General features: G+C 72.1%; 102 protein-coding genes, 1 tRNA gene and 1 riboswitch (1 of these 104 only partly in view). Of the genes, 44 read left to right on the top strand and 59 right to left on the bottom strand.

Annotated elements, in window-relative coordinates; translation table 11 throughout:
* Window positions 1–361: 361 nt before the first annotated feature.
* Complete coding sequence (locus tag AC07FT_RS14655; protein WP_479176537.1) at window positions 362–1,774, top strand: DUF1996 domain-containing protein; 1,413 nt, start codon at window positions 362–364, stop codon at window positions 1,772–1,774.
* A 113-nt stretch (window positions 1,775–1,887) separates the two neighbouring features.
* On the opposite strand, the gene AC07FT_RS14650 is transcribed toward AC07FT_RS14655, so the two are convergent.
* Window positions 1,888–3,336, bottom strand: coding sequence for an FG-GAP-like repeat-containing protein (locus AC07FT_RS14650; RefSeq protein ID WP_479176536.1), 1,449 nt, complete (start codon window positions 3,334–3,336; stop codon window positions 1,888–1,890).
* Between the two features lie 61 nt (window positions 3,337–3,397).
* Between AC07FT_RS14650 and AC07FT_RS14645 the strand changes: the two genes are divergently transcribed.
* Both AC07FT_RS14645 and AC07FT_RS14640 read left to right on the top strand, forming a co-directional pair.
* The gene (locus AC07FT_RS14645) at window positions 3,398–3,847 is read left to right on the top strand and encodes a hypothetical protein (protein ID WP_479176535.1); all 450 of its coding nucleotides are present in this window, start codon (window positions 3,398–3,400) and stop codon (window positions 3,845–3,847) included.
* Window positions 3,848–3,940: 93 nt separating this feature from the next.
* A complete protein-coding gene (locus AC07FT_RS14640; RefSeq protein ID WP_479176534.1) occupies window positions 3,941–4,588 on the top strand; it encodes a hypothetical protein in 648 nt (215 codons plus the stop codon).
* Window positions 4,589–4,630: 42 nt separating this feature from the next.
* Here AC07FT_RS14640 and AC07FT_RS14635 read toward each other — a convergent pair whose 3' ends face one another.
* Window positions 4,631–5,089, bottom strand: a complete 459-nt coding sequence (locus tag AC07FT_RS14635; RefSeq protein WP_479176533.1) for a VOC family protein — start codon at window positions 5,087–5,089, stop codon at window positions 4,631–4,633.
* 92 nt (window positions 5,090–5,181) lie between these two features.
* Entirely contained in the window at window positions 5,182–6,717 is a 1,536-nt protein-coding gene (locus AC07FT_RS14630; RefSeq protein WP_479176532.1) for a PepSY-associated TM helix domain-containing protein, read from the bottom strand.
* A 214-nt stretch (window positions 6,718–6,931) separates the two neighbouring features.
* Between AC07FT_RS14630 and AC07FT_RS14625 the strand changes: the two genes are divergently transcribed.
* From AC07FT_RS14625 to AC07FT_RS14610, 4 genes are all read left to right on the top strand, one after another.
* Complete coding sequence (locus AC07FT_RS14625; protein ID WP_479176531.1) at window positions 6,932–7,633, top strand: hypothetical protein; 702 nt, start codon at window positions 6,932–6,934, stop codon at window positions 7,631–7,633.
* Window positions 7,634–7,852: 219 nt separating this feature from the next.
* Window positions 7,853–8,440, top strand: coding sequence for a sigma-70 family RNA polymerase sigma factor (locus tag AC07FT_RS14620; protein WP_479176530.1), 588 nt, complete (start codon window positions 7,853–7,855; stop codon window positions 8,438–8,440).
* 55 nt (window positions 8,441–8,495) lie between these two features.
* Window positions 8,496–9,176, top strand: coding sequence for a response regulator (locus AC07FT_RS14615; protein WP_471192306.1), 681 nt, complete (start codon window positions 8,496–8,498; stop codon window positions 9,174–9,176).
* 98 nt (window positions 9,177–9,274) lie between these two features.
* Window positions 9,275–10,867: a sensor histidine kinase gene (locus tag AC07FT_RS14610; RefSeq protein WP_479176529.1), complete on the top strand. Its 1,593-nt coding sequence runs from the start codon at window positions 9,275–9,277 to the stop codon at window positions 10,865–10,867.
* A gap of 24 nt (window positions 10,868–10,891) precedes the next feature.
* Here the strand turns inward: AC07FT_RS14610 and AC07FT_RS14605 are convergent, their stop codons facing one another.
* The 6 genes from AC07FT_RS14605 to AC07FT_RS14580 form a co-directional block, all read right to left on the bottom strand.
* Window positions 10,892–11,455 (bottom strand): GNAT family N-acetyltransferase, encoded by a 564-nt coding sequence (locus tag AC07FT_RS14605; protein WP_479176627.1) that lies wholly within the window; start codon window positions 11,453–11,455, stop codon window positions 10,892–10,894.
* Window positions 11,456–11,489: 34 nt separating this feature from the next.
* The gene (locus AC07FT_RS14600; RefSeq protein WP_479176528.1) at window positions 11,490–13,055 is read right to left on the bottom strand and encodes an asparagine synthase-related protein; all 1,566 of its coding nucleotides are present in this window, start codon (window positions 13,053–13,055) and stop codon (window positions 11,490–11,492) included.
* Window positions 13,056–13,127: 72 nt separating this feature from the next.
* On the bottom strand, window positions 13,128–13,289 hold the full coding sequence (locus AC07FT_RS14595) for a hypothetical protein (protein WP_479176527.1): 162 nt from the start codon (window positions 13,287–13,289) through the stop codon (window positions 13,128–13,130).
* A gap of 662 nt (window positions 13,290–13,951) precedes the next feature.
* Complete coding sequence (locus AC07FT_RS14590) at window positions 13,952–14,437, bottom strand: hypothetical protein (RefSeq protein ID WP_479176526.1); 486 nt, start codon at window positions 14,435–14,437, stop codon at window positions 13,952–13,954.
* A gap of 94 nt (window positions 14,438–14,531) precedes the next feature.
* The gene (locus AC07FT_RS14585) at window positions 14,532–15,734 is read right to left on the bottom strand and encodes a helix-turn-helix domain-containing protein (RefSeq protein ID WP_479176525.1); all 1,203 of its coding nucleotides are present in this window, start codon (window positions 15,732–15,734) and stop codon (window positions 14,532–14,534) included.
* Between the two features lie 118 nt (window positions 15,735–15,852).
* On the bottom strand, window positions 15,853–16,740 hold the full coding sequence (locus tag AC07FT_RS14580; RefSeq protein WP_479176524.1) for a LysR family transcriptional regulator: 888 nt from the start codon (window positions 16,738–16,740) through the stop codon (window positions 15,853–15,855).
* A 75-nt stretch (window positions 16,741–16,815) separates the two neighbouring features.
* On the opposite strand from AC07FT_RS14580, the gene AC07FT_RS14575 reads away from it, so the two are divergent.
* A complete protein-coding gene (locus AC07FT_RS14575; protein WP_479176523.1) occupies window positions 16,816–17,706 on the top strand; it encodes a PhzF family phenazine biosynthesis isomerase in 891 nt (296 codons plus the stop codon).
* 232 nt (window positions 17,707–17,938) lie between these two features.
* Here the strand turns inward: AC07FT_RS14575 and AC07FT_RS14570 are convergent, their stop codons facing one another.
* Window positions 17,939–18,502 (bottom strand): hypothetical protein, encoded by a 564-nt coding sequence (locus AC07FT_RS14570; RefSeq protein ID WP_479176522.1) that lies wholly within the window; start codon window positions 18,500–18,502, stop codon window positions 17,939–17,941.
* Window positions 18,503–18,542: 40 nt separating this feature from the next.
* Window positions 18,543–18,674: a hypothetical protein gene (locus tag AC07FT_RS14565; protein WP_479176521.1), complete on the bottom strand. Its 132-nt coding sequence runs from the start codon at window positions 18,672–18,674 to the stop codon at window positions 18,543–18,545.
* A 278-nt stretch (window positions 18,675–18,952) separates the two neighbouring features.
* Between AC07FT_RS14565 and asnB the strand changes: the two genes are divergently transcribed.
* The 3 genes from asnB (at window position 18,953) to AC07FT_RS14550 (ending at window position 23,345) form a co-directional block, all read left to right on the top strand.
* On the top strand, window positions 18,953–20,803 hold the full coding sequence (gene asnB / locus AC07FT_RS14560) for an asparagine synthase (glutamine-hydrolyzing) (protein WP_479176520.1): 1,851 nt from the start codon (window positions 18,953–18,955) through the stop codon (window positions 20,801–20,803).
* Window positions 20,804–21,205: 402 nt separating this feature from the next.
* Window positions 21,206–22,834 carry a cellulose binding domain-containing protein gene (locus AC07FT_RS14555; RefSeq protein WP_479176519.1) on the top strand — a complete coding sequence of 543 codons (1,629 nt, stop codon included), beginning with the start codon at window positions 21,206–21,208 and terminating at the stop codon, window positions 22,832–22,834.
* 109 nt (window positions 22,835–22,943) lie between these two features.
* Complete coding sequence (locus tag AC07FT_RS14550; protein WP_432014681.1) at window positions 22,944–23,345, top strand: hypothetical protein; 402 nt, start codon at window positions 22,944–22,946, stop codon at window positions 23,343–23,345.
* A gap of 74 nt (window positions 23,346–23,419) precedes the next feature.
* Here the strand turns inward: AC07FT_RS14550 and AC07FT_RS14545 are convergent, their stop codons facing one another.
* The 5 genes from AC07FT_RS14545 to AC07FT_RS14525 form a co-directional block, all read right to left on the bottom strand.
* Complete coding sequence (locus tag AC07FT_RS14545; protein WP_479176518.1) at window positions 23,420–23,659, bottom strand: hypothetical protein; 240 nt, start codon at window positions 23,657–23,659, stop codon at window positions 23,420–23,422.
* Window positions 23,656–24,132 (bottom strand): hypothetical protein, encoded by a 477-nt coding sequence (locus AC07FT_RS14540; protein ID WP_479176517.1) that lies wholly within the window; start codon window positions 24,130–24,132, stop codon window positions 23,656–23,658. Before AC07FT_RS14540 ends, AC07FT_RS14545 begins: the two co-directional genes overlap by 4 nt.
* Before the next feature lie 44 nt (window positions 24,133–24,176).
* Window positions 24,177–25,712, bottom strand: coding sequence for a sensor histidine kinase (locus AC07FT_RS14535; protein ID WP_479176516.1), 1,536 nt, complete (start codon window positions 25,710–25,712; stop codon window positions 24,177–24,179).
* Window positions 25,709–26,440: a response regulator transcription factor gene (locus AC07FT_RS14530; RefSeq protein ID WP_479176515.1), complete on the bottom strand. Its 732-nt coding sequence runs from the start codon at window positions 26,438–26,440 to the stop codon at window positions 25,709–25,711. The genes AC07FT_RS14535 and AC07FT_RS14530 overlap by 4 nt, the downstream gene beginning before the upstream one ends.
* Before the next feature lie 82 nt (window positions 26,441–26,522).
* Window positions 26,523–27,629: a cation diffusion facilitator family transporter gene (locus AC07FT_RS14525; protein WP_479176514.1), complete on the bottom strand. Its 1,107-nt coding sequence runs from the start codon at window positions 27,627–27,629 to the stop codon at window positions 26,523–26,525.
* An 87-nt stretch (window positions 27,630–27,716) separates the two neighbouring features.
* Here AC07FT_RS14525 and AC07FT_RS14520 point away from each other — a divergent pair, with 87 nt between their 5' ends.
* From AC07FT_RS14520 to AC07FT_RS14505, 4 genes are all read left to right on the top strand, one after another.
* A complete protein-coding gene (locus AC07FT_RS14520) occupies window positions 27,717–28,076 on the top strand; it encodes an ArsR/SmtB family transcription factor (protein ID WP_254752316.1) in 360 nt (119 codons plus the stop codon).
* Between the two features lie 104 nt (window positions 28,077–28,180).
* Complete coding sequence (locus AC07FT_RS14515) at window positions 28,181–28,630, top strand: hypothetical protein (RefSeq protein WP_479176513.1); 450 nt, start codon at window positions 28,181–28,183, stop codon at window positions 28,628–28,630.
* Between the two features lie 68 nt (window positions 28,631–28,698).
* Window positions 28,699–29,367: a DUF3105 domain-containing protein gene (locus tag AC07FT_RS14510; protein ID WP_479176512.1), complete on the top strand. Its 669-nt coding sequence runs from the start codon at window positions 28,699–28,701 to the stop codon at window positions 29,365–29,367.
* On the top strand, window positions 29,364–30,086 hold the full coding sequence (locus AC07FT_RS14505) for a DUF305 domain-containing protein (RefSeq protein ID WP_479176511.1): 723 nt from the start codon (window positions 29,364–29,366) through the stop codon (window positions 30,084–30,086). Before AC07FT_RS14510 ends, AC07FT_RS14505 begins: the two co-directional genes overlap by 4 nt.
* A gap of 87 nt (window positions 30,087–30,173) precedes the next feature.
* Here AC07FT_RS14505 and AC07FT_RS14500 read toward each other — a convergent pair whose 3' ends face one another.
* The 6 genes from AC07FT_RS14500 to AC07FT_RS14475 all read right to left on the bottom strand — a co-directional run bounded on the left by AC07FT_RS14500 (window position 30,174) and on the right by AC07FT_RS14475 (window position 37,547).
* On the bottom strand, window positions 30,174–31,430 hold the full coding sequence (locus AC07FT_RS14500) for a cytochrome P450 (RefSeq protein WP_479176626.1): 1,257 nt from the start codon (window positions 31,428–31,430) through the stop codon (window positions 30,174–30,176).
* Window positions 31,431–31,486: 56 nt separating this feature from the next.
* Complete coding sequence (locus tag AC07FT_RS14495; protein WP_471192257.1) at window positions 31,487–32,101, bottom strand: GTP-binding protein; 615 nt, start codon at window positions 32,099–32,101, stop codon at window positions 31,487–31,489.
* A complete protein-coding gene (locus AC07FT_RS14490; RefSeq protein ID WP_479176510.1) occupies window positions 32,082–32,441 on the bottom strand; it encodes a DUF742 domain-containing protein in 360 nt (119 codons plus the stop codon). Before AC07FT_RS14490 ends, AC07FT_RS14495 begins: the two co-directional genes overlap by 20 nt.
* On the bottom strand, window positions 32,438–32,863 hold the full coding sequence (locus AC07FT_RS14485; RefSeq protein ID WP_479176509.1) for a roadblock/LC7 domain-containing protein: 426 nt from the start codon (window positions 32,861–32,863) through the stop codon (window positions 32,438–32,440). The genes AC07FT_RS14490 and AC07FT_RS14485 overlap by 4 nt, the downstream gene beginning before the upstream one ends.
* A gap of 14 nt (window positions 32,864–32,877) precedes the next feature.
* Window positions 32,878–34,452, bottom strand: a complete 1,575-nt coding sequence (locus AC07FT_RS14480; protein WP_479176508.1) for a sensor histidine kinase — start codon at window positions 34,450–34,452, stop codon at window positions 32,878–32,880.
* A 341-nt stretch (window positions 34,453–34,793) separates the two neighbouring features.
* Window positions 34,794–37,547, bottom strand: a complete 2,754-nt coding sequence (locus AC07FT_RS14475; RefSeq protein ID WP_479176507.1) for a SpoIIE family protein phosphatase — start codon at window positions 37,545–37,547, stop codon at window positions 34,794–34,796.
* Between the two features lie 230 nt (window positions 37,548–37,777).
* Here AC07FT_RS14475 and AC07FT_RS14470 point away from each other — a divergent pair, with 230 nt between their 5' ends.
* Complete coding sequence (locus AC07FT_RS14470; protein ID WP_431772077.1) at window positions 37,778–38,206, top strand: DUF7144 family membrane protein; 429 nt, start codon at window positions 37,778–37,780, stop codon at window positions 38,204–38,206.
* A 28-nt stretch (window positions 38,207–38,234) separates the two neighbouring features.
* Here the strand turns inward: AC07FT_RS14470 and AC07FT_RS14465 are convergent, their stop codons facing one another.
* Complete coding sequence (locus AC07FT_RS14465) at window positions 38,235–39,521, bottom strand: PP2C family protein-serine/threonine phosphatase (RefSeq protein ID WP_479176506.1); 1,287 nt, start codon at window positions 39,519–39,521, stop codon at window positions 38,235–38,237.
* 85 nt (window positions 39,522–39,606) lie between these two features.
* Between AC07FT_RS14465 and AC07FT_RS14460 the strand changes: the two genes are divergently transcribed.
* The gene (locus AC07FT_RS14460) at window positions 39,607–41,169 is read left to right on the top strand and encodes an ATP-dependent DNA ligase (RefSeq protein ID WP_479176505.1); all 1,563 of its coding nucleotides are present in this window, start codon (window positions 39,607–39,609) and stop codon (window positions 41,167–41,169) included.
* A gap of 12 nt (window positions 41,170–41,181) precedes the next feature.
* Here AC07FT_RS14460 and AC07FT_RS14455 read toward each other — a convergent pair whose 3' ends face one another.
* Entirely contained in the window at window positions 41,182–41,835 is a 654-nt protein-coding gene (locus tag AC07FT_RS14455) for a 3,4-dihydroxy-2-butanone-4-phosphate synthase (protein ID WP_479176504.1), read from the bottom strand.
* A gap of 120 nt (window positions 41,836–41,955) precedes the next feature.
* A riboswitch (FMN riboswitch) is annotated at window positions 41,956–42,086 on the bottom strand.
* A 155-nt stretch (window positions 42,087–42,241) separates the two neighbouring features.
* Between AC07FT_RS14455 and AC07FT_RS14450 the strand changes: the two genes are divergently transcribed.
* Window positions 42,242–43,312: an endonuclease/exonuclease/phosphatase family protein gene (locus AC07FT_RS14450; protein ID WP_479176503.1), complete on the top strand. Its 1,071-nt coding sequence runs from the start codon at window positions 42,242–42,244 to the stop codon at window positions 43,310–43,312.
* Here AC07FT_RS14450 and AC07FT_RS14445 read toward each other — a convergent pair.
* Window positions 43,291–44,340 carry a LysR family transcriptional regulator gene (locus AC07FT_RS14445; RefSeq protein ID WP_479176502.1) on the bottom strand — a complete coding sequence of 350 codons (1,050 nt, stop codon included), beginning with the start codon at window positions 44,338–44,340 and terminating at the stop codon, window positions 43,291–43,293. The two genes, AC07FT_RS14450 and AC07FT_RS14445, sit on opposite strands and share 22 nt — an antisense overlap.
* 352 nt (window positions 44,341–44,692) lie before the next feature.
* Complete coding sequence (locus AC07FT_RS14440; protein ID WP_479176501.1) at window positions 44,693–46,774, bottom strand: PhoX family protein; 2,082 nt, start codon at window positions 46,772–46,774, stop codon at window positions 44,693–44,695.
* Window positions 46,775–47,032: 258 nt separating this feature from the next.
* On the opposite strand from AC07FT_RS14440, the gene AC07FT_RS14435 reads away from it, so the two are divergent.
* The 3 genes from AC07FT_RS14435 (at window position 47,033) to AC07FT_RS14425 (ending at window position 51,165) form a co-directional block, all read left to right on the top strand.
* Complete coding sequence (locus AC07FT_RS14435) at window positions 47,033–48,769, top strand: VWA domain-containing protein (RefSeq protein ID WP_479176500.1); 1,737 nt, start codon at window positions 47,033–47,035, stop codon at window positions 48,767–48,769.
* Between the two features lie 149 nt (window positions 48,770–48,918).
* Window positions 48,919–50,643, top strand: a complete 1,725-nt coding sequence (gene metG / locus AC07FT_RS14430) for a methionine--tRNA ligase (RefSeq protein ID WP_479176499.1) — start codon at window positions 48,919–48,921, stop codon at window positions 50,641–50,643.
* A gap of 117 nt (window positions 50,644–50,760) precedes the next feature.
* A complete protein-coding gene (locus AC07FT_RS14425) occupies window positions 50,761–51,165 on the top strand; it encodes a DNA-binding response regulator (protein ID WP_479176498.1) in 405 nt (134 codons plus the stop codon).
* 25 nt (window positions 51,166–51,190) lie between these two features.
* Here the strand turns inward: AC07FT_RS14425 and AC07FT_RS14420 are convergent, their stop codons facing one another.
* Together AC07FT_RS14420 and aspS are read right to left on the bottom strand one after the other, a co-directional pair.
* A complete protein-coding gene (locus tag AC07FT_RS14420) occupies window positions 51,191–52,078 on the bottom strand; it encodes a L,D-transpeptidase family protein (protein ID WP_479176497.1) in 888 nt (295 codons plus the stop codon).
* Between the two features lie 63 nt (window positions 52,079–52,141).
* Window positions 52,142–53,962 (bottom strand): aspartate--tRNA ligase, encoded by a 1,821-nt coding sequence (gene aspS, locus AC07FT_RS14415; RefSeq protein WP_479176625.1) that lies wholly within the window; start codon window positions 53,960–53,962, stop codon window positions 52,142–52,144.
* A 116-nt stretch (window positions 53,963–54,078) separates the two neighbouring features.
* Between aspS and AC07FT_RS14410 the strand changes: the two genes are divergently transcribed.
* Window positions 54,079–56,217: an ATP-binding SpoIIE family protein phosphatase gene (locus tag AC07FT_RS14410; protein ID WP_479176496.1), complete on the top strand. Its 2,139-nt coding sequence runs from the start codon at window positions 54,079–54,081 to the stop codon at window positions 56,215–56,217.
* Between the two features lie 12 nt (window positions 56,218–56,229).
* Here AC07FT_RS14410 and AC07FT_RS14405 read toward each other — a convergent pair whose 3' ends face one another.
* Both AC07FT_RS14405 and AC07FT_RS14400 read right to left on the bottom strand, forming a co-directional pair.
* A complete protein-coding gene (locus AC07FT_RS14405) occupies window positions 56,230–57,192 on the bottom strand; it encodes a pirin family protein (protein ID WP_479176495.1) in 963 nt (320 codons plus the stop codon).
* Window positions 57,193–57,266: 74 nt separating this feature from the next.
* Window positions 57,267–57,764, bottom strand: coding sequence for an SseB family protein (locus AC07FT_RS14400; protein ID WP_254751839.1), 498 nt, complete (start codon window positions 57,762–57,764; stop codon window positions 57,267–57,269).
* 140 nt (window positions 57,765–57,904) lie between these two features.
* Between AC07FT_RS14400 and AC07FT_RS14395 the strand changes: the two genes are divergently transcribed.
* The gene (locus tag AC07FT_RS14395) at window positions 57,905–59,731 is read left to right on the top strand and encodes an acyl-CoA dehydrogenase (RefSeq protein ID WP_479176494.1); all 1,827 of its coding nucleotides are present in this window, start codon (window positions 57,905–57,907) and stop codon (window positions 59,729–59,731) included.
* 123 nt (window positions 59,732–59,854) lie between these two features.
* Here AC07FT_RS14395 and AC07FT_RS14390 read toward each other — a convergent pair whose 3' ends face one another.
* Together AC07FT_RS14390 and AC07FT_RS14385 are read right to left on the bottom strand one after the other, a co-directional pair.
* Window positions 59,855–60,220, bottom strand: a complete 366-nt coding sequence (locus tag AC07FT_RS14390) for a hypothetical protein (protein ID WP_479176493.1) — start codon at window positions 60,218–60,220, stop codon at window positions 59,855–59,857.
* Between the two features lie 18 nt (window positions 60,221–60,238).
* Window positions 60,239–60,985 carry a TNT domain-containing protein gene (locus AC07FT_RS14385; protein ID WP_479176492.1) on the bottom strand — a complete coding sequence of 249 codons (747 nt, stop codon included), beginning with the start codon at window positions 60,983–60,985 and terminating at the stop codon, window positions 60,239–60,241.
* Between the two features lie 181 nt (window positions 60,986–61,166).
* Between AC07FT_RS14385 and AC07FT_RS14380 the strand changes: the two genes are divergently transcribed.
* The 5 genes from AC07FT_RS14380 to AC07FT_RS14360 all read left to right on the top strand — a co-directional run bounded on the left by AC07FT_RS14380 (window position 61,167) and on the right by AC07FT_RS14360 (window position 67,579).
* Window positions 61,167–62,459, top strand: a complete 1,293-nt coding sequence (locus AC07FT_RS14380; protein WP_471192201.1) for a M18 family aminopeptidase — start codon at window positions 61,167–61,169, stop codon at window positions 62,457–62,459.
* The gene (locus AC07FT_RS14375) at window positions 62,460–64,391 is read left to right on the top strand and encodes an AfsR/SARP family transcriptional regulator (RefSeq protein WP_479176491.1); all 1,932 of its coding nucleotides are present in this window, start codon (window positions 62,460–62,462) and stop codon (window positions 64,389–64,391) included.
* Window positions 64,392–64,589: 198 nt separating this feature from the next.
* Window positions 64,590–65,300 carry a DUF4232 domain-containing protein gene (locus AC07FT_RS14370; protein WP_479176490.1) on the top strand — a complete coding sequence of 237 codons (711 nt, stop codon included), beginning with the start codon at window positions 64,590–64,592 and terminating at the stop codon, window positions 65,298–65,300.
* Between the two features lie 332 nt (window positions 65,301–65,632).
* Entirely contained in the window at window positions 65,633–66,628 is a 996-nt protein-coding gene (locus AC07FT_RS14365) for an NlpC/P60 family protein (protein WP_479176489.1), read from the top strand.
* Between the two features lie 198 nt (window positions 66,629–66,826).
* Window positions 66,827–67,579, top strand: coding sequence for a helix-turn-helix domain-containing protein (locus tag AC07FT_RS14360; RefSeq protein ID WP_479176488.1), 753 nt, complete (start codon window positions 66,827–66,829; stop codon window positions 67,577–67,579).
* A 22-nt stretch (window positions 67,580–67,601) separates the two neighbouring features.
* Here AC07FT_RS14360 and AC07FT_RS14355 read toward each other — a convergent pair whose 3' ends face one another.
* Window positions 67,602–69,422, bottom strand: a complete 1,821-nt coding sequence (locus AC07FT_RS14355) for an NHL domain-containing thioredoxin family protein (protein WP_479176487.1) — start codon at window positions 69,420–69,422, stop codon at window positions 67,602–67,604.
* A 14-nt stretch (window positions 69,423–69,436) separates the two neighbouring features.
* Entirely contained in the window at window positions 69,437–70,261 is an 825-nt protein-coding gene (locus AC07FT_RS14350) for a carbon-nitrogen family hydrolase (protein WP_479176486.1), read from the bottom strand.
* 140 nt (window positions 70,262–70,401) lie between these two features.
* Here AC07FT_RS14350 and AC07FT_RS14345 point away from each other — a divergent pair, with 140 nt between their 5' ends.
* Window positions 70,402–71,226 (top strand): maleylpyruvate isomerase family mycothiol-dependent enzyme, encoded by an 825-nt coding sequence (locus tag AC07FT_RS14345; RefSeq protein WP_479176485.1) that lies wholly within the window; start codon window positions 70,402–70,404, stop codon window positions 71,224–71,226.
* A 16-nt stretch (window positions 71,227–71,242) separates the two neighbouring features.
* On the opposite strand, the gene AC07FT_RS14340 is transcribed toward AC07FT_RS14345, so the two are convergent.
* The 5 genes from AC07FT_RS14340 to pdhA (AC07FT_RS14320) all read right to left on the bottom strand — a co-directional run bounded on the left by AC07FT_RS14340 (window position 71,243) and on the right by pdhA (AC07FT_RS14320) (window position 76,894).
* Entirely contained in the window at window positions 71,243–72,538 is a 1,296-nt protein-coding gene (locus tag AC07FT_RS14340) for an MFS transporter (RefSeq protein ID WP_479176484.1), read from the bottom strand.
* Window positions 72,535–73,194, bottom strand: a complete 660-nt coding sequence (locus AC07FT_RS14335; protein WP_479176483.1) for a GntR family transcriptional regulator — start codon at window positions 73,192–73,194, stop codon at window positions 72,535–72,537. The genes AC07FT_RS14340 and AC07FT_RS14335 overlap by 4 nt, the downstream gene beginning before the upstream one ends.
* A 128-nt stretch (window positions 73,195–73,322) precedes the next feature.
* Window positions 73,323–74,726, bottom strand: a complete 1,404-nt coding sequence (locus tag AC07FT_RS14330) for a dihydrolipoamide acetyltransferase family protein (RefSeq protein ID WP_479176482.1) — start codon at window positions 74,724–74,726, stop codon at window positions 73,323–73,325.
* 22 nt (window positions 74,727–74,748) lie between these two features.
* A complete protein-coding gene (locus tag AC07FT_RS14325; protein WP_254751811.1) occupies window positions 74,749–75,729 on the bottom strand; it encodes an alpha-ketoacid dehydrogenase subunit beta in 981 nt (326 codons plus the stop codon).
* 1 nt (window position 75,730) lies between these two features.
* The gene (pdhA, locus tag AC07FT_RS14320) at window positions 75,731–76,894 is read right to left on the bottom strand and encodes a pyruvate dehydrogenase (acetyl-transferring) E1 component subunit alpha (RefSeq protein WP_479176481.1); all 1,164 of its coding nucleotides are present in this window, start codon (window positions 76,892–76,894) and stop codon (window positions 75,731–75,733) included.
* A 324-nt stretch (window positions 76,895–77,218) separates the two neighbouring features.
* Here pdhA (AC07FT_RS14320) and AC07FT_RS14315 point away from each other — a divergent pair, with 324 nt between their 5' ends.
* Together AC07FT_RS14315 and AC07FT_RS14310 are read left to right on the top strand one after the other, a co-directional pair.
* Complete coding sequence (locus AC07FT_RS14315; protein WP_431772051.1) at window positions 77,219–77,881, top strand: response regulator; 663 nt, start codon at window positions 77,219–77,221, stop codon at window positions 77,879–77,881.
* A 107-nt stretch (window positions 77,882–77,988) separates the two neighbouring features.
* On the top strand, window positions 77,989–79,020 hold the full coding sequence (locus AC07FT_RS14310; RefSeq protein WP_479176480.1) for a phosphotransferase: 1,032 nt from the start codon (window positions 77,989–77,991) through the stop codon (window positions 79,018–79,020).
* 94 nt (window positions 79,021–79,114) lie between these two features.
* On the opposite strand, the gene AC07FT_RS14305 is transcribed toward AC07FT_RS14310, so the two are convergent.
* Window positions 79,115–80,692 (bottom strand): protein kinase domain-containing protein, encoded by a 1,578-nt coding sequence (locus tag AC07FT_RS14305; RefSeq protein WP_479176479.1) that lies wholly within the window; start codon window positions 80,690–80,692, stop codon window positions 79,115–79,117.
* Window positions 80,693–81,001: 309 nt separating this feature from the next.
* Between AC07FT_RS14305 and AC07FT_RS14300 the strand changes: the two genes are divergently transcribed.
* Entirely contained in the window at window positions 81,002–82,636 is a 1,635-nt protein-coding gene (locus tag AC07FT_RS14300; protein ID WP_479176478.1) for a Stk1 family PASTA domain-containing Ser/Thr kinase, read from the top strand.
* Between the two features lie 90 nt (window positions 82,637–82,726).
* On the opposite strand, the gene AC07FT_RS14295 is transcribed toward AC07FT_RS14300, so the two are convergent.
* From AC07FT_RS14295 to pdhA (AC07FT_RS14255), 9 genes are all read right to left on the bottom strand, one after another.
* Complete coding sequence (locus AC07FT_RS14295; RefSeq protein WP_479176477.1) at window positions 82,727–83,290, bottom strand: bacterial proteasome activator family protein; 564 nt, start codon at window positions 83,288–83,290, stop codon at window positions 82,727–82,729.
* 77 nt (window positions 83,291–83,367) lie between these two features.
* Window positions 83,368–83,802 (bottom strand): hypothetical protein, encoded by a 435-nt coding sequence (locus AC07FT_RS14290; protein WP_479176476.1) that lies wholly within the window; start codon window positions 83,800–83,802, stop codon window positions 83,368–83,370.
* 102 nt (window positions 83,803–83,904) lie between these two features.
* Window positions 83,905–84,882: an NAD(P)H-quinone oxidoreductase gene (locus AC07FT_RS14285; protein ID WP_479176475.1), complete on the bottom strand. Its 978-nt coding sequence runs from the start codon at window positions 84,880–84,882 to the stop codon at window positions 83,905–83,907.
* A 23-nt stretch (window positions 84,883–84,905) separates the two neighbouring features.
* Window positions 84,906–85,964, bottom strand: a complete 1,059-nt coding sequence (locus tag AC07FT_RS14280) for a potassium channel family protein (protein WP_431772046.1) — start codon at window positions 85,962–85,964, stop codon at window positions 84,906–84,908.
* On the bottom strand, window positions 85,961–87,403 hold the full coding sequence (locus AC07FT_RS14275) for a molybdopterin molybdotransferase MoeA (protein ID WP_479176624.1): 1,443 nt from the start codon (window positions 87,401–87,403) through the stop codon (window positions 85,961–85,963). Before AC07FT_RS14275 ends, AC07FT_RS14280 begins: the two co-directional genes overlap by 4 nt.
* A 281-nt stretch (window positions 87,404–87,684) precedes the next feature.
* Window positions 87,685–88,596, bottom strand: coding sequence for an NTP transferase domain-containing protein (locus AC07FT_RS14270; protein ID WP_479176474.1), 912 nt, complete (start codon window positions 88,594–88,596; stop codon window positions 87,685–87,687).
* Window positions 88,597–89,022: 426 nt separating this feature from the next.
* Window positions 89,023–90,465, bottom strand: coding sequence for a dihydrolipoamide acetyltransferase family protein (locus tag AC07FT_RS14265; RefSeq protein WP_479176473.1), 1,443 nt, complete (start codon window positions 90,463–90,465; stop codon window positions 89,023–89,025).
* Window positions 90,465–91,559: an alpha-ketoacid dehydrogenase subunit beta gene (locus AC07FT_RS14260; RefSeq protein ID WP_254751768.1), complete on the bottom strand. Its 1,095-nt coding sequence runs from the start codon at window positions 91,557–91,559 to the stop codon at window positions 90,465–90,467. Before AC07FT_RS14260 ends, AC07FT_RS14265 begins: the two co-directional genes overlap by 1 nt.
* Window positions 91,556–92,707 carry a pyruvate dehydrogenase (acetyl-transferring) E1 component subunit alpha gene (pdhA, locus tag AC07FT_RS14255; RefSeq protein ID WP_432587441.1) on the bottom strand — a complete coding sequence of 384 codons (1,152 nt, stop codon included), beginning with the start codon at window positions 92,705–92,707 and terminating at the stop codon, window positions 91,556–91,558. The genes AC07FT_RS14260 and pdhA (AC07FT_RS14255) overlap by 4 nt, the downstream gene beginning before the upstream one ends.
* Before the next feature lie 233 nt (window positions 92,708–92,940).
* Between pdhA (AC07FT_RS14255) and AC07FT_RS14250 the strand changes: the two genes are divergently transcribed.
* Window positions 92,941–93,429 (top strand): Lrp/AsnC family transcriptional regulator, encoded by a 489-nt coding sequence (locus AC07FT_RS14250; protein ID WP_254751764.1) that lies wholly within the window; start codon window positions 92,941–92,943, stop codon window positions 93,427–93,429.
* An 11-nt stretch (window positions 93,430–93,440) separates the two neighbouring features.
* Here AC07FT_RS14250 and AC07FT_RS14245 read toward each other — a convergent pair whose 3' ends face one another.
* Both AC07FT_RS14245 and AC07FT_RS14240 read right to left on the bottom strand, forming a co-directional pair.
* Window positions 93,441–94,043, bottom strand: a complete 603-nt coding sequence (locus tag AC07FT_RS14245) for a TetR/AcrR family transcriptional regulator (RefSeq protein ID WP_479176472.1) — start codon at window positions 94,041–94,043, stop codon at window positions 93,441–93,443.
* Between the two features lie 2 nt (window positions 94,044–94,045).
* The gene (locus tag AC07FT_RS14240) at window positions 94,046–95,566 is read right to left on the bottom strand and encodes a 3-hydroxyacyl-CoA dehydrogenase (protein ID WP_479176471.1); all 1,521 of its coding nucleotides are present in this window, start codon (window positions 95,564–95,566) and stop codon (window positions 94,046–94,048) included.
* Window positions 95,567–95,700: 134 nt separating this feature from the next.
* Between AC07FT_RS14240 and paaN the strand changes: the two genes are divergently transcribed.
* Window positions 95,701–97,422 (top strand): phenylacetic acid degradation protein PaaN, encoded by a 1,722-nt coding sequence (gene paaN / locus AC07FT_RS14235; RefSeq protein ID WP_479176470.1) that lies wholly within the window; start codon window positions 95,701–95,703, stop codon window positions 97,420–97,422.
* A 27-nt stretch (window positions 97,423–97,449) separates the two neighbouring features.
* Here paaN and AC07FT_RS14230 read toward each other — a convergent pair whose 3' ends face one another.
* Genes AC07FT_RS14230 through AC07FT_RS14220 form a run of 3 tightly spaced genes read right to left on the bottom strand, consistent with a single transcriptional unit; the run spans window position 97,450 to window position 100,114 of the window.
* Window positions 97,450–98,121, bottom strand: coding sequence for a TrmH family RNA methyltransferase (locus tag AC07FT_RS14230; RefSeq protein WP_431772039.1), 672 nt, complete (start codon window positions 98,119–98,121; stop codon window positions 97,450–97,452).
* Window positions 98,118–99,446 (bottom strand): HTTM domain-containing protein, encoded by a 1,329-nt coding sequence (locus tag AC07FT_RS14225; RefSeq protein ID WP_479176469.1) that lies wholly within the window; start codon window positions 99,444–99,446, stop codon window positions 98,118–98,120. The genes AC07FT_RS14230 and AC07FT_RS14225 overlap by 4 nt, the downstream gene beginning before the upstream one ends.
* Window positions 99,443–100,114 (bottom strand): DUF5819 family protein, encoded by a 672-nt coding sequence (locus AC07FT_RS14220; protein WP_479176468.1) that lies wholly within the window; start codon window positions 100,112–100,114, stop codon window positions 99,443–99,445. The genes AC07FT_RS14225 and AC07FT_RS14220 overlap by 4 nt, the downstream gene beginning before the upstream one ends.
* A gap of 222 nt (window positions 100,115–100,336) precedes the next feature.
* Here AC07FT_RS14220 and paaA point away from each other — a divergent pair, with 222 nt between their 5' ends.
* From paaA to AC07FT_RS14190, 6 genes are all read left to right on the top strand, one after another.
* The gene (gene paaA, locus AC07FT_RS14215) at window positions 100,337–101,287 is read left to right on the top strand and encodes a 1,2-phenylacetyl-CoA epoxidase subunit PaaA (RefSeq protein ID WP_431772036.1); all 951 of its coding nucleotides are present in this window, start codon (window positions 100,337–100,339) and stop codon (window positions 101,285–101,287) included.
* Window positions 101,284–101,580, top strand: a complete 297-nt coding sequence (gene paaB, locus AC07FT_RS14210; RefSeq protein ID WP_432011972.1) for a 1,2-phenylacetyl-CoA epoxidase subunit PaaB — start codon at window positions 101,284–101,286, stop codon at window positions 101,578–101,580. Before paaA ends, paaB begins: the two co-directional genes overlap by 4 nt.
* A complete protein-coding gene (paaC, locus tag AC07FT_RS14205; RefSeq protein ID WP_479176467.1) occupies window positions 101,577–102,278 on the top strand; it encodes a 1,2-phenylacetyl-CoA epoxidase subunit PaaC in 702 nt (233 codons plus the stop codon). Before paaB ends, paaC begins: the two co-directional genes overlap by 4 nt.
* A complete protein-coding gene (paaD, locus tag AC07FT_RS14200) occupies window positions 102,272–102,793 on the top strand; it encodes a 1,2-phenylacetyl-CoA epoxidase subunit PaaD (RefSeq protein WP_479176466.1) in 522 nt (173 codons plus the stop codon). Before paaC ends, paaD begins: the two co-directional genes overlap by 7 nt.
* Window positions 102,793–103,899 carry a 2Fe-2S iron-sulfur cluster-binding protein gene (locus tag AC07FT_RS14195; RefSeq protein ID WP_479176465.1) on the top strand — a complete coding sequence of 369 codons (1,107 nt, stop codon included), beginning with the start codon at window positions 102,793–102,795 and terminating at the stop codon, window positions 103,897–103,899. Before paaD ends, AC07FT_RS14195 begins: the two co-directional genes overlap by 1 nt.
* Window positions 103,900–103,985: 86 nt before the next feature.
* On the top strand, window positions 103,986–105,134 hold the full coding sequence (locus AC07FT_RS14190) for an acyl-CoA dehydrogenase family protein (protein WP_479176464.1): 1,149 nt from the start codon (window positions 103,986–103,988) through the stop codon (window positions 105,132–105,134).
* A gap of 325 nt (window positions 105,135–105,459) precedes the next feature.
* On the opposite strand, the gene AC07FT_RS14185 is transcribed toward AC07FT_RS14190, so the two are convergent.
* From AC07FT_RS14185 to AC07FT_RS14170, 4 genes are all read right to left on the bottom strand, one after another.
* Entirely contained in the window at window positions 105,460–105,813 is a 354-nt protein-coding gene (locus AC07FT_RS14185) for a rhodanese-like domain-containing protein (protein ID WP_471192111.1), read from the bottom strand.
* A 52-nt stretch (window positions 105,814–105,865) separates the two neighbouring features.
* A complete protein-coding gene (locus AC07FT_RS14180; RefSeq protein ID WP_479176463.1) occupies window positions 105,866–106,744 on the bottom strand; it encodes a hypothetical protein in 879 nt (292 codons plus the stop codon).
* Between the two features lie 39 nt (window positions 106,745–106,783).
* Window positions 106,784–108,310 carry a DUF2252 domain-containing protein gene (locus AC07FT_RS14175; protein ID WP_479176462.1) on the bottom strand — a complete coding sequence of 509 codons (1,527 nt, stop codon included), beginning with the start codon at window positions 108,308–108,310 and terminating at the stop codon, window positions 106,784–106,786.
* A 331-nt stretch (window positions 108,311–108,641) separates the two neighbouring features.
* Window positions 108,642–109,022: a winged helix-turn-helix transcriptional regulator gene (locus AC07FT_RS14170; RefSeq protein ID WP_479176461.1), complete on the bottom strand. Its 381-nt coding sequence runs from the start codon at window positions 109,020–109,022 to the stop codon at window positions 108,642–108,644.
* 112 nt (window positions 109,023–109,134) lie between these two features.
* Between AC07FT_RS14170 and AC07FT_RS14165 the strand changes: the two genes are divergently transcribed.
* Window positions 109,135–109,788 carry an FMN-dependent NADH-azoreductase gene (locus AC07FT_RS14165; RefSeq protein WP_479176460.1) on the top strand — a complete coding sequence of 218 codons (654 nt, stop codon included), beginning with the start codon at window positions 109,135–109,137 and terminating at the stop codon, window positions 109,786–109,788.
* Window positions 109,789–110,013: 225 nt separating this feature from the next.
* Here AC07FT_RS14165 and AC07FT_RS14160 read toward each other — a convergent pair.
* Window positions 110,014–110,100: transfer RNA gene (locus AC07FT_RS14160), tRNA-Leu, on the bottom strand.
* Between the two features lie 322 nt (window positions 110,101–110,422).
* Between AC07FT_RS14160 and AC07FT_RS14155 the strand changes: the two genes are divergently transcribed.
* The 3 genes from AC07FT_RS14155 to AC07FT_RS14145 all read left to right on the top strand — a co-directional run.
* A complete protein-coding gene (locus AC07FT_RS14155; protein ID WP_471192096.1) occupies window positions 110,423–111,274 on the top strand; it encodes an FhaA domain-containing protein in 852 nt (283 codons plus the stop codon).
* A 10-nt stretch (window positions 111,275–111,284) separates the two neighbouring features.
* Window positions 111,285–111,806, top strand: a complete 522-nt coding sequence (locus tag AC07FT_RS14150; protein WP_471192094.1) for an FHA domain-containing protein FhaB/FipA — start codon at window positions 111,285–111,287, stop codon at window positions 111,804–111,806.
* Window positions 111,807–111,881: 75 nt separating this feature from the next.
* Window positions 111,882–112,706: the 5' portion of a Stp1/IreP family PP2C-type Ser/Thr phosphatase gene (locus AC07FT_RS14145; RefSeq protein ID WP_479176459.1), read on the top strand. Its footprint extends 774 nt past the window's final position; 825 of the gene's 1,599 nt are visible here — the first part of the coding sequence; it begins with the start codon at window positions 111,882–111,884; its stop codon lies beyond the right edge, outside the window.

Genomic DNA, 112,706 nt, shown 5'->3' with positions numbered 1-112,706 from the left:
GCGGACGAGCGACCACATGGATCCAGCCTGCCGCGTCGGAGCGCGAGGTTCCACTTCTCCCGGACACCGGCCTGTTCTCCCCCCGCCCCACGTGATCATCCGGGCCCGCGGCAGAAGGTCCATCCGAGGGCCGATCCTGCCGCCGGGAGCCGGAGTCCGCGCGGCGCCAAGTGATGATCTTCCGCCCCCGGTGGACGACCGGCGGGGCGATGTGCGAGGTCCGGGGCGGACTGGGGAGGTCATGGAGAAATTTCTGCGGGCATTGAGAACTATCGCCGTGCTTGCCGTATCTCCTATGACCACATCCATGAAGGGTGGACATGTGAATAGAAAGAAACACAGACGGTCTCGACTGCTCGTCATGACCGTCGCTGGTGTGGCCGCGATGGGTGTCGGGGCTGGCGCCCTTCTGATGACGGACAACGACGCCTCGGCCGGGCAGTCCGCCGAACAGCGGGCCGCCGTACAGGAGACGCTCACCATCAAGTGCCCGGACATCTCGATCCGGCTCACGCGGGTGCCGCGCCAGGCGCAGCCCACGGTGGACGACGAACTGGCGCGGATGGACAGCCAGGTGGCCACGGCGTACCAGCGGCTGGCCACACGGGGCTCCGGGGCGAGCGACGAATGGGTGAAGTCGCGCGTGCTGGAACCGCTGTCGACACAGCGCCGTTCCGCGATCATCCGCATCACCGCCACGATCGACCGCGTGGCGTCCCGGCCGCAGGGGCTGACCTCGCTGGCGTCGTGCACCGTGAAGCGGGACAGCACCGCACCCGCCAGCGCCGACACCAACGCCGGGAACACCGACCCCAACGCCGGGAACGGCGGCGCCACACCCACCCCGGGTGGTGCCACTCCGGCCGCGGGCGGCCAGCAGCCGCCGCAGCAGAGCGGCCCGCAGAAGGCCGACTTCGTGGACATCCGCCAGGTGCGGCCCAACGTCAGCAAGCCCGCGCAGAAGACCGGCGCCTCCAAGGGCACCTTCACCTCGCGCTGCGGCCGCAACGAGAACAAGCACTTCAACCCGGACAACGTGATCGTGGCGCCCGGTGTGAGCAATGGCGCGCACCATATGCACGACTACGTGGGCAACCTCGCGACCGACGCGTTCTCCTCCGACCAGGACCTCGCCGGCGCCGGGACCACCTGCACCAACGGTGACCGCTCGACGCACTACTGGCCGGTCCTGCGGCTGCGTGACGGCAGCAACGAGAAGGACGTGAACGCGGACGGCGGCGGCAAGGACGGCAACGTCGGCCGCATCCTCCAGCCCGCCTCGGTCAAGCTCACCTTCCGCGGCAGCCCGGTCACCAAGGTCGCCGCGATGCCGAAGTTCCTGCGCATCATCACCGGTGACGCCAAGTCGTTCACCAACGGCACGGCCAACGCCAATGCCTCGTGGAGCTGCACCGGATTCGAGAACCGGCAGCTGAAGGACAAGTACCCGCTCTGCCCGAGCGGCAGCAACGTGGTGCGGACCTTCAACTTCCAGAGCTGCTGGGACGGGAAGAACACCGACAGCGCCAACCACCGCGCCCATGTGGCGTTCGCCCAGGCGGACGGCTCGTGCCCGCAGGGGTTCCGGGCGGTCCCGCAGTTGGTCCAGCGGATCACCTACAAGGTCCAGCCCGGTTCGACGTTCGCCGTCGACAGCTTCCCCGAGCAGCTGCACAAACCGGTCACGGACCACGGTGACTTCATCAACGTGATGTCCTCGCGGCTGATGGCGAAGGCGGTGCGCTGCATCAACAACGGCAGCAAGTGCGGCTGAGCCGCGGATGCCGTAGGCGTGCCGTATCAGTGCCGCAGGAGTGAGGAGCGGTGACGGCCCGGGGTGGAACCGGGCCGTCACCACCGCGCGGCACCTCCGGCCGCGCGCTGTCGTCAGCCCGCCGGAGGGGTGGAGAGGGCCGCGCCGAAGCCCGCCTTCTCCGCCGCGTAGTCGAAGGAGTCGGGGCCGAAGAGGATCGAGCCCCGGCCGGTGAGCCCGTCGGCGCTGCCGTAGGTCATGCTCACCGCACCCGTACCCCGCCACTTGCCGCGCGCGCCGGTGGCCAGGTCGGCCTTGCCGTCGCCGTTGTAGTCGGCGGGGGCGAGCGTGGAGCCGAAGAAATCGCCGGTCTCGGCGACACCGACCACGCCCTTGGTGTCCAGCGAGAGGGTCTGGGCGCCCTCGGCGGTCAGCCAGTTCCTGCTGCCGCGCAGCACGGTGAGGGCACCGGCGTTCTGGAAGCCGTCACCGTCCACCGCCCCGGGATCGGCGACGAACAGGTCCTCGTAGCCGTCGCCGTCGACATCGGCCAGCTCCGCCGCGGTGCCGCCCTGCTGCTCACCGGACCAGGCCACGGCTCCGGCCGCGTCCAGTCCGTTCGCGCTGCCCGGGAAGGTGCGCAGCTTGTAGTCGTCGGGCCCGTCCTCGAAGCCGGTGTCGATGACCACGTCGTCCTTGCCGTCGCCGTTCACATCACCGGCCACGACGCGGTAACCGGCGAACGGCAGACCGACGTTCCGGCCCAGCGGGGTGGTTGAGAGACCGGAGCGGGAGCCCGGCAGCACACCGAGGGTGCCCTCGTCGGCCGGGTCGTCGAAGTACGCCACGGTGGCCAGGTCGGCGTAGCCGTCGCCGTTGACGTCACCACCGGCGATGCCCTGGGTGCCCGCGCCGCCGCCGGGCGGGGTGATCAGCCGGACCGCCGGCGTGGGTGTGGAGCGCAGGTTCTTCGCGCCCTTCACCACGGCCACCTTGGTGCCGTCGACGGTGGCCAGGTCCTGGAGGCCGTCGTGGTCGAAGTCCCCCATGGCCAGCCGTCCGCCGAAGCCGCGGCCCGCGGTGACGGTCGGCGCGTGGTAGGCGATGGCCTTGTCGGACAGCCCGGTCGGGGAACCGAAGACGATCGTCACCGAGCCGGCGCCCTTCACGTCCCCGATGGCCTCGCCGCTGGCCCCGACGACCAGATCGGCATGACCGTCGCCGTCCATGTCGCCCATCGCCAGCGCCGAGCCGAACCTGTCCCCGGCCTCGGGCGTCCCCGGCACACCGGCATGGGACTGGGTGAGCCCCTGGTGGCGCGCGACGGAGATCCCGGAGGCGGAGCCGAAGGTCAGTGCCACGTATCCGGCTTTCGCATGGCCCTTGACGGCCCCGCCGGGGGCACCGGAGGCGAGGTCGTCGAAACCGTCGCCGTCCATGTCGGCGGGGGTGGTCTTCCCGGCGGCCGGTGCGGCGGGGGCCCTGGCGGGGGTGCCGGGCGCGGCGTACGAGGGGGTGGTGGCGAGAGCGACTCCCGTCACCACGGCCACGACGCCACCGATCGGCAGGATGTGTCTCGGCATAGGTGTCCTTCCCGTGCTGTGTCGCACGGTGGGACACCCCAGGAACGCGAAGGGTTGTGGCATGAACAGGGACGACGGGCTGGTGGGCCACTGGCACAGCACTCCCTTCGACATCGGCGTGATGGAGACCAGCGAACTGGCCTTCCTGCCGGACGGCCGGGGCTGGGGCGTCTGGGCCGGGATGAGCGGTGAGTTGAGCGTCACCCGGTTCCGGTGGCACTGCCCGGCCCCGGGGCGTCTGGTGCTGCGGGAGGAGTGGCAGACCAGTGGCACCTGGGCGGAGGGCGGGGAGGACTGGAGCTTCGCCTCGGTGGACTCCGGCGGCCCCGTGGACGCCACGACGGCCACGGGGTACACCCTGGGGCCCGAGGTGCCGCCCGGGGGCCGGGAGGGGGCGCTGTGGGCCGTACGGTTCGACGAGGTCGTGGAGTTCAGCCATCTCTTCGCGCGCGAAGAGCGTCCGGTGCGTGCGGACCAGGACCCGTCCCGCCACCACTTCCCGCAGCCGTGAACCCGCTCTGACCTGGGCCGGGAGACGGCGGAACGCGGAACGGCGGAGGAACGGCCTGTCGCCCGCACAGGTTCATCGGGAATACTGCCCGCCGTGGAGCAGAGCACAGGACCGATCATCCCGCCCATGCACACCGCCGCCGGGACGGACCCGGGGTACATCCCCGGGCTCACGTCGCCGCGCCCTGTCGACGGGGAGGAGGAGACCCCGAAGGACACGGCGGAGCGGCCAACCGCGGAGACCGCCCCGGAGGACACCGGGCCGGACACCGGGGACGAGAACACCGGCACCGCCGCCGGGGCCGATGCCGAGGCTGACGACGACGAGGCCACGGCGGAGGACGAGACGGACGGTGACGCCGACGACAGCGGCGAGTCCGACGAGGAGGACGAGACGGACGGTGACGGGCCGGTCTTCGAGGTGTCCGACCACCGCGCCGGTATCGTCGCGCGCCGCGCCGGGATCACCCTGCGCATGGACGGCGAGGAGGCCCAGTTCGGCTGGGACGAGATCGGGGCGGTCGAGGTCGATACCCCCCGGTTCAAGAAGCGGTTCTCCGTCACCGTCTACGCGACCAACCGCCGCTGGTACGAGGCCGAGGTCCAGCCGTCCTCCCGCGGGCTGCTGAAGACGTGGACCGACGAGCTCGACGCGGTCCTCGACGCCTACTTCGACGACGCCGGGCCGAAGGACACCGGGCCGGAGAAGGAGAAGCAGGCGGCGGCGGACGACGACGCGTGACGGGCGGGGCCACACCGGCCCCGCCCGCTCCGCCCGCCCGGCTCAGTGCAGGCAGAACTCATTGCCCTCCGGGTCGGCCATGACGACGTGGCTGCTGCCGGGCTCCTCCACGGCCCGCAGGACGGTGGCGCCGAGCCCCTGCAGCCGTGCCATCTCCGTCTCCCGGCTGGCGGTGTCCGGGTGCACATCGATGTGCAGCCGGTTCTTGCCCCGCTTCCCCTCCGCGGCCTCCGGGACGGCCTGGAACAGCAGCCGTCTGCCCAGGCCCGTACCGGTCTCGGTCTGCACCGGGTCGTCGGGGTGGCGGACGGCGGCCGCGTGCCGCCACACCTTGCGGCCGTCGGCCACCGCGTAGTGCTCCTCACCGATCACACCCTGGGCGAGCAGCCGCTCGATGAGGGCGCTGTGGTCCTCCTTGATGTAATCGAGCGTCTGCGCCCAGAAGTCGGCGAGCCGCTGCGGGTCGGCGCAGTCGATGACGAGTTTCCAGTGCACGGCCATGGGTTCTTCGGTCCTCCGCGTCCAGGGGGCTGGGGAACGCGGTCAGTCCATCACCCCGGCGGGCCCGGCGCACGCGTTCACCCGCGCACCGTTCACCCGCCCGCTGACGCGCTCCCCGCGCGGCGCCGGTCGGCGATCCGGCCCAGGGCGGCGTCGAGCACCAGGAACGCGGCCAGCGGGATCCCCAGCAGCGGCAGGTAGTAGCCGAGCACCGCGACCGCGGCGGCCAGCGGGAGCAGGACGTACGGTGACACCTCGCGCCACGCCCCGCGCGGGATCGGACGGCCGAAGGCGGAGCCGCGGCCGCGCTGCCACCACATCCGGTAGCCCCACACGATCAGCAGGACCAGCGCCAGCGCGAGCACGGCCAGGGCGATCTGGTTGGCCAGGCCGAAGAGGTTCCCGGTGTGCAGGTCGATGCCCCAGCGGGTGAGTTTGGCGAGCACCGGGTAGTCGGCGAACCGCTGGACGTCGGTCACCTCGCCGGTCGCCGGGTCGACGGCCGCCGCGTCCTGCTTCTCCGGCCAGCTGCGCCGGATCTGGCTGACCACGTACGCCTGGTCCGGTCCGGAGGGCGGCACGATCTCCACCGGGTTGCCGAGCCCCTCGGCGCGGGCGGCCTTCAGCACGGTGTCCAGACCCACGTCACCGGTGTGCCGCGCACCGCCGGAACCTCCGTGGTCCATCCCCGGCATGGAGCCCGATCCGGCGCCGTGGCCCGCGTGTTCACCACCACCGGCGGAGCGGTCGCCGTCCAGCGCGGCCGAGACGGCGGGGGTGGTCTGGCCGAGCGCCGAACGGAGGTCGGCGACGCCGGCACCGGCGTAGGTGGACCAGGTGAGCCCGGTCGCGGACAGGAAGAACAGCCCGAGCGCCACCCACACCCCGACGGAGCCGTGGCGGGACAAGGTGCGCCGGCGTCCGGTGGCCGAGCGGTCGGGGAGGACGGCGGAACGCAATCCGCGGCGCCTGGCACCACCGCGGAGGCGGCGCGCCAGCCACAGCACCAGACCCGCGCCACTGATCACCCACAGCCAGCTGGCGGCGAGTTCGCTGTAGAGCCGTCCGGTCTCGCCGAGGTGCAGATCGCGGTGGAGCTCGTCGATCCAGGTGCGCAGCGGGAGCGCGCCGGAGGAGCCGTAACTCTCCAGCGCGCCGCGCACCTCCCCGGTGTACGGGTTCACGAACACGGCCAGGGTGTGGCCGGGATCGACGCCCTTGACGCCGGACAGCAGTACCCGGGTGGTGGCACCGTCCTCGGGCGACGGCCGTACGGCGCTGATCTCGCCCTCGGGGTGGGCCTCGCGCGCGGCGGCCACCTGGCGGGAGAGGGGCAGCTCGGTGTCCCCGGTGGGGACGCGCAGTTCATGGTCGTAGACGATCTTCTCGGCCTGGAAGGACCCCGCGTAGAGGAGTCCGCTGACGGCGGCGACCAGCAGGAACGGCGCGATCAGCACCCCGGTGTAGAAGTGCAGCCGCAGGACGAGGGGGCGCAGGGCCGCCCAGGAGGAGCGGCGGGTGGTTCCGCGGGCCTCCGGTCTCGCGGCGTCCGCGTCGGTACCGGGGGTGTCCGGCGGTGTGGTGTCCGGGGCGTCATCCGCGGCGGCGGAGAGGGGTTCAGCGGACATGGACGGCTCCCGGATCGAGGGGGATGTCGGTCGTGCCGCACGGGGGCGGTCCGCACGACGGCACAGGAGTGCCGGTTGAGTGGTCGGCCAAGCGGACGCGTGAGTTCCGGAGTCCCAGGTGTGAGCTGGCCCACATCAACGCCCGTTTGTCACGTGGGGACGAAGATTCGCCGGGCTCCCGTGCCCCGCGACGGGCGCTGGCACGATGACGGCCATGGCCACCGGGTCGATCTTCCGCCTCGCGCGAGCCGCCGTGTTCGCGGCGGTGTGCGTCGTGGTCACGGCCCTCGGACACGCGCTCATCTCCGGCGGCACCCTGCCGCCGTGGTCGGTGGGCTGCGCGTTCGCGGGGACCACGGCGATCGCGTGGTGGCCCGCCGGACGGGAGCGCGGAGGGCTGGCCGTGACCGGTGCGACGGTGGTCGCCCAGTGCGGGCTGCATGCGCTGTTCATGCTCGCGGAGTCGGTGGGTACGGCCCCCGCGCACACGGGCATGCACCACCCCATGCCGATGCCGATGCCCATGTCCCCGGATCACGGCGGGCACGGTGTGTCCGGCACCGGCTCGTCACCGGACTCGATGGGCACGATGGGCGGAATGGACGCGGCGGGGCCGCTGGGGCTGGACTGGCCCTGGCACGGCGGCGCCGCCATGGCCCTCGCGCACCTGCTCGCCACCCTCCTCAGCGGAGTGTGGCTGTGGCGCGGTGAGACCGCCGCCTTCCGGCTCGTCCGGGCGCTCGCGGCGGCCGTGTTCGTCCCGCTGCGCATCGCCCTGCGGATGCTGGGCGCGGTGGCGGCCGAACCGCCCGCACCGGCCTCCCCGTCCACCGCCGCGCGCCGGCTGCGCAGCGCGGAGCTGTGGCATGTGATCCGTCGCAGAGGGCCGCCGGGGCGCCCTCTGCCCTGTCACTGACCGCCCTTCCCCCGCACGTCCTTCTCGCGGCGCGCACCGGTGAGGGCGGAGTACCGGCGCCCGTTCCCGGCGCCGGACCGATGCCCCGGCTCCGCGGGCCCGTCCCGTACCGCTCCCGGCCGTCGTCCGCGCACGCCCGCGTCCCCGCGCGTGCGCTGTGCGCCGTTGCGCCGACGCGTACCCGCGGACCGTCCACCGCCTCCGGAAGGACGTTTGACGATGCCCGCCGCCCCGCACGACGACGCCCCGCACGACGCCGTCGAGGACGACGCCCAGCGGATCACCGCCTGGGCCCTGGCCGCCCGCGACGGTGACCCCGACGCCGTGGAGCGGTTCATCCGCGCCACCCGCCGCGACGTCCGCCGCTTCGTCCTGCGCCTGAGCTCCGATCCGCACGCCGTCGACGACCTCGTCCAGGAGACCTATCTGCGGGCGCTGACCGGACTGCCCTCGTTCGCCGGGCGCTCCTCCGCCCGTACCTGGCTGTTGTCGATCGCCCGCCGCGTGGTCATCGACCGCTACCGCCGGGCCGCCGCCCGCCCCCGGCTGCTCGACACCGACGACTGGCAGGAGGTGGCCGAACGGGCCCAGCCGGTCGGGCTGCCCGGGTTCGACGAGGGGGTGGCCCTGCTCGACCTGCTGGAGGAACTCGACCCGGCGCGGCGTGAGATGTTCCTGCTGACCCAGTTGCTGGGACTGCCCTACGCGGACGCCGCCGAGGCGACCGGCTGTCCCATCGGGACCGTGCGCTCCCGGGTGGCCCGTGCCCGGGAGGAGATGACCGCGCTGCTGGCGTCGGCGGCCTGAGGCCGCGGGAGCCGGGGCCGGGCCCGCGGGACCGGGCCCCGGTAGCGTGGCCCCCATGACCGGGGGAAGAGCCGAACCGCTGATCCGTGTGCTGCTCGCGGACGACGAACCGATGATCCGCGCCGGGGTGGCGGCCATCCTCGGCGCGGCCGGGGACATCGACGTCGTCGCCGAGGCCGCCGACGGCCACCAGGCCGTCGAACTCGCCCTGAAGCACCGCCCGGACCTGTGTCTGCTCGACGTCCGGATGCCCCGGCTCGACGGGCTCCGGGCGGCGGCCGAACTCGGCCGGACGCTGCCCGGCACGGCCGTCATGATGCTCACGACCTTCTCGGAGGACGAGTATGTCGCGAGCGCCCTCGGCTCCGGCGCGGCCGGTTTCGTGCTGAAGTCCGGCGATCCGCGCGAGCTGATCTCCGGGGTGCGGGCGGTGGCCGGGGGCGGCGCGTACCTCTCCCCTTCGGTGGCCCGGCGGGTCATCGAGCAACTGGACAGCGGGCAGTTGGGCCGACGGGCCGAGGCCCGTGCGCGGACCGGGGAGCTGACCGGACGCGAGCGCGAGGTGCTCGGTCTGGTGGGCGCGGGGCTGTCCAACGCGGAGATCGCCCGGCGGCTGCATCTGGTCGAGGGCACGGTGAAGGCGTACGTCAGCCAGGTGCTCGCCCGGCTCGGCGTCAGGAACCGGGTGCAGGCCGCGATCCTGGCCCATGAGGCGGGTCTCGTCCCCGAGGAGTGACCGGGGCGCGGGCTCCCTCCTGCCGGCGACCGCCCACTCGGGAGACTCCTTACTTTCGGCGGGGGCGCCCCGCGGGACCGATCGACGATGCTGGCCCCATGCTGCGCAGTGGGTTCCGACGGTTCGTACCGGCGCGGGGGCGGGGGTGGACCTCCCGGCTCCAGGGCGCCGCGCTGTGGCTGGCGCTGTGGCTGCCGCCCGCCTCCGAGGCGGCCCTCTCCTCGTACGGCCGGGCCAAGGTGGTGGCGTTCGCGGCGGCGCCGCTGCTCGCGGCGGCGGTGGCGGTGGGCCGCCGGTGGCCGCTGGCCGCCCTCGGGGTCCCGGTGGCGCTCGGTCTGGCCCTGAGCGCCAAGCTGTTCACCCCGCTGTACTGGCCCGCGCTGGCCGTGTTCGGCTTCCTCGCCGGATGCCGGACGGCCGCGGCCCGTCCGGTGCTGTGGTTTCTGGGCTCGGTGGCGGTGGCGGGACTGCCGCTGTGCGTGGTGGTCGAACGGGACCTGTGGGCGTGGCCGGGGCTGCTGCTGACCCTGCTGGGTGCCGCCGGACTGCCGTGGCTGCTGGGCCGCTACCGCCGCCAGCACGCCGAACTGGCGCGGCTGGGCTGGCGGTTGGCCGACCGGATGGAACGCGAACAGCGGGTGGTGGCCGAACGCACCCGCTATCGCGAACGGGCCCGTATCGCGGGCGATATGCATGACTCCCTCGGCCACGAACTGACGCTGATCGCGGTGCGGGCCGCCGCTCTGGAGGTCGACGCCACGCTCACCCCGGACCAGCAGCGGGCCGCCGGGGAACTGCGCGCGGCCGCGGGCACGGCGACCGCGCGGCTGCGCGAGATCATCGGGGTGCTGCGCGCGGACGACGCGGTGGCGGACGACCCCGCCGCCGCCCCGCCCGGGGAGAGCGCCGAGGCCCTGGTGGAGCGGGCCCGCGCCTCCGGGCTCGACATCACCCTGGAACGCCGGGGGGAGACGGCCGGACTGCCGCCGATGGCCGCCCTCGCCGTACACCGGGTGCTCCAGGAGGGGCTGACGAACGCCGCCAAACACGCGCCGGGCGCGGCCGTCCGGGTCCGTCTGGTCCGCACCGGGAAGCCCCCCGCGGTCACCCTCACCGTCCTCAACTCCCCGCCCGGCGGCGCCCCGCTGCCGGGTGTGGTCTCCGGTGGCTCGGGGCTTGTCGGACTCGACGAGCGGGTGCGGCTGGCGGGCGGTGTGCTCCGCGCGGGACCGGCCCCGGGCGGGGGTTTCGAGCTGACCGCCGAACTCCCCGCCACTGCCGCTCCCCCGCCACGGGCCGCGGGGGACGTCTCCCGGCTCACCGCCTCCGGGCGGGAGTTGACGCGCGCCCGCCGCCGGGTGCGGCGCCAGCTCACCCAGGCCGTGGTGGCGCCGGTGGCGGCGCTGGCCGGGATCCTGCTGCTGATGCTCCCCGTCAGCCTGGCGAGTTCGTACTTCTCGGTGCTGGACCGGGGCGCCTACGACCGGCTGACGGTGGGCACCCCGCGCGAGGAGGTGACGCCGCGGCTGCCGCTGTTCACCCGGGACGGACCGCCCGACGGCGCCCCGGCCCCGCCCCGCGGCCAGGACTGCGTCCACTACAGCACCGGTCTGATGTCCGCGGACGCCTACCGGCTGTGCTTCGTCCGGGACCGGCTGGTGTCCAAGTCGGTGGTGGAGCACGAGCCGTGAGCGGGGCGGTCGCCCGACCGGGGCTCACCAGCGGACCGCATGTCCCCCTTCGGGGGAAGGCTTGCAGGGCCGCTCCAGCGCCCGGAACCGCTCTTCCATGCCAGTCACGCGCTCGGCTCGGCGGCCCATGAGATAGACCTTGGTGTGCGTGCGCTGCACTTCGTGCACCAGCTGGAAGCCTTGGGCCTCGTTGTACCTCACCAGTTCGCGGAAGTGGCAGCCGCGGCGGACCCATGTGCGCCCTTGCTGCGCCGCCCGGTCCACCGCCCACAGGCCCATGACGGTTCCCGGCCTCTTGTCGCGGTAAGCGGGGTCGGTGACTGTCGAGTACAGGTAGTGAGCGGGCTCGTTCAGTTCGTCATCCGTCCAGCCCCACGGGGGAGACTGTTCCTGAACGGTGGTGCATCCGATGATTCGCCCTTCGTCCTCTGCGAGGACCCACACATCACCACCGGGATTCTCCGCCTGCCTCGCGAGTCCGGCCGCGTTCTCCCTCCAGCTCGGAAACCCGCGCTCCTCCAACCAGTTGCAGCGGGCGAGGATCACGTTTTCAAGGGCGGGGACGTCATCGACTGTGGCCGGGCGCATGGAGAACACACTTCCTCCTGAGGGTTGGAAGGGGCTAAAGGAAAGCCCGAGCAGCGAGGTGGAGGTCCAGGACTTCGAGCAGCTGCCCGTCTCCGTCCTCGCGGTACGGCCTTTCGGCCAACCGACGGACAGCCGCCCGAAGGCCATCGGGGTCCACCAACCGCTCGTCGAAGAGTGGCGAGCCATCGTGGAGCATCTTGGCGAAGAGTGGGCGCGCGATCGTGGTGAGGGTGTGCTGTACGACCTCCGCGAATGACTCTCGCACTCGGGACTCGGTGACGTCCGGGCTCAGCCCGAGAAGGGCGAGCCGTCGCCGTTGAAGCTGCTTCAGCTCACGCCAATGCATGGGCAGCCATTGGCCGAGCCGGACCATGCCCGGATGGGCGAACGGGTGCACGGGCCAGATACCCGCTCGCATGAGTACGGGTGCTGTGGTCTCCAGGGAGAGCAGGGTCATCGAGTTGATGGCAGCAGGCGGAGCGACACCGTCATCGGCGAACTCCAGCGCGGCCTGGGCCCGGTCCCCGATCCAGGGCAGGGCATCGCTGATCTCGCCCATGGACTTGTGCGGATACTCGGCCTGCGACAGGGCTACCATCTCGTCTCCGCCGAGCCCGGTGACGACCGCGCGAGCACCGTGGTGGGCCAGATCCTCAGTCAGCACGGTGAACGGCCGGTGCAGAGGCTCCTCGTACGGGCTGATCTTCTCGCCCTTGACCCGGGCGCACTCCGGCGACAACGGCGGATACTCCATGGCATCGAGCAGGTGATCCGGCTCCGCGAACGGGAGCGCCTTGATGATCTCCGAGCGCCGGCGGATCTGGTGGGCGCGCCCTGGGCCTGCGATCAGGAGAGCGGCGGTGGGGAAGCGGTTCGGGTACCGCTCCGCGAGACGGGTTCCCACAGTGCCGGAGTCGAACCCGCCCGTAAGGTGCAGCACCGTCTTCACGCCGTCGATCGGCCGTACGTCAAGGGCATCGTCCATCGCTTCCACGAAAGCCCCAAGGACGTCGGCACCAAGGGCGAGTTCGCGCGGCCCGCTGTGCAGCACCGGCTCGGGGTAGTGCACGTAGAGGTGACCGCCGTAGATTGCGGTCGCGCGCTCGGTCACGCGGTGGATGCCCCGGAACACCGTCTCGGTGCTGTACCGGGGCCGGTAGATCAACAACCGCGCGACTTCCCGCGGACTGAGCCCGGCGGCGTGTTCGGCCAGATCGGCCATGTCCCAGGACCCGTGCAGGCTCGTACTGTCGTGTGCGACGTAGAGTGGCGCGACCCCACAGGGGCCTGCGGTGACCCGGCACGGGTCACTGAGGGCGGTTTCGACGATTACATGGTCTGCGGGCCACAGCTGCGCCAGAGTGCGAGCCTCTTCGAACTCGGCAGGAGTGACGGTGCGGGGTGCCGGGTCGTGCGTTTCCCGGCCGACGACACGCTCACGCACGATGAGAAGTGTGCGGATACCGTCTGTGACAGCGACGTGTTCCACCAACGGGTGGTCATACGGGGCGATCTCGCTCGCCCTGTCGGCAGTGACGTAGCTGCGTCCGTTCCATGTCCATACCGTGCTCGCGTACGGGGTGAGACGTAACTTGATCAAGCGGACTCTCCTTCGTGTGAGCCCGAGGGGCGCGCGGTGTCGAGGTCCCCTCGGGCGTTGAGGCCGAGCGGCTCAGGTGGCGGTGGTGTCGTACGTCTTGGCGCCGTCCGACGAACCCGAGACCTTCTTGTACTCGTGCGTCTCAGCCGGTGACTGCACCCGCCGCTGCGCTTTGGTTGTGAACAGCTTCTCGAAGCGGCGGACACGCTTCGGCGGGGGTGTGAACTCCTGCATTCCGTTCCTCCTTGAACTCTTCGATGCCGAGGACTTCCCGGCACCGCTGTTCCTTTGCAGCCCGCCCGGCAGCCGGCTGACCTCGATCGGTAGCCGCATGCCCGGCAGGGGCGGGGCTTCAGCGGCGGGGCAGCCGGTGACGGCCCCTGGACGGTTCCTCGGGCACGGCCGGCGAGGGCAGGTACGCGGGAACCGTGAGCGTGGCGGACTGTGCGATGTGGTCACCGATTCGGTCCCGTTCGTGCGACTGGACGCGCACCATGTGGTCGAGCTCCGCGATGCACGGGCCGCACGCGTACACGTCGCCCGTTGCGCCAGGCGTGGCCACAGAGCCGACCCACAGCACGCGCACGCCCTCCCGTCGGCAGTACAGCCAACAGGCCCCCGCCACCCATTGGTTCCCGTCGTCCGTCTGCGTGACGAGCGGCCATCCGTCGTGCCACGGGCGCGCGATGGCCGGAGCGAAGGTCACGCGGTGCCCTCGCTCGCCCGTGCCAGTCCGGCCGGGGGCCGCATCACCGCGTAGTCATCCACGTCCCGGCGGCAGAGCCGGTGCCCGGTCTCCTGCGTGTGCCTGCGTTGCCACTCCCGGATGGGACCCGGGCCGGAGTACGTGCCGGACTGCGCTCCGTACTCGGTTGCGTGGCCGGATACGCGCCGAGTCACCGCACCGCCCTCTGCTCACCGCGCGCCGACTCCTTGACGTGCAGAAAGCCCCCCGCCTTCTCGATCTCGCGCGCCACCTCGTCGTACTCCTGTGGAACTGACGAGATCATCGAGCGCCAGGCCGTGAGCAACGCCCCGGCGTCGCCCCTCTTGATGAGCTCGACGGCCTGCCCCAGCCCGTCGCGCCCTTGCGGCGGCAGTAACCCGGCACGTTCCTCGATCACGTCCGTGATCTCCCACCCGAACGCCTCGGTGTACTCCGTGCACTCCTTGCGAGGTGCCGCGATGTCCGTGTTGGGGGCACCGCACAGGTAGATCACACAGTGGAAACGCTCGATCTTCGCGGCCTCCGCCGGTACACCGACCACGTCCGGCGTGATCCCGGCCGCCGCGTCCGCCAGCGCCTGGCGCCGCCTCAGATCACCTTCGGTGCGACGAACCCCGGTCCGTCCTCGCCTCTGCCCACTCTCGAAACTGACCATGCGTCAAGCGTGCCGGAGCGATCACGCACAGTGAAGAGATGAGGGGTAGGACCGGGCCAGGCCGCGCGGACCGCACTCGTATGCTCCGTAGGACTCACACGATCAGTGGCACGCCGATGAGTTCGCTGATATTCCGCACGCGTGCTGTGGACACCTTCGCGAGACGCTTTCCGATGACACCGGGCAACGCCTGATGCTTGACCCATTCCGGGGCGTCGAGCCCCACCTCGATCAGCGTGTCTCCCGCCTGGTCATGGAGGCCGACCGCGCATTGCGCGAGGGCGACATCGAGCTTGTAGCGGTTGCGGGCGATCTTGGGCATGGAGCGGGGCAGTTCGGCGCGGGAGGCCAGATTCAGCGCCTTTCCGTAGTTCCCAAGCGCCACGGCGATCCCCACAGCCTCGGTGTTCGCTGCCGTGGGGCCGAAATGTGTGCCGTACAACACCTCGTCGCGACCGAGCCTCGCCGCTGCCGCATGTGCCTGCGACAGGTAGTCATCGGCTGATACCGCGTCTGCCCTGCGCGAGGCGGCCACGGCTGCGGAGATCATGAGCCGTCCGTACGCGAGCAGGTGAGGGCCGGAGGCCTTGCTGAACGATGGCTCGATCCGTAAGGCGGCGCGCTCCGCGACCGCGACCGCCCGGGAGACCTTCGCGCTGCGCAGGTGAATCCATGACAACGTCGACTCCAGGAGCGCGCCCAGCACGACATCACCAGAGTCATCTGCCAGACGACGCGCGGAGGTGAGCGCGCTCAGGGCGAGATCACGCTGTCCGAGCAGGATGGCGGTCGAGGACGCGAACTGGTACGTACTCGCGAGGACCGACCCCAGTCGTTCGCGCTCGTGTCCTCTCGCTTGCCCGTACCGGATGCTTCCTTCGAGCAGTACCTTGGCGATGAGTTCGCTCAACTCGTTGTAATCGCCATGCCAGTACGTGACACCCACGCGGTCATGGGCCGCCGACAGCTCGGCAAGCGTACTCGGCTCCCCGATGCCATCCCAGTCTCCGAGGGCGCTGTCGTGCACCGCGTCGGAAAGCCGCCGCAGAGCGGCCCTGGTGTCCCGGCTCGTTCCCCGGCGCGGCGCCTGCTGGCCCAGTATCACGGATACGTCAGTGTTCAGAGCGTGGGCGAGTTTGAGCAGCGAGCCTACGGACAGCTCTCCGCGGTCCTGCTCGGCTTTCTGTACCAAGGCGAGGGACAGCCCCGCAGCATCGGCAAGCCCTTGCTGTGTCAGATCCGAGCCCCGCAGATGCTTGATGCGCTTACCGTTTGTCAGATCGGCCCAGTTGCTCACGATCACCCCAGTGCGTTCGCTCAGGCTGCTGTACTCCGATGGTAGGGCCGGACCTGCGGAACCCGGAGCGAACGGAACAACGCGCGGTGCGCTGCGCGCGGACCGGTCCCGGGACCGCTCACACCGACATCAGCCGGCTGAGCTCGTCGGCCACCGCGCGGGCCGCCGGGCTGGTCCAGCGGCGGCGGTGCCGGGTGAGCTGGACGGGCACCGGCGGTACGACCGGTGTGTGGACCTCGGTCAACTCCCCTTCCGCGAGCTGCCGTTCGACCGTCGCGCGGGGGAGGAGGGTCAGCCCCAGACCGGCCGCCACGCACGAGCGCGCCGCCTCGACGCTGCCGAAGCGGGTGAGCCGGGGCGCCGGGCCGGGCAGCGCGAGCAGGGTGCGGACCAGCTCGTCGCTGTAGGAACACCCCTGCTCATGGACGAAGAAGCGCTCCCCCGTCAGCTCCTCCCAGCCCACCTCCCGCCCGGCCAGTGGATGGTCCGGGCCGGACAGGCACACCAGCGGTTCGCGGGTGATCGCGCGGGCGGTGAGCTCGGGGTCGGCCACCTCCGGCTCCAGCAACAGGACGAGGTCCAGCCGTCCCGAGCGCAGCCCCGCCACGGCCGCCGCGGTGCCCACCGCGTGGAGTTCGAGGTCGATCCCGGGGTGGCTGCGGCGCAGCGAGGCGATGAGGCCGGGCAGCCGGGACGCGCACAGGGACTCGCCCGCGCCCAGGGCGACCTGCCCCTCCACCGTGTCCGCGCTCCCGGCCGCCGCGGCCGCCCGCAGCCGGGCCTCGGCGTCCAGGACGTCCTCGGCCTCCTTCAGCAGCCGGCGTCCGGTGCTGGTCGGGAGGGTCCCGGAGGGCAGCCGGTCGAAGAGCCGGGTGCCCAGTTCCCGCTCCAGCGTGCGGATCTGGACCGTCACGGTTGACTGTGCGAGATGGAGTTCGGCGGCGGTGGCGGTGAAGCTCCCGGTCCTCATCAGGGCCGCGAACGTCCGCAGGAGTCGAGTGTCCACACTTCCAGGGTATCGGGATATTCGATGGGCTTCAGCGAAGGTAATCGTTGGACACGATGACGATGCCGGACGACCATGGTTCCCATGACGACCGCACCGCTGAACGACACCGATGTACTGCGCTACTCGGCCTTCACCACCGACGCCTCGGGCGGCAACCCCGCCGGGGTGGTCCTCGACGCCGGGGCCCTCGCGCTCGACGACGCGGCGATGACCGCCATCGCCGCCCGGCTCGGCTACTCCGAGACCGCGTTCCTGACCGAGCGGGATAAGACCGCGCGCCGCTACCGGATGCGGTTCTTCAGCCCGCGCGCGGAGGTGGCGTTCTGCGGCCACGCCACCGTGGCCACGTCCGTCGCCCTCGCCGAGCGCGACGGCCCCGGTGAGCTGGTCTTCGACACGGCGTCGGGCGAGATCCGGGTGCACACCGCGACGGACGGCGACGGACCGCCCCGCGCGACCCTCACCAGCGTGCCCACCCGGTCCCGGCCCGCCACGGACACCGAACTGGACGCGACGCTGAAGGCCCTCGGCTGGTCCCGGGACGACCTCGACCCCGCCCTGCCCCCGCACGTCTCCTTCGGTGGCAACGACCACCTCGTCCTGGCCGCCGCCACCCGGGAGCGGCTGGCCGCGCTGGACTACGACTTCGCCGCGCTGGAGGAGCTGATGACCCGGCACGGCTGGACCACCGTGCACCTGGTGTGGCGCGAGGACCCGGACCGCTTCGACTTCCACGCCCGTGACCCGTTCCCGGTGGGCGGAGTGGTCGAGGACCCGGCCACCGGCGCCGCGGCCGCCGCCTTCGGCGGCTATCTGCGGACGCTGGGCCTGATCCATGAGGCGACGCGGGTGCGGATCCGCCAGGGCGAGGACATGGGCCGCCCCAGCGACCTCCTCGTCGAGGTCACCCCCGACGACCCGCAGGTCCGCGTCAGCGGCCAGGCGGTCCCGATCCCGTCCTGACCCCACCGCCGGCGCGGCCGGAACACCCGGCGCGCGCCGCCGCCCGCTCGCGGGCAGGGCGCTCGCCGGGAAGGCGGCCGCGTCGACCACCGGACCCCCGGTTCCGCGGCCCCGCCCGTACCGCGCCGCGTTCCACCACGCCGTCGGCGCGACGGTCCGCCACCCGGCGCCACGCGGTACCGGCAGAGCCCCCGCCGGCCGGTGCGCGCCACCGGTCCGGTGACCCCGCTCGTCACAGCCCGTCGTACGCCCCGCCCTCCTCGTTGAGGAGGGCGTACGACGGGCTGAGGGCCGTCGCCTCGCGGGTCATCGCCAGCAGCCGGGCGGCGGACGGCAGAGGGGCGAGCCCCAGCCGTGCGGCGAGTTCGGCGCGGTCACCGGCGAGGTCCTCCAGACCGCAGTCCTCGCTGTACTCGGCGTCGAGCGAGGCGAGCAGGGCCTCGGTCTCCCGGTCGTCGAACTCCCGCCCCGCACGCTCGATCTCGCGCAGCGCATCGCCCCGGCACGGCGCCCCGATGAGCAGGCACAGCGCCGCGGGGAGGCTCGTGCCGACGATCCCGGCCGAACCCTCGGAGTCGGCGTAGAGCACCGGCCGTTCATCGCCGCCCTCCCCGCACAGGAAGAACGAGCCCCCGCCCGCGTCCTTCCCGATCCCCTCCAGCGGGGCGCCGGACGCCAGCCGCACCGGTTCGACGTGCTCGTAGAAGCCGGGGTTGAAGTCGAACGGGTGCGTGGCCAGTTCGGCGGCGCGGCGGTCGGCGCGCAGCAGGTCCATCAGGGAGCGGTGTCGGTCCATGCGTGCGGACCCTACCGAGGGGTGAACGCCCCACACGGGCTCAGGCCGGATGGGCGTGGGTCCGGGCGGCCTTGAGGGTGGCCCGGACGGTGCGGCCGGGCTGGAGGCCGGGTTCGGCGACGGCCACCGTGGTCAGATCGGTGAGCAGGGGCGGTTCACCGGTGAGCTCCACCCGGATCCGGTCGCCTCCAGGCCCAACCGGACCAGCCGGCCGGTGGCCTCGGCACGGGCCTCGGCCTTGGACGGACCGTGGCAGCGGGGCCGAAGGCCATATTCCTCCGTGGCCGGATCGTTTTCATTGCCCTAGGCGACTGGTGGTAGATGCAATTACTTCGGCGTACGGTGAGGCACCAGGGCCTTCCGCCGTCGGACCGGCGGAAATGTCACCCGCGAGGAAGAGCCATGCCCCGGTGTGACGGGGCGAGCCGACCGGAGGGAGCGATTCCGCGGATGTGCGGTATCACCGGATGGATCTCGTACGACAGGGACCTGACCGCCGAGCGTGAGGTGCTCGAGGCGATGAACCGGACGATGAGTTGCCGGGGGCCGGATGCGGAAGGGGTGTGGGTGGACCGCCACGCGGCGCTGGGGCACCGGCGGTTGGCGGTGATCGATCTTGAGGGCGGCCGGCAGCCGATGGCGGTCGAGCGCGACGGGCGCACGGTGCTGGTGACCACCTACAGCGGGGAGATCTACAACTACCGGGAGCTGCGCAGCGAGTTGACCGCGCGCGGGCACGCGTTCCGGACCAGCAGCGACACCGAAGTGGCCCTGCACGCCTATCTGGAGTGGGGCGAGGACTTCGTCCGGCGGCTGAACGGGATGTACGCGTTCGCGCTGTGGGATCCGCGCGAGCAGGAGTTGCTGCTGGTGCGGGACCGGCTGGGAATCAAGCCGCTCTACTACTGGCCGACGGCCGACGGGGTGCTGTTCGGCTCCGAGCCCAAGGCGCTGCTGGCGCATCCGGGGGTGCGGCCGGTGGTGGACGGTGAGGGGCTGGCCGAGCTGCTGGGGTTCGTGAAGACGCCGGGGCACGCGGTGTACCGGGGGATGCACGAGGTGCGGCCCGGCCATGTCGTACGGGTGCGCCGCGGCGGGCTGACCGAGCGGCGCTACTGGGCGCTGGAGGCGCGGGAGCACACCGACGACCGGGAGACCACCGTCCGGCGGGTGCGGGAGCTGCTGGACGACATCGTGGAACGGCAGTTGATCGCCGACGTACCGCTGTGCACGCTGCTCTCCGGCGGACTGGACTCCTCGGCGATCACCGCGCTGGCCGCCCGGCGGCTGGCCGGGGCGGGGAACGGACCGGTGCGGTCGTTCTCGGTGGACTTCGCGGGGCAGACCGAGAACTTCACGGCGGACGCGCTGCGCCCCACCCCCGACGGCCCGTACGCCCACGCGCTGGCCGAGCACGCCCGCTCCGACCACCAGGACATCGTGCTGGACACCGCCACCCTGATGGATCCGGCCCATCGTGCCGCGGTGCTGACCTCGCGCGATCTGCCGTTCGGGCTGGGAGAGGGCGACACCTCGCTGTATCTGCTCTTCCAGGAGATACGGAAGCGCTCCACGGTCGCGCTGTCCGGTGAGTCGGCGGACGAGGTGTTCGGCGGCTACCGCTGGTTCCACGACGAGGACGCCGTCCGGGCGGACACCTTCCCCTGGCTGCACTCCTTCCGCAACACCGGTTTCACCGGCACCGACACCGGCGGTCTGGAAGGGCTGATGAGCCGGGACCTGCTCGCCAAGATCGATCTGGAGGGCTACCGGGACGCCCGCTACCGCCAGGCGCTGGCCGAGGTCCCGCACCTGGAGGGCGAGTCGGCGACCGAGCGGCGGATGCGGGAGATCTGCCATATGCACCTCACCCGGTTCGTCCAGGTCCTGCTGGACCGCAAGGACCGGATCAGCATGGCGGTCGGCCTGGAGGTGCGGGTCCCGTTCTGCGACCACCGGCTGGTGGAGTACGTGTTCAACACCCCCTGGTCGCTGAAGACGTTCGACGGCCGGGAGAAGTCGCTGCTGCGCGCCGCCACCCGGGACGTCCTGCCGGACGTCGTCGCCGACCGCGTCAAGAGCCCCTACCCCAGCACCCAGGACACCCGGTACGCCGACGCGCTGCGCGGCCAGGTCCGGAACCTGCTCGCCGACCCGGACGCCCCGGCCCGGCCGCTGGTCGACCAGGAGGCCGCCGGACGGGCCGTGCGGAGCACGGGCCATGAGTCCCGGCAGGCCATGGAGATGGCCCTCGGCGTCGACTCCTGGCTGCGGCGCTACGGAGTCGAACTGGCCCTCTGAGCAACCGGATCCCGGATCCACCCGATCCATCCGATCCGGCGGATCCACCCCGCGGGACGCGGCGCATGCGAACCCCCGTCGCCCCGCCGCCGTTCCCCTCCGCGGCGGCCCGGGAGCTCCCCATCCCGGGTCGCCGCACAGGGGTTTCGGTCCCGCAGCACCGGGGTTAACCTCGATCCGACCGCTCGAACAGCCCGTTCAGGTGGGGCCACCCCGCCCCACCGGGACTCCTCGATCTTCTTGTCAGCCTGCTCACGCCGTGAAAGGCTCGTCGCGCCCCACAAGGGGAATCCCGAACTCCGAGGCAGTCCCGTGCTGTTGGCTGCCCACCCCCGCGGCCTGATGTGAGAGGGTTGGCCCCCGGCGGGGGCGCCGCTGTTCATGAGTGAGGAATCTGCCCCCATGCCCCACCACTCATCTCTCCGTGACGGCGCGAACGTGCCGCTCGGCCACGCCGCCCAGCCCACCCAGGGACCCGACGGCGAGGTCTCGCCGACCGCCCTGCTCAACGCCTACTGGGACGCCGTCGCCGACTACGCCGAACTGTGCACCACCAGCCCCGAGAACGGGATGCGGCTGGCGACCGAGGCGTTCCGGCGCGGTATCCGGCAGACCCGCAATCTGCGCACCCGCGGCTGGCAGCGGCTGCCCTGGCTGCCGCTGCTGCTGGCCGCCGTGCGCAAGACCGCGGCCGACTGGCACGCCAACCGTCACGGCGACCGGCTCAACTCCGATCTGCGGAGCTGGCTCGACTCCGACCAGGCCGCCCGCTACGCCGTACCGCGCCGGGAGCAGCCGCTCGCGCTGCGCGGGCTGCGGGACCTGCCGGAGCAGGACGGCGCGCTGCTGTGGTCGGTCGAGGTGGAGTGCCTGGACGTGGCGGCGGTCGCCCGCGAACTGGGCTGTGACACCGTGACCGCGGCCGAGGAGGTCGACCGGGTCCGGCACGCCTTCCGCGAGCGCTGCCGCCGCAACCACGTGGAGTCCCTGACCGGCGCGGAGTGCGCCAGCTACGCCAAACTGCTGGACGCGGCGACGCGTTCGCCCGACGCCCCGTCGCCCGCCGACCTGTGGGACCACCTGGCCGAATGCCACCGGTGCCGGGAGGCGTCCGCCTGTCTCTACCTGCACGGCGGCGGACTGCCCGGCGCGCTCGCGGGCGGGGTCCTCGGCTGGGGCGGCCATCCGTATCTCGAACGGCGCCGCATGGTCGCCGCGCGGACCCCCGGCGCCGGCCGGCAGACCCGCTCGGCGGCGACCCCGGACGCGGTCCGGCCGCGCTTATGGGAACGGCTGCTGGACCGGTTCGACGCGCCGTGGCTCAGACGGTTCCGCCGCAGGGGCGGCGCCCATGGAGCGCACGGCGGCCGGGCCGTCCGCAGGCATGCCCGCGGCACCCGGACCACGGTGCTGCTGTCGGCGACCGCGGTGGTGCTGCTCGCCGGACTGGTCACGCTGACCAGCACCGGCACCTCCCACGACCGGGACCGGGCGGCACCGCGCGATCCGGCCACCTCACTGCCGGACGGGGTGCCGCCGGGCACCGCGCCCGGTGACCGCGACCGGTCCACCAGCCCCGAACCGCCCGGGGACGACAAGGACGGCAAGGACGACGACCCCACCAAGCCCCCGCGCTCCCAGCACCCCTCGAAGCCCGGGAAGAACAGCGGATCCACCGCGGGCCACCGGCGCGAGGATCCCCCGGCGCCGTCCTCGCGGCCGGTCTGCACGGCGGACTTCAAGATCACCGATTCCTGGCCCGACGGCTTCGAGGCCGAGGTCATCGTCACCTCCCGCAAGGCGCTGGACACCTGGCGGGTCAGCTGGACGCTGCCCGGCTCCCAGGAGATCAGCCATCTGTGGGACGGGCAGTACACCCGGGACGGCGATGAGGTGACCGTGACCCCGGAGAGCTACAACGCCCGGGTGACGGCGGGCGGCACGATCACCTTCGGGTTCACGGCCGACGCGGCGGACGGCCCCGAGGTACCCCGGGCCATCGCCCTGGGCGGCAGCCCCTGCTCCAGCTGAGTCACCGCTCCGACCTGCGGAAACGTCCGTAGGAGCGAGGCTTTCCGGGGGTGGCGAACCACCCGGATGGCCGAACCAGACCTCCGGCCGCGGTCGAACCTGTGGCGGAATGCGGGAGAAGCCCTCCTTCCCCCACGGCGAGGTGAGCGATGAGCGGCGGCCCGGCATGAGCAGCGTCCTGAGCGGCATCGTGTCCCTGCCCGCCGACGCCCCGGCGGGGCAGGCGGCCCGGGTGGTGGTGGAGGTCCGCAATGTGTCCCGTGCGGACATGCCCTCGTCGGTGGTGGGCGCGCAGGTGCTCACCGACGTACCGCTGAGCCCGGGCGGCCACGTCCCGTTCAGCGTCAAGGTGCCCGGTGAACTGGTGCCGGGGGACGCCTACGGACTGCGGGTCCACGTCGACGTCAGCGGTACCGGCTTCCTGGAGCGCGGCGATCTGGTGAGCGCGCACGCCAATCCGGTCCCGGCGGGGTCGGTGGCCGGACTGATCGCCCCGGTCAGCAAGGTGTGACCGGGGCGGGGGCGGGACGGACGCGGGCGGACCCGCGGACACACCGCTGGTCCGCCCGCCGCCGCCCGCCGCCGTCAGCCGTTCTTCCGCGCGTCGGAGTCCGCCGCGTTCGCCGCCGACTCGGCGTCGTCCACCAGCCGGTTCAGATCCGCGAGTTCGGAGGCGGAAGGGGCCGGGGTGGTGGCCGAGGAGGTGGCATCCGAGGACGGATCGGACGATGCCCCGGCGTCGTCCGATCCGCCGCCGCAGCCGGTGACCAGCGCGGCGCAGAGCACCGCCGCGGCGAGTCCGGCCCCCGCCGTACGGCGGGTCACGAGGAGGTCCCGTTCTGCTGCGCGGTGCACCACTTCTGGACCTTGGCCAGGTCCTTCTGGCGCTTCTCCAGCGTGGGGACCAGCGCCTTGCGGAACTTCAGCCGGTCGTTGAGGAAGGTGGCGACCTCGGTGTGGCCCGCCTTCTTCGCGTTCTCGATCCGCTTCTTGACGCGGTCGATCGAACCGCGCCGGGTCTCCGGTCCGCGCAGCCGCTTCAGGGCGCGCTCCAGCCGCTTGTCGATCTTCGGGGCTCGTTTGCACAGCCCCTTGGCGCCGTCCCCGGTCACCTTGCCGCCCCTGCCGCGCTTGCCCTTGCCCCCGTCCCGTTTGCCGTCGCCGCCCTTGGCGTCCGCGCTGGGGGTGGCCGTCGGGCTCGACGCCGGGGCGCCGCCGTCCGCCTGGGCGAGACCCGCCGTGCCGACCAGGGCTGCGGTGGCCGCGAGGGCCACGGCCGCGCTCTTTCCGCGGTGCATGGTGTCGTCCTTCCGTAGGCCGTAGCTGCCTGTCGGACCGGACGCTAGGGACGCTCTTTGTGGAATTCCTGTGGACCGCTCCCCGGGTGCGGGGCGGGCCCGGAGTACCAGTCCCGGCGCAGCAGCGGCAGCGTGGCCCCACCCGCGCCGACGGCCGTCCCCGGCCCGTCCGCGAGCACCGGCAGCCGGATGGCGATCCGCGCCCCCGGCAGCCCGTCGGGCCGGTCGGTCACCTCCACCGAGCCCCGGTGCAGGGCGATCTGCTGGGAGATCAGAGTGAGTCCGAGCCCGGAGCCGGGGCTGTCCGGACGGCGGTGGAAGCGCCGGAAGACCTCCTCGCGGTGCTCGGGCGGTATGCCGGGCCCCCGGTCGTCGACCGTCAGCACCGCGGCCGGACCGTCCGGTGTCCGCGCCCGGCCCAGCGCCACGTCGATCCGCGTGGGCCGGCCCTCCGACGTGCCGTGTGTGACCGCGTTGGTGAGCAGGTTGTCCACCACCGAACGCAGCCCCTGTTCCCAGCCGAGCGCCCACAGTCCCGGAACGGCGTCGACCCGCACCTCGGCCCCGAAGTGGCGGCGCAGCCCCTCGGCTGCGGCCTCCACCACCTCGGCGAGGTCGACGGGTTCGAAGGCGTCCGCCTCCACCAGATCGCCCTGCGCCAGGGTCCGCAGCATCACCAGCAGCCGCAGCAGCCGCTCGTGCTCGTCGCCGAGGTCGGCCAGCACCTCGGCGCGGTCGGCGGCGGGGAGCGTGGGGTACTCGGCGAGGATGTCGAGGTTGGTGCGCATGCTCATCAGCGGGGTGCGCAGTTCGTGCGAGGCGGCCGCGGCGAAGGAGCGGGCGGTCTCCAGCGCCTGCGCGGTGCGCACGGCCTGCTGGTCGTAGCGGTCCAGGACGGTCCGCAGGGTGGCGGCCAGATCGTCGACCTCGGTGATCCCGGTCCGCCGGTGGTCCAGCCGGGCCGGGCTGGTCCGCGGATCGAGTCCGCTGGTGCGGCGCTGGAGGCGGCGCAGCGGCCGCACGGTGCCGGAGGCGGCGGCCCAGGCCAGCGCCCCGGCGACGGGGGCGGCGAGGAGCGCCACGGTCACCACCCGGCGCCGGACCAGGGCGAGTTCGGCCTCGCTGGTGGCGTCGGGGGAGAACAGCCACAGGGTGCCGCGCGCCGCGGGCCGGTCGTTGCGTGCCGGGATCTGCACGGTGAGGGAGAGCGCCCGCCAGCTCGTGTCGTCCGCGCGCACCGTGACCGGCCGTCCGGTCGCCTCCGGCAGGGCCACGGAGTCGTCGGGCTGAGGGCCCGCGGCGACGGTGCCCTGGGGGCCGCCGAGCCGGATGCCCAGGTCCAGCGCCGAGCCCAGCAGCCGCCGTTCGCGGTTCTGCCGGGCCTCGGGGCGGCCGGAGGCGGTGGCGCGCAGCAGCGCCCGTGCCTCGGGGGTCACCGAATGGGCCGCGCGCCGCAGCCGGGCGTCCTGTTCGTGGTGGAGGTCGGTGGCGACGAGCCGGAGCAGCACCCAGCCGGAGGCGAGGACGAGGACGGGGACGGTGGCGCCCACGGCGAGCGCGATCCGGGTGGCCAGCCTCATACCGCACCCCCGCCGGGGGCGTCGGGGCCGTCGGCTTCCTCGGGGGCGCGCAGCACGAAGCCCACGCCGCGCACGGTGTGCAGCATGCGGGGGCGGCCACCGGCCTCCAGCTTGCGCCGCAGATAGCTGACGAAGGTGTCCACGGCGTCGGTGCGCACCTCGAAGTCATAACCCCAGACGCGGTCCAGCAACTGGTCGCGGGTGAGCACGATCCCGGTGTTGCGGGCCAGCACCTCCAGGAGTTCGAACTCACGCCGGGTGAGCCGCAGCGGCGTCCCGTCCAGCCGCGCCTCGCGCGCCCCGGGGGCGATCTCCAGCGGGCCGACCCGTACCCGGTCGGCGGGCGCGGGCGGACGGCGGCGCAGCAGGGCGTGCAGCCGCAGCACCAGCTCCTGGAGGGCGAACGGTTTGACGAGGTAGTCATCGCCCCCGGCCTGGAGTCCGGCGACCCGGTCGGACACCTCGTCGAGGGCGGAGAGCATCAGCACCGGGACGTCGTTGCCGTCCCCGCGCAGCGCCCGGCACACCTCGATACCGCTCAGGTCCGGCATCGAGATGTCCAGGACCACCACGTCGGGGGTGTGGTCGCGCACCGCGGCGAGGGCGGCGCGGCCACCGTCGGCGAGCGCCACGGAGAAGCCGTTGAGCCGCAGTCCGCGCTCCAGGGAGCGCCGGATGGCCGCGTCGTCGTCGGTCACCAGGACCCGTCCGCCACCTGTGGTCTCCATGGGGCACCACCTCCGGCCCGCGATGGTACGGGCCGGGCGGCACACCCGGCCGGGCGGTCCGCGCACCGTGCGGCCGCGACCGCTACGGGACGGCGTGGTGGGCGAGCGGCGCGTGGGGGTCGGGGGCACCGGGCACGGGCGCCGGATCGGCGTGGATCAGGGCGGCGGTCAGCCGGGGCACCGCGTGCAGCAGGGTGTGTTCGGCCTCGACGGCGACCCGGTGGGCCTCCCGTACGCTCAGCCCGCCGTCCACCACGACCGCGACCTCCGCCCGCAGCCGGTGGCCGATCCAGCGCAGCCGCAGCTCGCCCACACCGCGTACGCCGGGGACGGCGGTGACCGCGCGCTCGGCGGTGTCGACCAGCTCCGGGTCCACGGCGTCCATCACCCGCCGGAACACCTCGCGGGCGGCGTCGCGCAGCACCAGCAGGATGGCGGCGGTGATGGCCAGCCCCACCAGCGGGTCGGCCGGCTCCCAGCCGAGCGCCGCGCCGCCCGCGCCCAGCAGGACGGCGAGCGAGGTGAAACCGTCGGTGCGGGCGTGCAGGCCGTCGGCGACCAGCGCCGCCGAGCCGATCTCCCGGCCGACGCGGATGCGGTAGCGGGCGACCCATTCGTTGCCGACGCAGCCGATGACGGCGGCGGCGGCCACGGCGGGCAGATGGCTGATCTCGCGCGGGTCCAGCAGCCGGTCGACGGCGGTCCAGGCGGCGAACGCGGCGGAGGCCGCGATGGTGAGCACGATGGCGATCCCGGCCAGGTCCTCGGCCCGGCCGTAACCGTAGGTGAAGCGGCGGGTGGAGGCGCGGCGGCCGAGGACGAAGGCGACGGCGAGCGGTACGGCGGTCAGGGCGTCCGCCGCGTTGTGCACGGTGTCGCCGAGCAGCGCGACCGAGCCGGAGAGCGCCACGACCACGGCCTGTGCCAGGGCGGTGCCGCCAAGCACCACGAGGGAGACCCACAGGGCGCGCATCCCGCGCGCGGAGGACTCCAGGGCGTGGTCGGTGCGGTCGGCGGAGTCATGGGAGTGGGGGCGGAGCAGATGTCCGGCCCGGTGACGCAGCCGGGCCCACCGGCCGCCGCCCCCACCATGCCGGTGGCCGTCGTCGCCATGGTGACCGTGGTCCCCGTGATGTCCGTTGTCCTCGTGGTCTCCGTGGTGTGCATGGTGTCCGTGCCGGTCGTCCACGACGCTCCCCTTCCGTTCACTGGCTGACTGACTGGCTCGCTGCCCCCGCGCTGGACACGCCCTCCCCCATGAGGCCATTATGTGCGTATGAGCGCACGCATGCACCTATCAGATGCGCATCGTGCGCATCAGCGAGCCCCGAGCGCCGAGCAGTTCGACCGCGCGGCGCAGGTCCTCGGGCTGCTCGCCGACCGCACCCGGCTGGCGCTGCTGCACACCCTCACCACGGGCGAGGCCGATGTGACCGCCCTGACGGCCGCCTGCGGCGCCGCGCGCCCGGCCGTCAGCCAGCACCTCGCCAAGCTGCGGCTGGCCGGTCTGGTCAGCTCCCGCAAGGACGGCCGCCGGATGGTCTACGCGCTCCAGGACGGACATCTGGCCCGGCTGGTCGCCGAGGCCCTCAGCCACGCCGATCATGAACTGTCCGGTCTGCCCCGGCACGACTGACCCGGCGCCGAGGCGCCGGGACGCAGCGGGTCCGGCATGATCCTGCGGATTCCTGCTGTGTGACCATTCAGTCGCAGTGGCCCCACTGGTTACGATCTGGCGCGATGGGAAGACGGCGGGAGGCGGCCGGGGGCATAGCCAGGGGCGTGGTGCGCGGCACCGCACTCCTCGGGCTGTGGCGCGCCGCCCTGCTGGTGGCCGCGGTGTTCTGGGTGATGCCGTCGTGCGTCCACCCCGCCGCGCACCACAGCCCGCCGTCCGCGGGGTGCGGCCACCACGCCGAAGCGCTGGCCGCCACCCTGCTCGAGCTCGGCCCGCTGCCGGTCCACATCGAGCCGGACCGTCCGTCCGGTCCCGCACCGGACGACAGCGACGACTGTGTCGCGGGCGCCCACGGCACCGGCCAGGCGCTGGTGCCCTCGCCCGTCGCGCCGCCCCTGCGCACCGGGGCGCCACCACCGGTCCCACCGCGGACCGCGGACCCCGTACGAGCCCCGCCCGACCGTTCCGTCCACGCCCCCGGCCTCCATGAGCTCCAGGTCCTGCGGACCTAGACCGGCGTCCGGACACACGCGATCACTTCACCCATCCAGTGCGCGACATTGCGAGGACTGACGAAGCCATGGGTTCCAAGGGCTCGAACACGAAGGGCGCGGCGGTCGACCGCCGCGCGAGGATAGAGGAGCTGCGCCGCGCGGAGAAGGCCCGCGAGCGCCGCTACCGGATCCTGACCATCACCTCCTGCACGGTGATCGTCGCCGGTCTGGCCGTCGGCGGCTACTTCCTGATGGACGCCGGGGACAAGAAGGAGAAGAAGCAGACCAAGGTCACCTCCCAGACCGTGCGCACCGGCACGTTCCGGGGCATGACCACGTGGAAGGGGCTGACCCAGACCCACGTCCGGGGCAAGGTCGAGTACGCCATGTCACCGCCGGTGGGCGGGAACCACAACCAGGTCTGGCAGAACTGCTCCGGTGACGTCTACCCCAAGCCGCTGGAGAACGAGTACGCGGTGCACGCGCTGGAGCACGGCGCGGTGTGGGTGACCTACACCGACAAGGCGGACGCGAAGGACCTGGCGACGCTCAAGACGCGGGTGCGGAACACCCCGTACTCGCTGATGAGCCCTTACCCGGACCAGAAGTCCCCGGTCATCCTGAACGCCTGGGGACATCAGCTCCCCGTCGAGAAGGCGTCGGACCCGCAGGTGGCCGCCTTCTTCAAGAAGTTCGTACAGGGCGACCAGACCCCTGAGCCGGGCGCCGCCTGCACCGGGGGGAAGCCTTCATGACCGGTGTCCGCGCCGGGTTCGGCCGTGCGTCGCGCCAGCCCCTGGTGGCGGGTGTCGCGGCCGCGCTCGCGGTGGTGACCCTGGTCGTGGTGGGTTTGCTGTGGCTCATGACGGACCGTTCGGAGGGCAGCACCGGCTCCGGTACGCCCTCGGACACCTCCGCCGAGGCGGGGTTCGCCCGGGACATGGCCGTCCATCACCAGCAGGCGGTGGAGATGTCGTTCATCGTGCGCGACCGCACCGACGACGAGGAGGTGCGGCGGCTCGCGTACGACATCATCAACACCCAGGCCAACCAGCGCGGGATGATGCTCGGCTGGCTGGATCTGTGGGGGCTCGACACGACCTCCGAGGACCCCCCGATGACATGGCTGGAGCGCGGCTCGCGGGGCCATGGCCCGATGGACCACGAGGGCATGGAGGGCATGGGCGACGACGGCCGCTACACCCCGCACGACGGTTCGCTGATGCCCGGTATGGCCACCGACACCGAGCTGGAGGAGCTGCGTTCGGCCAAGGGCAAGAAGGCCGAGGTGCTCTATCTGCGGCTGATGACCGCCCACCACAAGGGCGGGGTGGCGATGGCCCGGGGCGCGGTGAAGCTGGCCGCCGACCCCACCGTGACCCGGCTGGCCAGGACGATGGTCACCGGACAGCGGTCGGAGATCGCGCTGATGGCCGACCTGCTCACGGCGCGCGGCGCCCGCGCCCCCTCCTAGGGCGCACCCGCGCACCCGCGCACCCGCCCCGACGACGCCCCGGCCCGGGACGGCCGGGGCGTCCGCGTTCCGGCGGTGGCCCGAAGGTCAGCCCAGCGGCGCCGGGGTGAAGGTGACCGGGATGGCGGCCACCCCGCGCATCAGGGCGGAGGAGTGCCACTCGAGCTCCTCCGGCGCCACCGTCAGCGTCACGTCCGGGAGCCGGTCGATCAGCACCTCGATCGCCGCCATCGCGATGACCTCGGCCAGGTCGCGCGCGGGCTCGGGACAGCCGTGCTCACCGTGGCTGAAGGCCATATGGGCCTGGTTCCCCGACGCCCCGGCGCGGAAGTCAGGGCGGACGTTGGGGTCGGCGTTGGCCGCGGCGAGCCCGAGGACCAGACAGTCGCCCTTGCGGATGTGCCGGCCGCCCAGGGTGGTGTCCTCGGCGGCCCAGCGGCCGATGAAGTTGGGTACCGGGGTGTCCTCCCACAGCACCTCGTTGAGCGCCTGGCCCACGCTGCGGCGGCCGCCCGCCATGGTGACCGCGAAGCGTTCGTCGGTGAGCATCAGCCGCAGCGCGTTGCCGATCCAGTCCGCGGTGGGCTGGTGGCTGGCGTACACGGTGCCGATCAGATCGTTGACGATCTCCTCGTCGGTGAGACCCGCGGGATGCGCGGCCAGCCGCTCGGGGATGCCGGGCGACGGGTTGACCCGCACCTTGGCCACCAGCGCCGCCATCCGGTCGTACATCCGCTGGTACGCGGCGGCCTGGTCCGCACTGCCGTTGGCGAGGTCGAGCATGTCGCGCTGGAGGGCGGCCGATTCGGAGGCGTCCAGCCCGAACAGCCGGGTGACCACGCGCAGCGGGAGCTGACCGGCGTACTCGGCCATCAGATCGGCGCGTCCGCTGCCCGCGAAGGTGTCGATCAGCTCATCGGCGAGCCGTTCACAGCCCGACCGCAGCTCGAACTGGTCCACCGAGGAGAGCGCGTCGAACATCGCCTCGGAGCGGCGCTGGTGCTCGGCGCCCTCGGTGAACAGCATCGTCGGGCGGTAGCCGACGAAGGTCATCAGCGGCCAGTCGGCCGGGATCCGGTCCCAGGCGTGCCAGCGGCGCGAGTCGCGGGCGAAGACCTTGGGATCGGAGGTGACGCGGTGCAGCTCCCGGTAGCCGAGGACCAGCCAGGCGGGGACGTCGCCGTCGAGCAGGATGGGCGCGACGGGGCCGTGGTCACGGCGGAGCTGCCGGTACAGCTCGTCGGGGTCGTCCTGGAAGCGCGCGGTGTGCGTGCGCACCGCGTCCGGGTGGACGGGGCAGCCCGGGGCGGGGGCCGACGGCGGGGGCGGTGCCGCGGCGGGCACCGCCGCGGCGACGGGCGGACCGTCCGCCGCGGCCGGGAAGGCGGATTCGGGGGTCGTCACACGGTGCTCCCCACGGCGGAGGTGGCGGACAGGGAGTAGAGGTAGCGGGCCAGGGTGACCAGCACGTGCTTACTGGAATCGCGGGTGCGGGCATCGCAGTCGATCACCGGCACCTCGGGCGGCAGGTCGAGCGCCTCCCGCACCTCCTCCAACGTGTGCCGCGGTTCGGTGAAGTTGTTGCGCGCCACGATGAACGGGGTGCCGTGGTGCTCCAGCCGGTCCAGCGCGTACCAGGAGTCGGCCAGCCGGTTGGTGTCCACCAGCACGACCGCGCCGAGGGTCCCGGAGAACAGCCGGTCCCACAGGAACCAGAACCGCTCCTGGCCCGGGGCGCCGAACAGGTAGAGCACCATCTGCTCGTCGAGGCTGATCCGGCCGAAGTCGAAGGCGACCGTGGTGGTGGTCTTGTGCTGGACGAAGGAGGCGTCGTCGATCCCGATGCCCGCCTGCGTCATCGTCTCCTCGGTGCTCAGCGGACGGATCTCGCTGACCGACTGGACCATCGTGGTCTTGCCGACGCCGAACCCGCCGACGATCACGATCTTGAGACCGTCGCTCGCGCTCTCCCGCAGCGGGGCTTCGACGGCGCTGTCAGAGGTTCTGGAGTGCAACGAGCACCTTCTTCAGGGTTTCGGGCTCCGGCAGCCGTCCGCCGGTACGGGCGGCGTGCGGATGGCGCGCGGTGATCCGGCCGGTGTCCAGCAGGTCGCACAGCAGGATCTTCACGACGCTGACGGGCAGGTCCAGATACGAGGAGATCTCCACGACCGACAGCGGACCGCGGCACATCCGGAGGATCCTGACGTGCTCGGACTGCATGCCGGGCACCGGCTCGCATTCGCTGACGATCAGCGTGACCATGTCGAAGACGCTCTCGTCGGCGCGGCTTCGTCCCCCGGTGACGGTGTACAGCCGGTCCGGGTCCTCGTTGTCGAGCGCCCCTCGGATCATGCGCCGGTCCCGGCGCCGCCGCCCGCGGCCGCCCGCGGAGCGGCCCGCAGGTAGTCGCCGATCTGCTCGACCAGTTCGTTCATGTTGTGGCCGATGACGCCGACGTCGGCTTCGTCATGGGCCACGACGGCCAGATGGGCGCCCTCGCCGGCCTCGACGATGAACAGAATTCCCCCGTGGAACTCCGTCATCGACTGCCGGACGCCGCCGCTGCCGTCACCGAACTCGATGGACGCGCCGTGGGCGAGGCTCTGGATGCCCGACGCGATGGCCGCCAGCTGGTCGGCCTGGTCCACGGAAAGACCGGAGGTGAGACACAGCTTGAGGCCGTCCCGGGACAGCACCAGGGCGTGCCGTGAACCCGGGGTCTTCTCCAGGAGGTTCTCCAGCAGCCAGTCCAGGCTGCGGTCAGTGGTGTTCATCGGCGTTCCTTCTGTCACGGCTGGTCGTTCTCAGCAGGCTCGACGGACTCGGCGGGCTCGGTGTGCTCTGCGGACGCCGGCGACTCGGCGTTACGCGCGGCACCGGCGGCCGAGCCCTTGCGGGTTGCCTGGCGGAAGGCGCCGAAACGTGCTCCGGCCTCCTCGGGGCACGGACGGCTGGTCTTCGCCCTGTCCGACTCCGGCGCGGGGGCGGGCGCCGAGCGGGTGGCCGCCGCCAGCGTCTCGCCGCGGCGCCGTTTGGGCAGCCCGTTGACCGCGCGCGGGGGCTGCGCGGCGGACGGGGCGCCGGGGGCCGGTGCCGGGGACGACGCCTCCGGGGCCGGGGCCCCCTCGGGCGCGGGGGCCTCGGCCGGGGCGCTCTCGGCCCGTACGGCCACCGGACCGGAGGCGGTGGCCGCCGCCCGCCGGGACGCCTCCACGGCGCGGGCGCGGGCGGGCGGTTCGAGTACGGCGTCCTGGTTGACGTGGGTGATCAGCTGCTGCGGGATCAGGACCACGACGCCGGTGCCGCCCCGCGCGGACGGCCGGAAGGAGACGGTGAGGTCGTGCTTGCGGGCCAGACAGCCGACGACCGCGAGCCCGAGCCGGGTACCGGAGAGCGTGGTCAGGTCCAGGGTCTCGGAGGACACCGCCTTCTGGGCCCGGGCGAGCGCGGCGGGGCCCATGACCAGCCCGCCGTCCTCGACGGTGACCACCACGCCGGTGTGCGTCTCCTCGACGTACACATGCACCTCCTCGGTGGGAGGCGAGAAGCTGGCGGCGTTGTCCATCAGCTCGGCGAGCGCGTGCATCACGCCCTCCGCCGCGTATCCGGCCACCGCGGCGTTGCTGGCCGAGTGGACCCGCACCCGCTGGAAGGCGCTGATCCGGCCGACCGCGCCGCGCAGCACGGACTCCATCACGATGGGCTTGGTCCAGCGGCGGCCGGAGCGGGCTCCGGTCAGCACGGCGATGGAGTCCGCGATCCGGCCCGCCTGGGCGGTGGTGTGATCCAGCTTCAGCAGGTCGCCGAGGACGTTCTCGTCGTGCCGGTTCTCCATCTCGCGCAGGTCGGCGAGCATCGTGGTGGCCAGCGCCTGGACCCGGCCCGCGGCGTTGGCGCACGCCGCCATCGCCGAGGCGCGCATCCGCTCACCGGTGCCGATCTCCTGTACCAGCACCCGCAGCAGCCGCTGGTGGGCGGCGCTGACCGGGCGGGTGACCTGGGTCAGCACGGTGTCCGCGGAACCCCCGTCGCGCAGCCGCCGCACCGCGGCCGGAATCGTTTCGTCAGCGAGCCGGGCGGCCTCCAGCTCCTTCGCCGCGGCCTCCCGCTCCAGCGTGGTGATCCGCTCCTGGAGGCGGCTGATGGACCGCGACCGGAAGGCGGCCACCGCCAGCGCGACCGCCAGCAGCACGGCGGCCACCCCACAGAAGACGGCGACCGCGGTACGGTCCGCGGCGGGCACCTCGGCCGTCACCCACAGCCCCGCGCCACCGGCGACGACGACGGCCAGCAGGGGGACGGCCAGGGCCTGCCGCGCCAGCGAGGGTCCTTTGTAGGGGTGGCTGGATATATGTGCTGACATCTATCAGGTCCTCATGGGCGCGTTCGTGGTGTGGAGACTGGACCACGCGGACATCAAGCCGTGGGCGGCACATGCTAGTACTGCTCACGCGGTTTTGACCGGTACCGATCAGTACGCGGACCGTGACGGCACATCAGCGCCCAGGGGTCCCTTCACGCCGCTCACCGGGACAAAGCTGAACAGTTCTGAGGTGATGTCACGTATCGCTCCGCCGAAAGGCCGGAAATCGGCCCCGTGATCGGAGAGATGGCGTCCAGTAGCGCGGGAACCCTCACATGACCTCCACGGAACAGTGTCAACGTGAACGTCTCCGTCATCGTCGGGGCCCCCGCCCCCAGGCCCTAGGCCAGGGCCAGTTCGGCCCAGATGACCTTGCCGGAGGAGGTGTAGCGGGTGCCCCAGCGCTCGGCGAACTGCGCCACCAGGAAGAGCCCCCGGCCGCCCTCGTCGGTCGTCGTCGCGTAGCGCAGATGCGGTGAGGTGCTGCTGGTGTCGGACACCTCGCAGATCAGCGAACGGTCGCGGAGCACCTGCACCCGGATCGGGCCGGTGGCGTGGCGGATGGCGTTGGTGATCAGCTCGCTCAGCACCAGTTCGGCGGTGAACGCGCACTCCTCCAGGTCCCATTCCGCCAGCTGCCGCAGCACCCCGGCGCGCACCTCGGCCACCACCGCCGGATCGGAGGCCACCTCCCAGGCCACCACCCGCTCCAAGCCCAGCACCCGGGTCCGGGCGGCGATCAGCGCGATGTCATCGCTGGGGGTGGTGGGCAGCATCTCGTCCAGGACGTGGGTGCAGATCTGCTCGGGGCTCCGGCCGGGGTGGGAGAGGGCGTCGCGCAGCAGCTCCAGACCGGTGTCGATCTCCCGGCGGCGGTCCTCGATCAGACCGTCGGTGTAGAGCACCAGATTGCTGTTCTCGGCCAGTTCGAACTCGGCGGTCTCGAAGGGCAGCCCGCCCAGGCCCAGCGGCGGTCCCGCGGGCAGATCGGGGAACTCCACCGAACCGTCCGGGCTCACCACCGCGGGCGGCGGATGCCCCGCGCGCGCCATCGTGCAACTCCGCGTCACCGGATCGTAGATCGCGTACAGACAGGTGGCGCCGATGATCGATTCACCCGCGGCCTCCAGGCCCCCGACCCTCTCGAGGGAGCGGGGGCTCTCGTCCTGGTCGATACGGGCGATCAGATCGTCCAGATGCGACAGGATCTCGTCCGGCGGCAGATCCAGCGTCGAGAAGTTGTGCACCGCCGTCCGCAGCCGCCCCATCGTCGCCGCCGCGTGCAGACCATGACCCACCACATCCCCCACCACCAGCGCCACCCGGGCGCCCGGCAACGGGATCACATCGAACCAGTCGCCCCCCACCCCCGACTCCGCCGGGAGGTAGCGAAAGGCGACGTCCAGGGCGTTCTGGGCGGGCAGGGCGCGCGGCAGCAGACTGTGCTGGAGGGTCACCGCCATGGTGTGCTCGCGGGTGTAGCGGCGGGCGTTGTCGATGCACACCGCCGCGTGCGAGGCCAACTCCTCGGCGAGGGAGACCTCTTCGTCCTCGAAGGGTTCGCGCTCCTTCATCCGCCAGAAGTTGACCATCCCCAGCAGCACACCGCGGGCCCGCAACGGCACGGTGACCAGGGACCGCACCCCGTGCTCGATGATGTTGGCGGTCCGCTCGCGGTCCTGGGCCTGCCATCCGGGGGCCGCGGCGAGATCGGTCTCCACCACCGGCCGCCCGCTGCCGTAGCCCCACGCCTGGGGGGTGGAGGCGACGAACGTGAAGTGCTCGCCGACCGGGTAGAACGGATGGTCGCGGCGGACGCCGTAGACCGCGGCCCGCACCATCTCCACCCCGCTCACCGGCAGCGGCTCCTCGCCCCGGAGCACCGGCTCCGCCAGATCGACGGTGACGTAGTCGGCGAACCGGTCCACCGCCACCTGTGCCAGCTCCTCCGCGGTCCGGCCCACATCGAGCGTGGTGCCGATCTGCACACTGGCGTCGAACAGCAGCTTCAGCCGCTTCTGCGCCACGTCGGCGCGGCCGGAGAGGGCGCGCAGCTCGGTGGAGTCGCGCAGGGTGGCGACGCTGCCGGGCGGCCCGCCGACGCGGTCGGTGAGGCGGTTGTTCACCGCGAGCAGCCGGTCACCGGCCACCACCACCTCATCGGTGACCACCCGCCGGGTGATCAGCAGATCGGCCATCTGGGGCTCGAGACCGAGGTCGTCCACCGGGCGCCCCTCGGGCCGTGGCGGCAGGTCCAGCAGCCGGGACGCCTCGTCGTTGGCGAGCACCAGACGGCCGTCGCCGCCGACGATCAGCACCCCCTCGCGGACGGAGTGCAGCACCGCGTCATGGTGCTCGTACATCTGGGTCATCTCGACCGGGTCCAGCCCCCGGGTCTGGCGTCTGAGCCGTCTGCTGACCAGCCCGGTGCCGCCGGTGGCGAGGGCGAACGAGGCGAGGACGGCGCCGATGAGCAGCGGGAGCTGGCGGTCGGCCAGCCCGCTCACCTTCTTGACCAGGATCCCGGCGCTCACCAGCCCCAGGACATGGCGGTGGTGGTCGTAGACCGGGACGGTCGCCTGGCTCACCTCGCCGAGGGTGCCGTTCACGGTCTCGATCACCGGTCGGCCGGCCAGCGCGGGCTTGATGGTGCCGATGAAGTGCTGGCCGATGCGCTCGGGGTTGGGGTGGGTGATCCGGATGCCCTGGTTGTCGGTGACCACGACGAAGTCGAGGTTGGACTTCTTGCGGACGGCCTCGGCCTTCGGCTGGAGCCGTTCGGTCGGATCGGGGCTCTGCAGCGCCGAGATGATCCCGGGGGACGCGGCGAACGTCTCGGCGACGGCCAGCGAACGCCCCTGCGCCTCCTCGGCGGCGTCATGGCGCACCTGGAGCACCAGTGCCACGGTGGCCGCGGCGCCGAGCAGCAGCACGATCACCAATTGCAGGACGAAGACCTGACCGGCGACGCTGCGGACGCTCAGCCGCGACCGCGCGCGCCGCCCCGCCACCTCCGGGCGCTCACGCCGCTGACTCCGTGGGCGCCGACCGGGGATCATACGGCCAGCCCACGATCGACCCATAAACCGGGCCATACCCCTACATCTACACCGCGCACCCACGGAAGGCGAGTTCCCGCCCGGCCGCCACCCGCCTCGAACACATTCCGTAATGAGGGAGTGACCCTCCATCACCCCGGCGGACCTTCACCACGCGGGGTGCCGACCCGGGTGGTCTGTGTAAACCTGAATAAGGGACATTTCACCTGAATTGCCCCTCATCGGGACCATGTGGTCTTCGATAGCGCCTGATGAAGGAGCCCGAAATGGCCAGTCACGCCGGTGGAGTTCACACAGGAGCCGCCACCCCGCGCACGCACGGCGACGTGAGCGGACGGTTCGTCTTCGCCGCGGTCATGATGATCTTCGGCGGTCTGATGACCCTGTTCCAGGGCATCGCGGCCGTCTCCAATGACCAGGTATTCGTCGCCACCCAGAACTACATCTTCCAGTTCGATCTGAGTGGATGGGGCTGGGTGCACATGGTCCTCGGCATCGTCCTCGTCGTGGCCGGCCTGGCCGTGTTCACCGGGGCGATGTGGGCGCGGGTCACCGGTGTGGTGCTCGCCGGACTCGCCCTGATCGCCAATTTCCTCTGGCTGCCGTACTACCCGGTGTGGGCCATGGTGCTGCTCGTCGTGGACGGCTTCGTCATCTGGGCGCTGTGCACCGGCGAGAGCCGCAGCACGGCCTGAGCGCGCTCGCGGCGCCCCCGCGGGCCCCCTACAGCCCGATGACGACCAGCGCGGTGTCATCGGCGGCCGGGCCGCCGGTGACACCGAGGTCTTCCAGCAGGGCGTCGGCCAGTGCCTCGGGACCCAGTCCGCTGTGCCGGGCGAGGCTGGTGGTGAGCCGCTCGAGTCCGGTGTCGATGTCCTCGTCCCGGCGCTCGACCAGCCCGTCGGTGTACAGGACCAGGGTGGACCCGGGGGCGTAGTGGACATCGGCCTGCGGCCGGGGCACCTGTTCGGTCCGGGCGCCCAGCGGTGGATCGGTCGCCCCGTCCAGCAGCTCCACCTGGCCGTCGGCGCGCAGCAGCGCGGGCGGCGGATGGCCCGCGCAGCTGTAGACCACGCTGTGCGCCCGGGAGTCGATCACCACTTGGACGGCGGTGGCGGCGAGCGCCCCCTCGACGAAGTGCGCGTACAGCCCCAGCACCTCCAGGGCCTGGGCGGGCCCCGCCGTCACCCGGGTCGCGGCGGACAGCGCGCTGCGCAGCTGCCCCATCACACAGGCCGCCTCCAGCCCCTGCCCCACCACGTCCCCCACCGCGACGGCGATCCGGTCCGCGGACAGCTCGGTCAGCTCGTACCAGTCGCCGCACACATTGAGCGAGCCCACGGCGGGGCGGTAGCGCACCGCCGCGTAGGGATGCTCCTCCGATGAGCTCCTGGGCAGCATCGCCCGCTGGAGCGCGAGCGCGGTCTCCCGCTCCCGGGCGTGCGCCTCCCGCAGCGCCTCGTTCAGCTCCTGGAGCTCACGGGCCCGGCTGTAGACGTCGGCGCCCATGGTCTCGTCCCGCAGGCTCAGCGACGTCCCCTCCCGGGCCCCCCGCTCACGGACGCGGACGAACTCCGTGACGTCCTCGACCCGGTGCACGATCAGCTCCACCCGGCCGTCGCGGTCCAGCACGGGGGTGTTGATCGTGCTCCAGTACCGCTCCTCGAACCGCCCCGGCTCCCCCATGACCGGGATGTCGTACTTCATCAGCCCCATGATGTCCCGCTCCCCGGTGCGCAGCACCCGGCGCAGCGAGTTCTCCAGACTCCGGGTGGCGCTGTGATCGGGGTCGTCGGGGTTGTCGGGGAAGGCGTCGAAGACGTACATCCCGAGCAGTTCCTCGCGGGTGCGCTGGGTGTCCCGCAGATAGGCGTCGTCCACCGCGACGATGACCAGGTCGCGTCCCAGGATCAGCACCGGGGTCGGGATGGCCTCGAAGAGAGCCTCGTAGTCGATCTGCGGTCCCGTGGCGCGCTCCCTGGGTCTGCCGCCCGGCCCCCTCCCTGCCAATGTATGCCGCTTCCGCCACCCCGGCCGCTCGGCGGACGCCCCCGGCCCGGGTGCGGCCGGGCCCCGGGCGGGGCACGCTGAACCCATGCTGCTGGCAGATGTCGCGCGGACCTCCCGGCAGGTCGCGGCCACCTCCTCGCGTTCGGCGAAGACCGCCGCCCTGGCCGGGCTGTTCCGCCGCACCGAGCCGGCCGAGGCCCCGGTGGTGATCACCTACCTCTCCGGCAGACTGCCGCAGCGCCGCACCGGGGTGGGCTGGTCCACCCTGCGGGAGCGGTACGAGCCCGCCGCCGAGCCACGGCTGACGGTGCCGGAGGTACACCGGGCGCTGGACCGGATCGCGGCGGTCTCCGGCACCGGCGCGGCCGCGGCCCGCAAACGCATGGTGGGCGAGCTGATGGCCGCCGCCACCGAGGACGAGCAGCGCTTCCTGCTGGCGCTGCTGGGCGGCGAGCTGCGGCAGGGCGCGCTGGAGGCACTGGCGGTGGAGGGGCTCGCGGCGGCGGCCGGGGCCCCGCCCGCGGAGGTGCGCCGGGCGGTGATGCTGGGCGGGTCGCTGGGCGCGGTGGCCGAGGCCCTGCTGGGGCGCGGCCCGGAGGCGCTGGCCGGATTCCGGCTGGAGGTGGGGCGGCCGGTGCTGCCGATGCTCGCGCAGAGCGCCAAGGACCTCGACGAGGCCATGGACCGGCTGGGGCCGTGCGCGGTCGAGGAGAAGCTCGACGGCATCCGGGTCCAGGTGCACCGGGACGGCGACGACGTCCACGTCTACACCCGCACCCTGGACGAGATCACCGGACGGCTGCCGGAGGTGGTCCGGGCGGCGCGGGAGCTGGCGGTGGACCGGGCGGTCCTGGACGGCGAGGTGATCTCACTGGACGCCGGGGGACGGCCGCGGCCGTTCCAGGAGACCTCCGCGCGGGTGGGTTCCCGGCGGGACGTGGCCGGGGCCTCGGCCGCGCTGCCGCTGTCCCCGGTCTTCTTCGACCTGCTCGCCGTGGACGACCGGGATCTGCTGGCGCTCCCGGCCCGCGAGCGCCACGGCGAACTGGTCCGGGTGGCGCCCGAGCCCCGGCGGGTGCGGCGGCTGGTGGCCGAGGATCCGGACGACCCCGCGACCCGGCGCGCGGCCCGGGAGTTCGCCGCCGACGTACTGGCCAGGGGCCATGAAGGGGTGCTGGTCAAGGGGCTGGAGTCGACGTACGGCGCGGGGCGGCGCGGCGCGGCCTGGCTGAAGGTCAAACCCGTGCACACCCTGGACCTGGTGGTGCTGGCGGCGGAGTGGGGGCACGGCCGGCGCACCGGCAAGCTGTCCAATCTGCATCTGGGCGCCCGGCGGCCGGACGGCACGTTCGCGATGCTCGGCAAGACCTTCAAGGGGCTCACCGACGCGCTGCTGTCCTGGCAGACCGAGGCGCTGCTGGCGATCGCCGTCAGCGACGACGGCTGGGTGGTCCGGGTGCGGCCGGAGCTGGTGGTGGAGGTGGCCTTCGACGGGCTGCAGCGCTCCTCGCGCTATCCGGCGGGCGTCACCCTGCGGTTCGCCCGGGTGCTGCGCTACCGCGAGGACAAACCGGCGGACCAGGCGGACACCGTCGACACGGTGCTGGCGCTGCGGCGCGAGGGCGGGGATGAGGACGGCGGGAGGTGAGCGGACGCGGGCTCAGCGGCCCAGCGCCGCCGCGGCCAGCCGGTAGGCGGCCAGATCGGTGACCGAGATCATCGGCATCAGACGGCTCGCGGCCAGTCTGCTGAGGTCGCCGTGGCCCGCGGTGTTCCAGTCGGCGCGGACGACCTCGCACATCGTGGTGACGCCGGAGAGTCCGGCCAGCAGGGACAGATCGACGGCCGCCTCGGGGTATCCGGCCCGCTCCAGCACTCCGCCGGGCACCGCGCGCACCGGGAAGACATGCCCGGGGCGGCCGAGTTGGCCGGGTGTGGTGCGCGGATCGGCGAGCGCCTGGATGGTGTGCGAGCGGTCGAGAGCGGAGCCGCCGGTGGTGGTGGGCCCGAGCAGATCGACGGAGACGGTGAAGGCGGTCGACCGCAGACCGGTGTTCTCCTCCACCATCTGCGGCAGTGCCAGCCGGGCGGCGCGGTCGTGCGGCAGGGCCACACACACCACGCCGGAGGTATGGTCCAGCATCTGGCGCAGGGCGCCCTCATGGGTGTGTTCCGCGGCGAGCACGAGATGGCCCTCGTGCCCTCGCGAGGTGTCGTCGACGACGACCACGAAGCCGCCCTCGGCGAACGCCTCACTCGCCTGTTCCACGGCCAGCAGACGTTCCGTACCGACCGGTTGTTCCATCACTGCCATGGGGTGTGGCCCTCCTGCGCGGTTCCCTGCGGATCGATTCCGGGGACGCGGGCGGAGGCGGCGCGGCGCACGGACCGGGCCCCGCCGTCCGGCGGGCGCCACCGTGCGGCACGGATGCCGCCGCGTACTTCCTCCCATCCGGACTGTCACCGTCGGTCCCGGAATTCCACCGGATCGGCCGGCCGATGGATTCGGCCGGGTCGCGGACTGTCACCGCCGGTTCGGATTTTCACCGACCCCGGAGCACGCGAATAAACGCTGGAGAACATCTTGGCACAGACCAAACCACTGACGCAGTGTCAATCCTCACACGCCGTGTGCCGTTGACTACACAAGATCATGTCCGTACCGGGCCGCCCGGTCCGGGGGAGAATGCGGGCGCACGCTCCGATCGAGAGGACCCGGCGTGGAGACGACCGTCGCGGACGACCGGACCACCGCACCCGCCCGGAGGGCCGCGCGCCGTCTGACGCGGCTGCCCGGGGGGCGCGGACGGCGGGCGGCGGCCTGGTGCGCCGCGCTCCCGCTGACCGGGACCGGCGTGGTGGTGGGCTGCCGGGCCGCCGGCACCGACGGCATCACCCCGGTCCCCCAACTGCTGGCGTTCCTGCCCTGGCTGCTGGTCCCGGTCACGGCCGGACTGCTGCTCAGCGTGGTCGCGCGCTGGCCGCTGGGGTGCGGCTGGGCGCTGGCCACCGCCGCGGCCACCACCTGGTTCATCCAGCCCTACGACAGCGGGGCGCCGGTGCCGGACGGCCCGGTCGTCGCCCGGCTGCGGGTGCTGACCGCCAACCTGGAGTTCGGCGGGGCCACCGACGGGCTGCTGCGCACCCTGCGCCGGGAGCGGCCGGACGTGGTCGCCGTCCAGGAATGCGATGTGCGCTGTGCTGCCGCGCTCGGCTCGACGGCCGTCCGCGAGGCGTATCCGCACCGGAACGTCATCACCGGCAGCCCCGCCGAGGGCTCGGCGATCCTCAGCAGGTTCCCGCTGGAGGACGGAGACGGGCTGCGCGGTGAGCTGGCCATGCCCCGGTCGGTCGCGCGGATCGCGAGTGAACGGCTGCACATCCAGGTCGCCCACCCCATGCCGCCGATGCCGGGGCAGCTGGACACCTGGCGCACCGAACTCGGCCGGCTGCGCGGTTACGCGGCGCGCCGGAGCCCCGAACCCACCCTGATCGCCGGGGACTTCAACGCCTCCCAGGACCACGCCGCCTTCCGGGCCATCCTGGACACCGGGATGCGGGACGCCGCCGCGGCCGCCGGCCGGTCCCGCACACCCAGCTGGCCGACCGCCACGACACCGCTGCTGGGCACCCAGATCGACCACGTCCTGGTCAGCGGGGCCCTGCGGCCGCGTACGGCCCGTTTCCTCGACCTTCCGGACACCGACCACCGGGCCCTGCTGGTCACACTGGATCTGCACCGGGTCCCGGAGTCGGGCGACGGCCGCGCTCAGCTCTCGCTCGGGTCATAGGAGTTGGCCAGCTCGAACGGATCGGGCTCCAGCCCCGCCGTGGGCCAGCGCTGCTCACGCCGCCACCGCGCGTCCTCCAGCGCCAGCGCGTCCCACAGCCGGTTGAGCGGATGGGAGGGGTCGAGCTCGGCGCGCTCACCGCGCCGGGTGAAGGCGCCGAGCAGCACCTCCAGCCGCGGCCCGGTGTCATTGACCAGCTCCACGGCGCGCAGCCCCCGCCCCTGGCCGACCCGCGGATCGCCCGCGGCGTCCGCGACCCCCGTGGTGACCAGCATGCAGCCCCGCAGCAGCCCCGAACGCAGCAGCTCGAAGCCGTAGTTGACGGTGTCGATCTCGGCGGCGACGCGCAGCCGGGTGCGGTAGTCGGCACCGAACCAGGTGTGCAGCACCCCGTTCATCAGCCCGCTCGCCGAGATCACCAGCGGCAGATCGCGCAGCGCCCCCGCCTCGACCGTCGGGCCGGGCAGCTCCTCCTCGGGCAGATTGGTGAGCAGCGAGACACTGTTGCGGCGCCACTCCATCACGTCGAAGGCGTCCAGTTCGGGGTCGCCACCGGGTCTGGTCACCACACTGCCGCAGACCAGGTCCACCTCCTTGGCGCGCAGTCTGGCCAGCACGTCGCGGGTGCGGACATGGCCGACCTTGAGCTCGATACCCCGCTCCTGGAACTCCTCGGCGACCCGTTCCCCGGCGTCCGCCAGATAGCCGAGGGTGAAACGGGTGGTGCCCACCACCAGCGTTCTGCCCAGCCGCCGCCGTGACTCGTGGATCCCCTCCAGCCAGTCGCCGAGCGTGCCGCGCGCCAGGGCGACGAGCGTTTCGCCGGTGCCGGTGAACAGCACGTCCTTGCCGCGTCCCTGTTTGCGGACCAGCGGTTCGCCGCACAGCTCACGGAAGTTGCGGTTCATGGTGTCGAGCTGCTTCTGCACACTCGACTGCTCACGTCCCAGAACGCGCGCCGCCCCCAGTGCCGTTCCCGCCTCATGGACCACGATCAGCGTGCGGAGCTGGTCCATCGTGGTGTCCATCAACGCCAGCGGACTCCGCAGAAGCCTGTTCCGGCCGCCGGTGGCCGGAGGTCCGAGCCCACCCGATTCCGACATGATTCCCCCGCTTTCACTCACCATCCGATTTTCAGGACTGACGAGTTTAGTCACGGATCCCCATGGTTACCCGGAATTGATAAGCGCGCGGAAAGGGAACGCCGGGTCCGCCTCACGGTGCCGCAATTGCCCGCGCGGCCATTGATGCGGGAACGCCATCCGGGCGGAATCGGCGGAAAGCCGCTGATACAGAGAAATGCCGAGCGCGACGGACGGCCCCTGGTCCCGGGCGGGACCAGGGGCCGCGTGAGACTCCGCGCCGCCAGGTCGACGCGGCCTAGACGCCGATGGCACCACCGTCGCGCCGCCACACGCTGATCACCGACGGGCGGACCAGCTTCCCCGGTCCGTCCGGCCAGCTGGACTTGGGGTTCTCCACACTCGCCCCGTCCAGCTCACCCGGGTGCTGCACGGCCACCAGCACCCGCCGGTCCTGGACGATCGGACCGCAGGTCTCGGCGCCGTTCGGCACGGTCAGGAACTGCTTCACCTCACCCCGGCGGCGGCCCGCGGTGGCCACGCCGAACAGCCCGTCGTGGTTGCCCAGGGCATTGCCGTCCGTCGAGATCCACAGATTGCCGTAGGAGTCGAAAGTCAGGTTGTCCGGGCAGGAGATCGGGCTGACCTGGTCTTTCGGGAAACCGCCGAAATAGGTGGCCGGGTCCTCCGGATCACCGCAGACCAGGAACAGCCGCCAGCTGAAGCGGCGCGAGGCCGGGTCGTCGCGGTGCTCGGTCAGCTCCAGGATCTGGCCGTGCTTGTTGCTCTTGCGCGGGTTGGCCTCGTCGACCGGAGCCTTGCCCTCCTTGCCGCGATCGGAGTTGTTGGTCAGCGCGATGTACACCCGGCCGGTGCGCGGGCTCGGTTCGACGTCCTCGGGGCGGTCCATCTTCGTCGCGCCCGCCTTGTCGGCGGCGATCCGCGTGAAGACGTACACCTCCTCGGCGGTCATACCGTCCACGAACGAGGTGTCGCCGCTGGCCAGCGGTATCCAGCGGCCGTCGCCGTCGAACTCCCCGTCCTCCGGCAGCTTTCCGCTGCCGTCGATCTCGGAGGCCGGGCTGTCACCGGTGAACTTGGCGACGTAGAGCGTGCCCTCGTCCAGCAGCGTGCGGTTGTGCTCGCGCGCGGCCCGGCCGGAGCCCTTCATCATGCGCTTGGACGACACGAACTTGTAGAAGTAGTCGAACTTCTCGTCGTCGCCCATGTAGAGGACCGGGCGGCCGTCCTCGGTCAGCCGCGGCTCGGCGGCCTCGTGCTTGAAGCGTCCCAGCGCGGTCAGCTTGCGCGGGGTGGAGTCCGGGTCGAACGGGTCGATCTCGATGACCCAGCCGAAGCGGTTGGACTCGTTGGGCTCCCGCGCCACGTCGAAGCGCTTGTCGAAACGCTCCCACTTGCGCTCGGAGGCGGCGCCGGTGATGCCGTAGCGCTTGAGGCGCGCGGCCGTCGCCGGGTCGGTGACCGAACCGCCGTTCGCGAAGTACTGGTTGAAGTTCTCCTCGCCCGAGAGCACCGTGCCCCACGGGGTGATGCCGCCACCGCAGTTGTTCAGCGTGCCCAGGATGCGCCGTCCGGTCGGGTCGGCCGAGGTGCGCAGCAGCTCGCTGCCCGCCGCCGGGCCGGTGACCTCGAACGGTGTGGTGCCGGTGATCCGCCGGTTGAGGCGGTGACGGTTCACGGCGGTCAGCCTGCCGAGGCGGCGGTCCTCCTGCGCCACCACCACGGACAGTCCGTGCGCGGCCCAGCCGATCTCGGCCTGTTCCCGGGTGGGGTGGTCCGCGTCGTACCCCGCGAACATCAGCACCTCGTCGGTGTACTCGTGGTTGACCACGAGCAGCTGCCGGTCCCGCTCATGCGGAACGTCGAGGACGGCCATGTAGTCGTTGTTGTAACCGAACTGCCCCGCCTGGGCCTCGGCCGACTGGTGGTCCGCGTCGAAGGCGGGCGCGCCCCGGAGGATCGGGTCGCCCCAGCGGATGACGATGTTCTGGTCGTGGCCCTCGGTGACGACCACGGTGTCCTCGGTGTTCGGCGCGACCGGCGTGAAGCGCAGCCCCCGTGCGGCCCGGCCCCCGGCCGCCGAGCGAGCGGCCGTCGGCGCGGCGGCGGGCGCGGCGGCCGCTGCCCGCGGGGCCCCGCCGCCGAGCGCCGTGGCCCCGGTCGCGGCGGCCACGGTCACCACGGCACTCGCCCGCAGCAGCGAACGGCGCGACGCGGAGCGCGCGATGACATCGCCCACGTACTCGTTTCCGCTGGTGTTCGGCACCTCGTGGAAACAGGCGTCACCACAGCGGTACCGGCAGGTCAGCGCGGAACGACCGCCCGGATGCGCGCTGATGAGCGGCAGTAGCTTGCGCACGTCTTCCCCTCCGTAAGGGTGTCACGTAAGGCTTCTGGGGGACCCGCTCGCGCGGCCCGAACCGACATCGCGTCGGAATCCTCTTCCGGCGCGAAGCTATGGGCGCCGAACCTCCGTGCGGCGTCCGGCTCGTGAACCGCGAGTGAACGACCGGCGACCGGAATCGGCGGAAGAGGGCGGCCGGGCGGCCCGCTAGCCTTTCGGCACCACGGTCATGCACCGCCATGCACCGCACACGACACGTGAGAGGCATCTCCCATGGGCATACGGGACCTACTGCGCAAAGTTTTCGGACGCTCCCGGGACACGACGGCGGACGACTCCGCCACGCCGGAAACCGCAGTTGTCCCGGACCCCCGGCCCGGGGAAACGGAGGCCGCCGCGGACGCCGCCTCGGAGGGCGCCGAGCAGGCGGCCGGGACGGCGGACACCGCTGTGACGACCGAGGAGCCCGCGCCGGCCAAGCCCCCGGCACAGCGTGCGGCCGACGACACCCCGGCCGACCCGGCCCTGTCGGAACCCCTGAAGACCCTGGACGAGATCCTCGGCTCCCCCACCCGGGACGCGGACGCTTCGGCAGAAGAGGCCCCTGCCGAAGCGGAGGCCGCGGTCGACGCCGCGCCCGCGGCCAAGCCCGCCGAGAGCACCGCGGCCACCCCGGCAGCCGAGCCCGCCCGGGCCGAGTCCGAAGAGAAGCCCGCGGCCGACGAAGCCGCGCCGGCCGACCCGAGGCCGGAAGCCCCCGCGACGGAGCCCGCGCCCGCGAAGGCAGAGGCCACGGCGGACGACGACGAGCCCGAGAAGCCCGCGGCCGCGCCGGCGGAGGCCGAGGCGGAGGCCCCCGACGAGGACATAGCGGCCAAGCCGAAGGCGGAGCCCGCCAAGGCCGCCACCGGCGAAGACGCGTCGGACCAGCCGAAGGCGGCAGCTGCCCCGGCGGAAGCCACCGCAGCCAAGACTGAGCCCGCGAAGGCCGCGGCGGCGTCGACGCCCGAGCCCGCACCGGCGGAGCCCGCGAAGGCGGACGACAAGGCGGCGACGCCCGCTGCCGCCCCGGCGGAAGCCGAGGCGAAGTCCACTGCGAAGGCCAAGCCCAAGGCCGCGAAGACCGCCGCCACCCCGGCGGCCAAGTCGGCCGAGCCCGCGACGGAAGCCACCGCCGCGAAGGCCGGCGCCAAGCCCAAGGCCGCGAAGACCGCCGCGGCACCGGCAGCCAAGACCAAGGCTGCGGCGGCGAAGACCGCCGCAGCGGCCAAGCCCAAGGCCGCCAAGAAGACGGCCGCCGCCAAGGCCAAGGCCCCGGCACTCGACGGGTTGCGGACCGCCGCCACCGAGGCCATCACACAGCAGGGACTCACCGGCACCCGCGCCGTCGTCTACCTCGTGCTCGACCGGTCCGGGTCGATGCGCGGCTACTTCAAGGACGGCACCGTCCAGCACCTCGCCGACCAGGCCGTGGCCCTCGCCACCCAGCTCGGCAGTGACACCGGCACCGTCCCCGTCGTCTTCTTCTCCACCGACATCGACGGCACCGCCGAGATCGACGCCGCCAACCACTCCGGCCGGATCGAGGAGTTGCACGGCGCACTCGGCCACATGGGGCGGACGAACTACCACACGGCGATCGACGCGGTCATCGACCACCACAAGAAGTCCGGCACCACCGACCCCGCGTTGGTGATCTTCCAGACGGACGGTGCGCCCACCGGGAAGCCCGCCGCGGAGAAGGCGTTGTGCGCAGCGGCAGGGCTGCCGCTGTTCTGGCAGTTCATCGCGTTCGGCGACCCGGAGGCGAAGGGCTTCGACTTCCTCCGCAAGCTGGACAGCTCGGCCGCGCTCGCCGTGCCGGAGAAGCGCGCCGTGGACAACACGGGCTTCTTCCACGCGGGGCTGGACCCGCGCACGGTGCCTGACGCGGAGGTGTTCGCGGAGTTGGTGCGGAAGTTCCCGGGCTGGCTGGAGGCGGCCCGTACGGCAGGCGCCGTCAAGGGCTGACCCAAGGCTGACGCAGGTCAGGCAACCGGCACCGGGGGCCGTCCGCGGCGGGGAAATACCCGCGCGGGCGGCCCCCCGTGCTCCGATACGATATGGGCAGCTCGTAACCGAAAAAGTCACCCACAGTATCGACCCGGGAGCAGCCTGCAATGGCTCGACACCTCATCACCAGCGCCCTTCCCTACATCAACGGGATCAAGCACCTGGGCAACATGGTGGGGTCCATGCTCCCGGCCGACGTCTACTCCCGCTATATGCGCCGGCGCGGCCACGAGGTGCTCTACATCTGCGCCACCGATGAGCACGGCACCCCGGCCGAGCTCGCCGCCAAGGAGGCGGGGCTGCCGGTGGACACGTTCTGCGCCCAGCAGCACGACGCGCAGAAGGCGATCTACGACGGCTTCGGGCTCTCCTTCGACTACTTCGGCCGCAGCTCCTCCGAGCAGAACGTGCAGATCACCCAGACGATCGCCCGTGAGCTGAAGGCGAACGGGTTCATCGAGGAGCGTTCGATCCGTCAGGTGTACTCCAACGCCGACGGCCGTTTCCTGCCCGACCGCTACATCGAGGGCACCTGTCCGCACTGCGGTTACGACAAGGCCCGCGGCGATCAGTGCGAGAACTGCACCCGGGTGCTGGACCCGACCGACCTGATCGACGCGCGCTCGGCGATCAGCGGCAGCAGCGACCTCGAGGTGCGCGAGACCAAGCACCTGTTCCTGCTCCAGTCCAAGCTGGCCGAGGAGGTCGGCGCCTGGGTCGACGAGCACGGCAAGGACTGGCCGACGCTGGCCTCGTCGATCGCCCGCAAGTGGCTGACCGAGGGGCTCCAGGACCGGGCGATCACCCGTGACCTGGACTGGGGCGTACCGGTCCCGGCCGACACCTGGCCGGACCTGGCGGCCGAGGGCAAGGTCTTCTACGTCTGGTTCGACGCCCCGATCGAGTACATCGGTGCCACGAAGGAGTGGGCGGACCAGGACCCGGCGAACCGCGACTGGAAGTCGTGGTGGTACGACGTGGACCAGAGCGTCCGCTACACCGAGTTCATGGCGAAGGACAACGTCCCGTTCCACACCGTCATGTTCCCGGCGACGCTCCTGGGCACCCGGGACGCCTGGAAGAAGGTCGACTACGTCAAGGCCTTCAACTGGCTGACGTACTACGGCGGTAAGTTCTCCACCTCCCAGAAGCGCGGTGTGTTCACCGACGCGGCGCTGGAGCTGCTGCCCGCCGACTACTGGCGCTACTTCCTGATGGCCAACGCCCCGGAGTCCGACGACACCTCGTTCACCTGGGAGCACTTCTCCGCCACGGTCAACAAGGACCTGGCCGACACCCTCGGCAACTTCGTCAACCGGGTGCTGTCCTTCTCCCGCAAGCGGTTCGGCGACGATGTCCCGGCGGGCACCGCGGCCGGTGCGGCCGAGGAGCGGCTCGGCGAGGAGATCGGGCGGCTGCTCGCGGAGTACGAGGAGCACATGGACGCGCTCCAGTTCCGCAAGGCGGCGGCCGCGCTGCGCGCCCTGTGGAGCGCGGGCAACTCCTACCTGGAGGAGAAGGCCCCCTGGCTGGAGATCAAGACCGACCAGGAGGCCGCGGCGCTCACCCTGCGCACCGCGATGAACCTGATCCACCTCTACTCGATCGTCTCGGAGCCGTTCATCCCGGCGTCCGCGCGGGCCATGCGGTCGGCGTTCGCGCTGGCCGACGACACCGCGCAGTGGGTGAGCCAGGAGGAGGCCAGGGCGCTGGCGTCGGTTCCGGCGGGCACCGCGTTCACCGTGCCGCCGGTGCTGTTCGCGAAGATCACCGAAGAGGACCTGGAGTCCTACCGGGAGCGGTTCGGCGGCGCGGAGCAGCCGACCGCGTGAGCTCCCGGCGCGCGCCCTCGGGAGAGGGCGCGCGGGCCCGTTGAGCGCCCGGCAACCGTTCGTTTAGTCCCTCCGATGACCCTGTGAGTCCACACCACGGGGAAGTCGAGGAACACAGTGCCGGACGCACGGGTCACGGTGACGGTCCACGGCCCCGATCCGCTCTCGCGGGCCGGGGTCGTCCGCCATCTCCAGCAGCAGCCCACCGTCGAGCTGATCGTCGGTGACGAGCCCCCCGGCACCGTGGCCGTCATGCTCGCCGACCGTCTGGACGACGCCTGCGGGGCCGAGCTGCGCCGGCTGGTGCGCGGCGGTGCCCAGCGGGTGGTGCTGGTCGCGGGTGAGCTGCGGGAGACCGAGCTGATGGCCGTGATGGAGTACGGGGTACGGGCGGTGCTGTGGCAGCACCGCACCACGCCGAGGCGGCTGGTGCGCGCGGTGCTCCGGGCGGCGCGTACGGACGGGCGGGGCGAGCCGTGCGGTGTGGACCGGCGGCTGTCCGAACCCGGTGTCCGCGGCTAGGCCGGCCCCTGTCCCGCCGGTGCCGTCAGCGGGCGAGGGACGCGGAGTCGCCCATCACCACCACCGGACGCCGCCGCGGGTCCAGGGTCAGCAGCAGGCTCTTCATGTTCTTCCGGGAGAGGCTGATACAGCCCTGGGTGGGCCCGCCGTGGTCCACGTGGAGCCAGATGCCGCCGCCCCGGTGCCCGCCCATCGGCCGGACGGGGTCCAGCGGTGAGGTGCCCGCCCGCCGGTTGTAGTCGATGGCGACCACATAGCCGAAGGAGCCGGACAGCGGCTCTCCCTCGGAGCCGGAGCCGTGGATGGTGAAGGCCCGCGGGGCGTGGGCGTAGGGGAGCAGGGTGCCGGGGTCCTTGCGCCGGCCGCCCGCCCCGGTGAGTCCGAAGACCCCGATGGGCGAGCGCAGATCGCCCTGGTGGTGCCGGTCGGTCCAGCCGCGCAGTCCGTTGTGGGCCATCCAGGAGGCCCCGGCCCGCCAGGCCGTGCCCGCGTCGCCGGTGCCGCGCCGGGTGCCCTGGTTCTTCTCGTCCGCTTCCACCCGTTCGTAGAGCACGACGGTGGAGCGGGAGGAGTCATGTCCGGTGCCGGTGACGACCAGCACCTGGCCGGAGTCGTCCGGCAGCTCCTCCCGGGTCCGCGGCCCGAGGCCGGGCAGCTCCCGGAACAGCTCGGGCGCGGAGGCGGGACGGGCGGCCGGGCGCACCGGGCCTCCCCGTCCGGGGTGGTGGGCGCTCGCGGGCTCACGGCCGGACGGCGCACCGTCCGTGAGGCCGTCCGGTGCGCCGGGGAGCCCGGAGGAGCCCCGGTGACCGCCGTCCGCCTCGCATCCGGTCAGCGACAGTGCCGACAGGAGGAGGGCGGCGGCGGTCAGCGCGCCCGCGGCCCTCCGTCCGGTCCGCGTCCGTACCCTCACACAGCTCTTCACACTTGGTGAACCCGCTGGGGTACCGGTGTGGTTGCCCGGCCGCGCCGCGCGTTACTCCGCGGGCTCGACCGCCTGGTCGTCGGCCTTCTGCCCGTCCTTCTTCGCGGCCTGCTTGACCTGCGGCTTGCGGATCGACAGGTGCAGCTCGCGCAGCCGCGACTCGTCCACCTCGCTGGGCGCGCCCATCAGCAGGTCCTGCGCGTTGCCGTTGAGCGGGAAGGCGATGGTCTCGCGGATGCTGGGCTCATCGGCCAGCAGCATCACGATGCGGTCGACACCGGGGGCGATACCACCGTGCGGCGGAGCGCCGAAGTGGAACGCGCGGAGCATACCGCCGAACTCGCGCTCGACCTCCTCGCGGGAGTAGCCCGCGATCTCGAACGCCTTGAACATGACCTCCGGCTCATGGTTCCGGATGGCGCCCGAGGACAGCTCGGTGCCATTGCAGACGATGTCGTACTGCCAGGCCAGGATGTCCAGCGGGTCCTTGGTCTCCAGCGCCTCCAGTCCGCCCTGCGGCATGGAGAACGGGTTGTGGGAGAACTCGACCTGCCCGGTGTCCTCGTTCCGCTCGAACATCGGGAAGTCCACGATCCAGCAGAAGCGGAAGACGTTCTCCTCGAAGTGACCGGTGCGCTTGGCGGCCTCGACCCGCACCGCGCCCATGATCTTGGAGACCTCGTCGTAGTCACCCGCGCCGAAGAAGACCGACGTACCGGGCTTGCCCTCGACCTCGGCGATCAGCTTCTCGACGTCCTCGTCGGTGAGGAACTTGGCGATCGGGCCGGTCAGCTTGGCGTCCTCGCCGATCCGCACCCAGGCCAGCCCCTTGGCGCCGTGCAGCACCGCGAACTCGCCCATCTGGTCGAAGAACTTCCGCGGCTGGTCGGCGGTGTCCGGCACGGCCAGCGCCCGGACGTGCTTGTCGGCGAACGCCTTGAAGCCGGAGCCCGCGAAGACGTGGCTGACGTCCTTGAGCTCCAGCTGGGCCCGCAGATCGGGCTTGTCGGAGCCGTACTTCAGCATCGCCTCGCGGAACGGGATCCGCGGGAACGGCGAGGTCACATGACGGCCGTTGCCGAACTCCTCGAAGAGCTCGGTCATGACCTTCTCGATGACCTGGAAGACGTCCTCCTGCTCGACGAAGCTCATCTCGACGTCGAGCTGGTAGAACTCGCCCGGCGAGCGGTCGGCGCGGGCGTCCTCGTCGCGGAAGCAGGGCGCGATCTGGAAGTAGCGGTCGAAGCCCGCGATCATCAGCAGCTGCTTGAACTGCTGCGGGGCCTGCGGCAGCGCGTAGAACTTGCCCGCGTGCAGCCGGGAGGGGACCAGGAAGTCACGCGCGCCCTCGGGGGAGGTGGCGGACAGGATCGGGGTCGCCATCTCGTTGAAGCCCTGCGCGGTCATCTTCTGCCGGATCGCGGCGATCACGGCGGAGCGCAGCATGATGTTGCGGTGCATCCGCTCACGGCGCAGGTCCAGGAAGCGGTACTCCAGCCGCCGCTCCTCGTTCACCCCGTCCTCGGGGAAGACCGTGAAAGGCAGCGGGTCGGCGGCGCCCAGCACCTCGATACCGGTGACCTCGACCTCGATCTCGCCGGTCGGCAGCTCGGGGTTGACGTTGTCCGCGCCGCGCGCGATCACCCGGCCGTCGACCCGGACGACGCTCTCCTTGGTGAGGGAGCTGAGCGCCTCGTTGGCCTGGGTGTCGGGGCGGACCACCAGCTGCACCAGGCCGTAGTGGTCGCGGAGATCGATGAAGAGGATGCCGCCCAGGTTCCGTCGATTGTGCAGCCAGCCGGAGAGCCGGACGTCGCTGCCGACGTCAGCGGCACGGAGCTGACCACAGGTGTGGGACCGGTACCGATGCATCATTCATCCAAGTCGTGTGATCGGGAGGCGTACGTACCCTCGGGAGCTTTGGGCAAGCCTACCGGCGCGTGGACCCTCACTGGTAAGCGCTCGGAAAATCCCCATAAGGTAGTGCAATGCGCACCGAGGACCTGCTGGCCGCCATGGCGACCGGTCTATGGCGCTGGGACAGTGTCTCGGGCGCCGTCACCTACGACGCCGAAGCGGCCCGGCTGGTGGGGCTCCCCGCCGAGGCCGTCACGCTCTCCCAGTCCGCCTCCCGTGCCCGCTTCCACCCCGCGGACTGGCTGGAGAGCAAGGCCACCGTGCTGCTCGCGCTGGCCGAGGGCAGTCTCGCCGAGGCCCGGCTGCGGGTGGTGGACGAGAAGGGCACGGTGCTGCGGACCGTGCGCTCCCGGGCCCGGCCGGTGTCCCGGGGCGGCAACGAGGACGGCTACTACCTGCTCGGCACCCTCCAGGAGATCCCGGAGCCGCTGCCCGGCACCGCCGCGCAGGGCGCGCCGGTCACCGGTGACTGGCGGCGCAACCGCGAGGCGTTCCTGCTGGACGCGGGGCGGGCGCTGGCCGAGGCGATGTCCACGGCCGAGGTGCTGCGGGTGGCCTCCGGGCTGTCGATGCCCGGTTTCTCACCGGACGGGGTGGCGGTCTTCGGGGTCGCGGGCGACCGGCTGTCGGTGATCGGGCGGCAGGGGCACCGGGCGGGCGCCGAGCACACCTCCGGTGACATACCCGTGGACCACGACGCCCCGGCCACCGAGGTGGTCCGCACCGGGCGGGCGGTCTACCTGCCCTCACCGGACCACTACCGCGAGCGCTTCCCCGCCGCCTGGCCACTGGCCCGGTCCCGCCACCGCCACTCCTGGGCCTATCTGCCGCTGATCGTCGCGGGGCGCACCATCGGCGCCTGGATGGCCGGATTCGCCCATCCGATGCCGTTCTCGCCCGACGAGCGCTCGGTTCTGACCACGATCGCCCGGATGCTCGCCCAGGCGCTGGCTCGCACCGCGCTCCAGGAGACCGAGCGCGAACTGGCGGACGGGCTCCAGCGCTCGATGCTGCCCGCCCGCAAGCCCGACATCCCCGGTCTCGCGGTGGCCGCGCGCTATGTGCCCACCGGTGGCGGGCTCCAGGTCGGCGGCGACTGGTACGACGTGATCGCGCTGCCCTCGGGACGCACCGCGCTGGTGATCGGCGATGTGCAGGGCCATGACGTACGGGCGGCCGGGATCATGGGCCAGCTCAGGATCGCGGTGCGCGCGTACGCCTCCGAGGGGCACCACCCGGACGCGGTGCTCTCCCGCGCCTCCCGCTTCCTCGCCGGGCTCGGCGACACCGGTGCGCCGGGCGCCGGGGACGGCTGGGACCCGCGGTTCGCCACCTGTCTGTACATGGAGGTGGATCCGGTCGCGGGCACGCTGGACATCGCCCGCGCCGGTCATCACGATCCGGCGGTGCGGCTGGCGGACGGCACGATGGTGATCCGGCCGACGGCGGGCGGACTGCCGCTGGGGATCGACCCGGACAGCGACTACCCCACCACCCGGGTGGTGCTGGAGCCCGGCGAGACGCTGCTGATGTGCACCGACGGGCTGATCGAGACCGGCGGGCACGATCTGGAGACCGGCTGGGAGCGGATCCGGGAGGTCTTCGAGCGGCCCGCCGCGCCGACCGGCGGCGCGGACCACGACCTCGAATCGCTGGCCGAGGCCCTGGTGCAGGCCGTGCACGGGCCGCGGTCCCACCGCTCCACCGGTCCGCTCGCCGCCCGCCGCGAGGACGACGTGGCGCTGCTGCTGATCCGGCGCGAGGCGGAGGTGTGCCTGGTCGGACCGGGTTCGGCGCCGGTGCGCCGGACCGCGGTGACCGTCGCGCAGGCCGAACCGGAGCGGATAGCCGGCGCCCGGCAGCAGCTGCGCGACATGCTGCACGACTGGGCGGACCGGGACCAGGTGGAGTCGGCGGTGCTGCTGCTCACCGAGATGGTCACCAACGTGCTGGTGCACACCGACGGTGATGCCCTGCTGGTCGCCGAGGTCAGCGGCCGGCGCGGGGACCGGCGGCTGCGCCTGGACGTCGCCGACGGCAGCGATGAGCTGCCGCACCCCCGCAGCCCGGGTGAACTGGCCTCCTCGGGCCGTGGTCTGCTGCTGATGGAGATGCTGGCCGACACGTGGGGGGTCGATCCCCGGGGTGACGGCAAGTGCATCTGGGTCGAGCTGCGCGAACGGGCGCCGGAGGAACCGCCCGCCGGCTGAGGCCCCGGCGGCTCAGCTCCCGCCGGCGGGCTCGGCGGGTATGGAGCCCAGCCGTCCGGCCTGGTAGTCCTCCACGGCCTGGGCCAGCTCCGCGCGGGTGTTCATCACGAACGGGCCGTAGTGCATCACCGGCTCGCGGATCGGCTGCCCGCCGAGCAGCACCAGCTCGAAGTTGGGGCTGCGCGACTCCTGGCTCGCGTCGGCCCGTACGGTCAGCGCGTCGCCCTCGCCGAAGACCACCGTCTGACCGGTGCGGAACGGACGCCGCTCCGGGCCCGCGGTACCGCGTCCGGCCAGCCCGTAGGCGAGCGCGTTGAAGCCGGGGTTCCACGGCAGGGTCAGCTCGGCGCCGGGGCTGAGCGAGACATGCAGCATGGTGATCGGGGTGTGGGTGATCCCCGGGCCCCGGTGGCCGTCGAGCTCGCCCGCGATCAGCCGCAGCAGGGCGCCGCCGTCGGAGGAGGTCAGCAGTCCGACCTTGCCGCCGCCGATGTCCTGGTAGCGCGGCGGCATCATCTTGTCCTTGGCCGGGAGGTTCACCCACAGCTGGAGTCCGTGGAAGAGCCCGCCGCTCATCACCAGTGACTCCGGCGGGGCCTCGATGTGCAGCAGGCCGGATCCGGCGGTCATCCACTGGGTGTCACCGTCGTTGATGGTGCCCCCGCCGCCGTGCGAGTCCTGGTGCACGAAGGTGCCGTCGATCAGGTAGGTGACGGTCTCGAAACCGCGGTGCGGATGCCAGGGCGTGCCCTTGGCCTCACCGGGCGCGTACTCCACCTCGCCCATCTGGTCCATCATGATGAACGGGTCGAGGTAGCGGTGGTCGATGCCCGCGAAGGCCCGCCGCACCGGGAATCCCTCACCCTCGAAACCGCTGGGCGCGGTGGAGACGGAGCGCGCGGGGCGCTGCCGTGCACCGGCCGCTGCCGCGACACGCGGCAGGGTCAGCGGGTTGTCTACGGTCACTGCGGGCATGACGGCCTCCTCGGTCGTTCATCATTCAACTTAATTGAAGGATGAACGACCCGCAAGGGCGCCTCCCAGCCGCTCTAGCCGTACATGCGCCGCATCGCGAAATCGACCATCTGTTCGACCGCCTTGGCGTCGAAGACCATCCGGTGCTCACCCTCCATGTCGAGGACGAAGCCGTAGCCGGTAGGCAGCAGGTCGATCACCTCGGCGCCGGTGATGACGAAGTACTTGGACTCCTTGCCCGCGTACCGCCGCAGCTCCTTGAGCGAGGTGAACATCGGGATCACCGGCTGCTGGGTGTTGTGCAGGGCCAGGAAGCCGGGGTTGTCACCGCGCGGGCAGTAGACCTTGGAGGTCGCGAAGATCTGCTGGAAGTCCTCCGCCGACATCGAGCCGGTGGTGAAGGCGCGCACCGCGTCGGCCAGCGACGGCGGCGACGGCTCGGGGTACAGCGGCTGCTCGCCGTATCCCGCACCCGGCTGGGGATGGTGCGACAGCGGCGGCTGCTGTTGCGGCGGAGGTGGCGGAGCGGCGTAACCCTGCCCTGCGCTCGCGTTCTGGTCGTAGCCGTACATGCCCTGAAGCGTACTGAGTCACAGTTGACCGTTTGAGGGTTGCCCTTTATTACCGACGGGTAGCATCATGGCGTCCGAGATCGCATCGATACGCGTTACGCCAGAGGTCCCTGCCTCCCGAGCCTTACGGAGCCGTCGCCATGGGGCACTACAAGTCGAATCTCCGCGACATCGAGTTCAACCTCTTCGAGGTGCTCGGGCGCGACAAGCTGTACGGCACCGGTCCGTTCGCGGAGATGGACGTCGAGACCGCCAAGAGCGTGCTCGCCGAGATATCCCGGCTCTCCGAGAACGAGCTGGCCGACTCCTACACCGACTCGGACCGCAACCCGCCGGTCTTCGACCCGGCCACGAACACCGCGCCGATCCCCGAGTCGTTCAAGAAGAGCTACCAGGCGTACATGGACTCCGAGTGGTGGCGCCTGGGCGTCCCGGAGTCGCTGGGCGGCACCTCCTGCCCGCGCTCGCTGCTGTGGGGCTCGGCCGAGACCATCCTCGGGTCCAACACCCCGATCTGGATGTACGCCTCCGGCCCCGCCTTCGCCGGTGTGCTCCACGACGAGGGCACCGAGGAGCAGCTGAAGATCGCTCAGCTGATGGTGGACAAGCAGTGGGGCTCCACCATGGTGCTGACCGAGCCGGACGCGGGCTCGGACGTGGGCGCCGGCCGCGCCAAGGCGGTCCGGCAGGAGGACGGCACCTGGCACATCGACGGGGTGAAGCGCTTCATCACCTCCGGTGAGCACGACCTCTCCGAGAACATCATCCACTTCGTGCTGGCCCGCCCCGAGGGCGCGGGACCGGGCACCAAGGGCCTGTCGCTGTTCATCGTCCCCAAGTTCGACTTCGACTGGGAGACCGGCGAGCTCGGCGAGCGCAACGGCGTCTACGCCACCAACGTCGAGCACAAGATGGGTCTGCGGGCGTCCAACACCTGTGAGCTCACCTTCGGTGCCAGTGGTCCGGCCAAGGGCTGGCTGCTGGGCGAGAAGCACGACGGCATCCGCCAGATGTTCAAGATCATCGAGTTCGCCCGGATGATGGTCGGCACGAAGGCCATGGCCACCCTCTCCACCGGCTACCTGAACGCGCTGGAGTACGCCAAGGAGCGGGTGCAGGGCGCCGACCTGGCGGCCTTCACCGACAAGGCCGCCCCGCGCGTCACCATCACCCACCACCCGGACGTGCGCCGCTCGCTGATGACGCAGAAGGCGTACGCGGAGGGCCTGCGCTCGCTCGTCCTCTACACCGCCTCCGTCCAGGACGAGATCCTGGTCAAGGAGGACGCGGGCGAGGACGCCTCCGAGGTCCACGGCCTCAACGACCTGCTGCTGCCCATCGTCAAGGGCTACGGCTCGGAGAAGGCGTACGAGCAGCTGGCGCAGTCGCTCCAGACCATCGGCGGCTCCGGCTACCTCCAGGAGTACCCGCTGGAGCAGTACATCCGGGACGCCAAGATCGACACCCTCTATGAGGGCACCACGGCGATCCAGGGCCAGGACTACTTCTTCCGCAAGATCGTCCGCGACCAGGGCAAGTCGCTGACCATCATCTCGGAGGAGATCAAGAAGTTCCTGGCCGAGGCCGTCGGCGGCGAGGAGCTGGCCCCGGCCCGCGAGCGGCTCGCCCAGGCCGCGGTGGACCTCGAGGCGATCGTGGGCACCATGCTCACCGACCTGGCCGCCACCGAGCAGGACGTCACGTCGATCTACAAGGTCGGCCTGAACTCCACCCGTCTGCTGATGGCCTCCGGTGATGTCATCATCGGCTACCTGCTGCTCAAGGGCGCGGCGGTGGCCAGCGAGAAGGTGGGCAGCGCCGGGGCGAAGGACCGCTCCTTCTACCAGGGCAAGATCGCGGTCGCGAAGTTCTTCGCGCAGGAGGTCCTGCCGGGCCTCACCGTCCAGCGGTCGCTGGCCGAGACCGTCGACCAGGGCCTGATGGACCTGGACGAGTCCGCGTTCTGATCACTCGGTGACGCCGACCCGCAGAGCCTGAGCGAAGCCGTCCAGCGGCGGTGGAAGCCGGCCGGCCCCCTTCCGGGGCGGCCGGCTTCCGTGCTGCCGCCACCCGTCCGGCGCCGCTGTGGGCTACCGCTCCTCGTCGGGCCGTCGCTCCCGCAGTGCCCGTTCCACCTCTTCCCACGCCTGACGGCGGATCTCCTCGCCCTCGGCCAGGAGGTCCTCGACCGACTCGCCCCCGCCGTCCGGGGGCCGGGGCCGGGCTCTCAGCCTGGCCAGCAGGTCCCGGCACGCCTCGTCCTCGGTGGCGAACCGGTTCGTGTCACGGTCCGCCGAGCGCTCCCGCAGCCCGGTCGTCCAGCCTCCTTCCGGCGCGGGGCGCAGGAAGTAGTAGGCGTCCGGCTGGACCGGGATGTCATGCACGCCCGGGATGTCGTACAGCGCGTCCGGCACCTGGTCCTCCTGGAGGACTCCGATCAGTTCCCAACGGTCCACGGGAACCAGCATCCGCGATCAGTTGAGCGCGGTCAGGTTCCCGGCCGCGACGAGCTGGGCGACGGTCGGGCCGGTCAGGTACTGGAGACCGCCTCCCGGCTGGCCGAACCAGGACCGGATCGGACCCGCCTCCACCAGGAAGGGCTTGGTGACCTTGTAGAGGTGATACCCGAACGGGTAGTTGGGGTCGAGGGTGTTGAGGTTGCTCGGCGGCAGCGCGCGCTCGGTGTAGGGGGTTCCGGCCGGAGCGAGGAAATGACCGAAACCGCTGCCGAAGAGATCCACCTTCTGGCCGGTCCGCAGCGAGATGGTGGTCTTCAGCGGCTCGCCGTTCAGCAGCGTCCAGCCGTCCGGGTACGGGTACCACCAGCCGTTGGTGGTCTCGTTCCAGTAGCAGTTGAGGAAGGCCGCGGAGGTGCGGTAGCCGTCCAGCCGCTGGTAGCCCTCCAGCATCCGGCCGATCGGGCCGGTGCGGGGCAGGTACCGGGGGCCGAGCCGCCAGTCACCCTCGTAGTACTGCTGCGGATTGGTGGGCGCGCTGTTCGTGCCCCCCACACGGTCCGCGATCGGACACGGCACCGAGCGCCCGTTACCACCCCCGCCCGTACCACCGCTGGTCTTCGGGTCGGACGTACCGGCCTGGGAAGAGGAGGGAACCAGCCCCATGGCGACGAACCCGGCGGCGGGCTGCGCCACAGCCGAGCCACCGCTGCACAGCAGCAGCAGCGACCCCAGGACAACGAGGACGTGTCGAAGAACGCGCATCCGGTCTTTCCCCTTGCGTGCGACTCAGTACGAGGGAGCGGTCACGGGGAATATCGGCGTATTTGCCGGACTCATAGCCTTAGCTGACGTGCTTTCATCAGATCGGCCCAACACCGCCCCCCGGATGGTTCCCTTCCCGGGCCGCCCGGTCGCGGGGCCGGTCCGAATCTATGCTGAGCACATGAGCGCACACCCCGGCATCGACCGCGGCCACACCGATGACCTGATGTCCTTCCTCCGCGCCAGCCCATCGCCGTACCACGCGGTGGGAAATGCCGCTCAGCGCCTGGAAAAGGCAGGTTTCCGGCAGGTCGAGGAGACCGCCGCCTGGGACGGCGAGGCAGGCGGGCGGTATGTGCTGCGGGGCGGAGCGATCATCGCGTGGTACGTGCCGGAGGGGGCGAGCCCGTCCACTCCGTACCGAATCGTGGGTGCTCACACCGACTCTCCCAATTTGCGGGTCAAGCCGATTCCCGACACCGGGGCGCACGGCTGGCGCCAGATCGCCGTGGAGATCTACGGCGGCGCCCTCCTCAACACCTGGCTCGACCGCGACCTCGGCCTCTCCGGCCGGATCACCCTCAGAGACGGCTCCCACCGGCTGGTCGCCGTCGACCGTCCACTGCTGCGGGTGCCCCAGCTCGCGGTGCATCTGGACCGGTCCGTCAACAGCGAGGGCCTCAAGCTGGACAAGCAGCGCCATATGACGCCGATCTGGGGCCTGGGCGAGGTCGAGGAGGGCGATCTGCTCCGCTTCGTCGCCGAGGAGACCGGTGTCGCGGCCGATGAGATCGGCGGCTGGGACCTGATGGTGCACAGTGTCGAGCCGCCCGCGTACCTCGGGCGTGACCGCGAACTGGTGGCCGGTCCCCGGATGGACAACCTGCTCTCGGTGCACGCCGGTACGGCCGCGCTGGTGGCCGCGTCCGGCCGGTCCGGTCTCGACGCCATCCCCGTGCTCGCCGCGTTCGACCACGAGGAGAACGGCAGCCAGTCCGACACCGGCGCCGACGGTCCGCTGCTCGGCAACGTCCTGGAGCGCTCGGTCTTCGCCCGCGGCGGCGGCTACGAGGAGCGGGCACGGGCCTTCGCGGGCAGCGTCTGCCTCTCCTCCGACACCGGGCACGCCGTCCACCCCAACTACGCCGAGCGCCACGAGCCCGGCCACCACCCACGTCCCAACGGGGGTCCCATCCTGAAGGTGAACGTCAACCAGCGCTACGCCACCGACGGCGCCGGGCGGGCCGTGTTCGCCGCCGCCTGCGAGCGCGCCGGGGTGCCCTGGCAGAGCTTCGTCTCCCACAACTCCATGCCGTGCGGCACCACGATCGGCCCGATCACCGCCGCCCGTCACGGCATCTCCACCGTCGACATCGGCGTGGCGATCCTGTCCATGCACTCGGCGCGCGAGCTGTGCGGGGCGCAGGACCCCAGGCTGCTCGCCAAGGCGCTGACCGCATTCCTGGAGGGCTGAGTGCACTTCTCCCTGCTGGGCCCCGTAACGGTGACCAACGGCCCCCCGGCAGCGGCCGTCGAGGTCCCGTTGGGGGCGGCCAAACGGCGCAGCGTGCTGGCCATGCTGCTGCTGCGGCCCAACTCGACGGTCTCCATGGAGCAGTTGATCTCCAGTCTGTGGGAGGAGGAGCCGCCCGCCCACGCCAAAACCGTCATCCAGGGGCACGTCTCCCGGCTGCGAGCGGTGCTGGCCGAGCACGGCGCCGGTGAGCTGGGCGTCGAGCTCAACACCCATGGCTCCGCCTATCTGCTACGGCTGCCCGAAGGGCTGGTCGACGCCCAGCGCTTCGACCACCTGGTCTCCAGCGCCCAGCCGGAGACCGCCCCGGCCGACGCCGTCCAGCTGCTGAGCCAGGCGCTCGGGCTGTGGCGCGGTCCGGCGCTCACCGGGACGGTGGCCAGTCCGCCGTTCGCCGCCGCGGCCCACGCCCTGGAGGAGCGGCGGCTGACCGCCGTGGAGGCGCTGGCCCGGGCGTACGGGGCCCTCGGCGAGCACGACCGGGCCGCGGGCGTACTGCATCCCGCCGCCGTCGCCCAGCCGCTGCGCGAGGGGCTGATCGCGGACCTGATGCTGGCGCTGTACCGCACCGGACGGCAGTCCGACGCGATCGCCTGGTTCCACCGCACCCGGGAACTGCTCGCCGACGACCTGGGCGTGGACCCGGGGGAGCGGCTGACCTCCGCGTACCAGGAGATCCTGCGGGCCGGACCGGTCGCGGACACCGGCCGCGGCGGCAGCGACGGCGCGGGGCAGCCCGTGGCCCAGCAGGCGGCCGCCGCCCCCGCCCATCCGGCCGCCGCCCCCGCGGCCGCGACCGGCGGACCGGTGCCCGAACTCCTCCCCCGGCCCCCGGCCGGGTTCCTCGGGCGGACCGAGGAGCTCGCGGAGCTGACCCGGCTGACGCTGCCCGCCGAACCGGACCGCGGTTACGGCGGCGCCCCCGGCGGCTTCCCGTCCGAGGGCGGCATCACGCTCGTCACCGGCCCCGCCGGGGTCGGCAAGACCGGTCTCGCGGTGTACTGGGGCCACGCCTACGCGGGTGCCTTCCCCGACGGACGGCTCTTCGCGGACCTGCGCGGGTTCAGCGGCGGTGAGGCGGCGACACCGCTGGAGGTGCTGCGCGAGTTCCTGTACAGCATGGGCACGCCGCCCGACCAGATACCGTCCTCGCCGCAGGCCGCCTCCGCGCTCTACCGCTCGCTGGTCGCCCGGCGGCGGCTGCTGGTGGTGCTGGACAACGCGAGCAGCTCCGCCCAGGTACGGCCGCTGCTGCCCGGCGGTCCGCACTGCGCCACCCTGGTCACCAGCCGCAGCAGGCTCGACGGGCTGATCGCCACCGACGCCGCCCGGCCGACCCGGCTGCACGCCCTCGGACCGGAGGACGGCATCTCGCTGCTCGGCGCGCTGCTCGGCCCGGACCGGGTCGCCGAGGACCCCGCCGCCGCGCGGGAGTTGGTGGCCCTGTGCGACGGACTGCCGCTGGCGCTGCGCGCCGCCTCGGCCCAGCTGATGGCCCGGCCCCGCTGGCGGCTGGCCCGGCTGGCCACCGCCCTGCGCGACGAGCGGCGCAGGCTCGCCCTGCTGTCGGCGGAGGACGCGGGTGTGGCCGCCGCGCTGCGCAACTCGGTGGCCCGGCTCTCCGCGGACGACGCCGCGCTGCTGCGCACCCTGGGCACCGGCTTCGCCCGGGAGGTCAACACGGCGGAGGCGGCGGCGCTGTCCGGGGCGGATCCGGAGCTGATCCAGGACGCCCTGGACCGGCTCGCGGAGATGCACCTGCTGGACGAGGAGGCCACCAACCGCTACGTGATGAGCGATCTGGTGAAGCTCTTCGCCCAGGGCGACGGCAGCGGGGACGGGCCTCCGGGCGGGCTCCCGCGAGGCGGCTGACGCTGCTGACGGGCGGTGCGTCCGCCCGTCAGCACACCTGGTGACGACATCGGGAAGGAGCGTCCACGGGGCGCGTTAGCGGGGCGTTAGCGGTCCGGCAGCCGTGCGGCAGCCGGACGCCAGCGGGAGCGGACAGTCTTGAGACGTACCGCAGGAAGACCGCAGCACCGCTCACGTCACCCACAGGGGGAACCTCCGATGTCGATCGCCACTGTCAACGCCCGCACCGTCCGCACCGCCGTCGCCAGCGTGACCCTGATGGCCGCCGCCCTGACCCTCGCGGCGTGCAACAACGACGACGCGGACGGCGTCAAGCGCTCCGGCGCCGCCCAGAGTTCGGCCGCCGCCGACGCCGGCGCCAAGGGTGGCGACCAGCAGGACACGACCACCGGGGGCGCCGACGCCGGTGCCCAGGGCGGCGCCCAGTCCGGCAGCGACGGCAAGGCTCCCGCCCCGAGCGGCAGCGCCGGTGCGGACGGTGCGAGCGGCTCCAGCGGCAAGATCACCACCTGTGACCCGAGCAAGGTGTCGATGACGGTCTCCAAGGTCTCCCGGCCGATCAACCACCTGCTGCTGAAGGCGACCAACAACTCCGGCGTCACCTGCGACCTCCCGGGCTTCCCCGCGCTGCGCTTCGACGACGCCCAGGCGGCCACCCCCGAGGCGGAGGAGACCAAGCCGCAGGCGGTCGTCTCCCTCGCGCCCGGCAAATCCGGCTACGCGGGCATCCTCACCTCCAGCGCCGACGGCTCCGGCACCAACGGCACCAAGGTCACCGAGCTGAGCGTGTACCTCGAGGGCAAGGACGCCGCCACCTCCGTCTCCCTGCCCGGCGGCTCGGTCTACATCGACGACAGCGCGCAGGTCACCTACTGGCAGAGCGACAGCTCCGACGCCCTCGACTGGTGACCCGACGGGCGGTATCCGCCCGCACCTGACCCGGGCAGCCGACGTCCCCCTCGGCTGCCCGTCTGGACGACGGCCCCCGGCACCCCCTGCCGGGGGCCGTCCCGTCATATCCCGCCCCCGCGCCCCGCACGTCCCGCACCGACCGTCCCGCATGGATGTCCCAGCAGGTCACAGCGGTGGACCGGAACGGGACGTCCCAGGGGACACCGGTGCCCCCGCACCCCCCTTCCACCCGGCCGAAAGTGGATCCCGTCGCCACGGCGGATCGGCCCGGCGGCTCAACCGGGAGGCACCGGCGGACGGCCGGTGCCCATCGACAGGGGGATTCCGAGATGACGCACTCCACCGCGCAACGTCCAGGCCGGACCCTGCTGCGCACGGTCCTTCCCACGATCGTCGCGGCCGGTGTCGGCGCCGCCGGACTCGTGGGCTGCTCCGGCGGCAGCGGAGACGACGCGAAGGCGGACAAGGGCGACCGGGCCGGTGCCGCGGCGGGCAGGACGGCCGGGAAGAGCGCCCTGAGCCGTGACACCGGGGCCGGGTCCGGTGATCCGGGTCTGAAGCTGAAGACCACCAGCGGTGAGTTCGGCACCAAGGCGACGGCCACGGCCGACTTCCCCACCTGGGGCACCCGCTGGGTGGTCCACCAGACCGCGGACACCGGCTCCGCCTCGGTCGGGATGATCAACCAGGGTGCGGCGGGCCAGGACCGGATCACCGCCGACTACCAGGTCGACACCGGGCGCAAGGTCTGCGAGGACGGTGCCTGCTCGACCTACATGGCCCACATCACCGAACCGGTCAACGGCTTCCTCAGCGTCGTCGCGGTGGACATCCCGCAGGACTCGCTGCCCGGCGTGCCCGTGCAGAACGGCGGTCAGCCGCCGAAGCCGCCGCAGACCGGCGGCACCCGCGGCGAAGCCCTCCAGCGGGCCGCCGGCTGGCTCACCGCCAACGGCGGCACCCGGGTCCCGTACAGCCAGGCCAGGCTGTGGAAGGACGGCTACCGGCAGGACTGCTCGGGTTTCGTCTCGATGGCGCTGGGGCTGAAGGCCCCCGGCACCAACACCGTGGGGCTCACCGGCTCCGGTATCACCAGGCCGATCTCGCTGAACGAACTCAAGTCCGGTGATCTGCTCATCGACGCCTCGGGCGACAACAACACCCGCCATGTGGTGATGTTCGAGAAGTGGAACGACGCCGCCCACACCTCGTACACCTCCTTCGAACAGCGCGGCGACTTCGGGACGGACCACGCGACCCGGAAGTACGGACTGGAGCCGGGCAGTGAGTACAAGCCCTACCGTCCGCTGAAGTTCACGGACTGATGCGCCGGTTCACGGAGTGATCCGCTCCTGATCCGGTTCCTGTAACGAGCGGCACGTCCACCGTGGGGGTGTGGACGTGCCGCTCGCCATGTCCATGATCCACATGCTGCAATGGTGGACGTGCCAGCGCATCCGAACCGCCCGGAGAACCCACGCCGCAAACCACTCGCCCCGCTCCCCGGCCAACTCTCGGGACCGGTGCGGGAATTCGTGACCGCACTGCGCCATATGCATGGCGAACTCGGCCTGAGTCTGAGCGAGTTGGAACGCAGACTGCCTGCCAGCCGCTCCTCGCTCTCCCGCTACCTCCGTGGACAGAGCCTTCCCGACGAACGCCTCCTGGTCCAGTGGGGAAAGCTCTCGTTCACCGCCGAGGACCGGCTGCCCGAACTGGTGGCGCTGCTGCACCGGGCCAACGAGGCCGGCCCGGCCGACGGCGACGCCGCCGGGACCGCCGCGCCCGCCCGGGACACCGCCCGGCCGGAGGGCGGGACGCCCTCCCCGTCGCCGCGCGGACGGGCGCGGCTGGTCCTCGCGGCCGTCGGCACGGTCGCGGTCGTCGCCGCGGCCACGGTCACCGCCCTCGCCCTGCGCTCCTCCGGCGACGACTCCTCCGACCAGCCCGCCGCGGCGAAGGACAGCGCCCGGATCACCGTCCACAACGCCGAACGGGACTGCCGGACCAAGCGCACCCGCTACTGCGCGCTGGGCCTGGCCGAGGACCCGTACCTCGCCTACCGCCCGTCGAACATCGTGGACCGGGTCTGGCACGGTGACGTACTGCGCGCCGACTGCCGGATCGCCAACGGCGTCACGGTGACCGACGAGGCGGGCGGGCACAGCAGCATGTGGTTCCGGGTCAGCAAGGACGGCGAACAGGTGTGGATCCCGGCCATCCGGATCCGGGCCGACCAGGTGCAGTACACCAAGCTGCCCAACTGCCCCGGCTGACCGCCGCTGACCGGCAGTCCCGTCAGGCGGACTCGTCCATCCCGGCGAGCACCAGGGGCAGTCGTACCGCACCGCCCTCGGCGATCCGCACCGGAACGCCCCAGTCCTGCTGGTGCACATGGCAGGCCGGGTACTCGTTGGCGGGGTCGTCGTCGCAGGACGCGGCCATCGCCGAGACATGCAGCACGCCCTCGGTCACCCCGTCCGCCAGCACCAGGTCCCGGCTGAGGTCGGTGCCCGCGCCGTCGCCCCGGGCCAGCAGTCCGGGCGGGGTCGCGGAGACCAGCAGCCGGGTGGAGGGGCCATAGCGGGTGTCCAGCTTCTGCCCCGCGGGCGCCTGGAAGACCACGTCCAGCCGGAGCGTGCCCGGGGCGATCTCGGTGGCCGCGCGCTGCGTGCGGTGCGCCACCGCCGCCACCCGTACGGCCTCCTCGGGCAGTCGCAACCGGGTCAGCCGGTGCCGGGCCGACTCCACCACCACGATGTCCCGGTCCGCCAGGACCGCGCCGGACGGTTCGCGCAGATCGGTGGCGAGCGTGCTGACCTCGTCGGTGGCCGGGTCGTAGCGGCGCAGCGCGTGGTTGTACGTGTCGGTGATCGCGACGGAGCCGTCGGGCAGCGCGGTGACACCCAGCGGGTGCTGGAGCAGCGCCTGCGCGGCCGGCCCGTCCCGGTGGCCGAAGTCGAAGAGACCGGTGCCCACGGCCGTGCGGACGGCGAAGCCGTCGCCGTCCCGCTCCACCCAGCGGAGCGCGGAGGTCTCGGAGTCGGCGACCCACAGCCGGTCCCCGGCCGCGGCGAGCCCGGAGGGCTGGGCGAACCACGCCTCCCCGGCGGGCCCGTCGACCAGACCCTCGTTGGTGGTCCCGGCGGCGGCCCCGACCGTCCCGGCCTCCGGGTCGTAGGTCCACAGCTGGTGGACACCGGCCATGGCGATCCACAGCCGGCCGGCGAACCAGGCCAGGTCCCACGGCGAGGAGAGGTCCACCTCACGGGCGGAGCCCCCGTCGGGCGAGCCCTGCCACCACTGGCGGCCGGTTCCGGCGAGGGTGGTGGTCTCCCCGGTGGCGGGGTCGAACCGGCGCAGTGCGTGATTGACGGTGTCGGCGACGGCGACCGTGCCGTCGGGCAGCGCCGCGAGCCCCTGGGGCTCGCTGAAGCGGGCCCGCTCCGGGGCGCCGTCGGCCAGCCCCCGGGTGCCGTCACCGATCCGGCGCACCACGGTCTCGCCGTCCGCCGCCAGCTCCACGAGCTGGTGCCGGGTGGTGTCGGAGACCAGGAAGGTGCCGCCGGGCAGCGGGAGGGCCTTGCCGGGGAAGCGCAGCTCGGTGGGGACGGGCTCGGGGGGTACGTACGGCCCGTCGCCGCGGCGCAGCGTGCCCTTGGCCTCGTGCTCCGCCTCCAGCTGCGCCACCAGGGCCTCGAGGGCGTGGGCATGGCCCTCGCCCGCGTGCTGGGCGACCACATAGCCCTCGGGGTCGATCACCACGAGGGTGGGCCAGGCGCGCACCGCGTACTGCTTCCAGGTGGCGAGCCCGGGGTCGTCGAGGACGGGGTGGTGCACGCCGTAGCGCTCGACGGCGTCCACGACCGCCTGGTGTTCGGCCTCGTGGACGAACTTCGGCGAGTGCACCCCGATGATCACGACGGTGTCGCGGTGCTTCTCCTCCAGCTCGCGCAGCTCGTCCAGGACGTGCAGGCAGTTCACACAGCAGAACGTCCAGAAGTCCAGGATCACGATGCGCCCCCGCAGATCCGCGAGGGTGAGGTCATTACCGCCGGTGTTGAGCCAGCCGCCCCCGCCGATCAGCTCGGGGGCGCGGACGCGTGCACGTGGAGCCATATCCCCATCAAACATCAGCCCCCGGGGGTGGCATTCCCCCGGGGCCGGGCGGCGGGTGCGGGCAGCCCCAGCCTGCGGTCGCGGAGCACCGGGAGATCGGTGCGGACCTGGTCGACACGGCCCGGGTCCAGCTCGACGGTGAGCACCTCCTCGGCGGTCCCCGCCTCGGCGACCACCTCGCCCCAGGGGTCCACGACGACGCTGTGCCCGGCCTGCTCCACCCCGGCGTGGGTGCCGGTGGAGCAGCAGCCCAGGACGTACGCCTGGTTCTCCACGGCGCGGGCGCGGTTCAGCAGCCGCCAGTGCTCGCGGCGGCGGGCGGGCCATCCGGCCGGGATCACCAGAACCTTCGCCCCGGCCTCGGTCAGCAGCCGGAAGAGCTCGGGGAACCGGAGGTCGTAGCAGATGGCCAGGCCCAGGGTGGCGTCCCGCGGGCCGGTGGTGACGATGTCCTGGCCGGCGCCCATCATCACGGCCTCGCCCTCGTCGAAGCCGAAGAGGTGGATCTTGCGGTAGGTGCTCACCAGGGCGCCGTCGGGGGAGAAGACCAGGGCGGTGTTGTAGAGGGTGCCGTCAGGGCTGCGTTCGACGAGGGAGCCCGCGTGCAGCCAGACCCCGGCGTCCCGGGCGGCGGCGGCCATGGCGCGTGCGGTGGGGCCGTCCAGCGGTTCGGCGCCGCTGACGAAGGAGTCGTAGGCGAAGGCCCCGAGCGTCCACAGTTCGGGCAGCACCACCAGATCGGAGCCGCCCTGGGCGCGGACGATGTCCGCGGCGCGATCACGGCGGCTTTCGGCGGACTCGTCCGGGTCTACGCGGATCTGGACCAAAGAGGCTCGCACACTACCACCGCTCCCAGCGTTGGAGACCGTCAACCGGGCCTACGATCGGACCCGAAAGCACTGCCCCGGCACTCGCGGGCAGCGTAACTTGAAGCCACACACCAGCACCCAGCCCGCGCACCAACCGCCCGAGGGGTCCCGTGACCGTCCATTCCAGCCTTCAGACCTCCATCGACGCCTGGACCCATTCCATCGACGCTATATCGGAGTTGGTGAATCCGCTCGTCGAGAACGAGTGGAACCGCCGCACCGAGTGCCCGGGATGGTCGGTGAGGGACGTCGTCTCGCATGTGATCGGACTCGAGTGCGAGATGCTCGGCGACCCCCGTCCCATCCACACGCTGCCGCGCGACCTGTTCCACGTCACCAACGAGATGTCGCGGTACATGGAGGTCCAGGTCGACGTCCGGCGCTGCCACACGGCACCCGAGATGACGTCCGAGCTGGAGTACACGGTCATCCGGCGGTCCCGTCAGCTGCGGAACGAGAAGCGGGAGCCGGACACCGTGGTGCGCGTCCCCGGCTTCCCCGAGATGACCCTCGAAGCGGCCCTGGCGCGGCGGGCGTTCGACGTCTGGGTGCATGAGCAGGACCTGCGCCGGGCGCTGAACCGGCCCGGCAACCTGGACTCCCCCGGTGCCCTCATCGCCCGGGACACCCTGCTGTCCGGGCTGCCGAAGGTGGTCGCCAAGGACGCGGGCGCCGCGCCCCACTCGGCGGTGGTCTTCGATGTGCACGGTCCGCTGGAGTTCATGCGGACCGTCCGGGTGGACGCGGACGGCAAGGGCAGCATCGACGGCAGCGTCTCGCTCGGCCCGACCGTGACGCTCACCCTGGACTGGGAGACCTATCTGCGGCTGGCCTGCGGGCGGGTGCGGCCCGAGGCGGTCACCGAGCGGGTGAAGGTCGAGGGGGACCAGCAGCTCGCCGAGGCGATCCTCGACCACTTCGCGCTCACGCCGTAGCCCCTCCGGACGGCCGTCACGCCGGTACGTGCACCGCCTCGACGCGGCTCGCCACGACGCGTTCGCGCTCCCGGCGGTGCGCGCGCCCGCGCAGCCGCAGCACCTGGGAGACGCCCAGCGCCTGGAGGACGAAGACCGAGGCGAACGCGATCCGGAAGTTGTCGCCGGTGAGGTCCAGCAGCACCCCGACGGCCAGCAGCGTGGTCATGGAGGCGGTGAAGCCGCCCATGTTGACGATGCCGGAGGCGGTCCCCATCCGCTCCGGCGGGTTGGCCGGACGGGCGAAGTCGAAGCCGATCATCGACGCCGGACCGCAGGAGCCGAGCACCACGCACAGGGTGATCAGCAGCCACAGCGGGGCGTGGGCGGACGGCCAGGCCAGCACGGAGCCCCACAGCAGGGCGGTGGTGGCGACGGTGCCGAGCGCCAGCGGGGCGCGGGCGGCGTGGTGGCGGGCGATGACCTGACCGTAGATCAGGCCGATCACCATATTGGAGAGCACCACCAGGGTCAGCAGCTCACCCGCCGTGCCGCGGGACAGCCCCTCGGCCTCGACCAGGAACGGCATCCCCCACAGCAGCAGGAAGACCATGGCCGGGAACTGGGTCGTGAAGTGGACCCACATACCCAGCCGGGTGCCGGGCTCCCGCCAGGCGGCGGCGATCTGACGGCGGACGAAGCCCTTGCCGCCGCGCGGCGCGGCCACCGGTTCGTACCCCTCGGGGTGGTCCTTGAGGAACACCAGCACCAGGACGAGCACGACCAGTCCGCCGACCGCGCTGCCCGCGAAGGTCGGGGTCCAGCCCGCGTCGTGCAGGGCCCGGGCGATCACCAGGGTGGAGATCAGGTTCCCGGCCATCCCGATCAGCGCCGCCACCTGGCCGATCAGCGGTCCGCGCCGGGCCGGGAACCAGCGCGAGCCCAGCCGCAGCACACTGATGAAGGTCATCGCGTCCCCGCAGCCGAGCAGCGCCCGCGCCCCCAGCGCCATCGGGTACGAGTGGGAGAGCGCGAAGGCGAACTGCCCGGTGGTGAACAGCGTGGCGCCGAGCGCCAGCACGGTACGGGTGCCGAGCCGGTCCACCAGCAGCCCCACGGGTATCTGCATCCCGGCGTAGACCAGCAGTTGGAGGATGGAGAAGGTGGACAGCGCCGAGGCGTTGACGTGGAAGCGCTCGGCGGCGTCGATACCCGCCACCCCGAGGCTGGTGCGATAGGTGATGGCGATGAAGTAGACGCCGACGCCGAGGCCCCATACGGCGACGGCGCGGCGCCCTCCGGGTGGGTCCCCGGGCAACCGGGCGGTGGTCATCGGGCCTCACCCCGGGCCAGGTTGTTCACCCAGCTGATGTGGCGCTGCACGGTGGCGGAGGCCGAGCGCGCGTCCCCGGCACGCAGGGCGGTCAGGATCTCGGTGTGCTCGGTGATGTTCTTGGCGATGCGGTCCGGCTCGGCGTGCATGGTGGCGACCCCCATCCGCAGCTGCCGGTCACGCAGCTGGTCGTAGAGCTGGGCCAGGATGCCGTTGCCGGCGGCCCGGACGATCTCGGCGTGGAAGCAGCGGTCGGCGACCGCGAACGCGGCGAGGTCCCCCGCCGCCGCATGCCCCTTCTGCTCCTCCAGCAGCTCCTCCAGCCGGCGCAGCAACGGCTCCCCGGCGGGCACCACCTTGGCGACCGCGTGCTGCTCGACCAGCAGCCGGGTCTCCACCACATCCGCGATCTCCTGTGCGGAGACCGGCAGCACCAGGGCGCCCTTCTTGGGGTAGAGCTTCAGCAGCCCCTCCGCCTCCAGCCGCAGCAGCGCCTCCCGCACCGGCGTCCGCGACACCCCCACGGCCTCGGCCAGCTCCCCCTCGCTCAGCAGCGTGCCGCCCTCGTAACGGCGGTCGAGAACGGCCTGTTTGACGTGGATGTAGACGCGCTCGGCGGCGGGCGGCGGCTTGATCGCCGTGTCAGTGGGACTCATGATGCGCACATCATAGATACATCAGGTATGCACACGGATCCCCCGTCCGCGATACGGACGCCGCGGACACTCGTGACAACGCCACGGCCCGCCTGCGCGGGCAGGCGGGCCGTGGCGGTGAAGCGGGGTCAGCCCCAGGTGATGAGGCGCTTGGGGCGCTCCAGGACGGCCGCCACGTCAGCGAGGACGCGGGAGCCGAGCTCGCCGTCGACCAGGCGGTGGTCGAAGGAGAGCGCGAGGGTGGTGACCTGGCGCGGCTTCACCTCGCCCTTGTGGACCCACGGCTGGAGCTTGACGGCGCCGAAGGCGAGGATCGCCGACTCCCCCGGGTTGAGGATCGGGGTGCCGGTGTCCACGCCGAAGACGCCGACGTTGGTGATGGTCACCGTGCCGCCGGACATCGCGGCCGGGCTGGTCTTGCCGTCACGGGCGGTGGAGACCAGCTCACCCAGGGCGGACGCCAGTTCGGGCAGGGTCCTGGCGCCCGCGTCCTTGATGTTCGGCACGATCAGACCGCGCGGTGTGGCCGCCGCGATGCCCAGGTTCACGTAGTCCTTGTAGACGATCTCCTGGTTCGCCTCGTCCCAGGAGGCGTTGACGTCCGGGTTGCGCTTGATGGCCACCAGCAGGGCCTTGGCCACCAGCAGCAGCGGGTTGACCCGCAGCCCGGCCATGTCCGGGTCCTGCTTGAGGTCGGCGACCAGCTTCATGGTGCGGGTGACGTCGACGGTCACGAACTCCGTCACATGCGGCGCGGTGAAGGCGCTGCTGACCATGGCCTGTGCGGTGGCCTTCCGGACGCCCTTGATGGGCACCCGGCGCTCCCGGGCCCCGGGGGCCACGGCCTCGGCGGCGGCGGGAACGGCGGTGGGCGCCTCGGCCGTGGGCACGGCCTGGGCCGCCGCGTGGACGTCCTCACGGGTGATGATCCCGTCCGGACCGGTCGGGGTGATCGAGGCCAGGTCGATGCCCAGGTCCTTGGCCAGCTTACGGACCGGGGGCTTGGCCAGCGGACGGGCGGCGCCGATGCGGCCGTGCCCGTTGAGCTCGGGCTCGACCGGGGCGGGCGCCGGGGCCTGGGCCCTGGGCGCGGCGGCCGGGGTCGCGGGCGCGGTGCGCGGCTGCTGCCCCGGCACCGGCTTGCGCGGACGGCGCTTGGTGGAGGCGGGCGCCGCGCCGTAGCCGACCAGGTTGGCCTGGCGGCCCTCCGGTTCGGCCGGCTCGGCGGCGGATGCGGCGGGCTCGGCGGCGGGCGCGGGCGCGTCACCGGCGCCCGGCTGGGTGTCCACCGAGATGATCACGGTGCCCACGTCCACCGTGACACCCTCGCCGAAGCGCAGTTCGTGCACCACCCCGTCGAAGGGGATGGGCAGCTCCACGGCGGCCTTGGCGGTCTCGACCTCGCACACCACCTGGCCGTCCGAGACGGTGTCGCCCGGGGCCACGAACCACTTGAGGATCTCGGCCTCGGTGAGCCCCTCGCCCACGTCGGGCATCTTGAACTCACGGAAGCGCTGTTCGACTGCGGTCATCGTCACGATCTCCTCAAGCCCTTCAGTACGCCAACGCACGGTCTACGGCGTCGAGCACCCGGTCAAGCCCCGGCAGGTACTCGTCCTCGAGCCGCGACGGCGGGTACGGCGCGTGGAAGCCGCCGACCCGCAACACCGGAGCCTCAAGGTGATAGAAGCACCTCTCGGTGATCCGTGCGGCGATCTCCGCACCCGTGCCCAGGAAGACCGGTGCCTCGTGGACCACGACCAGGCGCCCCGTCCGCTCGACGGAGCCCTGGAGGGTGTCGAAGTCGATCGGGGACATCGACCGCAGGTCCACGACCTCGACCGACTTGCCCTCCTCGGCGGCGGCCGCGGCGGCGTCCAGGCACACCTTCACCATCGGGCCGTAGGCCGCCAGGGTGAGGTCGGTGCCCGGCCGCGCCACCCGGGCGGCGTGCAGCGGGGCGGGGATCGCCGAGGTGTCGACCTCGGACTTGTCGTGGTAGCGGCGCTTGGGCTCGAAGTAGATCACCGGGTCGTCGCTGCCGATGGCCTGCTGGAGCATCCAGTAGGCGTCGGAGGCGTTGGACGGCGAGATCACCTTCAACCCGGCGACGTGCGCGAACAGCGCCTCGGGCGATTCGCTGTGGTGCTCCACCGCACCGATGCCACCGCCGTACGGAATGCGGATGACGACCGGCATCTTGACCTTGCCGAGCGAGCGCGCGTGCATCTTGGCGAGCTGCGTGACGATCTGGTCGTAGGCGGGGAAGACGAATCCGTCGAACTGGATCTCCACCACCGGGCGGTAGCCGCGCAGCGCCAGACCGATCGCGGTGCCGACGATGCCGGACTCGGCGAGCGGGGTGTCGATCACCCGGTCCTCGCCGAAGTCCTTCTGGAGGCCGTCGGTGACCCGGAAGACGCCTCCCAGCTTGCCGACGTCCTCACCCATGATGAGGACCTTGGGGTCGTTCTCGAGCGCGGTGCGCAGCGATGCGTTGATCGCCTTGGAGAGCGACATCTTCTCGGCTGCCATGTCAGATGCCTTCCTCAGCGGTGACGAACGAAGCCTGGTACGCGGCGAACTGGGCCCGCTCCTCGTCGACCAGGGCGTGGCCGTCGGCGTACGTGTGCTCGAACATGGCCAGGTCGTCGGGGTCCGGCATGGCACGTACCGCGTCACGAACCCGCTTGGCCAGTGCGTCGCTCTCCCGCTCCAGACCGGCGAAGAACTCCTCGTCGGCCAGTCCCTGCTTGGTCAGGTAGGTGTGCAGCCGCAGGATCGGGTCCCTGGTCTCCCACAGCTCGCGCTCCTCGGCCGAACGGTAGCGCGTCGGGTCGTCGGAGGTGGTGTGGGCGCCCATGCGGTAGGTGAACGCCTCGATGAGCATCGGGCCCTGGCCGGTGCGGGCCCGCTCCAGCGCGGCCCGGGTGACGGCGAGGCAGGCCAGCACGTCATTGCCGTCCACCCGGACGCCGGGGAAGCCGAAGCCCTGGGCGCGCTGGTAGAGCGGCACCCGGGTCTGGCGCTCGGTCGGCTCGGAGATGGCCCACTGGTTGTTCTGGCAGAAGAAGACGACCGGGGCGTTGTAGACGGCGGAGAAGGTGAAGGACTCGGCGACGTCGCCCTGGCTGGAGGCGCCGTCACCGAAGTAGGCGATCACCGCGGAATCGGCGCCGTCCTTGGCGATGCCCATGGCGTAGCCCGTGGCGTGCAGCGTCTGGGAGCCGATGACGATGGTGTAGAGGTGGAAGTTGTTGCTGTTGGGATCCCAGCCACCGTGGTTCACCCCGCGGAACATCCCCAGCAGATTGGTCGGGTCGACACCCCGGCACCAGGCCACACCGTGTTCCCGATACGTGGGAAAGACGTAGTCGGAGTCGTTGAGTGCCCGGCCGGAGCCGATCTGCGCCGCCTCCTGGCCCAGCAGCGAGGCCCACAGGCCCAGCTCGCCCTGGCGCTGCAGGGTGGTGGCCTCGGCGTCGAACCGGCGCGTGAGCACCATGTCGCGGTAGAGGCCGCGCAGCTCGTCGGGGGTGAGGTCGATGGAGTACTCGGGGTGTTCGACCCGCTCGCCCTCGGGGGTCAGCAGCTGTACGAGATCGGTCTGGCCCGCCGCCTTCTTCTTGGCGTTCCCCGCACTCGTGCGCTTGGCTCCGCTGCGGCGCGGCTTGCGCGCGGCAGTGCTCTCCACGGTCACGTTGCTCCTCCGTCTGTCCGGCCTCCGGGATCCGCCGGCGGCCAGTTGCGGCTCGCCCGTTCATGACGACGGCGCACGGGGTGGGTGCGTCGAAGCCCGACCGGGCGTGACAGGTTTCCCGGCGGCTGGTCCTGCAAAAAGCACGTTACCCAGTGCATCGCATATCTACGAAACCCCACCTGACCTGCAATTTTGCTTGGATTTCCAAGTAAATCGCGCCGATGGGGACACATCCACTGGTCACAGCCCCGCAGTCCGCCGGACAAGCGCACGGTATCCCGCTGGACAAAGGCACGGGAAGAGTTGGTGTGTGAGACTGGATCCGTGCGCGATGAAGGAAAAATCAGGATTTTCCTACTCGACGACCATGAAGTCGTACGGCGCGGCGTCCGGGAGCTCCTCGCGAGCGAGCCGGATATGGAAGTGGTCGGCGAAGCGGGCACCGCGGCCGACGCGCTGGCCCGGATCACGGCCACCCGTCCGGATGTCGCCGTGCTCGACGTCCGGCTGCCGGACCGCAGCGGGGTCGAGGTCTGCCGGGAGATCCGCTCGCGCGACGAGTCCGTCCACTGCATGATGCTCACCTCCTTCGCGGACGACGAGGCACTGTTCGACGCCATCATGGCGGGTGCCTCCGGATATGTGCTCAAGGACATCCGGGGCGGCGAACTGCTCGCCGCGGTGCGGGACGTGGCCGCGGGCCGCTCCCTGCTGGACCCGGTGGCCACCGCCCGGGTGCTGGACCGGCTGCGCGGCGGTGTCGCCAAGCCCGACGACCGGCTGGCCTCGCTCACCGAGCAGGAGCGCCGGATCCTGCTGCTGATCGGGGAGGGGCTGACCAACCGGGCGATCGGCGAACGGCTCCATCTCGCCGAGAAGACGATCAAAAACTATGTCTCCAGTCTGCTCTCCAAGCTGGGCATGGAGCGCCGCTCGCAGGCCGCCGCCTATGTGGCCCGGATGCAGGCCGAGACCCAGAAGCACTGAGGCCCCGGAGCGCCTGCCGCCGGCGCCCGCCCCTCCCCGCACCGACCCGCCCCCCTGGTACACCTGCGCGCCCGGTCCGTGACGCCGCGTGATCTAACATCTGGCAAGTGCCGCGCTCACATGTCACATCCGCCGAGCCCGCTCCCGACGGGGCGACGCTGAGCGACCTGCTCCGCCGCTACGACGGCACCGGTGAGGCGCTGTCCTGCCGCCCGCTCACCCAGGGACTGCTCAACCGCGGCTACCACCTGACCACCACCCGCGGCCGCTTCTTCCTCAAGCACCACCTGGACGGCGACCGCGCCGCCATCATCCGCCAGCACCGGGCCACCCAGCGGCTGGAGGCGCTCGGCCTGCCCGTCGCCCCGCCCGTCGCCGACGCCCACGGGAACACCGTCGCGGTCATCGGCGGGCGCTGCTACGCCCTGCACCCCTGGGTGGACGGCAGACACCGGGACGGCGGTGAGCTGACCGCCCCCCAGTGCTGGCGGCTCGGCGGACTGCTCGGGGTCGTGCACACCGGCCTGGAGCGGGTGATGCGCACGCGGTCGCACGATCCGCAGCCCCCGGATCCCTCGGCCGCCCCCGAGGACACCTTCGCCGTCATCGACGAGCTGCTGGCGCTGGTCCGCGGCCACCGTCCGCGCGACACCTTCGACGAGCTCGCCGAGCACCGGCTGGTCGAGCGGCGGAGCCTGGTCGAGCGGTACGCCCACCGGCGGCCGGAGGCGGTCCCGGTCACCGGCTGGGTCCATGGTGACTTCCACCCGCTGAACCTGCTCTACCGCGATACGGAACCGGCGGCCATCGTCGACTGGGACCGCCTGGGGGTGCATCCGCGCGCCGAGGAGGCGGTCCGCGCTGCCGCGATCTTCTTCGTACGTCCCGGGGGCACCCTGGAGCTCCCCAAGATCCGCTCCTACGCCCGTGCCTACCGCTGTACGGCGGGCGCGGGGGCGGGCGAGATGGCCGCCGCCGTCCACCGGGTGTGGTGGGAGCGGCTCCATGACTTCTGGATGCTGCGCTGGCGCTACCAGCGCGGGGACCGCCGTGCCGATCACCAGTTCCCGGCGGCCGCGGCGCTGGTGGTGTGGTGGACGCGGGAGTACGAGGCGGTCCGGGACGCCTTCTGCGACTGACCCGGCGACCGCCGGCCACCCCGGCAGTCGTCCGGAAACGCCGGACGGCCGGGGCACCGGGCCCCGGCCGTCCGATCACGTCTCCCGCGGTGGATCAGCCCACGTCGCTGGCGTCGTCCGTCGGCAGGTCCGGGGTGCTCGGCTCGTCGGTCGGCTCTTCCGGCGGCGTGGTGGTCTCATCGTCGTCGGGCGTGGTCTCGTCGTCGGTCGGCTCGTCCGAGGGCTCGTCCGACGGCTCGTCGCTCGGCTTGTCCGTGGGCCAGTCGTCGGAGTACGACGGCTCCGGGTCCTGGCTCGGCGTCCAGTCGTCGTCCGTGTCGTCGGTGCTGTCCTCGGACGGCGTCGTGTCGGACGGCTCGTCGCTCGGCTTGTCCCTCGGCTTCGAGGTCTCCTTCTGCTGCTCGGTCGCCGGGGGCTTGTCCGGCGTGTTCCCGCCGCCCTTCTTCCCGGCCTGGAGGGCGAAGGCGACCCCGGCCATGATGGCGATCACCGCGAGCGCGGCGATCAGCCACACCTTGCCGCGGCCCTTGCGGCGTCCGCCGGAGCCGTCGTCGTACCCGCCGTAGCCGTCGTCGTCATCGCCGCCGCGGGTGGGGATGAGCGGCTGCTGGGAGGTGTCGCCGTGGCCCGGGTGCGGCAGCGCGGTGGTCGCCCCGACGCCGGGCATGCCCATGGCGGGGGTGGAGCCGCCCAGGTGCTGGGTGACCGGACCGGTGTTCCACATCCCGGTGTGGCCGCCCGCCTCGTGCAGCATCTGGAGGGCGTACTGCACCAGCCCGCGCATCTCCTCGGCGCTCTGGAACCGGTCGTCCGGGTCCTTGGCGAGGGAGCGCATCACCAGACCGTCCAGCTCCGGCGGCACCTGACCGCCGGAGCTCTCCGACGGCGGCACGGGGATGTCCTGGACGTGCTGGTAGACGACGGACAGCGGGGTCTCGCCGGTGAAGGGCGGACGCAGCGCCAGCAGCTCGTAGAGGAGACAGCCGGTGGCGTACAGGTCGGAGCGGTGGTCCACGGCCTTGCCGAGGGCCTGCTCCGGGGAGAGGTACTGCGGGGTGCCCATGACCATGCCGGTCTGGGTCATGGTGGACTGCGCGCCGTGCAGGGCGCGGGCGATACCGAAGTCCATGACCTTGACGGCGCCACTGTTGGTGATGATCACGTTCGCGGGCTTGATGTCACGGTGCACGATGCCGTGCTGGTGGCTGTAGGCCAGCGCCTCCAGCACCCCGGAGACGATGATCAGCGCCTGGTCGGGCGGCGGCGCCTCGGCGTTCAGCAGCAGATCGCGGATGGTCCGGCCCTCGACCAGCTCCATGACGATGTACGGCACGGTGCTCTGGCCGACGACGTCCTCGCCGGAGTCGTAGACCGCGACCACGGCGTGGTGGTTCAGCCCGGCGACGGACTGTGCCTCGCGGGTGAAGCGGGCCTTGGAGACGGGGTCCTCGGCGAGGTCGGCGCGGAGCAGCTTCACCGCGACCGTACGGCCGAGCCGCAGGTCCTCGGCGCCGAACACCTCGGCCATACCACCGCGGCCGAGGCGGTGGGTCAGGCGATATCGCCCATCACCGACGAGCCCTCCGTTGCCCCACAACTCCGGCGAGTCGGACATTCCGGACCCGCTGGCCTCAGGTTCGGAAGGCCCCTGGGCGCTCTGGGTCTGTGCCATCGGTCCTCGCCGTCTCGTTCTCGGTGGGGGTCTGGTCTACATCGCCCCGCCCACGGGCGGTACGGTTCCTGCTAGGCACGCTACAGGCATCGCGCCACGCTTCGGTTGTGATGGACCGGCCATCAAACCTGTTCGCGGTGAAGCGATGCAAATCGCGTGACGGGTTCTTGCGCATCCGGTCACGGAACGGGCACGCGGCTTGACGTGTCCGTGGCCTCGGGCAGACTTGGCCACGATATCCAGAACTTGAAGATCAATGCGTTGAAACGTGCGCGTCAGAACAGTGGGTGCGCCGAGGGGGATGCAGGAATGAGCCAGCAGGGCGCACCGGGCCGATACCAGGGGCGATCCCTGGCGAACGGCCGCTACGAACTCCGTGACCTGCTGGGCGAGGGCGGCATGGCCTCCGTTCACCTGGCCTACGACTCGGTGCTGGACCGCCAGGTCGCCATCAAGACCCTCCACAGCGAACTCGGGCGCGAGCAGTCCTTCAGGGAGCGTTTCCGCCGCGAGGCGCAGTCTGTTGCGAAGCTCACGCACACCAACATCGTCTCGGTATTCGATACGGGCGAGGACTCGCTCGACGACGCCCTGATGCCGTACATCGTCATGGAGTACGTCGAGGGCCAGCCGCTGCGTTCGGTACTGGACGCCGACGTCCGGCAATACGGCGCGATGCCGACCGAAAAGGCGCTGAAAATCACCGGCGACGTCCTGGCGGCGCTGGAGATCAGCCATGAAATGGGGCTGGTCCACCGGGACATCAAGCCCGGTAACGTGATGATGACCAAGCGTAATGTGGTCAAAGTCATGGACTTCGGTATCGCCCGCGCCATGCAGTCCGGTGTGACCTCCATGACCCAGACCGGCATGGTCGTGGGCACCCCGCAGTACCTCTCCCCCGAGCAGGCGCTGGGCCGCGGCGTGGACGCCCGCAGCGATCTGTACTCGGTGGGCATCATGCTCTTCGAGCTGCTGACCGGGCGGCTGCCCTTCGACGCGGACTCCCCGCTGGCCATCGCCTACGCGCACGTCCAGGAAGAGCCGGTCGCGCCGTCCACGATCAACCAGTCCATACCCCCGGCGGTGGACGCGCTGGTCGCCCGCGCGCTGAAGAAGAACCCGAACGAGCGCTTCCCCACCGCCGAGGCGATGCGCGACGAGTGCGCCCGGGTCACCCGCACCGGCCAGACCGGTGCCACACCGATCATCATCAGCGGTGGCCCCCCGGCCCGCAGCGGCTCCGGTGTCGGCTCGGCGGTCTTCCCGCCGGTCGACCAGCAGCACGCCGCCCCGGGCCAGAGCGGGGTCCAGACGCCGTACCAGCCGCCGCAGCCCACCGGCCAGTTCGGCGCCTTCGGCCCGTCCACCCCGACGCCCACCCAGGCCGTGGGCCAGCAGGGCTTCCAGACCCCGCCGCCCGCGTACGGCGGAGGGGCCGCCACCCCGCCGCCGTACAGCCTCAGCCCCTCCCCGGCGCCCTCGAACGGGGGCGGTGGCAACGGCAACAAGCGCGTGATCATCGGTTCCGCCGTCGTCGCGGCGATCGCGGTCCTCGCCCTGGTCCTGGTGATCGCTCTCAGCGGGGGCGACGGCTCGAAGGACGATGAGAGCAAGGAGCCCACCAAGAAGCCCACCGCGACCCCGGCAGGCTTCCGGATGGGCGACAAGACCAAGACCATCGAAGTCGAGAAGTGCACGGACGCGTCCGAGGACTCGTCCCACAAGGGCAGCTACTGGGTGCCCGACTTCCAGAACAAGTACATCGACTCCGTCAAGAAGTGCATCCAGCGGGCGGGTTGGAAGTACCGGGTCACCACCGAGGACGAGAACCTCTGGGGCAAGGGCACGGTCCTCAACTACACGTACCGGAACTACGAGCCGTACAACCCGGACACGGACACCATCGAGCTGACCGTCTCCACCGGTATGCCGGACGACTGATCCGCACCGGCTCGCGGCGCAGACGACGGCGGGCCGCTCCGGGCACGTGTCCCGGGGCGGCCCGCCACGCTTTCCAGGGCGCGGAACCCGTCAGAGATACGGGCCCGAACGGGCTCCGCCGTGCGGCGGTGTCCCGAACTCGCCGTCCTCGGGGCCGACGCCCGGCGGCAGCGCCCGGCGCATCTGCTCCAGCTGGGCGCGGGCCGCCATCTGCTGGGCGAACAGCGTCGTCTGGATGCCGTGGAAGAGACCCTCCAGCCAGCCGACCAACTGCGCCTGGGCGATACGCAGCTCCGCCTCGGTGGGAACCACGTCGTCCGTGAAGGGCAGCGACAGCCGCTCCAGCTCCTCGATCAGCTCGGGCGCCAGCCCGTCCTCCAGCTCCTTCACCGAACTGGAGTGGATCTCCTTGAGCCGGACCCGGCTGGCCTCGTCGAGAGGTGCCGCCCTGACTTCCTCCAGAAGCTGCTTGATCATGCTGCCGATCCGCATGACCTTCGCCGGCTGTTCGACCATGTCCGTCACGGGAACCTCGCGCGACTCGTCGTCACCACTGCCCTCGCCAGGAGTGACACCGCCGAGCGCCATGCCGTCCGGACCGACGACCAGGACGTGCGGGCTCTCCTGCGAGCGTTCGTTCATCGGCTGGTTCATACCCCCATTGTTCCGCACCGGCACCTGGTACGGAGGGCGAGGGGGGACCCGGCGGCCCCGGATACCCCACCGGGGATTCACCGGCGGCGCAGCCGCAGCCCCAGGAACGCCAGCCCCAGCCCGAGTCCGGTCAGCGCCAGCCCGGTGCCCAGCGGCAGTACCCGCATCGCCCGGCCGGACGGCTCGGCCGCGGTACGGCCCGTCTCGTACCGGCGCTGCGGCGGCGCCAGCTCCCGGGCCATCGGCGGCCCCTCCGTCTCCGGCGGGGTCAGCCCGGACGGTGTCCACCGGGGCACCAGCTGCCAGGACCGGCCGCCCTCCCCCTCCTCGCTGAACCCGCCGTCGTCGGCGGGGGGCGAGGCGGCGGGCGGATCGGTCCGGCCCGGGTGCGTACGGCCCTCCCCGGCGTGGGTGCCCGCGAGCCCGCCGTCGTCGGCCCGTGCCACGGGGGCCGACGACAGCACGGCCACCACGAGCAGGGCCGCGGGAAGGGTGCGGAGCGCAGGGGTCACGGTCGTCACTCTCCCGTGCTGAACCGGTGCGTAACGGGTTCAGGTTCACACAGGGGTGCGAACTGGGCATTCCAGGCACCGCTGTCCGTGTTCCGGCCCGGGTCAGACCGTGAGCAGCACCTTGCCCACATGCTCACCGGAGTCCAGCAGCCGGTGCGCCTCCGCGGCCTCCCGCATCGGCACCGTACGGTCCACGACCGGACGGACCCGGCCACTGCCGATCAGCGGCCAGACGTGCTCCCGCACCGCCGCGACGATCGCCGCCTTCTGCGGCAGCGAACGGCCCCGCAGCCCGGTGGCCATCACCGCGCAGCTCTTGGCCAGCAGGGTGGCGAGGTTGAGCTCGGCCTTCACCCCGCCCTGGAGGCCGATGACGGCCAGCCGGCCGTTCACGGCGAGCGTCTCCACATTCCGGGCGAGGTACTTGGCGCCGACGATGTCCAGGATGACGTCCGCCCCCGCACCGTCGGTGCCCCGGCGCACCTCCTCCACGAAGTCCTGCTCGCGGTAGTTGATGAGGATGTCGGCCCCCAGCTCACCGCAGGCCGCCAGCTTCTCCGCGCTCCCCGCGGTCGCCGCGACCCGCGCCCCGACCGCCTTCGCGAGCTGGATCGCCATCGTGCCGATCCCGCTGGAGCCGCCGTGCACCAACAGCGTCTCGCCCGGCCGCAGATGGGAGATCATGAAGACGTTCGACCATACGGTCGCGGTCACTTCGGGCAGCGCCGCCGCGGTGACCAGGTCGACCCCCTCCGGCACCGGCAGCACCTGCCCCGCCGGAACCACCACCCGCTCCGCGTAGCCGCCGCCCGCGAGCAGCGCGCACACCTCGTCCCCCACCGCCCAGCCGGTGGCACCGGGGCCCACCGCGGCGATCCGGCCCGAACACTCGAGACCCGGATGGGAAGGGGCGCCGGGCGGCGGCGGATAGACGCCCTGACGCTGCAGCAGATCGGCGCGGTTGACACCACCGGCCACCACATCGATGAGGACTTCCCCCTCACCGGGCACGGGGTCGGGCACCTCCGCCCACAGAAGCGCTTCCGGTCCGCCGGGTTCGGGAATCGTGATCGCATGCATGGCCGCGAGGCTACTCCCGCCGCTCACTCCTCCGACGGCGTCGGCGCGCGCACGATCGTGATCAGCCGGTCGGCCGCCTGGAGCGGGCTCGCGTCCGGGTCGTCGTACGCCAGCAGCCGGTGGCCGCGCCGCACCGAGACCACCAGGTCGTCGGTGTCCCGCACCGAACGGCCCACCTCCGCCTTGACCACCGTGCGCTCCACCAGGTCCAGTCCGCTGCCCTGCTGGATCAGGTCCTCGATCACCGCGCCCGCGGTCGGGCTCTGCACGCTCATCCCGAGCAGCCGCCCCGCCGCACTCGCGCTGGTGATCACCGCATCGGCGCCGGACTGGCGCAGCAGCGGCGCGTTCTCCTCCTCCCGCACCGCGGCCACGATGTTGGCGCGCTTGTTGAGCTGCCGTGCCGTCAGGGTGACCAGCACCGCGGTGTCATCGCGCTGGGTCGCGATCACGAACTGCCGCGCCCGTTGCGCCTCCGCCCGCAGCAGCACATCGCTGCGGGTCGCGTCGCCCACGACCCCCGCGTACCCCTCCGCGTTGGCCGCCTCGATCACCTTGTGATTGGGATCGACGACCACCACCTGGTTCTTGCGCAGCCCGGTCGCGCAGAGCGTCTGCACGGCGGACCGCCCCTTGGTCCCGAAGCCGACGACAACGGTGTGATCGCGCAAGGCGGACCTCCAGCGGTTCAAGCGGTACTGCTCACGGGTGCGTTCGGCCAGGACCTCGAGGGTGGTGCCGACCAGGATGATCAGGAAGATCACGCGTAGCGGGGTGACGAGCAGGATGTTGCTGAGCCGCGCGCTGTCGCTGTACGGGACGATGTCGCCGTAACCGGTCGTGGACAGCGTGACGGTCGAGTAGTACACGGAGTCCAGGAAGTCGACGTGGTTGTCGCTGTTGTCGTGGTAGCCGGCCCGGTCCGTGTACACGATGACCACGGTCAGCACCATCACGAACAGGGCCAGCAGCAGTCGGCTGACGACCTGGCGCAGCGGACCCGCCGAGAAGTGGGGCAGCCGGACACGGTGACTGGTGTCCTCGGGGGGACGGGCGGCCGCGTCCTGACTGGGCAGCTTCACGCAAGGGCCTCCGGGGTGGGTATGCCGTCGTCGTCATCGGATCTGCCGGGGGCCGTGGCCCCGGCCGGTACCGCGGGTGTCCTGCCGTACCCGACCGACCAGGGCAGCGGCAGCACCTCGACCGGGTCGTCCAGGTCCGCGCCGCCGGGCGGGACCACGGCGAGCCCGTCCGCCGCCGCGATACCGCGCAGCATCGCCGGACCGCTGAAGCGGAGCGGCAGGGCCGCCCCGCGCCGGAAGGCCACGGGCACCAGCCGGGTGTCGGCCGGATGTCCGCGCACCGCCGCGGCCAGCGGCATCCGGCGCGACTCGGTCCCGGGGCGGGCCCCGAGGGTGCGCAGCAGCGGCTCGGCGAGGGTCAGCAGACCGGAGACGGCGGCCAGCGGATTGCCCGGCAGACCGACCAGGTGCCGGCCGGACGCCAGCCGTGCCAGCAGCATCGGATGCCCCGGCCGTACCTTCACCCCGTCGACCAGCAGCTCCGCCCCCAGGCGGCGCAGTGTGGGGTGCACATGGTCCACCGGTCCGGCCGCGGTGCCGCCGGTCGTGACGATCACATCGGCGGTCGACCCGGCCACGGCCGCGTGGACCGCGTCGGCGTCGTCGGCCAGCCGGCTCGTCCGCACCACCTCGGCGCCGAGCGCCCGCAGCCACGGACCGACCATGGGGCCCAGCGCGTCCCGGATCCGGCCGTCCCGCGGCCGGCCCTCGGTCAGCAGCTCGTCCCCGAGGACGAGGACCTCGACGCGCGGGGCGCGGACGGTGACCAGCTCGTCGTAGCCGGAGGCCGCGGCGAGCCCCAGCACGGCGGGGGTGACCGGGGTGCCCGCGGGCAGCAGGTGATCGCCGCTGCGGCACTCCTGGCCCCGGTTCCGGATGTCCTGGCCCATGGCGACCGGATGGGCGGGAGCGGCGTGGAGCCAGCCGTCACCGCTGTCGGTGCCGTGTTCGGAGCGGAGGACGGCGGTGACGCCGGGCGGGATCCGGGCACCGGTGGCGATGCGGACGGCCCGCCCGTCGGGGAGCGGGGCGGGGGCGCCGTGCCCGGCGAGGACCCCGGGCTCCTCGGGGTCCTGGAGGAGGCGCCAGGGACCGGGACCGGCGAGGGCCCAGCCGTCCATGGCGGAGGTGTCGAACGGCGGAAGGTCGGTGAGGGCCGCGAGGGGCTCGGCGAGGACCTCGCCGAGCGCGTCGGCGAGCGGGCGCACGACGGTGGCGGCGGGCGCCGCTGCCTGCGCTTGGGGGGCTTGGGGGGCTTGGGGGGCGGCGGAGGCGGTCGCGCGGGCGGCGGACCAGGTGTGGGGGGTGGTGGGTACGCCGGGGTCGTCTTCCGGATGCGGGTCCGGGGCCTCCGGTGCGGGGGCCCCGGACCGTCTGTTCCTGGCGCCGGTGCCCGGGGACGTGTGGTCCGTGTGGTCGCGCGGAGACCGGCGCGACATATGCACGAGAGCCTCCAGGGCCCCCACCCCTGCGTCCCCGGTCGCTCCCGTCTCGTCAGCGGCTTCCCCGGCGCTTCCCGGGGTCGCGCGGCGGCGCTCCGGCGGTGGGGTCCGGCGGCCGGTACGTCCGCGGGCGAGGTCGAGGGCGGGGCTGGCCCAGTCCCGTTCCTCGTCGTCGTCCTCGGGCGGGGACGCGGGCGTCGCCCGCTCGTTGGCGAGCGCCAGCGCCTCGTCGACCTCACGGTCGAGCGCCTCGTCGTCCCCCGTCCCGTCGCGTCGCGTCATCCCGCCGACTGCTCCGGTGTCCCGGCCTCGTCGGCCCAACGGGCGGCCAGCGCCGACGCCTTGCGCATCGCCTCGGCCAGCGCCTCGGGTCCGCCGCCCTGGGCCGCGGCATAGCCGACGAGGAAGGTGGTCAGCGGGGCGGCGGGGCGGGCGACTCCGTGCGCGGCGTCGCGTGCCAGGTCGAGCAGGGCGGCGGTGTCGACATCGAGGTCGATCCCGAGTTCGGCCTTGACCGCGGTGATCCATTCATCCAACACGACTCCATGCTCCCTGATCCGCGCACGGGCTGTCGTGATGTCCTCCCAGGTGTCGCAGTCGAAGGACGCCGTCGGGTGGTGGAGGAGACCGAGGGAGAGCTCGGAGGTGAGCAGCCGGAGCGGAAGGCCGGAGAGGCGCCCGTGCTCCGCGGCGAGCAGCGCGAGCTCGCGCCGCAACGCCTCGGCACGATAGGCGGCGACGAGGGGCTGGTCCCGTCCGTCGGCGTCCGTGAGGATCACACCGTCGCCGTCCCCCACCCCGCTGAGCAGGGCGGTCACGGTATCGGCGGTGAGAAAGGGCAGATCGGCGGAGAGCACGACCACGACGGGCGCGGTGGTCTGCCGTACGCCCGCGTCCAGGGCGGCCACGGGCCCGCCGCCCGGCGGCTCCTCGCGGACCCAGCGGACGGGCCGGGCGGTCGGCCTGCGCGGTCCGACGACGACGGTCTCCCCGGCACCCCGGCAGGCGGCCAGCACACGGTCGAGCAGGGCGCGTCCGCCCACCCGCAGAGCGGGTTTGTCCGCCCCACCGAGGCGCCGGGCGGCGCCTCCGGCCAGGATCACAGCGTCATACGCACCGGGAGTCACCCCACGAGTATGGCCCGCGGGGCACGCCCCGACCCCACCCCCACCGGCGCACCAGAGCACCATGAGGCGGCTCCGACCCGACGGCCCACCACCCGCGCCGTATGCCGCGACGCAGACAGGACCGCGGGCGGCCGTGCGGACCACCACCGGCACCGCACGCCAGAGGGACACGACGAGGTCCTGTCCTGCCGGTCTTCGTGAGCCCGCGGTGTCTGGTGCCGGGGGCACCTCCCAGCGGTAGCCGGGGGCGGCTGGGCCAAGCCGCTGACGAGACGGGAGGGGCCGGGGTCGCAGGGGTGGGGGCCCTGGACGCTTCGGGGTCCCCCATGCCGAAGGCCAGGGGCGGATTGTGGCGCCGGTCTCCGCGCGACCACACGGACCCACACGTCCCCGGGCACCGGCGCCAGGAACAGACGGTCCGGGGCCCCCGCACCGGAGGCCCCGGGCCCGCACCCGACCACACCCCGGGCGCACCCAATCCACCTGCGGTCACAACCCCCGCAGCAGCACCATCGGCCGCTCCACACAGTCGGCCACGTACCTCAGGAACCCACCGGCCGTCCCGCCGTCGCACACCCGGTGGTCGAACGTGAACGACAGCTGCACCACATGCCGCACCGCGAGCTCACCCTCGTGCACCCACGGCTTCGGGACGATCCGGCCGACGCCGAGCATCGCCGCCTCCGGGTGGTTGATGATCGGCGTCGATCCGTCGACCCCGAAGACGCCGTAGTTGTTCAGGGTGAACGTGCCCCCCGTCAGCTCCGCCGGGGCGAGCGACCCCGCGCGGGCGGACTCGGTCAGCCGGGCGATCTCCGCGGAGAGCCCCTCGACACTGCGGGCGTGCGCATCGCGCACCACCGGTACGACCAGCCCCCGATCGGTCTGCGCCGCGAAGCCGAGGTGCACCTCGGAGAGACGGACGATCTCGCGGCTCTCCATGTCCACCCGGGCGTTGAGCTCGGGGTAGCGGGCGAGCGCCGCCGTGCAGATGCGGGCCAGGACGGCGAGCAGGGAGACCTTCGGGCCACCGGCGGCGTTCATGGCCGTGCGGGCGGCGAGCAACTCCGTGGCGTCGGCGTCCACCCAGCAGGTGGCGTCGGGGATCTCCCGACGGCTCCGCGCCAGCTTGTCGGCGACCACGCCCCGCAGGCCGCGCAGCGGAACGCGCTCCTCCTGCCCCGACGCCGGAGCGGAGACAGCCGCGGCGAGGCCGTCCGCCATCACCCCGTTGGCGACACCGTTCGTCACACCGCGGCCGACCGCGACGCCGTCGACACCACTGACGCCGCCGCCCCGTACCGCCCGCTCGACATCCGCACGCATGATGAGCCCGTCGGGCCCGGAACCGGTCAGCTCGCGCAGATCGAGACCGTGTTCACGGGCGAGCCGCCGCACCAGCGGTGAGATCACCGGGATCGGCGCATCGGCGGGCCGCTCGTCCGCCGCGGCAACAGCCGGACGGGACACGGTCTCAGCCCCCACGCGCCCGGCCCCGGCCCCCGCCCCGACGGCCACCGCGCCAGCCGGAACCGCCACCGCGGCGGAGGCCGCCCCGGGCCGAACCCGGCGACGCCGCGCGGCCGGGGCGGTCGTGCCGTACCCGACGAGCACATTGCCCGACCCGCCATCGGACGCGGACGCGTCACCGGCGGAACCGGCTCCGCCCCCCGGCTCATCCGCCCCCTCCGGAACGGCGACCGTGAGCAGCGGCGCACCCACCGGCATCTCGGTGCCCTCGTCACCGAAGCGGGCGGTGACCACGCCGCCGTACGGACAGGGCACGTCGACCATGGCCTTGGCGGTCTCGACCTCGACGACCGGCTGGTCGATGGCGACGACATCGCCGACCTGGACCAGCCAGCGCACGATCTCCGCGCCGGTGAGCCCCTCACCCAGATCCGGAAGGGTGAACTCCCGCACCACGGCCATCAGACGGCCCTCCCCTCGGTGAACTCCGACTCCCACTGCAGCCGGGCGACGGCGTCCAGCACCCGGTCCACACCGGGCAGATGGTGCCGCTCGAGCATGGGCGGCGGGTAGGGAATGTCGAACCCGGTGACCCTGAGCACCGGCGCCTCGAGGTGGTGGAAGCACCGCTCGGTGATCCGGGCGGCGATCTCCCCGCCGGGCCCGCCGAACCCGGTGGCCTCGTGGACGACGACAGCCCGCCCGGTGCGGCGGACCGAGGCGCAGACCGTCTCGTCGTCGAAGGGCACGAGCGAGCGCAGATCGACGACCTCGAGGTCCCAGCCCTCGGCACGGGCCGCCTCGGCGGCCTCGAGGCAGATGGGAACGGAGGGTCCGTAGGAGATGAGCGTGGCGCTGCGGCCCCGCCCGGCCCGGCCACCGGCCGGCGCCGTATCGCCCACCGCGGCGCCGCCCGGCCGCCGGACCACGGCCTGTCCGATCGGCGGGACCTCGTCGGGCCGGTCGGGCGACCAGTCGCCCTTGGACCAGTAGAGCCGCTTGGGCTCGAGGAAGACGACGGGGTCGTCGGAGGCGATGGCGGCACGCAGCAGCCCGTAGGCGTCGGCGATGGTCGCGGGGGCGACGACATGGAGGCCGGGGGTGGCCATGTAGTAGATCTCGGAGGAGTCGCTGTGGTGCTCGACCCCGCCGATGCCGCCGCCGTACGGCACCCGCACGGTGATCGGCAGCGGCATGGCGCCGCGCGTCCGGTTGCGCATCTTGGCGACATGGCTGATGAGCTGCTCGAAGGACGGGTACGCGAAGGCGTCGAACTGCATCTCGACGACGGGCCGCAGCCCGTACATCGCCATCCCGACGGCGGTGCCGAGGATGCCCGCCTCGGCCAGCGGCGTATCCGTACAGCGGGTGTCGCCGAACTCCTTGGCGAGCCCGTCGGTGACGCGGAAGACACCGCCGAGGGTGCCGACATCCTCGCCGAGGACGTGGACGGAGGGGTCGGCGGCCATGGCGTCACGCAGGGCGCGGCCGAGGGCCTGGGCCATGGTCGCGGGCTTGCGGGCGGTGCCGGTCCCGGCGGCTGTGGCGGTGGTCATCGTGCACCCTTTTCGGATTCGTCGGCCTCGGCCTCGGCCTCGAGCTCGGCGCGGAGCTGGGCCGCCTGCTCACGCAGCTGGCTGGTCTTGTCGGCGTAGATGTGCTCGAAGAGCTCCATGGGATCGACGACCGGCTCCTGGTTCATCCGCTCGCGCAGACCGGCGGCGAGCCGCTCCGCGGACTCGCGCACGGCTTCCACGCTCCGGTCGTCGAGCAGATCGCGGTCCCGCATCGCGTCCTCCAGGAGCGCTATCGGGTCATGTGCCCGCCATGCCTCGACCTCGTCGTCGGTCCGGTAGCGGGTGGCGTCGTCCGCGTTGGTGTGGGCGTCCATCCGGTAGGTGACGGCCTCGACGAGGGTGGGGCCCCCGCCGGCGCGGGCCCTGCGCACGGCCTCGTCGAGGACCTGGTGGACGGCGGCCGCGTCATTGCCGTCGACCAGACGGCCGGGCATGCCGTAGCCGACGGCCTTGTGGGCGAGCGAGGGCGCGGCGGTCTGCTTGGCGAGCGGGACGGAGATCGCGAAGCCGTTGTTCTGGACGAGGAAGACGACCGGTGCCTGCCAGACGGCGGCGAAGTTCAGGGCCTCGTGGAAGTCGCCCTCGCTGGTGCCGCCGTCGCCGACGAGGGCGAGGGCCACCACGTCATCGCCCTTGAGGCGGGCGGCGTGGGCCAGCCCGACCGCGTGCGGCAGCTGGGTGGCGAGCGGGGTGGACAGGGGAGCGACGCGGTGGTCGCGCGGGTCGTAGCCGGAGTGCCAGTCGCCGCGGAGCAGGGTGAGTGCCTGGACCGGGTCGAGGCCGCGTACGACGGCGGCGAGGGTGTCGCGGTAGCTGGGGAAGAGCCAGTCGCGCTCCTCGAGCACCAGACCCGCGGCCACCTGACAGGCTTCCTGACCGGTGGAGGACGGATAGACGGCCAGACGGCCCTGCCGGGTCAGCGCGGTGGCCTGCGCGTTGTACCGGCGGCCGTGCACCAGCTCGCGGTGGAGCCTGGTGAGCAGGTCGGCGGCGACGTCCGCGGCGGCCGCGGTGCCCAGCAGGCGGTACGGCTCGGCGTCGGGCAGCAGCGGCGCGGCGTCGGCGCGGGGCCGCCAGGCGGGCGGGGGAGTGGGCCGGTAGGCACCGGGCTGCTCAAGGACCGTCATGACGCGACCTCCGGGACTTGAGGGAGGTGGTGCTCAGCACCTCGCTCGAGGGTGGTAGGTGGAAGACAGGCGGGCGGACAGCAGGAACGTGAGGCACGCCACAGCGGCACCCCTCCCTACCGATTGTTCGGTCGCTGACGCATTTTGGCTACAGGCGACCCCAGCCTGTGGACAAACGGTTCCGCGCCCCCTGAGATGAAGACAGGATGTCCATTCAGGGGAGGCGGGGCGGTATGCGGGACGAACAGATGGCCCATTCGGACGGCAAACCGCCCGCTCGGCCACTGGACTCCATCGACCGCGACATCCTCCGTCTGCTACGGGCGGACGGCCGGGCCTCGATACGCTCCGTGGCGGATCAGGTACACGTGTCCAGGGCCAATGCCTACGCCCGGATCAACCGTCTGATCGACGATGGGGTGATCCGCGGTTTCAGCGCCCGGGTGGACCAGGAGCGGGCCGGTCAGGGCGCGTCCGCGTACATCACGCTGAAGATCGTCCAGAATTCCTGGCGCACCGTGCGCGAGCAGCTCAGGGAGCTTCCGGGCGCCGCCCACATCGCACTGGTCAGCGGGGATTTCGATGTGCTGCTGCTGGTGCACACCCCGGACAACCGCTCGCTGCGCGAGCTGGTCCTCACCCGGATCCAGGCGATGCCGGAGGTACTGAGCACCCGGACGCTGCTGGTCTTCGAGGAGACGGACCTCGATTCGGAGCCGTGACCGGCCCCGGCTCAGGCCCCCTCGGTCTTGGTGCGCAGACCGGCGAAGGCGGTGTGCACCACCGCGTCGGCGACCTCGTCGGAGGTCGCGGCCCCACCGCGGCCCGGCCGGTACCACTCGACAATCGAGTTGATCATGCCGAAGAGCAGCCGGGTGGCCAGCCGCGCGTCCACGTCCGTCCGGAGGTCACCCTCGGCCGCGGCCTGCTTGAGCAGTTCGGCGACCTGGTGGTCGAACTCCCGGCGGCGTTCCATGGCCCAGCGCTCGGTGTCGGTGTTGCCCCGGACGCGGAGCAGCAGCGTGACGTAGGCCAGCTCCGTCATCAGCACCTCGGTGGTGCGCCGGACGACGTGCTCCAGCCGCTCCACGGCCCGGCCCTCGCGCGCGGCCGGCTCCTGCAGGATGCCGAACAGACCGTCCAGCGCCCGGCTTATGGCCAGCCGCAGCAGCTCTTCCTTGCCCTTGACGTGGTGGTAGATCGACGACTTGGAGATCCCCGCGGCGCGGGAGAGGTGCTCCATGGAGGTGCCGTCGTAGCCGCGCTCGTTGAACACCTCGACGGCAACCGCGAGCAGCGATTCGGGCGTATAGGTGTCGCGCTTGGCCATGGTCATGATTAGAGCAGCTCTTCCTGGCGGGCGGCACGCCGGATCAGCGCCTGGGAAGGCGCGTAGCGGCCGGTGGGGTAGGAGTCATGGAGGTGGCGCAGGGTGTCGCGCACCCAGCGGGCGCCGAGTTCGTCGCCCCACTCCAGCGGACCGCGCGGGTAGTTGACCCCGGACCGCATGGCGGTGTCGACGTCCTGGGGGCTCGCCACCTCCCGCGCGACGGCGTCCAGGGCGAAGTCGACGAGCATCGCGACGGTACGGGCCACGATCATCCCGGGGACGTCCCGGACCACGCTGACCTGCTTGCCGAGCGCCTGGAACAGCCCGATCGCGGTCCGTACGGACTCCGGGGAGGCGGTCCCGGACGGGGCGAGGGCGATCCGTGAGGCGGTGCGGTAGTCCAGGGCGAGGTCGAAGTGGATACGGGCGGCGCGGCCGGTGGTGGCCGGCGAGCCTTCGGTCAGCGACAGCGGGGTGCCGTCGGGGAGGACCAGATGTCCCCCCGCGGACCGGGGCTCACGGGCGACCGTGATCCCGGCTTCCTCGATGAGCCCGACGAGCGCGGCCGCAGGCCCCAGGTCACCGTGCAGGACCACCTTGTCGGGGGCTTCGCAGGGTTCCGCGGTGTGCGGGGCGGGGCGCGGGGCGTCCTCCGCGTGGTCGAACCAGCCGTGGCCTGACTTGCGCCCGTGCCGCCCGGCGTCGACGAGCTGCCGCTGGGCGAGGGAGGGGGTGAATTTCGGATCGTGGAAGAAGGATTCCCAGACGGAGCGGGTGACGGCCTCGTTGACGTCCTGGCCGATCAGGTCGGTCAGCTCGAAGGGCCCCATCCGGAAGCCTCCGGACTCGCGCAGCACGGCGTCGATGGTGGCGGGGTCGGCGGCGCGCTCCTCATGGACGCGGAAGGCCTCGGCGTAGAAGGGGCGGGCGAGCCGGTTGACGATGAAGCCGGGGGTGTCGGCGCAGCGTACGGGCGTCTTGCCCCAGGCGGCGACGGTCTCGTACGCACGGTCGGCGGCGGCCTGGTCCGTGGCGGCGCCGCGGACGACCTCGACCAGCGGCAGCAGCGGGGCGGGGTTGAAGAAGTGCAGCCCGACGAAGCGGCCCGGCAGCCGCAGGGCGCCCGCGACGGCCGTGACGGAGAGCGAGGAGGTGTTGGTCGCCAGCACACAGCGGTCGGAGACGACCGACTCCAGCGCGGTGAACAGCTGCTGCTTGGCGCCCAGTTCCTCGAGGATCGCCTCGATGGCGAGGTCCGCGTCGGCCAGCTCCTCGATGGCGGCGACCGGCGCGAGCCGGCCGAGGGCCGCGTCACGGCCGGCCGCGGTGAGACGGCCCTTGTCCACCAGTCGGCCGAGCCGGGCGGCGATGGCCCCGACGGCGTGGTCCGCCCGGCCGGGCGCGGCGTCGTAGAGCCGTACGGGATGTCCGGCGACCAGTGCCACCTGGGCGATCCCCTGGCCCATGGTGCCGGTGCCGATGACGGCGACGGTGCTGGTGTGCGCCGGTTCCCGGTCGATCGCAGTCATGCCGCTGATCCTCTCGGACGAAGTTATCCACAGGTTCGCCAGGCCCTCTTGTCCCGACCGATCGTTCGGTTAATCTAACTCTGTCGACCATCCCAGCCCAGCTCAATCCCAGCCCGCCGAGGAGTTGGTCAGTCGTGACCACCGGACTCACCACCGCGCAGTTGACCGAGATGCACCGCCCCACCCTCGACCAGGCACTGGAGGCGATCCGTACCCGCGCGTACTGGTCCCCGCACCCCGAGCACCCCAAGGCCTACGGACCGGAGGGCAAGACGGGCCGCCCGAGCCTGGGCATCCCCGAGGGCCTCGCCGCGTTCGAGGCGCTGCGCGGCACCCGCTTCGACCTGGACCAGCCGGGCACCGACGGCTGGACGGGCTCGGAGGTCTCGCCGTACGGCGCGGAGATGGGCATGGAGTATCCGCACCCGGATATCGATGTCCTCCTCCCCGCGATGAAGGCGGGGATGCCCGCCTGGCGGGACGCCGGTCCCGAGACGCGCGCCCTGGTCTGCCTGGAGATCCTGGCCCGGATCAGCGCCCGCTCCCATGAGTTCGCCCAGGCCGTGATGCACACCAGTGGCCAGGCGTACATGATGGCGTTCCAGGCGGGCAGCCCCCACGCCCAGGACCGCGGGCTGGAGGCGGTGGCCTATGCCTTCGCCGAGCAGACCCGTACCCCGCAGTCGGCCGAGTGGTCCAAGCCCCAGGGCAAGCGGGATCCGCTGCGGCTGGACAAGACGTTCACCGCCGTTCCGCGCGGTATCGCGCTGCTGATCGGCTGCAACACCTTCCCCACCTGGAATGGCTACCCGGGGCTCTTCGCCTCGCTGGCCACCGGAAACCCGGTGCTGGTCAAACCGCATCCGCAGGCCGTGCTGCCGCTGGCACTGACCGTCCAGGCCGCGCGCGAGGTGCTGCGCGAGGCGGGCTTCGACCCCAATCTGGTGACGCTGGCCGCCGAGCGGCCGGACGAGGGCATCGCCAAGGCGCTCGCCGTGCGCCCCGAGATCCGCGTGATCGACTACACGGGCTCGACCGCCTTCGGCGACTGGCTGGAGACGCACGCCCGCCAGGCCCAGGTCTTCACCGAGAAGGCCGGGGTCAACACGGTCATCATCGACTCCACCGGTGACTACCAGGGCATGCTGGCCAATCTGGCGTTCTCGCTGTCCCTCTACAGCGGCCAGATGTGCACCACCCCTCAGAACCTGCTGATCCCCCGGGACGGCATCACCACCGAGGCCGGACCCAAGTCGTACGACGAGGTGGTGGCCGATCTCGGCGCCGCGGTCGAGGGGCTGCTCGGCGATGACGCACGGGCGAGCGCGCTGCTGGGCGCGATCGTCGGTCCCCGGGTGCAGGAGCGGCTGGAGGCCGCGCCGGGGCTCGGCGGGGTCGCGCTGGCCTCACGCTCGGTGACCCACCCCGAGTTCCCGGACGCCACGGTCCGTACGCCGCTGATGGTGAAGGCGGACGGGGCGCGGAAGTTCTGGGAGGCGGCGGACGCGGACGCGCCGTATCTGGACGAGTGCTTCGGGCCGGTCTCGTTCGCCGTCGCGGTGGACTCCGCGGCGGACGCGGTCGCCCTGCTGCGGCGCACCACCCGGGACAAGGGCGCGATGACCGTCGGCGCGTACACCACCTCGCCCGAGGTGGAGCGGCTGGTCGAGGAGGCGTGTCTGGAGGAGTGCGCGCAGCTCTCGCTCAACCTGACCGGCGGGGTCTATGTGAACCAGACCGCGGCCTTCTCCGACTTCCACGGTTCCGGCGGCAATCCGTCGGCCAACGCCACCCTGTGCGACGGCGCCTTCGTGGCCGGCCGCTTCCGCATGATCGAGGTGCGGCGCCAGGCGTAGCGCCCGTCGGGTCCGCGCGGCGGCGGCTCAGCCGGCCGCCGCGTGGACCCGCACCCAGCTGTGCATCGCGATGGCCGCCGCCGCACCCGCGTTGATCGAGCGGGTGGAGCCGAACTGCGCGATCGAGCACACCATGGCCGCGTGACGGCGGGCCTCCTCCGTCAGCCCCGGCCCCTCTTGGCCGAAGAGCAGCACACAGCGGCGCGGCAGTTCGGTGGTCTCCAGCGGCACCGCGCCCGGGAGGTTGTCGATACCGATCACCGGCAGCCCCTCGGCGGCGGCCCAGGCGGTGAGCTCGGCGGTGTCCGGATGGTGCCGGACGTGCTGATAGCGGTCGGTGACCATGGCCCCGCGCCGGTTCCAGCGCCGTCGCCCCACGATGTGGATCTCCTTCGCCAGGAACGCGTTGGCCGTGCGTACCACGCTCCCGATGTTGAAGTCGTGGCTCCAGTTCTCGATGGCCACATGGAAGTCATGGCGGCGGGTGTCGAGGTCGGCGACGATCGCCTCACGGGTCCAGTAGCGGTAGGGGTCGGCAACATTGCGGCGGTCACCGTGTTCGAGCAGCTCCGGGTCGTAGCGGTCGCCGGTCGGCCAGGGGCGGGGGTGCGGGCCGACGCCGACCTCGGGCGTGAAGCCCTCGTCGTACTGGACCGGTTCCTGGGCGCTGCTGCCGCCGGGGTGGATGTCGCTGCTCACCCGATGAGCGTACGGGCCCGGGGCTCCTCGTCGCGCTCCGGAGCCCGTGGCCCGCGCAGCCGCCGCACCCGCGCCACCACCCGGCTCCGGACCCCGGTCGCACGGGCGCCGGCCCACAGCAGGAAGGCCGTGGGCAGGAACACCGCGTCGGCGGCGAGCGCGGCGAGCGAGAAGAAGGGCAGCCCCAGCATGATCGCTATGCCGAGGTGCTCCAGCATCAGCAGGACGAGCATCACATTCTTGGCCCGCCGGTTGAGCAGGGTGAAGGGGAAGGCGACCTGCATGATCACCGTGCCGTAGGTCAGCACCATCACCAGCGTGCCGTTGGACGACATGAGATCGGCGAGACCGGGCCAGGGCGCGAAGTAATCCAGGTGCAGCGGGTAGTACAGGGCGGTGCCGTCCTGCCAGCGCGAGCCCTGGATCTTGTACCAGCCGGCCGTGGCGTAGAGCAGACACACCTCACCCATGATCACCAGCAGGGTGCCGTTGTGCGCGAGGTTGGCGAGCACGTCCAGGACGGTGCGCGGCTCCCCCGGCGCGTAGCGCCCCACCAGCCACCAGCCGGCCTGCACGATCCACAGCCCCCACAGGACCGTGCCCCAGCCGATCCCGGGCAGCGGCCCGTCGGCCGTCAGCGAGAGCCGGGCGTCGGTGAACAGCTGCGCCCAGAGGAGCACCGGACCCAGCACGGCCCAGAGCACGACACCCGTCGTATCGCGGGAGGGTTCCTTGCGCCGCGCCGCCCGGCGGGCGTCCAGCGACCACACCTGTCCGCACCGGGTCAGTGCCAGATAGGTCGCCATCAGATGGATGAGGTTGTCGCCGCCGTCGCCGATGAAGACGCTGCGGTTCTGGAGCGACAGCACACCGAGCATGAAGAGCACGGACATGGTGCGGGTGCGCCAGCCGAGCAGGAGGAGCACGCTCGACACGATGCCCAGGGTGTAGACGATCTCGAACCAGAGGGTGCTGTCGGTCCATATCAGCGCGCTGAAGGCGCGGTTGGTGTCCAGCAGCCGGTTGGCCATGTCCCAGCTCATCGGGGAGTCGGGCCCGTACAGCTCGCGGCGGTGGGGCCATTCCCGCAGCAGGAAGAGCAGCCAGGTGAAGGAGAACCCGATCCGGACGATCGCGGTCTGGTACGGGCCGAGCGCCGCACCGCTGACGCGGGCGTGACCGCGCGCCACGGCGGAGTGCAGCCGGTCGCCGAGCCGTGCGCGCCCGCCGGGCCCGGTGGGCGGCCGCTCGGAGTCGGGCGGGGGCGTGGCGCCGGGCTCCGGCTCCGGCTCGGATGCGTTCGAGGGGGTTGCGGGCGCGGTCACCGGCTCTTCGCCTCCGGAAGGTCGTCGCCGGTCACCGGCCACCACGGCAGGAGGCGGTAGACCGTCTTGGTGCCGATCTTCTCGTCGCTCCACGACGGCGCGGGCAAGGCGGTGGTCGCGGACCGCACCTGGATCCGCTCCACGGTGCCGCCGTCTTCCTCGCGGCCGAAGCGGAGCATCACGATCCGGCGGATGTACTGCTCGAAGAGCGGACCGCGCTCCCCGACCGACCGGTCCTGCTCATCGTGCGAGGAGACGTAGAACTCCCATGCCCGCCGCAGCTCGTTCTGCTGGGTGTGGCTGGGCAGCGGATTGTGCCGGATGGCCGCGCCGTCCTCCGCCGAGAGGTTTCTCCACCTGGTGGTCGCGGTCCCGCCGTCGGCCGTGCGGATCTCCGCGCGGGCCTGGACGGCGATGTTCTGCTGGAGCGGATTGGGGGCGAACAGCTTCCAGTTCCGCTCGAACTCCGGATAGACGTAGTCGTCGATGGCCTCGCCGTGCTGCTCGGTGAGCGTGTTGGACGGCGCGACGTTCAGGAACGCCATCCCGAGGTGGATGGCGGCCGCCACGGCCGCGATCGCGGTGGCCACCGCGATGATCAGCTGGGCGGGCAGGGAGAGCGACGCGAGCCGTCGCGCCGTCTCGTCGTCCGTCTCCGGCTCCGCCATACCCGCCCGCTCCGATGGTGTCCGGGGCTCCCGCCCGCCTGGCCGGCCGCGTCATCCGCGGTCCCTCACGCCCCCGGAACGGTACCCATGCGGAACCGTCGGCACAGCGCCCTCGACGTTATCCACAGGCTTGACACCCTACGTTCCCGCGGCACACCATTGAACCGAACGATCGGTCGGTCGGCTGGCCGGTCGCGGGGACGGATGGCGAAGGGGCTTCGCATGACGACGATGGCGGCGGACGCCGGGGCGTACGAGGCGGTGTTCGACGCCGCTCTGGCCGCTGACGAGCGCATCGAGCCGCGTGACTGGATGCCCGATGACTACCGGGCGTCACTGGTCCGGCAGATGGCACAGCACGCCCATTCCGAGATCATCGGCATGCAGCCGGAGGCGAACTGGATCACCCGCGCCCCCTCGCTGCGGCGCAAGGCGATCCTGATGGCCAAGGTGCAGGACGAGGCGGGTCACGGCCTGTATCTCTACAGCGCGGCGGAGACCCTGGGCACCAGCCGGGACGAGCTGCTCGACAAGCTGCACAGCGGTCGGCAGAAGTACTCGTCGATCTTCAATTACCCCACGCTGACCTGGGCCGATGTCGGCGCGATCGGCTGGCTGGTGGACGGCGCGGCGATCACCAACCAGGTCCCGCTGTGCCGCTGCTCCTACGGCCCCTACGCCCGGGCGATGGTCAGGATCTGCAAGGAGGAGTCCTTCCACCAGCGCCAGGGGTATGAGCTGCTGCTCGCCCTCAGCCAGGGCACCGAGGCCCAGCACGCCATGGCGCAGGACGCGGTGGACCGCTGGTGGTGGCCGTCGCTGATGATGTTCGGCCCGCCGGACGACGCCTCGGCGCACTCCGCCCAGTCGATGGCCTGGAAGATCAAGCGGCACTCCAATGACGAGCTGCGTCAGCGCTTCGTCGACATCTGCGTCCCGCAGGCCGAGTCCCTCGGTCTGACCCTCCCCGACCCCGATCTCCGGTGGAACGAGGAGCGGGGCCACCACGACTTCGGAGCCATCGACTGGAGCGAGTTCCACGAGGTGCTGCGGGGCAACGGCCCGTGCAACACCCAGCGGATCTCCCAGCGGCGCCGGGCCCATGAGGAAGGCGCCTGGGTGCGCGAGGCAGCCGCCGCGTACGCGGCCAAGCACGGGGAGGAACAGGCATGAGTGGTGGCCGAAGCGGTGCGTGGCCGCTGTGGGAGGTGTTCGTCCGCAGCAGGCGCGGGCTCTCCCACACCCACGCCGGAAGTCTGCACGCGCCGGACGCCGAGATGGCCCTGCGCAACGCCCGCGATCTGTACACCCGCCGCTCGGAAGGGGTGTCGATCTGGGTGGTGCCCTCCACCGCGGTCACCGCGTCGTCGCCGGACGAGAAGGACCCGTTCTTCGAGCCGTCCGCCGACAAGCCCTATCGCCACCCCACCTTCTACGAGATCCCGGAAGGGGTGCAGCACCTGTGACCGCGGCCCTCGCCCTCGGCGATGACGCACTGGTGCTCTCCCACCGGCTGGGGGAGTGGGCGGGCCACGCCCCCGTGCTGGAGGAGGATGTGGCGCTCGCCAATATCGCCCTCGATCTGCTCGGCCAGGCCCGGGTGCTGCTCTCGCTGGTCGGTGACGAGGACGAGCTCGCCTATCTCCGCGAGGAGCGGGCGTTCCGCAATGTGCAGCTCGTCGAGCAGCCCAATGGGGACTTCGCCCACACCATCGCGCGTCAGCTCTACTTCTCCACCTATCAGGAGCTGCTCTACGAGCGGCTGGCCCGGGGCGGCGGCCCCTTCGCCCCGCTCGCGGCCAAGGCGGTCAAGGAGGTCGCCTACCACCGTGACCACGCCGAGCACTGGACGCTGCGGCTCGGCGACGGCACCGCGGACAGCCATGAGCGGATGCGGACGGCACTGGAGGCCCTGTGGCGGTTCACCGGTGAGCTCTTCGAGCCGGTGGAGGGGTGCGAGGTGGAGTGGAACACCCTGCACACCGACTGGCTGGACCGTCTCACCCCGGTCCTGAAGCGCGCCACCCTGGACGTTCCCGAGGGACCGCGGCGGGGTGCGTGGACGGCGGGCGCCGGTCGGCAGGGCGTCCACACCGAATCGTTCGGCCGGATGCTGGCGGAGATGCAGCATCTGCACCGCAGCCACCCGGGGGCGACATGGTGACCCCGGCGGCCCCTGCCTCCGGCACCACCGCGCTCGAGGAGGAGCTGCGGCGGCTGGCGGGATCCGTGCCGGATCCCGAGCTGCCCATGGTCTCCCTGGCCGAGCTGGGCGTGGTGCGGGGGCTCCGGGTGCTGGGTCCGGGCCGGGTCGAGGTCGAGCTGACCCCCACCTACACCGGCTGCCCGGCGCTGGAGTCGATGAGCGCCGATATCGAGCGGGTGCTGCATGACCGCGGGATCCCCGAGGTGGCCGTCCGTACGGTCCTCTCCCCGCCCTGGTCCACGGACGCCATCAGCGCCGAGGGCCGGCGGAAGCTGGCCGAGGCCGGGATAGCGCCGCCCTCGCCCAGCCGTGCCGAGGCGGGCGGCCCGGTCGCCGTCGAGCTGGGGGTGCGCTGCCCGCACTGCGGCTCCACCGAGACCAAGCTGCTCAGCCGCTTCTCCTCCACCGCGTGCAAGGCGCTGCGCCGCTGTGAGGCGTGCTGTGAACCCTTCGATCACTTCAAGGAGTTGTGATGGCCGCGGAAGCGGTGGTGGAGGCCACCACACACCATGGCGCGTTCCACCCGCTGCGGGTGGTGGCGGTCGAGCGGCTCACCGAGGACTCGGTGGCCGTCACCCTGCGGGTGCCGCCCGCGCTGCGGGAGACTTTCCGCTTCGTCCCCGGACAGCACATCGCGGTGCGGCGGTTCGTCGACGGCGCCGAGATACGGCGGACGTACTCGATCTGCACCCCGGCCGCCGACGGCGCGGGACCGGAGCTGCTGCGGGTGGGCGTCCGGCTGGTGGAGGGGGGCGAGTTCTCCACCTACGCCCTGAAGGAGTTGGCGGTCGGCGAGGTCATGGAGGTCATGGCGCCCGCGGGCCGGTTCGTGCTCGCACCCCGGCCGGGGCATTTCGCGGCGGTCGTCGGCGGCAGCGGGATCACCCCGGTGCTCTCCATCGCCGCCACCCTGCTGGAGCGGCAGTCCGAGGCCCGGTTCTGTCTGATCCGCAGCGACCGCACCGCCGCGTCCACGATGTTCCTGGAGGAGGTCGCCGACCTCAAGGACCGCTGGCCGGACCGGTTCCAGCTGGTATGCGCCCTCTCCCGGGAGGAGCAGCAGAGCGGGCTGGTCTCCGGGCGGCTGGACGAGGAGCGGCTCACCGCGCTGCTGCCCTCACTGCTGCCGGTGGACTCGGTGGACGGCTGGTTCCTCTGCGGTCCCTACGGTCTGGTGAGCGCCGCCGAGCGGGCGCTGCGCGGTCTCGGGGTGGCCCGTGGCCGGGTCCATCAGGAGATCTTCCACGTCGACACCGCCGATGAGACCGGCTCCGGCGCACCGCGCCCGGCCGGCACCGCTTCGCGGAGTTCGGTGACGGCCACCTTGGACGGCCGCTCCGGCACCTGGCCGGTGCAGGACGGGGAGGCGCTGCTGGAGACCGTGCTGCGCAACCGCGCGGACGCCCCGTACGCCTGCAAAGGCGGGGTGTGCGGCACCTGCCGGGCGTTCCTGGTCTCCGGCGAGGTGCGGATGGACCGGAACTTCGCGCTGGAGCCGGACGAGGTGGAGGCGGGCTATGTGCTGGCCTGTCAGTCCCATCCGGTCGGTGAGCGGGTGGAGTTGGACTTCGACCGCTGAAGCACGGTGGTGGCCGTTCCCTTCTTGTAGAACCTGTTCTATCTTGACCGGCCGTCGGACAGAGCCGCGGCGCGGGAGGACGAACAGTGGACTTCACCTTCACCGAGGAGCAGCAGGCGGCCGTCGAGGCGGCGAAAGCCGTCTTCACCTCCGTCGAACCGGACGGCGTGCCCAGCCCCGCACTGATCCGCGGGGCCGTGGCGGAGGACTTCGACCGTGGGCTGTGGAAGCGGCTCGCCGAGGGCGATCTCCTCGGCCTGACGCTCGACCCGCACCACGGCGGTTCGGGGCTGGACCTCATCGCGCTGTGCCTGGTGCTGCGCGAGTCGGCCCGGGTGCTGGCCCGGGTGCCGCTGCTGGAGTCCGCCGCGGCGGCCCTGGCGGTGCAGAGGTACGGCGGAGCGGAGCTCGGCGCGGAGGTCCTGCCCCGGGTGGTGCGCGGGGAGCTGGTGCTCACCGTCGCGCCGAACGGGCGGACCGGCCATGACCCGGCCGAACTCGCCGTGCGGGCCCATCAGGACGGCGACGGCTGGGTGCTGGACGGCGTCCAGACCGGTGTTCCCTGGGCGTATGGGGCCGACCGGGTGCTGACCCCCGCCCACACCGGCGCGGGCCGCACGGTCCTCGCCCTGGTCCCCCGGTGCCGGGACGGCGTCGCCCTGGACGAGCAGGTGTCCACCAGCGGTGAGCGGCAGGCCGAGATCCGTCTCGACGGGGTACGGCTGTCCGCCGCCGAGGTGCTGACCGCGGACGGTGCCTGGGAGTGGCTGCGGGAGATCCTCACCACCGGCACCTGTGCCCTCGCACTGGGCCTTGGCACCGCGGTGCTGGAGATGACCAGCACCTATGTCAGCGGACGTGAGCAGTTCGGCCATCCGCTGGCCACGTTCCAGGCGGTCGCCGTCCAGTCCGCCGACCGCTACATCGATCTGCGGGCCATGGAGGCCACCCTCTGGCAGGCCGCCTGGCGGCTGGGCGCGGAGGAGGAGCGGTCGACCGCGGGGGGCGCCCTTCCGCTCGCCGGGGACGTGGCCGTCGCCAAGATATGGGCGGCCGAGGGCGTACGGCGTGTGGTGCAGACCGCACAGCATCTGCACGGCGGCTTCGGCGCGGTCACCGACTATCCGCTGCACCGCTATCACGCCTGGGCCAAGCAGCTCGAGCTGTCACTCGGCCCGGCCGCCGCGCACGAGGAAGCCCTCGGCACGCTGCTGGCCACCCACACCGTCGCCTGACACCCAGGTACGAGGGCGCCCCGCCCGGCCCCCGTAGGCCGGGCCCGGCGCCCGGCGGGACCCCGCGCACCGGACGCCCGGGAACGGACGACTCACCGCGCACCGCCTCCGGGAGAGCGCGGAACCGACAGGGCCTAGGCCGTGTCGTTCGGATCTTCGTGGGTCCGCGACGACGGCTACGGCACCTCGCTGCGTTGTCGCCGGACCCGAGTACGCCCAGTACGCGGGTCAGGCTCCGCCTTGCGATGCTCCCCCAGCTAACGCTGGGAGGTGCCCCCTGCATCCGACGCCGCGGCCTGATCCACGAAGATCCAAACGACACGACCTAGAGAACGAACGCGCCGTCAGGGGTGTCGTCCTGGCCGGAGACCATGGGACGGCCCGCCGCGTGCCAGGCGAGCATGCCGCCGTCCACGTTCACCGCGTCCAGACCCTGCGCCACCAGATACTGCGTCACCTGCGCGGAACGGCCGCCGACCCGGCACATCACATGCACCCGCCGCCCGTCTCCCACCGACTCGGTCAGCTCACCGAACCGGGCGACCAGCTGGCCCATGGGAATGTGCAGCGCGCCCTCGACGTGCCCGGCCGCCCATTCGTCGCCCTCCCGGACGTCCAGCAGAAAGCCGTCGGCGGGTACGGCCGCGGCCTCCACCTGGGGAAGCTGGGCAAAATGCATCACTCACACCTCTCACACAACGTCGCGGCCTCGTCAGCCGCCGCACAACCTACTACCGGGCCAGCTCCGCCAGCCGGGCCTCCTTCTCGGAGACCTGGCCCAGCAGCTGCTCGGCGATCTCGTCCAGCAGTCCGTCCGGATCCTCCGGCGCCATCTTGATCATCGCGCCGATCGCGCTGTTCTCCAGCTCGGCGGCGACGGCCGCCAGCATCTCCTTGCGCTCGGCCAGCCACTCCAGCCGTGCGTACAGCTCCTCGCTGCGGCCGGCCCGGCGCTCCGGCTGCGGAGGTCCGGCCTCCCATTCCTCGGCCAGCGCACGCAGCGTCTCCACGTCCCCGGCCGCGTAGGCGGCGTTGACCCGCACGATGAACGCCCCGCGGCGCTCCCGCTCGGCCTCCTCCTCGGCCAGGTCCGGATGGGCCTTACGGGCCAGGTCCCGGTAGATCCGGCGGGCTTCCTCACTCGGCCGCACCCGCGGCGGCGGCTGCACCGGCTTCTCGGTCAGCATCGCGGCCGCCTCCGGCGAGAGGCCGTCGGAGTCGATCCAGCCGTGGAACAGCTCCTCCACGCCCGGCATCGGCTGCACCAGCCCCCGCGCCTCCCGCGCCCTGCGCTGGTCCTCGGGGTCGCCGGTGCGCTGTGCGACCGCCTCCGCGATCAGCGCGTCCAGTTCGTCGAGGCGCGAGTACATCGGTCCGAGGCGCTGGTGATGCAGTCGGGAGAAGTTCTCCACCTCCACCCGGAAGGTCTCCACCGCGATCTCGAACTCGATCAGCGCCTGTTCGGCCGCCCGCACCGCCCGCTCAAGGCGCTCGGTGGCCTGCGCCTCCTCGGCCGACCGGGCCTCCTCGGGCCGGTCCTGCGATTCCGCCTGGGGCTCGGCCTCGGACACGGACTGCTGTGCCTGCTGCTGCGCTTCCGGGTTCGTCACCCGCTCAGCCTACGTCCGGCACCCGGTCCCGCCCGAACCTCACACCCCCAGCTCGGCTGCCACCCGCCCGGAGCGCACCGCCGCGACCAGCGCCGTGTGGTCGGCCTCGGTGCGGTCGGCGTACGCCACCGCGAAGGCCGCCACCGCCTCGTCGAGCTCCTCCCCCTTGCCGCAGTAACCGGCCAGCAGCCTCGGATCGGCGCTGTGGGCGTGCGCCCTCGCCAGCAGCGCCCCGGTCATCCGCCCGTAGTCGTCCACCTGGTCGGCGGCCAGCGCCGCCGGGTCCACGCTTCCCTTGCGGTTCCGGAACTGCCGCACCTGGTACGGCCGCCCCCGGACCGTGGTCCAGCCCAGCAGGATGTCGCTCACCACCTGCATCCGCTTCTGGCCGAGGACCACCCGCCGTCCCTCGTGCCCGGCCTCGGGCACCGCGAACCCGGCCGCCCTCACATACGGCAGCAGCACGGACGGACGGGCCTCCTTCACCTGCAGCACCAGCGGCTCGCCCCGGTGGTCGAGCAGCAGCACCACATAGGAGCGCGTGCCCACACTGCCCGTTCCCACGACGCGGAACGCCACATCGTGCACCTCGTACCGGGCGAGCAGCGGCAGCCGGTCCTCGGGCAGCGTCGCCAGGTAGTCGCCGAGCGCCGATGCCACCGCCGCGGCCTCGTCGTCCGGCACCCGCCGCAGCACCGGGGGCGCGTCCACGAAGCGGCGGGCCCCGGGCCTGCCGGACGGATCCTCCTCCTCGGGCACGGCCTCCGTGGCCCGTGCGGCGAACCGCGCGCTGGTGTTCCGCCGGGCCTTCTCGGCCACCCGCTCCAGCGTCCCCGCCAGGTCCCTGGCATCGGTGTGGGAGACCAGTTCCTCATCGGCGATCGCATTCCACGCGTCGGCCGCGGGCAGCTTGGCCAGCAACCGCACCGTACGGCGATAGGCCCCCACCGCGTCATACGCCGCGGCCCGGCAGACGTCCTCGTCGGCCCCGGCCTCGCGCCCCGCCAGCACCAGCGAGGTGGCGAGCCGCTTCACGTCCCACTCCCACGGACCGTGCACGGTCTCGTCGAAGTCGTTGAGATCGATGATCAGGCCGCCACGGGCGTCCCCGTACAGCCCGAAGTTCGCGGCGTGGGCGTCCCCGCACAGCTGGGCGCCTATGCCGGTCACCGGGGTGGCCGCCAAGTCGTGCGCCATCAACGCGGCCGAACCACGCAGGAAGGAGAAGGGGGTCGCGGCCATCCGCCCCACCCGTATCGGGGTGAGCTCCGGCAGTCGTCCGGCGTTGGACCACTCGACAGCCGTCGCGGCGTCCGGCCGGTCCATGACGGGCGGCGCCTCGGCATGCGCCGACCGCGGCACCCGCTTCCGCAGCGCCTTGCCCTCGTGCTTGGGCGACGGCCCGTCCCCGTGCCAGGCGGCGAAGCCCGGCACCGCCGGAAGCCGACGGACCGCTCCACCCGCCCGGGCGGCGCCACGGTCCGCACCCCGGCTGTCCTCCGCGCCGGCCGGACCCCCGCCGGGGCCGCCGCTTCCGCTGGGCCCGATGCCCTCTTCGCCCGTCATGGCGCCCCCCGTTCCCCTCGCCCGCCACCGGCCACGCGACAGCGGCATCCGCATGGAGCCGGGCTCCCGACCGGCTCCGACGACGCCCGGACCACCTCGGCTGCCCAGACCGTACCGCCAGTCGCCCCGACCCGTCAGAGCCTGTGGACAACCCTTTCGAACCCCCGGGCCCCGCTCAGACGGTCAGCCGCTCGGACGCTCAGTCACTCAGTCGCGGTGAGCACTGCAGCACTGCAGGACTGCACACACAGGACACTGCACACAAAAGACAAGGAGTGCGCGCGGAAGACAAGCCATGGACAACATCCGCACGCCCACACCCGCGCACCGCTCAGCGGCGGAACTGCTCCGGGCAGCCACCGCCCTCGGGCAGATGGTCCTCCGCCCAGCGCGACAGCTCCTTCAGCGCGGGCTCCAGCGCCCGCCCCGCCCCCGTCAGCCGGTACGACACCCGCAGCGGCGGTCCCGCGTCGACCTCCCGCACCACCAGCCCCGCCCCGGACAGCTCGGTGAGCCGGTCCGACAGCATCCGCTCGCTGATCCCGGGGATCGCCCTGCGCAGATCGGCGAAGTAGGCCGGCCGCTCGGTCAGGACCGCGACGATCAGCCCGGTCCATCGCTTGCCGAACAGCTCGAAGACACGGGTCATCGAGGAATCGACCTGCTTGCACTGCTGCTCATCGCGCTGTTCGCACCCACCGCCGTCCGCCATGGAATACAGACTACTGGCCTCCCGTTTGGGACTGCAGAAAAGTAAGCTACTATGCAATCAGTAGTTACGTAGAAATGAGCGGCCCCGCCGCCCCGTCATACGGAGGCACCCCATGCCCACGCTTCTGCACATCGACTCGTCCGTCTGGCCCGGCGACGCCTCCTCCTCCCGCGCCGTCACCGCCACCTTCCGCAAGGAGTGGGAGGCCCAGCACCCGGACGGCACGGTCATCTACCGCGATCTGGCCACCGAGCCGCTGCCCCACCTCGACGGGGCCGCCGCCCACGCCGGATTCGTACCCACGGACGACCGCACCCCCGAGCAGCACGACGCCTTCGCGCTGCGCGAGACCCTGGCCGGTGAGCTGGAGCGGGCCGACGCGGTCCTGATCGGCGCCCCCATGTACAACTTCACGATCCCCTCCACGCTCAAGGCGTGGCTGGACCACGTGATCATCATGGGACGCACCGCGGGCGCGGAGCGGACCACCACCTCCGGCACTCCGGCGGTCGTCGTCGCCAGCCGTGGCGGCGGCTACGGGCCGGGCACCCCGCGGGAGAGCTTCGAGTTCGTCACGACCTACCTGGACAAGGCGCTGAACGGTGCGCTCGGCCTCGATGTCGAGTTCGTTGTGCCGGAGCTCACGTTGGCCCGTACCAATCCGGCGATGGCCGACCTGATCGAGCTGGCGGACGCCTCCAAGGCGAAGGCCCACGAGGACGCGGCCACCAAGGCCAAGTCCCTCGCCTCCCGCTTCGCGGCCTGACCGGATCCGGCCCCGCCCGATCCGATCAAGCCTGATCCGGACCGCCGAAGCCACCGGAGGCCACCGTTACACGGGGCCGGAACGCGGCACCGGAACGACCAAGGGCCCCCGTCCAGGGAGGCCCTTGGTCCTGTCCTGCCGTCCTGCTCGCTCTACCGTCCTGCCGCAACGCGAAACGGGCCTCCCCCGAGCGACTTTCGTCACTCCGGAGAGGCCCGTTCCGACTGGTGCGCGAGGGGGGAGTTGAACCCCCACGCCCTTTCGGGCACTGGAACCTGAATCCAGCGCGTCTGCCTATTCCGCCACCCGCGCATGGGTGCTGCCGTACGGTGCTCCCCCGCTCCCCGGTGGCCCTTTCGGACTCTCTCGGTTCGGGCGGCGCGCCTTCCGACATCCAGAACACTAGCACGCTGCCCAGGGTGGAATCACACCCGTTTCCGGTGGCCCCGCACCCGCCCGCTCTGAGAGCGTCCCGGTTGCGGGACACTGTCGTGAGGGCACCTCTACGATCCTGTGAGAGGTGACACTGCTCCACAGGGCCAGGAAGGGGAACCACCCGATTTCCCGACGCGTGGATACGATCAGTAAGCAGTACCAGGACGACACTGAGCACGACTGAGGAAGGAGGTGCCCCGTGGGAGTCATGAAGCGCTTCGAGCAGCGACTCGAGGGACTCGTGAACGGCACCTTCGCCAAGGTGTTCAAGTCCGAGGTCCAGCCGGTGGAGATCGCGGGCGCGCTCCAGCGCGAATGCGACAACAACGCCACGATCTGGAACCGCGACCGGACCGTCGTCCCCAATGACTTCATCGTCGAGCTGAGCGCGCCCGACTACGACCGCCTCAGCCCGTACTCCGGACAGCTCGGCGACGAGCTGTCCGGCATGGTGCGCGACTACGCCAAGCAGCAGCGCTACACCTTCATGGGCGCGATCAAGGTCCATCTGCAGAAGGCGGAAGACCTCGACACCGGCCTGTACCGGGTGCGCAGCCGGACGCTGGCCTCCAGTGAGTCCCAGAGCCCGCAGGCGGCCGCCGCTCCGGCCCGCGGCGGTGCCGGTGCCCCGCACCAGCGTCCCGGTGGCCAGGGCTATCCCGCCCAGCCCACGGGTGCGCCGCCGCCCATGCCCGCCGCGCCCCCCGGCGCCCGTCCGGTGCCCCGCACCGGCGGCACCGGAGCGGGCGTCGGTGCGCAGCCCCAGGGCCAGACCCGGCGCTGGATCGAGATCAACGGCACCCGTCACCAGATCTCCCGGCCCACCCTGGTGCTGGGCCGCAGCACCGACGCCGATGTGCGGATCGACGACCCCGGTGTCTCCCGACGACACTGTGAGATCCGGGTCGGTACCCCGCCGACCATCCAGGACCTCGGGTCGACGAACGGCATCGTGGTGGACGGACAGCACACCACCCGCGCTACGCTCCGCGACGGCTCGCGGATCGTCGTGGGCAGTACCACCATCGTTTACCGGCAAGCCGAAGGGTGAAGCGGGGGCAATGTCAGAGCTGACCCTCACGGTCATGCGGTTGGGTTTCCTCGCCGTACTGTGGCTGTTCGTCATCGTGGCCGTTCAGGTCATCCGTAGCGACCTGTTCGGGACCCGCGTGACCCAGCGCGGTTCCGCGCGGCGCGGCGCTCCCGACCGGCCGCAGCAACCGCAGCAGCGGCAGCAGGCGGCACCGCCCCCGCAGCGCCAGCAGTCGGGAGGCCGCGGCCGCCGCGGTGCCCCGACCAAGCTGGTGGTCTCCGAGGGCACGCTGACCGGCACCACGGTCGCCCTCCAGGGGCAGACCATCACCCTCGGCCGTGCGCACGATTCAACAATCGTGCTGGACGACGACTACGCCTCCAGCAGGCATGCCAGGATCTACCCGGACCGTGACGGCCAGTGGATCGTCGAGGACCTCGGGTCCACCAACGGCACCTATCTCGACCGGACCCGACTCACCACACCGACACCGATTCCGCTCGGCGCGCCGATCCGTATCGGCAAGACCGTCATCGAGCTGCGGAAGTAGTAGGACCATGACGACCGGAGGGTGGGCAGCGTGGTTGGCAAGGGGCTGTACCCGGAGCCGACGGGCGAGGTGCGCATGAGTCTGTCACTGCGTTTCGCGGCCGGATCGCACAAAGGCATGATCCGGGAGGGCAACGAGGACTCGGGTTACGCCGGGCCCCGGCTGCTCGCCATCGCCGACGGCATGGGCGGCCAGGCCGCCGGTGAGGTCGCCAGCTCCGAGGTGATCTCCACCCTGGTCCAGCTCGACGACGACATCCCGGGCTCGGACATCCTGACCTCCCTGGGCAGCGCCGTGCAGCGGGCCAACGACCAGCTGCGCGAGATGGTCGAGGAGGACCCTCAGCTCGAGGGCATGGGCACCACGCTCACCGCTCTGCTGTGGACCGGCCAGCGGCTCGGTCTGGTCCACGTCGGCGACTCGCGCGCCTATCTGCTGCGCGACGGGGCGCTGACCCAGATCACCCAGGACCACACCTGGGTGCAGCGCCTGGTGGACGAGGGCCGGATCACCGAGGAGGAGGCGGGCACCCACCCGCAGCGCTCCCTGCTGATGCGCGCCCTGGGCAGCGGCGACCATGTCGAGCCCGATCTGTCCATCCGCGAGGTCCGGGCCGGGGACCGCTATCTGCTGTGCTCCGACGGTCTGTCCGGAGTGGTCAGCCAGCAGACGCTCGAGGACACCCTCGCCAGCTACCAGGGCCCGCACGAGACCGTGCAGGAGCTGATCCAGCTCGCCCTGCGCGGCGGCGGCCCCGACAACATCACCTGCATCGTCGCCGACGTCCTGGACGTGGACGGCGGCGACACCATGACCGGGCAGTTCAACGACACCCCGGTCATCGTGGGCGCGGTCGCCGAGAACCAGATCCCCCTGGGCGACGGCGGCGCCGCGTCCACC

Source organism: Streptomyces sp. NPDC045899 (assembly GCF_056431485.1).
Note: the sequence above shows the minus strand (reverse complement) of the source record. Positions and strands in the feature narration are given on the sequence as shown.

What these genes read in the sequence shown, in the direction of transcription:
- AC07FT_RS14445 (WP_479176502.1), bottom strand. Translation starts at nt 44,340, where the DNA reads ATGGACACCACGATGGACCAGCTCCGCACGCTGATCGTGGTCCATGAG.
- AC07FT_RS14625 (WP_479176531.1), top strand. Translation starts at nt 6,932, where the DNA reads ATGGCCACCGGGTCGATCTTCCGCCTCGCGCGAGCCGCCGTGTTCGCG.
- AC07FT_RS14245 (WP_479176472.1), bottom strand. Translation starts at nt 94,043, where the DNA reads ATGACCATGGCCAAGCGCGACACCTATACGCCCGAATCGCTGCTCGCG.
- AC07FT_RS14260 (WP_254751768.1), bottom strand. Translation starts at nt 91,559, where the DNA reads ATGACCACCGCCACAGCCGCCGGGACCGGCACCGCCCGCAAGCCCGCG.
- AC07FT_RS14655 (WP_479176537.1), top strand. Translation starts at nt 362, where the DNA reads ATGACCGTCGCTGGTGTGGCCGCGATGGGTGTCGGGGCTGGCGCCCTT.
- AC07FT_RS14515 (WP_479176513.1), top strand. Translation starts at nt 28,181, where the DNA reads ATGGGAAGACGGCGGGAGGCGGCCGGGGGCATAGCCAGGGGCGTGGTG.
- paaD (WP_479176466.1), top strand. Translation starts at nt 102,272, where the DNA reads ATGGTGACCCCGGCGGCCCCTGCCTCCGGCACCACCGCGCTCGAGGAG.
- AC07FT_RS14355 (WP_479176487.1), bottom strand. Translation starts at nt 69,422, where the DNA reads ATGGCTCCACGTGCACGCGTCCGCGCCCCCGAGCTGATCGGCGGGGGC.
- AC07FT_RS14195 (WP_479176465.1), top strand. Translation starts at nt 102,793, where the DNA reads ATGGCCGCGGAAGCGGTGGTGGAGGCCACCACACACCATGGCGCGTTC.
- AC07FT_RS14555 (WP_479176519.1), top strand. Translation starts at nt 21,206, where the DNA reads ATGCCCCACCACTCATCTCTCCGTGACGGCGCGAACGTGCCGCTCGGC.
- AC07FT_RS14240 (WP_479176471.1), bottom strand. Translation starts at nt 95,566, where the DNA reads ATGACTGCGATCGACCGGGAACCGGCGCACACCAGCACCGTCGCCGTC.
- AC07FT_RS14485 (WP_479176509.1), bottom strand. Translation starts at nt 32,863, where the DNA reads ATGAACACCACTGACCGCAGCCTGGACTGGCTGCTGGAGAACCTCCTG.
- AC07FT_RS14650 (WP_479176536.1), bottom strand. Translation starts at nt 3,336, where the DNA reads ATGCCGAGACACATCCTGCCGATCGGTGGCGTCGTGGCCGTGGTGACG.
- AC07FT_RS14265 (WP_479176473.1), bottom strand. Translation starts at nt 90,465, where the DNA reads ATGGCCGTGGTGCGGGAGTTCACCCTTCCGGATCTGGGTGAGGGGCTC.
- AC07FT_RS14325 (WP_254751811.1), bottom strand. Translation starts at nt 75,729, where the DNA reads ATGGCAGCCGAGAAGATGTCGCTCTCCAAGGCGATCAACGCATCGCTG.
- AC07FT_RS14385 (WP_479176492.1), bottom strand. Translation starts at nt 60,985, where the DNA reads ATGCGCGTTCTTCGACACGTCCTCGTTGTCCTGGGGTCGCTGCTGCTG.
- AC07FT_RS14615 (WP_471192306.1), top strand. Translation starts at nt 8,496, where the DNA reads ATGACCGGGGGAAGAGCCGAACCGCTGATCCGTGTGCTGCTCGCGGAC.
- AC07FT_RS14570 (WP_479176522.1), bottom strand. Translation starts at nt 18,502, where the DNA reads ATGGACCGACACCGCTCCCTGATGGACCTGCTGCGCGCCGACCGCCGC.
- AC07FT_RS14275 (WP_479176624.1), bottom strand. Translation starts at nt 87,403, where the DNA reads ATGTCGCGCCGGTCTCCGCGCGACCACACGGACCACACGTCCCCGGGC.
- AC07FT_RS14270 (WP_479176474.1), bottom strand. Translation starts at nt 88,596, where the DNA reads ATGGTGCTCTGGTGCGCCGGTGGGGGTGGGGTCGGGGCGTGCCCCGCG.
- AC07FT_RS14405 (WP_479176495.1), bottom strand. Translation starts at nt 57,192, where the DNA reads ATGCCCGCAGTGACCGTAGACAACCCGCTGACCCTGCCGCGTGTCGCG.
- AC07FT_RS14150 (WP_471192094.1), top strand. Translation starts at nt 111,285, where the DNA reads ATGTCAGAGCTGACCCTCACGGTCATGCGGTTGGGTTTCCTCGCCGTA.
- AC07FT_RS14460 (WP_479176505.1), top strand. Translation starts at nt 39,607, where the DNA reads ATGCTGCTGGCAGATGTCGCGCGGACCTCCCGGCAGGTCGCGGCCACC.
- AC07FT_RS14365 (WP_479176489.1), top strand. Translation starts at nt 65,633, where the DNA reads ATGACGCACTCCACCGCGCAACGTCCAGGCCGGACCCTGCTGCGCACG.
- AC07FT_RS14400 (WP_254751839.1), bottom strand. Translation starts at nt 57,764, where the DNA reads ATGTACGGCTACGACCAGAACGCGAGCGCAGGGCAGGGTTACGCCGCT.
- AC07FT_RS14610 (WP_479176529.1), top strand. Translation starts at nt 9,275, where the DNA reads ATGCTGCGCAGTGGGTTCCGACGGTTCGTACCGGCGCGGGGGCGGGGG.
- AC07FT_RS14540 (WP_479176517.1), bottom strand. Translation starts at nt 24,132, where the DNA reads ATGCACCGCGGAAAGAGCGCGGCCGTGGCCCTCGCGGCCACCGCAGCC.
- AC07FT_RS14635 (WP_479176533.1), bottom strand. Translation starts at nt 5,089, where the DNA reads ATGGCCGTGCACTGGAAACTCGTCATCGACTGCGCCGACCCGCAGCGG.
- AC07FT_RS14590 (WP_479176526.1), bottom strand. Translation starts at nt 14,437, where the DNA reads ATGGTCAGTTTCGAGAGTGGGCAGAGGCGAGGACGGACCGGGGTTCGT.
- AC07FT_RS14305 (WP_479176479.1), bottom strand. Translation starts at nt 80,692, where the DNA reads ATGGCACAGACCCAGAGCGCCCAGGGGCCTTCCGAACCTGAGGCCAGC.
- AC07FT_RS14550 (WP_432014681.1), top strand. Translation starts at nt 22,944, where the DNA reads ATGCGGGAGAAGCCCTCCTTCCCCCACGGCGAGGTGAGCGATGAGCGG.
- AC07FT_RS14475 (WP_479176507.1), bottom strand. Translation starts at nt 37,547, where the DNA reads ATGGCCCGGTTTATGGGTCGATCGTGGGCTGGCCGTATGATCCCCGGT.
- AC07FT_RS14435 (WP_479176500.1), top strand. Translation starts at nt 47,033, where the DNA reads ATGGGCATACGGGACCTACTGCGCAAAGTTTTCGGACGCTCCCGGGAC.
- AC07FT_RS14530 (WP_479176515.1), bottom strand. Translation starts at nt 26,440, where the DNA reads ATGGAGACCACAGGTGGCGGACGGGTCCTGGTGACCGACGACGACGCG.
- AC07FT_RS14380 (WP_471192201.1), top strand. Translation starts at nt 61,167, where the DNA reads ATGAGCGCACACCCCGGCATCGACCGCGGCCACACCGATGACCTGATG.
- AC07FT_RS14505 (WP_479176511.1), top strand. Translation starts at nt 29,364, where the DNA reads ATGACCGGTGTCCGCGCCGGGTTCGGCCGTGCGTCGCGCCAGCCCCTG.
- AC07FT_RS14335 (WP_479176483.1), bottom strand. Translation starts at nt 73,194, where the DNA reads ATGAGTCCCACTGACACGGCGATCAAGCCGCCGCCCGCCGCCGAGCGC.
- AC07FT_RS14490 (WP_479176510.1), bottom strand. Translation starts at nt 32,441, where the DNA reads ATGATCCGAGGGGCGCTCGACAACGAGGACCCGGACCGGCTGTACACC.
- AC07FT_RS14165 (WP_479176460.1), top strand. Translation starts at nt 109,135, where the DNA reads ATGCCCACGCTTCTGCACATCGACTCGTCCGTCTGGCCCGGCGACGCC.
- paaB (WP_432011972.1), top strand. Translation starts at nt 101,284, where the DNA reads ATGAGTGGTGGCCGAAGCGGTGCGTGGCCGCTGTGGGAGGTGTTCGTC.
- AC07FT_RS14395 (WP_479176494.1), top strand. Translation starts at nt 57,905, where the DNA reads ATGGGGCACTACAAGTCGAATCTCCGCGACATCGAGTTCAACCTCTTC.
- AC07FT_RS14620 (WP_479176530.1), top strand. Translation starts at nt 7,853, where the DNA reads ATGCCCGCCGCCCCGCACGACGACGCCCCGCACGACGCCGTCGAGGAC.
- AC07FT_RS14340 (WP_479176484.1), bottom strand. Translation starts at nt 72,538, where the DNA reads ATGACCACCGCCCGGTTGCCCGGGGACCCACCCGGAGGGCGCCGCGCC.
- pdhA (WP_432587441.1), bottom strand. Translation starts at nt 92,707, where the DNA reads ATGACGGTCCTTGAGCAGCCCGGTGCCTACCGGCCCACTCCCCCGCCC.
- AC07FT_RS14175 (WP_479176462.1), bottom strand. Translation starts at nt 108,310, where the DNA reads ATGACGGGCGAAGAGGGCATCGGGCCCAGCGGAAGCGGCGGCCCCGGC.
- AC07FT_RS14575 (WP_479176523.1), top strand. Translation starts at nt 16,816, where the DNA reads ATGGTTCCCATGACGACCGCACCGCTGAACGACACCGATGTACTGCGC.
- aspS (WP_479176625.1), bottom strand. Translation starts at nt 53,962, where the DNA reads ATGCATCGGTACCGGTCCCACACCTGTGGTCAGCTCCGTGCCGCTGAC.
- AC07FT_RS14220 (WP_479176468.1), bottom strand. Translation starts at nt 100,114, where the DNA reads ATGGCGGAGCCGGAGACGGACGACGAGACGGCGCGACGGCTCGCGTCG.
- asnB (WP_479176520.1), top strand. Translation starts at nt 18,953, where the DNA reads ATGTGCGGTATCACCGGATGGATCTCGTACGACAGGGACCTGACCGCC.
- AC07FT_RS14595 (WP_479176527.1), bottom strand. Translation starts at nt 13,289, where the DNA reads ATGCAGGAGTTCACACCCCCGCCGAAGCGTGTCCGCCGCTTCGAGAAG.
- AC07FT_RS14520 (WP_254752316.1), top strand. Translation starts at nt 27,717, where the DNA reads ATGAGCGCACGCATGCACCTATCAGATGCGCATCGTGCGCATCAGCGA.
- AC07FT_RS14185 (WP_471192111.1), bottom strand. Translation starts at nt 105,813, where the DNA reads ATGCATTTTGCCCAGCTTCCCCAGGTGGAGGCCGCGGCCGTACCCGCC.
- AC07FT_RS14285 (WP_479176475.1), bottom strand. Translation starts at nt 84,882, where the DNA reads ATGCATGCGATCACGATTCCCGAACCCGGCGGACCGGAAGCGCTTCTG.
- AC07FT_RS14370 (WP_479176490.1), top strand. Translation starts at nt 64,590, where the DNA reads ATGTCGATCGCCACTGTCAACGCCCGCACCGTCCGCACCGCCGTCGCC.
- AC07FT_RS14605 (WP_479176627.1), bottom strand. Translation starts at nt 11,455, where the DNA reads ATGCGCCCGGCCACAGTCGATGACGTCCCCGCCCTTGAAAACGTGATC.
- AC07FT_RS14630 (WP_479176532.1), bottom strand. Translation starts at nt 6,717, where the DNA reads ATGTCCGCTGAACCCCTCTCCGCCGCCGCGGATGACGCCCCGGACACC.
- AC07FT_RS14250 (WP_254751764.1), top strand. Translation starts at nt 92,941, where the DNA reads ATGCGGGACGAACAGATGGCCCATTCGGACGGCAAACCGCCCGCTCGG.
- AC07FT_RS14470 (WP_431772077.1), top strand. Translation starts at nt 37,778, where the DNA reads ATGGCCAGTCACGCCGGTGGAGTTCACACAGGAGCCGCCACCCCGCGC.
- AC07FT_RS14295 (WP_479176477.1), bottom strand. Translation starts at nt 83,290, where the DNA reads ATGAACCAGCCGATGAACGAACGCTCGCAGGAGAGCCCGCACGTCCTG.
- AC07FT_RS14170 (WP_479176461.1), bottom strand. Translation starts at nt 109,022, where the DNA reads ATGGCGGACGGCGGTGGGTGCGAACAGCGCGATGAGCAGCAGTGCAAG.
- AC07FT_RS14510 (WP_479176512.1), top strand. Translation starts at nt 28,699, where the DNA reads ATGGGTTCCAAGGGCTCGAACACGAAGGGCGCGGCGGTCGACCGCCGC.
- AC07FT_RS14410 (WP_479176496.1), top strand. Translation starts at nt 54,079, where the DNA reads ATGCGCACCGAGGACCTGCTGGCCGCCATGGCGACCGGTCTATGGCGC.
- AC07FT_RS14480 (WP_479176508.1), bottom strand. Translation starts at nt 34,452, where the DNA reads ATGTCAGCACATATATCCAGCCACCCCTACAAAGGACCCTCGCTGGCG.
- AC07FT_RS14535 (WP_479176516.1), bottom strand. Translation starts at nt 25,712, where the DNA reads ATGAGGCTGGCCACCCGGATCGCGCTCGCCGTGGGCGCCACCGTCCCC.
- AC07FT_RS14455 (WP_479176504.1), bottom strand. Translation starts at nt 41,835, where the DNA reads ATGGCAGTGATGGAACAACCGGTCGGTACGGAACGTCTGCTGGCCGTG.
- paaA (WP_431772036.1), top strand. Translation starts at nt 100,337, where the DNA reads ATGACGACGATGGCGGCGGACGCCGGGGCGTACGAGGCGGTGTTCGAC.
- AC07FT_RS14330 (WP_479176482.1), bottom strand. Translation starts at nt 74,726, where the DNA reads ATGACCGCAGTCGAACAGCGCTTCCGTGAGTTCAAGATGCCCGACGTG.
- AC07FT_RS14300 (WP_479176478.1), top strand. Translation starts at nt 81,002, where the DNA reads ATGAGCCAGCAGGGCGCACCGGGCCGATACCAGGGGCGATCCCTGGCG.
- AC07FT_RS14645 (WP_479176535.1), top strand. Translation starts at nt 3,398, where the DNA reads ATGAACAGGGACGACGGGCTGGTGGGCCACTGGCACAGCACTCCCTTC.
- metG (WP_479176499.1), top strand. Translation starts at nt 48,919, where the DNA reads ATGGCTCGACACCTCATCACCAGCGCCCTTCCCTACATCAACGGGATC.